At 70.9% G+C, this 103002-nt stretch carries 96 protein-coding genes; 44 read left to right on the forward strand and 52 right to left on the reverse strand.

Going from position 1 to position 103002, the window contains the following annotated elements:
* Positions 1-208, forward strand: a 208-nt coding sequence (locus ACWCSV_RS27015) for a hypothetical protein (RefSeq protein ID WP_451146655.1), incomplete at its 5' end; no start/stop codon positions are given.
* Here the strand turns inward: ACWCSV_RS27015 and ACWCSV_RS27020 are convergent.
* Positions 201-953 carry a GntR family transcriptional regulator gene (locus ACWCSV_RS27020; RefSeq protein WP_451146474.1) on the reverse strand — a complete coding sequence of 251 codons (753 nt, stop codon included), beginning with the start codon at positions 951-953 and terminating at the stop codon, positions 201-203. The genes ACWCSV_RS27015 and ACWCSV_RS27020 overlap by 8 nt on opposite strands.
* 347 nt (positions 954-1300) lie before the next feature.
* Between ACWCSV_RS27020 and ACWCSV_RS27025 the strand changes: the two genes are divergently transcribed.
* The gene (locus ACWCSV_RS27025; RefSeq protein ID WP_451146476.1) at positions 1301-2422 is read left to right on the forward strand and encodes a threonine synthase; all 1122 of its coding nucleotides are present in this window, start codon (positions 1301-1303) and stop codon (positions 2420-2422) included.
* Positions 2423-2429: 7 nt separating this feature from the next.
* Here the strand turns inward: ACWCSV_RS27025 and ACWCSV_RS27030 are convergent, their stop codons facing one another.
* On the reverse strand, positions 2430-2915 hold the full coding sequence (locus ACWCSV_RS27030) for a cupin domain-containing protein (RefSeq protein WP_451146478.1): 486 nt from the start codon (positions 2913-2915) through the stop codon (positions 2430-2432).
* 202 nt (positions 2916-3117) lie between these two features.
* Between ACWCSV_RS27030 and ACWCSV_RS27035 the strand changes: the two genes are divergently transcribed.
* The 5 genes from ACWCSV_RS27035 to ACWCSV_RS27055 all read left to right on the forward strand — a co-directional run bounded on the left by ACWCSV_RS27035 (position 3118) and on the right by ACWCSV_RS27055 (position 9510).
* Positions 3118-5694, forward strand: a complete 2577-nt coding sequence (locus ACWCSV_RS27035) for a discoidin domain-containing protein (RefSeq protein ID WP_451146647.1) — start codon at positions 3118-3120, stop codon at positions 5692-5694.
* Between the two features lie 90 nt (positions 5695-5784).
* Positions 5785-6600 carry an alpha/beta fold hydrolase gene (locus ACWCSV_RS27040; RefSeq protein ID WP_451146480.1) on the forward strand — a complete coding sequence of 272 codons (816 nt, stop codon included), beginning with the start codon at positions 5785-5787 and terminating at the stop codon, positions 6598-6600.
* Complete coding sequence (locus ACWCSV_RS27045) at positions 6597-7919, forward strand: PP2C family protein-serine/threonine phosphatase (protein ID WP_451146482.1); 1323 nt, start codon at positions 6597-6599, stop codon at positions 7917-7919. Before ACWCSV_RS27040 ends, ACWCSV_RS27045 begins: the two co-directional genes overlap by 4 nt.
* 136 nt (positions 7920-8055) lie before the next feature.
* Complete coding sequence (locus ACWCSV_RS27050; protein WP_451146484.1) at positions 8056-8709, forward strand: hypothetical protein; 654 nt, start codon at positions 8056-8058, stop codon at positions 8707-8709.
* Positions 8710-9129: 420 nt separating this feature from the next.
* Positions 9130-9510, forward strand: coding sequence for a CPCC family cysteine-rich protein (locus ACWCSV_RS27055; RefSeq protein ID WP_451146486.1), 381 nt, complete (start codon positions 9130-9132; stop codon positions 9508-9510).
* Between the two features lie 450 nt (positions 9511-9960).
* On the opposite strand, the gene ACWCSV_RS27060 is transcribed toward ACWCSV_RS27055, so the two are convergent.
* The 3 genes from ACWCSV_RS27060 to ACWCSV_RS27070 all read right to left on the reverse strand — a co-directional run bounded on the left by ACWCSV_RS27060 (position 9961) and on the right by ACWCSV_RS27070 (position 13683).
* Complete coding sequence (locus ACWCSV_RS27060; protein WP_451146488.1) at positions 9961-11694, reverse strand: AIPR family protein; 1734 nt, start codon at positions 11692-11694, stop codon at positions 9961-9963.
* A gap of 100 nt (positions 11695-11794) precedes the next feature.
* A complete protein-coding gene (locus tag ACWCSV_RS27065) occupies positions 11795-12292 on the reverse strand; it encodes an NUDIX domain-containing protein (RefSeq protein ID WP_451146490.1) in 498 nt (165 codons plus the stop codon).
* Between the two features lie 35 nt (positions 12293-12327).
* On the reverse strand, positions 12328-13683 hold the full coding sequence (locus tag ACWCSV_RS27070) for a tetratricopeptide repeat protein (RefSeq protein ID WP_451146492.1): 1356 nt from the start codon (positions 13681-13683) through the stop codon (positions 12328-12330).
* 202 nt (positions 13684-13885) lie between these two features.
* Between ACWCSV_RS27070 and ACWCSV_RS27075 the strand changes: the two genes are divergently transcribed.
* The 6 genes from ACWCSV_RS27075 to ACWCSV_RS27100 all read left to right on the forward strand — a co-directional run bounded on the left by ACWCSV_RS27075 (position 13886) and on the right by ACWCSV_RS27100 (position 18273).
* Positions 13886-14635 carry a hypothetical protein gene (locus ACWCSV_RS27075; protein ID WP_451146494.1) on the forward strand — a complete coding sequence of 250 codons (750 nt, stop codon included), beginning with the start codon at positions 13886-13888 and terminating at the stop codon, positions 14633-14635.
* A 75-nt stretch (positions 14636-14710) separates the two neighbouring features.
* Positions 14711-15622: an aminoglycoside phosphotransferase family protein gene (locus tag ACWCSV_RS27080; RefSeq protein WP_451146496.1), complete on the forward strand. Its 912-nt coding sequence runs from the start codon at positions 14711-14713 to the stop codon at positions 15620-15622.
* Positions 15623-16315: a class I SAM-dependent methyltransferase gene (locus ACWCSV_RS27085; RefSeq protein ID WP_451146498.1), complete on the forward strand. Its 693-nt coding sequence runs from the start codon at positions 15623-15625 to the stop codon at positions 16313-16315.
* A 15-nt stretch (positions 16316-16330) separates the two neighbouring features.
* Positions 16331-16852 carry an HAD domain-containing protein gene (locus ACWCSV_RS27090; RefSeq protein WP_451146500.1) on the forward strand — a complete coding sequence of 174 codons (522 nt, stop codon included), beginning with the start codon at positions 16331-16333 and terminating at the stop codon, positions 16850-16852.
* A gap of 140 nt (positions 16853-16992) precedes the next feature.
* Positions 16993-17658 (forward strand): hypothetical protein, encoded by a 666-nt coding sequence (locus ACWCSV_RS27095; protein ID WP_451146502.1) that lies wholly within the window; start codon positions 16993-16995, stop codon positions 17656-17658.
* An 81-nt stretch (positions 17659-17739) separates the two neighbouring features.
* Complete coding sequence (locus ACWCSV_RS27100; protein WP_451146504.1) at positions 17740-18273, forward strand: SMI1/KNR4 family protein; 534 nt, start codon at positions 17740-17742, stop codon at positions 18271-18273.
* A 51-nt stretch (positions 18274-18324) separates the two neighbouring features.
* Here the strand turns inward: ACWCSV_RS27100 and ACWCSV_RS27105 are convergent, their stop codons facing one another.
* The 4 genes from ACWCSV_RS27105 to ACWCSV_RS27120 all read right to left on the reverse strand — a co-directional run bounded on the left by ACWCSV_RS27105 (position 18325) and on the right by ACWCSV_RS27120 (position 22657).
* Complete coding sequence (locus ACWCSV_RS27105; protein WP_451146506.1) at positions 18325-20022, reverse strand: relaxase/mobilization nuclease domain-containing protein; 1698 nt, start codon at positions 20020-20022, stop codon at positions 18325-18327.
* A complete protein-coding gene (locus tag ACWCSV_RS27110; RefSeq protein WP_451146649.1) occupies positions 20012-20581 on the reverse strand; it encodes a hypothetical protein in 570 nt (189 codons plus the stop codon). Before ACWCSV_RS27110 ends, ACWCSV_RS27105 begins: the two co-directional genes overlap by 11 nt.
* 313 nt (positions 20582-20894) lie before the next feature.
* Positions 20895-22319 carry a DUF3631 domain-containing protein gene (locus ACWCSV_RS27115; RefSeq protein ID WP_451146508.1) on the reverse strand — a complete coding sequence of 475 codons (1425 nt, stop codon included), beginning with the start codon at positions 22317-22319 and terminating at the stop codon, positions 20895-20897.
* Positions 22320-22462: 143 nt separating this feature from the next.
* Complete coding sequence (locus ACWCSV_RS27120; RefSeq protein ID WP_451146510.1) at positions 22463-22657, reverse strand: helix-turn-helix transcriptional regulator; 195 nt, start codon at positions 22655-22657, stop codon at positions 22463-22465.
* A gap of 120 nt (positions 22658-22777) precedes the next feature.
* On the opposite strand from ACWCSV_RS27120, the gene ACWCSV_RS27125 reads away from it, so the two are divergent.
* Entirely contained in the window at positions 22778-23278 is a 501-nt protein-coding gene (locus ACWCSV_RS27125) for a helix-turn-helix transcriptional regulator (RefSeq protein ID WP_451146512.1), read from the forward strand.
* A gap of 24 nt (positions 23279-23302) precedes the next feature.
* Entirely contained in the window at positions 23303-24421 is a 1119-nt protein-coding gene (locus tag ACWCSV_RS27130; RefSeq protein WP_451146514.1) for a tyrosine-type recombinase/integrase, read from the forward strand.
* A gap of 109 nt (positions 24422-24530) precedes the next feature.
* Here ACWCSV_RS27130 and ychF read toward each other — a convergent pair whose 3' ends face one another.
* On the reverse strand, positions 24531-25619 hold the full coding sequence (gene ychF, locus ACWCSV_RS27135; protein ID WP_386887593.1) for a redox-regulated ATPase YchF: 1089 nt from the start codon (positions 25617-25619) through the stop codon (positions 24531-24533).
* Between the two features lie 286 nt (positions 25620-25905).
* Here ychF and ACWCSV_RS27140 point away from each other — a divergent pair, with 286 nt between their 5' ends.
* Positions 25906-26700, forward strand: coding sequence for a DUF6542 domain-containing protein (locus ACWCSV_RS27140; RefSeq protein WP_451146516.1), 795 nt, complete (start codon positions 25906-25908; stop codon positions 26698-26700).
* Positions 26701-26755: 55 nt separating this feature from the next.
* Here the strand turns inward: ACWCSV_RS27140 and ppgK are convergent, their stop codons facing one another.
* Both ppgK and ACWCSV_RS27150 read right to left on the reverse strand, forming a co-directional pair.
* Positions 26756-27499, reverse strand: coding sequence for a polyphosphate--glucose phosphotransferase (gene ppgK / locus ACWCSV_RS27145; protein WP_451146518.1), 744 nt, complete (start codon positions 27497-27499; stop codon positions 26756-26758).
* Between the two features lie 113 nt (positions 27500-27612).
* A complete protein-coding gene (locus ACWCSV_RS27150; protein WP_451146520.1) occupies positions 27613-28602 on the reverse strand; it encodes a 4-hydroxy-3-methylbut-2-enyl diphosphate reductase in 990 nt (329 codons plus the stop codon).
* Positions 28603-28723: 121 nt separating this feature from the next.
* Here ACWCSV_RS27150 and ACWCSV_RS27155 point away from each other — a divergent pair, with 121 nt between their 5' ends.
* The 4 genes from ACWCSV_RS27155 (at position 28724) to ACWCSV_RS27170 (ending at position 32528) form a co-directional block, all read left to right on the forward strand.
* Positions 28724-30124: an APC family permease gene (locus ACWCSV_RS27155; protein WP_451146522.1), complete on the forward strand. Its 1401-nt coding sequence runs from the start codon at positions 28724-28726 to the stop codon at positions 30122-30124.
* A 107-nt stretch (positions 30125-30231) separates the two neighbouring features.
* Positions 30232-31443: an exodeoxyribonuclease VII large subunit gene (gene xseA, locus ACWCSV_RS27160; protein ID WP_451146524.1), complete on the forward strand. Its 1212-nt coding sequence runs from the start codon at positions 30232-30234 to the stop codon at positions 31441-31443.
* A 76-nt stretch (positions 31444-31519) separates the two neighbouring features.
* Entirely contained in the window at positions 31520-31762 is a 243-nt protein-coding gene (locus ACWCSV_RS27165; protein WP_451146526.1) for an exodeoxyribonuclease VII small subunit, read from the forward strand.
* Between the two features lie 175 nt (positions 31763-31937).
* Positions 31938-32528, forward strand: coding sequence for a malonic semialdehyde reductase (locus ACWCSV_RS27170; RefSeq protein WP_451146528.1), 591 nt, complete (start codon positions 31938-31940; stop codon positions 32526-32528).
* A gap of 162 nt (positions 32529-32690) precedes the next feature.
* On the opposite strand, the gene ACWCSV_RS27175 is transcribed toward ACWCSV_RS27170, so the two are convergent.
* A complete protein-coding gene (locus tag ACWCSV_RS27175; RefSeq protein ID WP_451146530.1) occupies positions 32691-33209 on the reverse strand; it encodes a DUF4245 domain-containing protein in 519 nt (172 codons plus the stop codon).
* A 156-nt stretch (positions 33210-33365) separates the two neighbouring features.
* Between ACWCSV_RS27175 and glpX the strand changes: the two genes are divergently transcribed.
* Positions 33366-34397: a class II fructose-bisphosphatase gene (gene glpX, locus ACWCSV_RS27180; RefSeq protein ID WP_451146532.1), complete on the forward strand. Its 1032-nt coding sequence runs from the start codon at positions 33366-33368 to the stop codon at positions 34395-34397.
* Between the two features lie 84 nt (positions 34398-34481).
* Here glpX and ACWCSV_RS27185 read toward each other — a convergent pair whose 3' ends face one another.
* Complete coding sequence (locus ACWCSV_RS27185) at positions 34482-34856, reverse strand: WhiB family transcriptional regulator (RefSeq protein WP_451146534.1); 375 nt, start codon at positions 34854-34856, stop codon at positions 34482-34484.
* A 221-nt stretch (positions 34857-35077) separates the two neighbouring features.
* Positions 35078-35773 carry a DUF1707 SHOCT-like domain-containing protein gene (locus ACWCSV_RS27190; protein ID WP_451146536.1) on the reverse strand — a complete coding sequence of 232 codons (696 nt, stop codon included), beginning with the start codon at positions 35771-35773 and terminating at the stop codon, positions 35078-35080.
* Positions 35774-35978: 205 nt separating this feature from the next.
* Between ACWCSV_RS27190 and ACWCSV_RS27195 the strand changes: the two genes are divergently transcribed.
* The 6 genes from ACWCSV_RS27195 (at position 35979) to ACWCSV_RS27220 (ending at position 46018) form a co-directional block, all read left to right on the forward strand.
* Complete coding sequence (locus tag ACWCSV_RS27195; RefSeq protein WP_451146538.1) at positions 35979-37655, forward strand: fumarate hydratase; 1677 nt, start codon at positions 35979-35981, stop codon at positions 37653-37655.
* 619 nt (positions 37656-38274) lie between these two features.
* Complete coding sequence (locus ACWCSV_RS27200) at positions 38275-39579, forward strand: M18 family aminopeptidase (RefSeq protein WP_451146540.1); 1305 nt, start codon at positions 38275-38277, stop codon at positions 39577-39579.
* Between the two features lie 164 nt (positions 39580-39743).
* Complete coding sequence (locus tag ACWCSV_RS27205) at positions 39744-41147, forward strand: class II fumarate hydratase (protein WP_451146542.1); 1404 nt, start codon at positions 39744-39746, stop codon at positions 41145-41147.
* Positions 41148-41257: 110 nt separating this feature from the next.
* The gene (fomD, locus tag ACWCSV_RS27210) at positions 41258-41944 is read left to right on the forward strand and encodes a cytidylyl-2-hydroxypropylphosphonate hydrolase (RefSeq protein ID WP_451146544.1); all 687 of its coding nucleotides are present in this window, start codon (positions 41258-41260) and stop codon (positions 41942-41944) included.
* Between the two features lie 516 nt (positions 41945-42460).
* Positions 42461-44386, forward strand: a complete 1926-nt coding sequence (locus ACWCSV_RS27215) for an ATP-binding SpoIIE family protein phosphatase (RefSeq protein ID WP_451146546.1) — start codon at positions 42461-42463, stop codon at positions 44384-44386.
* A gap of 168 nt (positions 44387-44554) precedes the next feature.
* Positions 44555-46018, forward strand: coding sequence for a catalase (locus tag ACWCSV_RS27220; protein ID WP_451146548.1), 1464 nt, complete (start codon positions 44555-44557; stop codon positions 46016-46018).
* A 92-nt stretch (positions 46019-46110) separates the two neighbouring features.
* On the opposite strand, the gene ACWCSV_RS27225 is transcribed toward ACWCSV_RS27220, so the two are convergent.
* Positions 46111-48345, reverse strand: a complete 2235-nt coding sequence (locus ACWCSV_RS27225; RefSeq protein ID WP_451146550.1) for a transglycosylase domain-containing protein — start codon at positions 48343-48345, stop codon at positions 46111-46113.
* A 314-nt stretch (positions 48346-48659) separates the two neighbouring features.
* Between ACWCSV_RS27225 and ACWCSV_RS27230 the strand changes: the two genes are divergently transcribed.
* The 5 genes from ACWCSV_RS27230 (at position 48660) to ACWCSV_RS27250 (ending at position 53650) form a co-directional block, all read left to right on the forward strand.
* Positions 48660-49643, forward strand: coding sequence for an SPFH domain-containing protein (locus ACWCSV_RS27230; protein WP_451146552.1), 984 nt, complete (start codon positions 48660-48662; stop codon positions 49641-49643).
* On the forward strand, positions 49640-49894 hold the full coding sequence (locus tag ACWCSV_RS27235; protein WP_451146554.1) for a hypothetical protein: 255 nt from the start codon (positions 49640-49642) through the stop codon (positions 49892-49894). Before ACWCSV_RS27230 ends, ACWCSV_RS27235 begins: the two co-directional genes overlap by 4 nt.
* Positions 49895-50034: 140 nt before the next feature.
* A complete protein-coding gene (locus ACWCSV_RS27240) occupies positions 50035-50559 on the forward strand; it encodes a PadR family transcriptional regulator (protein ID WP_451146556.1) in 525 nt (174 codons plus the stop codon).
* Positions 50556-51272 carry an ABC transporter ATP-binding protein gene (locus ACWCSV_RS27245; protein ID WP_451146558.1) on the forward strand — a complete coding sequence of 239 codons (717 nt, stop codon included), beginning with the start codon at positions 50556-50558 and terminating at the stop codon, positions 51270-51272. Before ACWCSV_RS27240 ends, ACWCSV_RS27245 begins: the two co-directional genes overlap by 4 nt.
* A complete protein-coding gene (locus tag ACWCSV_RS27250) occupies positions 51269-53650 on the forward strand; it encodes an FtsX-like permease family protein (RefSeq protein WP_451146560.1) in 2382 nt (793 codons plus the stop codon). The genes ACWCSV_RS27245 and ACWCSV_RS27250 overlap by 4 nt, the downstream gene beginning before the upstream one ends.
* A 47-nt stretch (positions 53651-53697) precedes the next feature.
* Here ACWCSV_RS27250 and ACWCSV_RS27255 read toward each other — a convergent pair whose 3' ends face one another.
* Positions 53698-54663, reverse strand: coding sequence for a LysR substrate-binding domain-containing protein (locus ACWCSV_RS27255; RefSeq protein WP_451146562.1), 966 nt, complete (start codon positions 54661-54663; stop codon positions 53698-53700).
* Positions 54664-54796: 133 nt separating this feature from the next.
* On the opposite strand from ACWCSV_RS27255, the gene ACWCSV_RS27260 reads away from it, so the two are divergent.
* Entirely contained in the window at positions 54797-55351 is a 555-nt protein-coding gene (locus ACWCSV_RS27260) for a peroxiredoxin (RefSeq protein WP_328719654.1), read from the forward strand.
* Between the two features lie 12 nt (positions 55352-55363).
* Complete coding sequence (locus ACWCSV_RS27265; RefSeq protein WP_451146564.1) at positions 55364-55897, forward strand: alkyl hydroperoxide reductase; 534 nt, start codon at positions 55364-55366, stop codon at positions 55895-55897.
* A gap of 125 nt (positions 55898-56022) precedes the next feature.
* Here ACWCSV_RS27265 and ACWCSV_RS27270 read toward each other — a convergent pair whose 3' ends face one another.
* Positions 56023-57051, reverse strand: coding sequence for a helix-turn-helix transcriptional regulator (locus ACWCSV_RS27270; protein WP_451146566.1), 1029 nt, complete (start codon positions 57049-57051; stop codon positions 56023-56025).
* A gap of 152 nt (positions 57052-57203) precedes the next feature.
* Between ACWCSV_RS27270 and ACWCSV_RS27275 the strand changes: the two genes are divergently transcribed.
* On the forward strand, positions 57204-57602 hold the full coding sequence (locus tag ACWCSV_RS27275) for a VOC family protein (RefSeq protein WP_451146568.1): 399 nt from the start codon (positions 57204-57206) through the stop codon (positions 57600-57602).
* Positions 57603-57697: 95 nt separating this feature from the next.
* Here the strand turns inward: ACWCSV_RS27275 and ACWCSV_RS27280 are convergent, their stop codons facing one another.
* The 7 genes from ACWCSV_RS27280 to ACWCSV_RS27310 all read right to left on the reverse strand — a co-directional run bounded on the left by ACWCSV_RS27280 (position 57698) and on the right by ACWCSV_RS27310 (position 66330).
* Positions 57698-59242, reverse strand: coding sequence for an AI-2E family transporter (locus ACWCSV_RS27280; RefSeq protein ID WP_451146570.1), 1545 nt, complete (start codon positions 59240-59242; stop codon positions 57698-57700).
* 145 nt (positions 59243-59387) lie between these two features.
* On the reverse strand, positions 59388-60107 hold the full coding sequence (locus ACWCSV_RS27285; RefSeq protein ID WP_451146572.1) for an aggregation-promoting factor C-terminal-like domain-containing protein: 720 nt from the start codon (positions 60105-60107) through the stop codon (positions 59388-59390).
* Between the two features lie 413 nt (positions 60108-60520).
* On the reverse strand, positions 60521-61837 hold the full coding sequence (locus tag ACWCSV_RS27290; protein WP_387374514.1) for a PhoH family protein: 1317 nt from the start codon (positions 61835-61837) through the stop codon (positions 60521-60523).
* A 428-nt stretch (positions 61838-62265) separates the two neighbouring features.
* A complete protein-coding gene (locus tag ACWCSV_RS27295; RefSeq protein ID WP_327180140.1) occupies positions 62266-63027 on the reverse strand; it encodes an isoprenyl transferase in 762 nt (253 codons plus the stop codon).
* A 710-nt stretch (positions 63028-63737) separates the two neighbouring features.
* Positions 63738-64175, reverse strand: a complete 438-nt coding sequence (locus ACWCSV_RS27300) for a hypothetical protein (RefSeq protein ID WP_451146575.1) — start codon at positions 64173-64175, stop codon at positions 63738-63740.
* An 86-nt stretch (positions 64176-64261) separates the two neighbouring features.
* Positions 64262-65098 (reverse strand): methyltransferase domain-containing protein, encoded by an 837-nt coding sequence (locus tag ACWCSV_RS27305; RefSeq protein WP_451146577.1) that lies wholly within the window; start codon positions 65096-65098, stop codon positions 64262-64264.
* A gap of 248 nt (positions 65099-65346) precedes the next feature.
* Positions 65347-66330 (reverse strand): prepilin peptidase, encoded by a 984-nt coding sequence (locus ACWCSV_RS27310; protein WP_451146651.1) that lies wholly within the window; start codon positions 66328-66330, stop codon positions 65347-65349.
* A 129-nt stretch (positions 66331-66459) separates the two neighbouring features.
* Between ACWCSV_RS27310 and ACWCSV_RS27315 the strand changes: the two genes are divergently transcribed.
* The gene (locus ACWCSV_RS27315) at positions 66460-66837 is read left to right on the forward strand and encodes a DUF192 domain-containing protein (RefSeq protein WP_451146579.1); all 378 of its coding nucleotides are present in this window, start codon (positions 66460-66462) and stop codon (positions 66835-66837) included.
* Between the two features lie 118 nt (positions 66838-66955).
* Here ACWCSV_RS27315 and ACWCSV_RS27320 read toward each other — a convergent pair whose 3' ends face one another.
* Together ACWCSV_RS27320 and ACWCSV_RS27325 are read right to left on the reverse strand one after the other, a co-directional pair.
* Complete coding sequence (locus ACWCSV_RS27320) at positions 66956-67312, reverse strand: hypothetical protein (protein ID WP_451146581.1); 357 nt, start codon at positions 67310-67312, stop codon at positions 66956-66958.
* A gap of 653 nt (positions 67313-67965) precedes the next feature.
* Positions 67966-68616, reverse strand: coding sequence for a hypothetical protein (locus ACWCSV_RS27325; protein WP_451146583.1), 651 nt, complete (start codon positions 68614-68616; stop codon positions 67966-67968).
* Between the two features lie 401 nt (positions 68617-69017).
* Here ACWCSV_RS27325 and ACWCSV_RS27330 point away from each other — a divergent pair, with 401 nt between their 5' ends.
* Positions 69018-69494 (forward strand): hypothetical protein, encoded by a 477-nt coding sequence (locus tag ACWCSV_RS27330; protein WP_451146585.1) that lies wholly within the window; start codon positions 69018-69020, stop codon positions 69492-69494.
* A 272-nt stretch (positions 69495-69766) separates the two neighbouring features.
* Here ACWCSV_RS27330 and ACWCSV_RS27335 read toward each other — a convergent pair whose 3' ends face one another.
* The 14 genes from ACWCSV_RS27335 to ACWCSV_RS27400 all read right to left on the reverse strand — a co-directional run bounded on the left by ACWCSV_RS27335 (position 69767) and on the right by ACWCSV_RS27400 (position 81861).
* Entirely contained in the window at positions 69767-70417 is a 651-nt protein-coding gene (locus tag ACWCSV_RS27335; RefSeq protein ID WP_451146587.1) for an OmpA family protein, read from the reverse strand.
* A gap of 8 nt (positions 70418-70425) precedes the next feature.
* On the reverse strand, positions 70426-71040 hold the full coding sequence (locus ACWCSV_RS27340; RefSeq protein ID WP_451146589.1) for a hypothetical protein: 615 nt from the start codon (positions 71038-71040) through the stop codon (positions 70426-70428).
* A gap of 29 nt (positions 71041-71069) precedes the next feature.
* Positions 71070-71681 (reverse strand): pilus assembly protein TadG-related protein, encoded by a 612-nt coding sequence (locus ACWCSV_RS27345; RefSeq protein WP_451146591.1) that lies wholly within the window; start codon positions 71679-71681, stop codon positions 71070-71072.
* Positions 71678-71908, reverse strand: a complete 231-nt coding sequence (locus ACWCSV_RS27350; protein WP_451146593.1) for a hypothetical protein — start codon at positions 71906-71908, stop codon at positions 71678-71680. The genes ACWCSV_RS27345 and ACWCSV_RS27350 overlap by 4 nt, the downstream gene beginning before the upstream one ends.
* A 252-nt stretch (positions 71909-72160) precedes the next feature.
* Complete coding sequence (locus tag ACWCSV_RS27355) at positions 72161-73186, reverse strand: response regulator (protein ID WP_451146595.1); 1026 nt, start codon at positions 73184-73186, stop codon at positions 72161-72163.
* Positions 73187-73200: 14 nt separating this feature from the next.
* A complete protein-coding gene (locus ACWCSV_RS27360) occupies positions 73201-74562 on the reverse strand; it encodes a sensor histidine kinase (RefSeq protein WP_451146653.1) in 1362 nt (453 codons plus the stop codon).
* A 51-nt stretch (positions 74563-74613) separates the two neighbouring features.
* Entirely contained in the window at positions 74614-75501 is an 888-nt protein-coding gene (locus ACWCSV_RS27365) for a DUF5936 domain-containing protein (protein WP_451146597.1), read from the reverse strand.
* 11 nt (positions 75502-75512) lie between these two features.
* Positions 75513-76445, reverse strand: a complete 933-nt coding sequence (locus ACWCSV_RS27370) for a type II secretion system F family protein (RefSeq protein WP_451146599.1) — start codon at positions 76443-76445, stop codon at positions 75513-75515.
* Positions 76446-76456: 11 nt separating this feature from the next.
* Positions 76457-77794 carry a CpaF family protein gene (locus ACWCSV_RS27375; RefSeq protein WP_451146601.1) on the reverse strand — a complete coding sequence of 446 codons (1338 nt, stop codon included), beginning with the start codon at positions 77792-77794 and terminating at the stop codon, positions 76457-76459.
* Between the two features lie 105 nt (positions 77795-77899).
* Positions 77900-78307, reverse strand: a complete 408-nt coding sequence (locus ACWCSV_RS27380) for a TadE/TadG family type IV pilus assembly protein (RefSeq protein ID WP_451146603.1) — start codon at positions 78305-78307, stop codon at positions 77900-77902.
* 3 nt (positions 78308-78310) lie between these two features.
* Positions 78311-78889 carry a TadE/TadG family type IV pilus assembly protein gene (locus ACWCSV_RS27385; protein WP_451146605.1) on the reverse strand — a complete coding sequence of 193 codons (579 nt, stop codon included), beginning with the start codon at positions 78887-78889 and terminating at the stop codon, positions 78311-78313.
* A 3-nt stretch (positions 78890-78892) separates the two neighbouring features.
* Positions 78893-80176 (reverse strand): AAA family ATPase, encoded by a 1284-nt coding sequence (locus tag ACWCSV_RS27390; protein WP_451146607.1) that lies wholly within the window; start codon positions 80174-80176, stop codon positions 78893-78895.
* Between the two features lie 6 nt (positions 80177-80182).
* Positions 80183-80890, reverse strand: a complete 708-nt coding sequence (cpaB, locus tag ACWCSV_RS27395; protein ID WP_451146609.1) for a Flp pilus assembly protein CpaB — start codon at positions 80888-80890, stop codon at positions 80183-80185.
* A 104-nt stretch (positions 80891-80994) separates the two neighbouring features.
* On the reverse strand, positions 80995-81861 hold the full coding sequence (locus tag ACWCSV_RS27400; RefSeq protein WP_451146611.1) for a hypothetical protein: 867 nt from the start codon (positions 81859-81861) through the stop codon (positions 80995-80997).
* A 912-nt stretch (positions 81862-82773) separates the two neighbouring features.
* On the opposite strand from ACWCSV_RS27400, the gene ACWCSV_RS27405 reads away from it, so the two are divergent.
* Positions 82774-84504 (forward strand): chitinase, encoded by a 1731-nt coding sequence (locus tag ACWCSV_RS27405; RefSeq protein ID WP_451146613.1) that lies wholly within the window; start codon positions 82774-82776, stop codon positions 84502-84504.
* Positions 84505-84641: 137 nt separating this feature from the next.
* Here ACWCSV_RS27405 and ACWCSV_RS27410 read toward each other — a convergent pair whose 3' ends face one another.
* The 3 genes from ACWCSV_RS27410 to ACWCSV_RS27420 are packed head-to-tail and all read right to left on the reverse strand — an operon-like array spanning position 84642 to position 87051.
* Entirely contained in the window at positions 84642-85052 is a 411-nt protein-coding gene (locus ACWCSV_RS27410) for a RidA family protein (RefSeq protein WP_451146615.1), read from the reverse strand.
* The gene (locus ACWCSV_RS27415) at positions 85049-85849 is read right to left on the reverse strand and encodes an IclR family transcriptional regulator (protein WP_451146617.1); all 801 of its coding nucleotides are present in this window, start codon (positions 85847-85849) and stop codon (positions 85049-85051) included. The genes ACWCSV_RS27410 and ACWCSV_RS27415 overlap by 4 nt, the downstream gene beginning before the upstream one ends.
* Positions 85846-87051, reverse strand: a complete 1206-nt coding sequence (locus tag ACWCSV_RS27420) for a sugar kinase (protein ID WP_451146619.1) — start codon at positions 87049-87051, stop codon at positions 85846-85848. The genes ACWCSV_RS27415 and ACWCSV_RS27420 overlap by 4 nt, the downstream gene beginning before the upstream one ends.
* Before the next feature lie 184 nt (positions 87052-87235).
* On the opposite strand from ACWCSV_RS27420, the gene ACWCSV_RS27425 reads away from it, so the two are divergent.
* On the forward strand, positions 87236-88606 hold the full coding sequence (locus ACWCSV_RS27425; protein WP_451146621.1) for an amino acid deaminase: 1371 nt from the start codon (positions 87236-87238) through the stop codon (positions 88604-88606).
* Between the two features lie 60 nt (positions 88607-88666).
* Positions 88667-90283, forward strand: a complete 1617-nt coding sequence (locus ACWCSV_RS27430) for an N-acyl-D-amino-acid deacylase family protein (RefSeq protein ID WP_451146623.1) — start codon at positions 88667-88669, stop codon at positions 90281-90283.
* Positions 90284-90395: 112 nt separating this feature from the next.
* Here the strand turns inward: ACWCSV_RS27430 and ACWCSV_RS27435 are convergent, their stop codons facing one another.
* Both ACWCSV_RS27435 and ACWCSV_RS27440 read right to left on the reverse strand, forming a co-directional pair.
* Entirely contained in the window at positions 90396-91325 is a 930-nt protein-coding gene (locus ACWCSV_RS27435; RefSeq protein WP_451146625.1) for a S1 family peptidase, read from the reverse strand.
* A gap of 225 nt (positions 91326-91550) precedes the next feature.
* Entirely contained in the window at positions 91551-91877 is a 327-nt protein-coding gene (locus tag ACWCSV_RS27440) for a hypothetical protein (protein ID WP_451146627.1), read from the reverse strand.
* A gap of 377 nt (positions 91878-92254) precedes the next feature.
* Here ACWCSV_RS27440 and ACWCSV_RS27445 point away from each other — a divergent pair, with 377 nt between their 5' ends.
* The gene (locus ACWCSV_RS27445; RefSeq protein ID WP_386887691.1) at positions 92255-93466 is read left to right on the forward strand and encodes a pyridoxal phosphate-dependent aminotransferase; all 1212 of its coding nucleotides are present in this window, start codon (positions 92255-92257) and stop codon (positions 93464-93466) included.
* A gap of 228 nt (positions 93467-93694) precedes the next feature.
* Here the strand turns inward: ACWCSV_RS27445 and ACWCSV_RS27450 are convergent, their stop codons facing one another.
* Together ACWCSV_RS27450 and ACWCSV_RS27455 are read right to left on the reverse strand one after the other, a co-directional pair.
* Complete coding sequence (locus ACWCSV_RS27450; RefSeq protein WP_451146629.1) at positions 93695-94093, reverse strand: SCO4983 family protein; 399 nt, start codon at positions 94091-94093, stop codon at positions 93695-93697.
* 297 nt (positions 94094-94390) lie between these two features.
* Positions 94391-96217 (reverse strand): phosphoenolpyruvate carboxykinase (GTP), encoded by a 1827-nt coding sequence (locus ACWCSV_RS27455; protein WP_451146631.1) that lies wholly within the window; start codon positions 96215-96217, stop codon positions 94391-94393.
* 396 nt (positions 96218-96613) lie between these two features.
* Between ACWCSV_RS27455 and trhA the strand changes: the two genes are divergently transcribed.
* Complete coding sequence (gene trhA / locus ACWCSV_RS27460; protein WP_451146633.1) at positions 96614-97300, forward strand: PAQR family membrane homeostasis protein TrhA; 687 nt, start codon at positions 96614-96616, stop codon at positions 97298-97300.
* An 82-nt stretch (positions 97301-97382) separates the two neighbouring features.
* Here the strand turns inward: trhA and ACWCSV_RS27465 are convergent, their stop codons facing one another.
* The 4 genes from ACWCSV_RS27465 to mca all read right to left on the reverse strand — a co-directional run bounded on the left by ACWCSV_RS27465 (position 97383) and on the right by mca (position 101694).
* A complete protein-coding gene (locus tag ACWCSV_RS27465) occupies positions 97383-99467 on the reverse strand; it encodes a thioredoxin domain-containing protein (RefSeq protein WP_451146635.1) in 2085 nt (694 codons plus the stop codon).
* A gap of 326 nt (positions 99468-99793) precedes the next feature.
* Positions 99794-100384: a hypothetical protein gene (locus tag ACWCSV_RS27470; RefSeq protein ID WP_451146637.1), complete on the reverse strand. Its 591-nt coding sequence runs from the start codon at positions 100382-100384 to the stop codon at positions 99794-99796.
* Positions 100385-100556: 172 nt separating this feature from the next.
* A complete protein-coding gene (locus ACWCSV_RS27475) occupies positions 100557-100811 on the reverse strand; it encodes a hypothetical protein (RefSeq protein ID WP_451146639.1) in 255 nt (84 codons plus the stop codon).
* A gap of 1 nt (position 100812) precedes the next feature.
* Positions 100813-101694: a mycothiol conjugate amidase Mca gene (gene mca, locus ACWCSV_RS27480; RefSeq protein WP_451146641.1), complete on the reverse strand. Its 882-nt coding sequence runs from the start codon at positions 101692-101694 to the stop codon at positions 100813-100815.
* 97 nt (positions 101695-101791) lie between these two features.
* Between mca and ACWCSV_RS27485 the strand changes: the two genes are divergently transcribed.
* Together ACWCSV_RS27485 and greA are read left to right on the forward strand one after the other, a co-directional pair.
* Positions 101792-102205 (forward strand): DUF4307 domain-containing protein, encoded by a 414-nt coding sequence (locus ACWCSV_RS27485; RefSeq protein ID WP_451146643.1) that lies wholly within the window; start codon positions 101792-101794, stop codon positions 102203-102205.
* 200 nt (positions 102206-102405) lie between these two features.
* A complete protein-coding gene (gene greA / locus ACWCSV_RS27490; protein WP_451146645.1) occupies positions 102406-102903 on the forward strand; it encodes a transcription elongation factor GreA in 498 nt (165 codons plus the stop codon).
* Positions 102904-103002: the final 99 nt, after the last annotated feature.

Below are 103002 nucleotides of genomic sequence, written 5' to 3' on the forward strand. Positions count from 1 at the left end.
CTGGGGGCCCGAGGTGGTCCGCCCGGTGAGTGTCGTCGTGCCCGCGTACAACGAGAAGGAGTGCATCGCGGGCAGGTCGCGTCGCGGGCGGATGGGCGGCGGCGGGCCGGGGCGGGCAGGAGCGGGCCGGCAGGCGTACGGCCCGCGAGCCCGGCAGGGCAGGGCAGGGCCGCGCCGGGGCGGATCGGGCCGGGGCGGCGCTACTTGACCGGCAAGTGGTAGGCGACCCGGTAGCGGTCGGCGGGGACGACCACGTCGGCGGTCTCGACCGCCTGCCCGCCCGCGTAGTAGGTGCGCGCGATGACCATGACCACGTGGCCCGGCACCCCGCCGAGGTCGCCGAGTTCGTCCGCGAGCCCCGGGCGGGCGCCGACCTCCTCGGTCACGTTGTCCACCACGATGTCGATCGCCGCCATCCGGTCGACCACCCCGCAGCCGCCCAGTGGCCCCTCCTCGGGGAGCATCACCGGGGTCCGCCCGGTGACCGAGAGCGGCTCCCAGGAGGTCGAGAGCATCATGGGCTCGCCCGCGTCCCGGAAGACGTACCGCGTGCGCATGACCCGCTCCCCGGGCTCGATGCCGAGGCGCGTGGCGATCTCCGGACCGGCCTCCTCCTGCTCGCTCCTCGACTCCCAGGTGCCGCGCACGCCCTCCGCGCTCTGCTCCTGCCGGAACGGACTGGACCCCATGCCGGGCCGGTAGCCGGACCGGGCGATCCTGCGCGGCACCGGACGCGCCCGGACGTACGTACCGGACCCGGAGCGCCCCTCCACCAGCCCCTCGGCCATGAGGACCTTGCGCGCCTCCAGCGCGACGGTGTCCGAGACGCCGTACTCCTCGCGGATGCGCGCCTGGGACGGCAGGCGGGTATGGGGCGGCAGCGCTCCCTTGACGATCTTCTCCCGCAGATCGCTCGCCACGCGCAGATAGGCGGGCTGCTCACCGAAAGTCACTGGCCACTCCCAACAAGTTGACAGACCGCAACAGAGTCGCAACCGTGAGTGGCGCAAGACAAGCAATGGCCAGAGTTTCACTCAAAGTGATGATTCGGGGGTGCTCGAGGCATGGTCCGAACGGCATCACCACAGCTCTTCCGGCCGTTCTCTGCCCACTTCGCGCCCTCCGCATGCCCCCGGCGCCCGAGGAAGTGACACGTGCCTCCCCGGGCGACGGGTCCGGGGGGCGGCCGCCCGGGCGCACGACGGCCGTGTGCGGGGAGTACGCACCCGCGCGATCTTCTCCGCCGACGCCCGCGCCGCCCCGACGCCCGCGCCGCCCCGGCGGCTGGCAGGCTGGCCCCATGCCCGTACCGGTGAACGCCCACCCGCTCCTGCCGCCGTACCGCTGCCCGCGGGACGGGACCACGGCCGACGCCGCCACCGCGCCCTGGTGCTGCCCGGAGTGCCGGGGCCCGTGGGACCTCGACTTCGCCCCGGCGCGGCCGTTCGACCGGGACGCCCTGGCCGGGCGCGTCAACTCCCTGTGGCGCTACCGGGAGGCGCTGCCGCTCGCAGACCCCGCCGTCTCCCTCGGCGAGGGACGTACGCCGCTGGTCGCGCTCACCGGCACCGTCTCGGCGAAGCTCGACCACCTCATGCCGACGCTCTCCTTCAAGGACCGGGGCGCGGTGATGCTGGCGGAGCTCGCGCGGCGTCTCGGCCCCGCCCGGGTGGTCGCGGACAGCAGCGGCAACGCGGGCACCTCCGTCGCCGCCTACTGCGCCCGCGCCGGGCTGCCCTGCGCGGTGTACGTTCCCGAGGGCACCTCGGCCGAGAAGACCGAGCAGATCCGGGCCCACGGTGCCCGGCTGGAGATCGTCCCCGGCGACCGTACGGCCACCGCCCTGGCGGCCCGCGCCGCCGCCGACGAGCCGGGCACCTTCTACGCCTCGCACGTCTTCAACCCGTACTTCCTGCACGGCACCAAGACCTACGTGTACGAGCTCTGGGAGGACCTCGGCGGCCGGCTCCCCGACGCCCTGGCGGTTCCGGTCGGCAACGGCACCCTGCTGCTCGGCGCCGCCCTCGCCACCGCCGAACTCCTCGCGCAGGGGCTCGTCGACCGGCGCCCCGCCCTGATCGCCGTCCAGGCCGAGGCGGTCTCCCCGCTCGCCGCCGCCTTCCACGCCGGTGCGGCCTCCCTGCGCGAGCCGGCGGCCCCGGCGCCGACGCTCGCGGAAGGCATCGCCATCCCGGACCCGCCGCGCGCGGCGCAGATCCTGGCGGCGGTACGCGCGTCCGGCGGCACCTTCCTCACGGTGACGGAGGGGCAGATCCGGGAGGCGCAGCGGGATCTGGCCCGGCGCGGGATCTACGCGGAGACCACGGCGGTGGCCTGCTGGGCGGCGGTCGGCGGGTGGACGGACGGCAGCATCGTGGTCCCGGTGTGCGGGGCCGGGCTCAAGACGGGGATGGCCGCCTGAGGACGCGTCAGTCGCCCACCCAGTAGGTGTCGTGCTTGATGAAGAACTCCGCGCGCTCCTCCTCCGACCAGTGGACGGCCTCGGCCACCTTCTCGAAGTACTCCTCCCGCGGAGCTCCGGGGGCGAAGAGCAGGAGCATCGAGGCGTCCGCGTCGGCGTCGTTGCGGAAGCCGTGCAGTCCGCCCTGCGGAACGTGCACGAAGTCGCCCTCGGTGGCGTCGGTCCACTGTTCGCCGTCGTAGATCCGTACGGTCCCGCCGAGGATGAAGAAGGACTCGGAGATCGCCCGGTGGAAGTGGGTGGCGGGCCCGCCCGCCCGGGGCGCCATGTCCACCCGGTAGAGGCCGAACGCGCCGTTCGTGGCGGTGCCCTTGGCCAGGTAGTGGGTGCGATTGCCGTTGGGGGCGGCCAGTTCGGCGGCGGTCCCCGCCGGCCGGTAGGTCGCGTTGACGACGCCGAGGCCGTCCTTGTACACCGGTTCCGGATACGACATGAGGTCCCCGTCCGTGTCCGCGCCCGGCCCCGCGGCCCGGCGCCACTGCTCCATCCGGCGGGCAGCCCCGTCGGCCGTCCGCCTGCCGTGCGTGTGGCCGGCCGTGCCGCGCCGGGCGCCCGCCGGTCGCGTCCCTATTTTCGTACGGGTGACCCATGCGCGCACCTCCCTCGCCGGCTGTCTGACCACCGCTCTCCTGACCATGATCGTCACGCCGGGCCAGGTGTCCGCCCAGGGCTCCCGGCCCTCCCCCGCCCCGCCCCTCTGCACGGCCCGGGCGGCCCCGGCCGCCGCGGCCCCAGGCTCGTCCGACGCGGCGTGGGAGCTGACCTCCACCCGGTACGGCGAGGCCGGGGGGTACGACCCGTACGTCGGCAACGGCTACCTGGGCCATCGCGTCCCCCCGGCCGGAACCGGCTACGCCGAGCGCCCGGAGAAGACCGGCTGGCCGCTCTACACCCCGCGCTACGACGGGGCGTTCGTCACCGGGCTCTACGGGGCCGAGCCCGGCACCACCGACGGGCGCGAGGTCCTCGCCGCGCTGCCGGGCTGGACCCCGCTCGACCTCCGCGTCGGCGCGGAGACCTTCGGCCCCGGCACCCCTTCCGGCCGGATCTCGCACTACCGCCAGACCCTCTCCCTCGCCTGCGGGCTGGTCCGCACCTCGCTGCGGTGGACGACGGCGGACGGCAGGGCCACCGACCTGGTGTACGAGGTCCTCGCCGACCGCTCGGACGTCCACGCCGGTGCCGTACGGCTGACGCTGACGCCCCGGTGGACGGGCACGGCGACGGTCACCGGGCGGCTCGACGCGCGGGGCGCGCGCCGGATGACGGTGGCGGCCGACGGGACCTTCCGCACGCACGGTACGGAGGTGGACGGCGCGGTCGTCCAGACGCTGGGCCCGGACCAGGGAAGGGGCCCGGGGCTCGTCCGGGAGCTGCGGGTGCGCGCGGGGCGCGCGTACACCGTGGAGAAGTACGTCGGCGTCGACACCGCCCTCACCTCGCGTACCCCGCTCGCCTCGGCGCGCGCGGCCTCGCGGCGGGCGGCCGGGCGCGGCTGGGCGCGGGTGCTGGCCGACAGCGCCGCCGTGTGGCGCCGCGACTGGTCCTCGGACGTGCTGGTGCCGGGCAGCCCGGACCTCCAGCGGTGGCTGCGGGCGGCCCAGTACGGGCTGCTCGCCGCGACCCGTACCGGTGCCTCCGACAGCATCGCGCCCGCCGGGGCGACCAGTGACAACTACGCGGGCATGATCTTCTGGGACGCCGAGACGTGGATGTACCCGGGGCTGCTCGCCACCCGCCCGGAGCTCGCTCGCACGGTCGTGGAGTACCGCTACCGCACCCGGGACGCGGCCCGCGCGAACGCGGAGAAGCTGGGGTACGACGGGCTGTTCTACCCGTGGACCAGCGCGAGCCGGGGCCGTCTGGACTCCGAGTGCCAGAGCTGGGACCCGCCGCACTGCCTCACCCAGAACCACCTCCAGGGCGATGTGGCACTGGCGGTGTGGCAGTACTGGCTGGCCACCGGCGACCGCACCTGGCTCGCCGGGCGCGGCTGGCCGCTGCTGAGCGGGATCGCCGACTTCTGGGCCTCCCGGGCCACGGCGAACGCGGACGGCAGCTGGTCGGTCGTGAACGTCGCCGGGCCCGACGAGTACAGCAACGGCGTCACCGACGGGGTCTTCACCAACGCGGTCGCCGCGACCGCCCTGCGCGACGCCGTACGCGCCGCTGCCCTCCTCGGCCGGCCCGCGCCCGCCGCCTGGCAGCGGGTCGCGGACGGGCTGCGCATCCCGTACGACGCGGAGCGCAGGATCTTCCTCCAGTACGCGGGGTACAACGGCTCGACGATCAAGCAGGCCGACACGGTCCTGCTGATGTACCCGCTGGAGTGGCCGATGGAGCCGGGCGCCGCCGCCGCGACCCTCGACTTCTACGCCGCCCGCACCGATCCGGACGGCCCCGCCATGACGGACTCCGTGCACGCCATCGACGCCGCCGCCATCGGGGAGCCCGGGTGCGCCGCGTACACCTACCTCCAGCGCTCCGTACGCCCCTTCATGCCCGGTCCCTTCGGTCTCTTCTCCGAGGCGCGCGGCGCGAAGGCGGGCGCCTCGGACCCGCTGTCGGGCTTCCCCGCCGAGGACTTCCTCACCGGCAAGGGCGGCTTCCTCCAGGTCTTCACCCACGGCCTGACCGGGCTGCGGCTCCGCGAGGACGGCATCCGGCTCGACCCCGTGCTGCCGCCGCAGCTGCGCGCGGGCGTCACGCTGAAGGGCCTGCGCCACCGGGGACGCACCTACGACATCGCGCTCGGCCCCCGCACCACCACGGTCCGCCTGGTGTCGGGCGCCCCGTTCACCGTGCACACCCCGGCAGGCCCGCGGCGCCTCGCCTCCACCCTGGCCCTGCCCACCCGCCGCCCCGACCTGGCCCCCACCGGCGACGCCGCCCGCTGCCGCCCCGCCACCGCCGACTCGGAGTCCCCCGGGCTCTACGCGGAGGCCGCGGTGGACGGCTCCCCCGCCACCGCCTGGTCCCCCGACGGGGCCACCGGCACCCTCACGGTCCGGCTGGACCACGCCCTGCGGATCACCTCGGTGACCCCGCTCTGGAGCGACGTACCGCCCGTCTCGCACACCGTGGAGACCTCGGCGGACGGCCGTTCCTGGCACCCGTACGTCCCCGGCGCCACGGCCCGCGCGGTGCGGGTGACGGTGGTGTCGGCGGACCCGGCGAAGCCGGCCGGGATCACGGAGCTGGGGGTGCGGTAGGGGCCCGCGCGGGCCTGAACTTCCGGGTCGAGCGCGTGATCCGGGCCGTCCGGGTCGTAGCGTTCCGCGGCGGCTGCGAGGATGGGTGGCATGGACATCCGGCGCAGGAACAACGTCACCGTCACCGGCAACCCTCAGGGTCCGGTGGTGGTGCTGGCGCACGGATTCGGGTGCGACCAGAACATGTGGCGCCTGACCGTGCCCGCGCTGGCCGGGGAGTACCGCGTGGTGCTCTTCGACTACGTCGGTTCGGGCGGATCCGACCTCTCGGCCTGGAGCGAGGAGCGCTACTCCTCGCTCCGGGGGTACGCCCAGGACGTGGTGGACGTCCTGGAGGAGCTGGACCTCGGCCGGGCGGTGTTCGTGGGGCACTCGGTCAGCGCCATGATCGGCGTACTGGCCGCGCAGGCGGCACCCGACCGGATCGGCGCGCTCGTGATGGTCGCCCCCTCACCCCGGTACATAGACGAGGGCACCGGCGAGGACGGCTACCGGGGCGGCTTCAGCGCCGAGGACATCGACGAGCTGCTGGCGTCGCTGGAACTGAACTATCTGGGCTGGTCCTCCGCGATGGCCCCGATGATCATGGGCAACCCGGAGCGGCCCGAACTGGGCCAGGAGCTGACCAACAGCTTCTGCGCCACCGACCCGGACATGGCGCGCGTCTTCGCCCGCACCACGTTCCTCTCCGACAGCCGCGCGGACCTGGCGGGCGTGGCGGTGCCCACCCTGATCCTGGACTGCACCCAGGACATGATCGCGCCCCCGGAAGTGGGCGCGTACGTGCATGACGCGATCCCCGGCTCGGCCCTCGTCACCCTCGACGCGACCGGCCACTGCCCCCAGCTGTCGGCGCCCGAGGCCACCAACGCGGCGATCACCGAGTTCCTGGCCGGACTGGGATGACGGGCCCATCGGTCCCTGAACCCGTCCCACCCGCCGGAGCGGACGTGTTCAGGGACCTCCTGGAGCCCAGCGCCGAGGAACTGTACGAGAGCGCTCCCTGCGGCTACCTGTCGACGCTGATGGACGGCACCGTCGCGAAGATCAACCGCACGCTGCTGGGCTGGCTCGGTCTCGCGCCGGAGTCGGTGGTGGGCCGGATGCGGTTCGTCGACCTGCTGACCATGGGCGGCAAGCTCTACCACGAGACGCACTTCGCCCCGCTCCTGCGCATGCGGGGCACCATCAGCGGCATCGCCCTGGAGATCAAGCGGTCCGGCGGGGACCGGATGCCGGTGCTCGTCTCGGCCTCGGTCAAGACCGACGCCGACGGCGACCCGCTGCTGATCCGCGTCACCGTCTTCGACGCCCGCGACCGCCGCGCCTACGAGGAGGAGCTCCTGCGGGCCCGCAGAGCCGCCGAGGAGGCAACCCGGCGCGCCCAGGCCGACCGCGCCCGGCTGCAGGACGCCCTCGCCGCCCTCCAGCAGGCGCTGCTGCCCAACACCCTGCCGCCGGTCCCGGGGATGGAGGCGGCCGCGCACTACCACACCGCCTCCCCCGACCGGCTCGGCGGCGACTTCTACGACGTCTTCCCCGTCGACGGCACCCGGTTCGCCTTCTTCCTCGGCGACGTGTGCGGCAAGGGCCCGCAGGCCGCCGCCATCACCGCGCTGACCCGCCACACCCTGCGCGCGGCGGCCCTGCACGACCCCGACCCCGTATCGGCCCTCTCCACGCTCAACACGGTGCTGTACGAGCGGTATTCGGGCACCGATCCCCGCTACTGCACCGCCGTCTTCGGCGTCCTCGAACCCGACCCCGCCACCGGACAGGTCGACGTCCACCTCGCCTCGGGCGGCCACCCCCCGGCCCTCGTCCTGCGCGCCGACGGCCGCGCCGACTACCTGCCCACGCCGGGCGGCCTCCTGGTCGGCGTCCTGCCCGACCCGGCCTTCGTCACCGCCGACACCCGGCTCGCCCCCGGCGACACCCTCCTGCTCTACACCGACGGCCTCACCGAAGCCCGCACCGGCCCGGACCGCACCGGCTTCTACGGCGACGAGGCGCTGCGCGACTTCACCCGGGGCCGCGCCGGCGAACCCGCCCACGCGGTGGTCGCCGCCCTGACCGGGCTGCTGGACAGCCTCGGAGAGGGCGTGACCGACGACACCGCGCTGCTGGCGCTGGGGGTTCCGGCGGGTGGGGCGGGGGGCGAGAGGGCGGGGGCGGACAGCGCACAGCCGGACACCGAGGGCCCGGGGGCGGGGGCCTCCGCCTGAGGTTCCGGGGCCGCTGCCCGAGGTTTCGGACACCCGCCCTTCCCCTCGCGCGGGGCGTGGGCCCCGCCCTTCCCGTCGCGCGGGGCCCACGCCCCTTCCGCACCGCGATGTCAGTGGGTGCTGCTTGTATGACGCCATGAGCACTCCGAGCGACGTCGCCGCCCGCCTTCCCGACCCCGAAGAACTCCGCACCCACCTGCGCGCGTTGGCGGTGCTGGACGCCACGATCGGCGACGACCCGGAGTACTGCTGCTACACCTTCGACGGCGACTGGGGCCCCGGGGAAGAGGCCGCCCTGATGGACAACGGCTCGGGGGACGACTTCTCCGTCGTCTTCACCCCGGCCGGCGTGCTCATACGCGGGTTCGACCACGAGTCGAGGATGAGTCCGTACGGCACGGAGGACGAGGAGGTCTGGCCCGGCGTCATCGACGAGGTGCCCGCCGCGCTGAGTCCGCTCCTGGACGAACCCGCCTTCTTCGAGGAGGACATCGACGTCCCCCGCGTCACCACCTGCCTGTGGCGCACGCCAGACGACACGGAGTGGCGGACCGGCTCGGACATCGACTTCCCGCCCGGCGTGGAGGACCCGGACGGCTCCGCCCACCTCTTCCGTCTCCTCACCGACCGTTCCCCCGAGGCCGTCCAGTCGTACTTCGAGGACTACTACGAGCGCCCGATCCCCCTCGACGCCGTCCGCCACGTCCTCGCCGGACGCCCCCTCACCGCGGAAATCATCGCGGCCCTCAGCCGGAATGGACGCGAATTCGGCTCCACACGAGCCAGTTGACCGAAGGAGACACGGGAGGAGCCCGCGGGAACTGCGCCGCCCCGCACCGTGCGGAACGATCAGCGCAGCGCCCCCACCTGCGAAAACGCGGTTACCGGCGCTCTCATCCCGCACCAGTCCAGCACGGTGACGCCGAAGGGGTCGGACTCGACAGAGACCGACCCCTTCTGACGTGCATGTTCACCTCAACGCCTAGCGCACAGTACGCACATAACTACACGTTGAAGCGGAATGTCTGCGGCTCGATCCTGACCTGCGACGGAGCCCCATCGAGGGCCCTGACCTGGGATTTCCTGGTTGGCACGCGTTGGCTCCCGACGGCCGTTTACGGGTGTCGTGCGGACTGGCTGCGGACTGGCCAGGCACCCCAGGCAGAGAAATGCATGGCACACCGGCGGGACCTCCAAGGAGACTGCGCAAGTGAGCGACTCCTACCCCTGCCCGTGCTGCGGACACCGCGTGCTGGACGCGATGCCCGGCTCGTACGAGATCTGCCCCGTCTGCTTCTGGGAGGACGACGGGGTCCAGTTCCGCTGGCCAACCATGGCAGGCGGGGCGAACAAGGTCTCCCTGATCGAGGCCCAGCGGAACTACCAGGACTTCGGCGCCTGCGACGAGCACGGTCGGCGATTCGTCCGCCGGCCTGCCGAGGACGAGCCGCTCGACCCCGCCTGGCGCCCCATCGATCTGACCCGGGACTCCTTCGAGGACTGGACGGCCGAGGACCGCGCCCCGTGGCCCGACGACCGCTCGGTGCTCTGCTGGTGGCTGCCCAGCTTCTGGCGACGGGACCACCCATGACCACCCACATCGAGAAACTCATCCAGCAGCTCGATGACTCGACCGGCCCGTCGTACGACGCCCGTGCGGAACTAATCGGAGTCGGCTCCGACGCCGTCCCGCCCTCATCGACGGACTGCCCCCCTCGGCGGCTTCGGGCAGCTGACCGCCATCGAGATCTTCGAAGAGGTGGCGGACCCGCGCTGTGGCCTCGTCCTCATCGCCCTCCTGCGCAGCGACGACTCGACTGTCCGGGAATGGGCGGCGATGGCCCTGGCGAGCCTGAAGATCGACGGAGCGGTCGAGGCCGTGCGCCGCACCTATCACGCCTGCCTGCAACGAGCGACGCCACCGGACTGGAGCGAGCCGGAAGGCATCCGCTGGGCCCTGACCGAACTCGGCGCCCGCACCCCCGTCGTCCCGCCACTCACCGCGCGCCTGCGAGCCACACTCCTGGCCGGGCCCAGGTACTCAGAGGTAGCCGGCTGCTCCGAGAAGAGATTCCACGAAGTCAGAGCGCTTCGCGATCTTGTCCTGCGTGTCGCCAGTACGGCTGGCGTGCTCCTCAAAGTGGCCACGAAGGAGTTGCAACTGCTCCAGGAGGCGCTCCAAGGTACTGTGCCGACCATCAGCGGCAAGTTGCTTGAGCTGCTTCGGGCTACGGACCCGTCGCCCCATCAGTTCAGCAGCAGCCAGCATGGCCAAGTGAAAGCGCAGGTTGGTGCGCTCAGCCGCAGGGGCGCTGGCGACCTCAGATGCGAGGAAGGAATCCACATCGCTCTGAGTCCGCGCAAGCCATAGGTAGACAGTGAGGGGAATATCGGCGGAGAAGATTCGCTTATATTCCGTATTATCTTTGAGTAGACTAGACGGCCGAGAGCGGGAGTTATGCGGCTGACTGAGCCCCATCGCCATTACCGCCTGAGCCAGCAGCGGGATACTTACCACTCGACTCGCAGGTCGACCCTGATTTCGGTAGTAATTCTTACGACGGTCGTAGAACCAGTCATTCTCTAGGAAATATTTCTCGATCTGGCGCTGAATTTCATCGGTGGCGTGCAATGAAGCCACCGGGACGCTGGTCTGACGGTTAGTGGCGCGAATCACCCGATCACGAACTCCAGCATCCTCCGTTACCAGCACTCGCACCTGGAGCAAGCGTTCGAGTGCAGGGTGCTCCGTTTCACTAACAGCCAGCTCTTCTAGCGTCCGGTGCAAGGTGTGAGAGGTCTGCAAACCGTTGACAATTTGGACGTCATCAAGGGAGTGCTCCTTACCCACGGTAGAAACTCGGGAACAGACAATGGTGACGCCGTTATTGAGCCACCAGAACTGAGGGGAGTTTGCGTCTACTAGCGAAGCTCGAATCTCACGATTCACTTCGACTTCGCCCTGATAGTCCCGTACATTCCAGTCAAAGATATGGCGACGCAGAGAACCATCCTCGTCACGCAAGAATCCCAGGTAGTCACGAATCTTGACAAGCACAATATGACTAGTCCCGTGCGTGATACTTTCTTGGAAGGGAAGCGTCAACGTGTAGGAGGGTGCGGAGTTGGCCCGCGTCCAGAGTTCCGCCGCACCCAGAAGCTCCACTTTACCCACCGCCCCGGCCGTAACCTTGGAGAATTGCGACTCCAAGTCGCGCACTTTGACCAGGACTTTAGCATTTACCGCTTCAGCGTCCCCGCGCGTTACATACGAGAACCGAATTTCAATTCTCGGATGCCTCGTGGCCAATGCCCGCAACGCAGTACGAAACCGCCCAACACGCTCAACCACAGATTCATTATAGAGCTGACGCAAGTCCTCGCCTGAGACAGACAAGTCGAGAAGACGGCGAGCAGACGAAGAAACCAAATCGAGGGCAGTTTCCGTAAATGACGGAGTTGTCTTAGCCTGAACCATCCACAGTGTCAGCCGCGTGCCGCGCTCAACAGAGGTCGCCTTGAAATCGTCCGCAAGGACTTCGCTATCCTCCATCAGCAGTCGTTCACCTAGAAATACATAGACCCCGTCGATAGCCCCGTCGCCACCGCCTCCGAGGACTCCTGCCTCGATCTCCTCCAGCGACAGCTCTCCGAGAGTCACCCCCTGTTCGCAAGCAAAAACTTCAAATGCTTTTTCATCAGCAAGGGGAGTCGCTCGCTCCTGCTGCCGCTGCTTGAGGAGCTGATCGATGAGAACCAGGTCATTACTGGCCATTATTCGCCACCCTTGGAACTTGTGTTAGAGGCACGCTTTGACACATCTGCTTGGTTTCGTACAGATTGAGGCAAATCCTCGTTCGTTCTGCTTGCTACATCTACAGCCATCCATCAAGCGATACTTGGGCACCTTCATCCAGGTAGTGGCAGAGAGCACTCGCCGTGGTCTCTACGAAGGCGTCGGGGATAGCGTCGGTGTCGATCCAGCAGACCTGGGCGTGCTTGCGGGGTTCGCGGTTCTCGGGTTCGCCGGTCCATTCGTGGGCGGCGAAGACGACCGTGAGGAAGCCGTTGGGGGCTTCAACGCCCCAGGCGCCGTGGATGATGTGGGCAACCTTGAGAGCCTCCGGCTTCACCGTGAGGCCGGTCTCCTCGTACAACTCGCGGACCGCGGTCTCGGTGATGGGCTCGCCCGGTTCGCTCTTGCCGACGGGAAGGTCCCACTGGCCCTGGGCGAACTTGGCGTTCTCGCTGCGCTGGAGGAGCACGACGCGGTTGGTGGCCTTGTCATGGACGATGACGGCCGCGACCAGCAGCGTCATCGAGTCGAGCGCCGGCTTGAGGGCTTGGGAGCGGTCGTCGGTCTGCTGAGCCACGGGGGTTCCCTTCGTCAGGCGGGTTGTTGGGCATGTTAGGCGAGGGCCTCGCGAGCGCGGCGAGCGAGCTCGGCGGCACCGGGTACCTTGCGCCGCCGGTAGACCGCGAGCGTGGAGCGGATCGAGGTGATCGCTTTGCGGGTGCGGTCGGAGGTCATGCCCTCCATGAGGACCAGGGCCTGCGTCCAAGCGGCGACGGCTTCGTCGGCGCGGGCCTGTGCGGCGAGGCTGTCGCCGAGGTCCGCGTGGGTGAGGGCGTGGACGCGCTTGTACTTCTCCGGGTCCCAGCGGGTGAGCGCGTCACGGTGCTGCTGTTCCGTGCCGATGTGGTCGGCGAGGTCGGTCAAGGTACGGGCGGTGTGGCTGGCGACGGTGCCGGCGGCGGGGCCGCTGACGCGGGAGAAGCTGGGCTGGGGACCGTCCTCGCGCAGGAGGGCGTCTTCGGCGGCGAGGAGAGCACGAGCGGCCAATGGGTTCTCGCCGACGGCTGCATAGGCACGGGCGTGCGTGATGTGGAGGAGCGCTTTCGTCTGACCGTCGACGTGGCCAAGGCCGCGTGCGAGCGCGCCTTCGACCAAGTCCACGCAGTGGTGGGGGTGCTTGAGGCTGAGGGACTGATGGGCGAGGGCGCGCATCATCCATGCGGCGTGGCCGTGGGGGTCGGCTTCGCAGGCGAGTTGATAGCCAACCTGGTAGTAGCGCTGGGCAGCGCCTTCGTGTCCGAGGTCATGGTGCTTCCACCCTGCGAGGTAGGCGAGTTCGGCGACAGCGCCGAAGGCGGCCTGGCGCAAGGCTTCGCTGGGGAATCGTCCGCGCAGCATGGGGGCTGCCGTGTCGGCGAGGTACGCGGTGACCGTGGTCAGGCCGTGGCCGCCGCCGAGGCGTTCGTCGGCCGCACTGAAGGCGGCTGTGATCTGTCGTACGACGTCGATGTCGTCGCTGCCGACGAGGGAGCGGGCTGTGCGGGCACGGAGCATCCGTGAGGTGGCCTCGTGGTCGTGCTGGAGCGGCATGGCCACGCCGGCCGTGGTGAAGGCGGCGATGGCGAGGAAGCTGCGGCGTTCGACATCCGCACGGCCGAGGTCGGTGACCGCAGTGACGGGGTCGGTGTCCGGTGGCGGCTCAGCGTCGGGCGAGTGAAGGCCGAGCTCGGTTCGAGTGACGACGCGTCCCAGCCGCCGTGAGAGGGCTTCGGCGAGGTACTGGCCTGCCCTGCCGGACGGCGCGCGGGCACCGCCCACCCAGTGGGAGATGGCCGACTTGTTGGTCTGGAGCAGCTCGCCGTTCTCGGCGGCGATCCGGCGTACGTCCCTGGCGAGCGCGTCGTACGTGCACCCGGCGGCGCTGATCGTTTCGCGCAGACGGGAGTTGGCGCTGGTGGGTGTCGGCACTGCCACCTCCGCTCCGGATCTGTAAACCGCGTATACCGCTTGGCCTCGGTCACACCGTACCCACTCTGCGTAGCGGGCGGTTCACTTATCGACAGCCGCCCCACTCACGGCATCACGGGCCGGGCGGCCCCCAAGTTCCGTACGCCCCAACGGGCTCGGGCATTCCTGTGCCCCGGTCCGGACGATCAGAGACGGAGACACGGTGACCACCATCGACACCGCGACCATCACGGTCGAGCTGCCCGACGCCTTCGACCCGCGCTGGAACCGCCTGCCCGGCATCCAGGTCGACGGCCGACGCATCGCCATCGACCCGGCCGAGTACTTCTTCCGCTTCGAGTCCAACACCTGGCTCGTCGCCGACTGGGAGCTCGTGAAGGCGCAGCTCCTGGACGTGGACGAGACGACCGAGAGCGCGGTCGAGCAGCTCGCGCTCGACTTCATCAAACAGCACAGCGAGTCCACCTCCGACGCCGCCCGTGTGCTGGCGACGGCGTACGGGGTGTACGCGTACCTCTTCCGCGAGGAGCACCTGGCCGGCCTCGGCCTCCCGCAGATCACCGCCGACCACCTGCGCATGCTGCGCGAGGCCGCCACGTTCATGGCGCTCAACAAGGTCGAGCTGGACGGGCACATCTCCAACGTCGGCCCGTGCTGGTTCTTCCCCGCCGCCACCTCCGTCGTCTTCGACCTGGACGAGGCGACGGGCGGAATGCTGGACGAGGTCTACCACGGCGGCTGGTTCAACGAGCACCGCCGGATCGAGTCCATCAAGGCCCACGCCGCGCTCGGCGGCCGGCTCGTGCACGGCTGCCAGTCCGTGCCGGACCAGTCCGGCGGCGTCGTCGCGCCCTACGGTGCCTCGATGGCCAACTTCCGTGACGACCTGGCCGAGTTCAAGGCGGGCTGGATCGAGCAGGTCTACGCCCACCGCGTGCCCGCAGCCGAGTAACCCACCCCAGTACGGCTCCGGGGCGGGCCGGCTCGCGCGCCCGCCCCGGAGCCCACCAGTCCCCTGGAGACCCCCATGGACCAGAGCCTGTCCGCCACCCTGCTGAACGACCTGTGCGCCCTCGTCGGCAAACCCCTCCCCGAACGCGCCGAGATTCGCGTCTGGGGCATGTCCGGCGTCGAACGCGTTACCTTCCCCGACGGCACCACGGCCGTATTCAAGTACGCCAAGGAGCCCTTCGACCGCGAGGCCCAGGCCCTGCGGCTGGCCCACCAGCGCGGGCTCCCGGTCCCTGCTCTACACGCCACCGCCATGCAGGACAAGTGGCTCGGAATGCTCATGGACGACCTCGGCACCCCCGTACGGAACGCAGACGACCTCGACGGCGTCGCCGCCGCCGTCATGCTCCATGCCGCCCGCCCCGCGGGCGGTCTGCCCCTCCTCGACGGAGCGGGCCTCGCAGCCCTGCCCGGCCGAGCCCTCGATCACCTCCAGCAGCTGCGGAAAGCCGACCGCTGGACGGACTGCGACGACATCGAGACCGCGCTGGGGAAGATCTCCGCCGCAGCCGAGACCCGTGTCCAGGGCGCGACGCTCGACCCGTTCGGCTGGGTCCACTCCGAGTTCCACCCCACGAGCGTCCACATCGGAGAACACGGCTGGCACCTCCTCGACTTCGCACGCGCCTTCACCGGCCCCGGCCTGATCGACCTCGCCTCTTACCACGGCACCACCGACGTACCGAGCCCTTTCCGCATGCGGGTGTTCCTGGAGCAGTACGTCATCGCGGGCGGCCACGAGGGCGCTCTCGCCGCCCGGGGCGGCCTGACCGCCGAGGCATGGGCCCTGGGCTGGCACCGCATGTGGGCCGTGGAGTGGTTCATGGAGCAGGCCATCCGCTGGATCAACGACCCGGCCAAGGACCCCGCGTACATCCCCGTTGTCCGCCGCCACCTGGGCGACGTGGTCCAACTCCTGGAGGTCTAGGTGCTCGCCCAGGTCTCCCCCTGGTACGCGCACGCAGCCCAGCGCACAGCCGCTGCCCCCGCGCACGCACTCACCGCACCGGACCGGATGGAATGGAGCACCCACGCCGGCCTCGGTCCTGGCGCCGAGATCCTGGGACGGGACCTGTGCGGCAAACGCGTCCTGGAGCTGGGCTGTGGCCCCGGCCACAACGTGGCCCACCTCGCGAAGCACCACCAGGCCCGCGTCACCGGCGTGGACCTGGTCGGCCTCCAGGTACGCCGAGCCCGCTCCCACTACGGCCACATCGACGGCGCCACCTTCGCCACCGGTCACGCACTGCACCACCTGCAGGCCACCGGCCAGACCTTCGACGCGATCTACTCCGTCTTCGGCGCCATCGGCCTCGTCGCCCCCGAACTTCTCCTCGCCGCAATCTCCCGACGCCTGAACCCGGGCGGTGTCCTGGCCTTCTCCGTCCCTCACCCGGGACGGGCCGGAAGACATCCATCCACGGACGACCGTCCGCGCGAGGACTACGTCACCATGCCCGACCGCACCCGACTGCCCCTCGCACGATGGGAGTTCGACGCCCGCCGCTGGGGAGCCCACCTCTCCCGGACCGGCCTGCGCATCACATCGGTTCTGGAGCTGCAGCACCCGCGCCGCGACCCGTGGCCCACCACCCTCCTGATCACCGCCCGCAAACGCTGACCGCCGGAGGCAACCATGACCCCGCCCTACCTGCTCCTCGACATCGACGGCGTCCTCATACCGTTCCCCGCCGCCGACGGCCGCACCCCGCCCACCCACGTCCGCCACACCGTCCTGCCCACAGGCCGGCACCCCGACGACCCCGTGCCCATCTGGCTCGACCCGAGCCAGGGCGGCATTCTCACCGACCTCGTAACCAGCGGACTCGTCACCCCCGTGTGGTGCACGAGCTGGCGCAAGGACGCCACCACGATCATCGGCCCTCTCTTGGGGCTGCCCGACTTCCCCTACATCGACCTGCCTCGCCCTCAGATCACCACCAGCCATCCCGACGGCTACCTCTGGAAACGAGACCACGTCGACGTCTGGCTGGCCGAGGCCCCCGCCGTCTGGATCGACGACGACTTCACCAGCCTCGACCATGACTGGGCAATGGAGCGCACTACGAAGGGAACAGCGACCCTCCTCATTCAGCCCGACCCGCACCTCGGTCTACAGCCCGAGCACCTGACTGAGGTCACGAGGTGGCTCACATAGGTACCCACAGCTCGCGCAGCCTGACGGCCGATGCCCTCGCCGCCACGGACGGGGAGGGAAAGCGAGTCTCGTTGTTCGGGAGTCCTTCCCTCGAATGCCGGTCAGGGCCCCTCCTGCACCGGCCGGGATAGCGTCCTCGGATGAATCTTCATCTCATCAACGACGTGCCCGACGGTCTGACCCGACGAGCGCGAACCTTTGTCGGCACGCATGGCGTCAAAGTAGACGTTCGCCCCGTTGAGGAGCATCGGGAGTGGTGGCTCGAACGAGACGTTCCACCAGCGGTGATTGATCGGATGGCCTCCTACCAAAACCGATGGGGCGGTCTGCTCCTGCCACCCGCACCGAAGTACGACGGAGGCCCGAAGTACCTCGATCCGGACTCGCCGGAGGAGGACTCCGCAGGATGGTGGTTCGAAGCCGGAATGCAGCGGACCGCGGTCCCCTACTCGTTCATGATCAGTCCGTCCGGCGAGTTCGGCATTCAGGCAGAAGAGTGGGCCCCCCTCCACGCAACCATCGAGGGTTGGGTGGAGTCGGTGGCCCTGGCCCACCACGCGTCCAGGTGGGCGAAACAGGTCACCAAGCTCGTCGGAGATGACGTCTCCAACATCGACTTGACGGGTTACGTGCAAGTACGCGAGGTGACGGGCCTGACGGACACCTGGTGGCGAGGGCAAGGTTCGTTGATCGCTCTCTACAGCGGTGAGGCCGCTGCGCTGAACTTCCCCAGAGGCCGCACTGCCGTGATCTACTCCGGCCTCGACGATTGGGGGCTGCGAGGAGGTGTGGACGACGACGGCTGACGTGGCGTCCACCTCATCTCGGTTGCGGTTCAAGCGAGGTTGGCACGGTGTCCGTCAAGAGGCGATCGATAGTCTCTTCGTGTGACCGCCAACGAAGATCGCCAGTTTCCCGACGCCCTTGCCGCTGCGATGGCAGTTCGGATTGAGTGCATCGGCGAGGACGGGGTCGACTTCGAGCCCTATGAGTACTTCCTGTCTGCCGATGAGACCACTGACTGGTTTCGCGCGTGGACAGGAAACGCCGAGGTGAACGGAGACGGCTTCCGCGTCTTCGGCCAGGACGGCACCGGCGGTTACGCGGCGTTCTGGCTGGTTCGGCCGGGTAGCGGGCTCGCACAGCAGCCCATCGTTTTCCTGGGCTCCGAAGGGGAGACAGGCGTCGTCGCCAGCAACCTGGCTGCCTTCCTGTGGCTTCTGGCTGACGGCTTCGGCCCGTGGGAGGCTGCCACTTCGGACGAGCTCGAGCCCGATTGGGCTCCACAGGTCAATCGTGGCCTGGCGGCTGTTGCGGAGCGTTTCGCTCCGGACCACCGTGCAGCGGCCGCAGCGATCATCGCTCAGGCTGCTCACGAGTTCCCCGACTTCGAGGACACCATCGAGAAGCTCTGCCGTTGAACCCGGACCGATGCCCTCGCCGCGGTGGCCGACGAGGGCATCAGCTCGGCGTCAGCGGCGTCGACCGCGGTCTTCAGCCCTCCTCGCTACTGGGGCGGCCGAAGTGACTTGCGCGGAAGGAACCAACGACGCCTGCTTGAAGGTGCTTCGGCTGCGAGCCGCGGGTATCCGTCGATTCGGCTGGGCGGTGACACGCCAGTTCAGGATCTCGGCGGGGTGCTCGGCGCTGTCGAGTTCCCGCTCGGTGCCCACCTCAGCCAGGAGGTGGCCGGCATTGTGACCCTCGGCTTCGGCACGGGCGAGGGTCGTGGTCAGCGCAGGCCAGGAAGGGTCGGCCATGATGCGGTCGGCGTGGTCGGGGAGGGTCGCACGCAGGTCCTGCTCGAAGCGGCGGGCGGTCTCGGCTCGTGGGGCGCGCCGGGTCAGGTCTGCCAGGACGGGTGTGGCGGCCTGCTGGTAGCCGGCTTGGAGGTGGCGGAAGGCTTCGTCGGCTGCTGCCGCTTGCTGTTGGTGGCCGCGCTGCTCGTGCCACTTGGCGGCGGCGCGGGCCAAGTGCACGGTGGCGAAGAGCAGGGCGATGGCGAGTCCGCCGGGTTCGTTCGAGGTGTAGGCGAGTTCCTTGGCGGCTTGGCGTAGTGCGGTGGCTGCTTGGTGGTCGGCGCGGGTGGCGGATCGGCGGGCGCGGTTGAAGGCCGAGGCGGCTGCGCGCAGCTCCGTGCGGTGCGGGCCGGGTGTGGCGGTGGCGATGTTGTAGAGGACGTCGCCGAAGGCGGCGAGGTGGGCTTGGGCGGCGGCATCGTCGTCGGAGTCGAGGACGGTGTGCGCCGTCTGCATCACTGCGATGGTGTGCTGCCAGGGCTCGGCGGGATCTGCCGCGAACCTAGGGCGGTCGACGACCTCCTGGTCGGGGAGACGCTCGCGGAGGCGGTTGATGGAGAGGTCGGGGGCGAGTTTCGAGCCGCCGTACCAGACGGGTTCGCCGGCGCTGTTGGTGTCGCCGGGTGCGGCAAGGCTGTAGCCGATCACGTCGCCGCTCTCGGGGCCGAGGCGTGTCTTGACCTTGATGCCGAGGGACTGCAGCACGGTGAAGTAGTCGGCCTCGGTGTGTACGGCGGCGGCGACCGCGTAGGCCCGCTCCCGCAGCCAGTGCCGTGCCGTCACGGTCTGGCCCTGGCGCTCGGCCTTGGCGCGTTCGGCGCCGGTAGGGGTGCCGGGGGCCGTAAGGTCGCCGGACTTCAGACGGCGCAAGCCGAACTCGGCTTCGATCCTGCGGCACTCGGCTTGGGCACGTCGGCCGCCTTGATGGGTGCGTGGGCGGCGGCCGTCGGCGCGGACGGTGGTGGCCATGATGTGGATGTGGTCGTCGGCGTGGCGTACCGCGATCCATCGGCATGCCTTCTCGTCGCCGTCGGGGGCGATGCCCGTGGCGTGCACGACGCGGCGGGCGACCTCGGCCCACTCGGTGTCGGTGAGGTAGCGGTCGCCGGGCGCGGTGCGGACCGGGCAGTGCCAGACGTGCTGTGGCGGCTTCTTGCCGCCCAGCTCGCGGGTGCGGAGGTCTACGTGATGGTCGAGTCGCCTGGCGAGCTGGGTGTAGGTGGCTGCCGGGTCGCGGCCGGGGTCCGGGGCGCCGACCATGTCCCAGGCGGCGACGATGTGGGGGTTGGTGTGCTCGTCGCGGCGGCCGGGGCCGAAGAGGTAGGCGATCAGTCCGCGACTGTCGGAGCCCGTGGAGACGTCAGGAACCATGAACCATGCCTTCCGCCAGGAGCTGGTCGATTAGGCGGAAGCTGTTCTGTGCCGCTTGCTCGACGCGGTCGAGAACCGCCTCGGCGCGCTCTGGCACGGTTCCTCGATTGATGGCCGCGGTGATCTGGTTGAGGTTGCCGCCGATGCGGTTCAGCGCGACCGTGTGCGCCTCGACCGCTTCGATCAGCGGGCGCAGAGGATCGTCCTCCGGGCTGCCGGCCAGTCCGGCCTTGCCCTGGGCCACGGCCAGGGCGGCGTCCCCGACGAATCCGGCGAACCTCTGACCGCGCTGGTGAGCGGCGGCGCTGATCAACTGGACGGCGGTGCGCGTGAACCGGATGGTCTTCTCCTGGTCGCGCTTCTCCACGGTGCGCTTGCGGTTCATCTGCGCGGGCAGGGCGGGGGCGTCGAGATCCCGCCAAGAGGGCTGCTCGACGAGCGGTGGGACATCGGCGGGCGTACTGCGAGGAACGGGGTCGGCTGCGGGCCGACAAGAGTTGCCAGCCACTCCCTCTTCCGGCTCGGGCGCCCCCCGGCGCTCGGCCTTGCCCCCCGCCACCCCCGGGGCGGGGGCAAGCGCGGACGAAGCCTCGTTAGAGGCTCGTTCGCTCCAGCTTGCTGCTGATCGTCGGGTGAGCCTGAACAGCTTCCCGCGGCGGCGAGAGGTGGTGTCGTCGGCTTTCGATTCGGGCATGGTGGTGCTCCGTCAGTCGTGAGGGGTGGTGTCGTCGCATCCGTCGCATCCGTCGCGTGGCTGGTCAGCACAGGTACGGAGAGGGCCGCAGGTACGGAGTGATCCGTAACGGCGAGGAGATCCGTCCCCGCGCTGACCTGCGCGGGGACGGATGCGACGGATTGATGCGGACCTGGTGTCAGCGAGCGACCCGGGGGCCTGCGGGCCCGCGCGGCGGGCCGGCGGGAAGCGCCCCGGACGGAGGGGAAGGCGGCAGGCCCTGGGCCGGCCGCGCGAGCGCGGCCCTTCCAACTACGGAACCCGGTTCTCCGGGGCCAGGGCAGTAGCGAGCCCAGGCGTCCACGAACTGGTTACGGGCGTACGCCTTGGCCTGCCTGCCGTTCTCGAAACGGTAGTTGGCCGGGCTGATACCGAAATCGCGCAGCAGATTCGCCAGGTGGTAGGCGTTCAGGCCCTTGGTGCCGTACTCCGCCCATGGAGCCTCGGCGTCCTGGATGAGGACGGCGAGCAGGTCCTGGCTGCGCAGTGCCTCCTTGCCGCTCTCCTGGTCGAAGACACGGCGGATGTCACGCAGCAGCCGCGTCTTCAGCGTCGTCTGCTCGTCCTGGGCCACCTCGTTGCGCGTCATCGCCAGACAGGCGGCACGTGCCCGCGCGGGCCAGTGCCCACCGGCAAGATCGGCGACGATGACGAGCGGCTCCCATGTGTCGGCGGCGCGGTCCTCGACGGGCATCTTCGGCACCGCGCCCGCGACGGTGCCGCGCAGCGGGACCAGCCAGTCGGCCAGCCGGTCGCGAAGCGCGTGCAGTTCCGGCACGGAGTACCGCGAGCGGAACGGGGTGATCCGCTCGCCCGGCTTCCGCTTCTGCATGCGGATGACGATCGCGCGGTCCATGATCGTGTCCGGCAGGTCGCCGATACCGGCCAGCGCCGCCATCGCGAAGGTGGGGAACGCGGTCGGCTTGTGCTCCGGCCCGGAGATCCGCCAGGCCGGCCGGTTGCGCTGGTGCCCGGCGTTCAGCAGGCCGCGCAAGTCCTCCTTATCGCCCGCCTTGGGCCCGAAGATGGTGTCGGCCTCGTCCACCAGCAGCGTCGGCGGGTTCTTGCCGATGACGCGGAAGACAACCGCCGGGGAGGTGTTCACCGTCATCATCGGCTGGTGGACGGTCTCGTAGAGAACGTCCAGGAGACGGGACTTGCCGCACCCCTTGGTCGGCCCGACCACCGCCAGTCGCGGCGCGTGCTGGAGGCCGGGCTGGATGTGGGAAGCCGCGACCCAGAGCGTGACGGCGGTCAGGGCCTCGTCGCTCGGCAGCACCACGTACCGACCGATCGCCGTACGGAGATCGTCCAGCAGCCCGCTGCCCTCGCCTGCCGCCCCGCCACCGTCTTGGGCTTCTGATCCGCCTGGAGCAGGATCGCCTGCGCTGTCCGGCAGATCGGGTGTACTCCGATTCGGAGCATCGGAGGTCGCGCCTCCCGTGTCGGGGCGTGGTTCCGTCCGCTCCTCGCCGTTCCGAGGCAGACCCTGGCCCGGGATCGCGATCGGTGGCCAGGCAGCACCGGATGCCTTCGAGGTGGCGGGGGACGTAGAGTCCTTCATAGATGTTCCTCTCGGGCGGGGGCGAGACGGGCAAGGCCTCGCCCCCGACCAGTTCGTTCAGGGATGGGCGACGTGCAGGGGAATCTCCGGCCCTCGGAGTAGGCGCGCCGAGGGCCTTTGCTGTGTCCGGACGGGCCGGCGGCTCATGAGGCCAGGCCCCAGTCCTCTCCGCCGTCGATCAGCGCGCGCTCGTAGCGCAGCAGTTCGACCTCGGGGTAGAGCACTCGCTTGCCGACCTTGATGCCGCGCGGCCCCTTCTCGAGATGGCGCCAGTAACGGACGGTGCTCTCGGCGGTGCGGTAGCGCTCGGCTACCTCGGCGGTGGTCAGGTATCGCATGCGTTCCCATTCGGCTAGATGGTGATTCGATCTGCATAATCAGTACCTCATGATCGGCGGTTAGCCAAAACGGGAAGCCCATGTTTCAATTTGGATAGCGACGGTCGCGACGGAGGTTCGATGGCAAGCGAGAAGGCAGAGGGTGGCGAAGTGCCGCTGCTCTACAGCGAAGGCAACGTGGCGGGCCGCGTGGCCCTGGAGCGCGAGGTCAGAGGGTGGAGCACGACCGAGCTGGCCGAGCGCGTGACCAGAGCCGGCGTGAAGATGAACCAGACCGCCGTCTGGCGCATCGAGAACGGCTCGCCCCGCCGGCGGATCAACCTCGATGAGGCGCTCGCCTTCTCCCGCGTCTTCGAACTCCCCCTCGAAGAGCTGATGTCACCGCCCTTGGAAGGGCTCAACATCGACAGTCGACGGCTCGTCCAGGAAGCCGTAGAAGCGTTCTACGAAACCCGCGACGCCCGCGACCGCCTGCACCGCGCCGTGGTCGCGGTCGCCGACCACATCAAGACCCACCCCGACAGCTCACGCGCGATCAACGAGCAGTGCCTCCGCCTCATGGGCGACGAGCGGGACGCTCGCACCCTCACCAGCGACATCGAGGACGGCGGCCACTACTGACAACCAGCACGAAGGAGAAGCCACTTGGCGAACATCCAGAAGCGACCCAACGGCAAATGGCGTGCCCGCTACCGCGACCTCGACGGCAAGGAGCACGCCCGCCACTTCGACCGCAAGATCGACGCCCAGCGCTGGCTCGATGAAGTCACGACCAGCGTGGTCACCGGGCAGTACGTCGACCCGCGCTCGGCGAAGAAGCCCTTCAAGGAGTACGCGGAGGAGTGGCGGGCCAGCCAGCCGCACCGGCCGTCGACGGCCAAGGCCGTAGCCCAGCACCTACGGTGCTACGCCTACCCCGTCTGGGAGAAGCGAGCACTCGGCGCGATCAAACCCGGTGACGTGCAGAGCTGGATCACCAGCCTCACGACCACCCACAAGCTCGCCGCGAGCACCTCCCGCACCGTCTTCAACACGGTCAACGCCGTCTTCCGGGCAGCACTCCGCGACCGCATGATTCCGCACAACCCCTGCACCGACGCGAAGCTGCCCTCAGTCCCGAGGAAAAAGGTCGTACCCCTGGCCGTCGAGCAGGTGCGGACGCTGGCCGAGGAGATACCCGGACGCTACAAGGGCCTGGTTCTGCTGGGCGCATGCACGGGGCTCCGCCCTGGCGAGCTCTTCGGTCTCCAGCTCCGGCACGTGGACCTGTTGCACGCCACTGTCTCGGTCGAGCAGCAGATCCAGCAGACCGCCAAGCACGGCGTGTACGTCTGCCCGCCCAAGACCGATCGCTCGCACCGCACGGTCCCGCTCCCCCGCGTGGCGGTGGACGCCATGAAGGCCCACCTGCGGGACTTCCCCGCCGATGGGCCCGAGAGCTGGATCTTCACGGCACCGCAAGGCGGGCCCGTGGTCTACACGCACTTCATGGACGGGTCCTGGCGGCCCGCCTGCGCGAAGGCCGGCATAGCGAAGGGCACCGGACCCCACGCTCTCCGGCATCACTACGCCAGCCTGCTGATCAAGCACGGCGAGTCTGTGAAGACCGTCTCCGAGCGCCTCGGCCACACCAACGCGGCCATGACGCTGAACATCTACACCCACCTGTGGCCCGACTCCGAGGAGCGGACCCGGGCCGCCGTCGACAAGGCGTACGCGGACCAGTCCGCCGAGGCTCAGCCACAGGTCGACGAAGCGGCGTAACTGCTCCCCCCGCGTGCCGGACCCCTCCAGCACGCTGCGGACTCCGTGCGGACCGCAAAGGCCGCCCAACCCACTCCGTCGCAGGTCAGACGGCCTTTCGCCGAACGTATTAGACGTTGAAGCGGAACTCCACCACGTCCCCGTCCTGCATGACGTACTCCTTGCCCTCCATGCGGGCCTTGCCCTTCGCGCGGGCTTCGGCGACGGAACCGGTCTCGACGAGGTCGGCGAAGGAGATGATCTCCGCCTTGATGAAGCCCTTCTGGAAGTCGGTGTGGATCACACCGGCCGCCTCGGGGGCCGTGGCGCCCTTCTTGATCGTCCAGGCACGGGTCTCCTTGGGGCCTGCCGTGAGGTAGGTCTGGAGGCCCAGGGTGTCGAAGCCGACGCGGCCGAGGGTGGCGAGGCCGGGCTCTTCCTGACCCATGGACTGGAGGAGCTCCAGGGCCTCCTCGTCGTCCAGCTCGATGAGCTCGGACTCGATCTTGGCGTTGAGGAAGATGGCCTCGGCCGGGGCGACCAGGGCGCGCTGCTCGTTCTTGAAGTCCTCGTCGACCAGCTCGTCCTCGTCGACGTTGAAGACGTAGAGGAACGGCTTGGTGGTGAGGAGGTGCAGCTCGTGGAGGAGGCGGCCCTTCTCGGTGGCGGCGGTGATGCCGGCGGCGAAGAGCGTCTGGCCGGACTCCAGGATCTTCTGGGCCTCCTCGACCGCGGCCAGGACGGCGACCTTCTCCTTCTGGAGGCGGGACTCCTTGGTGAGGCGCGGGACGGCCTTCTCGACGGACTGGAGGTCGGCGAGGATCAGCTCGGTGTTGATCGTCTCGATGTCGTCCTTGGGCGAGACCTTGCCGTCCACGTGGACGACGTTCTCGTCCTTGAAGGCGCGGATGACCTGACAGATCGCGTCGGACTCACGGATGTTCGCGAGGAACTTGTTGCCCAGGCCCTCACCCTCGCTCGCGCCGCGCACGATCCCGGCGATGTCCACGAAGTCGACCGTGGCGGGGAGGATCTTCTGGGAGTTGAAGATCCCCGCGAGCGTGTTCAGCCGGGGGTCGGGCACGCCGACGACGCCGACGTTCGGCTCGATGGTGGCGAACGGGTAGTTGGCCGCCAGTACGTCGTTCTTGGTCAGGGCGTTGAACAGGGTCGACTTGCCGACATTCGGCAGACCGACGATTCCGATCGTGAGCGACACGTTGGCGACTTCCTGGAGTGAGGACGGGGCGGAGGGGCGGGGCGTGCCGGGGCGGGCCCGGCAGTGGACCGATTCTCCAGTTTACGGGCGGGGCCGACCGTGCCGTCACGGGTCCGGCGGAGGGGCGCGCGGAGGGCGGCAGGAGGACCCTCCCGGTGCGTATCACGCCGAGAAGACACCGAACAGGGCCCTCATTCGGCCGTGTGACGTCGAACGCAGCCCCAAGCTCGGCCAAAGCGCGTGTCCAACGCCTGATTCACCCTGTTCCGCGACCTACGTTGTCCAGGTGGAGCAGCACAGGACTCGTCCCCCGCAGCGCAGGAAGCCCCAGGAGCCCTCGGCGGCCCCGGCCCTTCAGGGCGGCGGCGCCCCTCTCGCCGAGAGTTCGGCCGTTTACCGGGTGGTCGGTACGCCCGGCGCGCGGCGGAACGTGCCTCCCGTGGTGCTGGCGCTGCGCAGATTCCCGAACCCCCGGCTGACCGGGATCGGCGCCGGGCTCTTCGCGGCCGCCGCGATGTTCGTGCTGGCCTGCCTGGTGTGGTTGCTGTTCGACGCGTCCACGCTCGTCTACGGGGTTCTGTTCGTACCGGTCAGCGCGCTCACCGCGCTCTGGGTGCGGCCCGCCGACCTGGTGACCGCGCCGATCAGCGTGCCGATCGCGTTCGCCGTCGGTGTGCTGCCGGTCGCCGGGGGCGACGGCGGGCTGGGCGGCCGGCTGATGGCAGTGGTCACCGCGCTCGCGGTGCACGCGGGCTGGCTGTACGGGGGCACGCTGGTGGCCGGGGTGATCGCGACCGTACGCAAGGTCCGGCAGATGCGGCAGCGACAGCTGCTGCTCGCCGCCAGGGCGCTCCGGCCGGCCGGAGCCGGACAGCAGGCCGGACAGCAGGCCGGGCAGGGGGCCGGGGAGCGGAACGCGGGCGCCGACGTACGGCCGGAGGACCGGCCCCACCCGGAGGACGCCCCCCGCCCGGGCAGGCGACCCCGGCCGGAGAAGGCGCCGGAGAAGGCGCGTCCCGCGCCGGGGGTGCGCGGTGGCCCCGTCGGACAGGGCTCGGCCCGCCGCACTCCCCAGGCGTAGGAACAGGGGCCCTGCCCGCAGCGGACCGGGCCCCGCCCGTAGCAAGTCCGTCCCGCTACTTCCCCGCCGCGCGGGCGGCCATGGCCGCGCCGACGATGCCGGCGTTGTTCTGCAGCTGCGCCGGGACCATCTCCGCCCGTACGTGCTTGATGAGCGGCAGGAACTTCTCCGCCTTGCGGCTCACTCCGCCGCCGATGATGAAGAGCTCGGGCGAGAACAGCATCTCCACGTGGGCGAGGTACTTCTGCACCCGGTGCGCCCAGTGTTCCCAGTTCAGGTCGTTGTCCTCCTTGGCCTTGGTCGACGCGTGCTTCTCCGCGTCGTGGCCGTTCAGCTCCAGGTGGCCCAGCTCGGTGTTGGGCACGAGCCGGCCGTCGGTGAAGAGGGCGGAGCCGATGCCGGTGCCGAAGGTGAGCGTGATGACCGTGCCCTTGCGGCCCTTGCCCGCACCGAACGTCATCTCGGCGACGCCCGCCGCGTCCGCGTCGTTGAGGATCGTCACGGGACAGCCGAGCCGCTCGGAGAGGAGCGCGCGGGCGTCCAGGTCGACCCAGCCCTTGTCGACATTGGCGGCGGTACGGGTGACGCCGTCGGTGACCACACCGGGAAAGGTGATGCCGACCGGCCCGGACCAGTCGAAATGGCCGACGACCTCGGCCACGCAGTCGGCCACGCCGTCGGGTACCGCCGGGTGCGGTGTCAGCACCTTGTGGCGCTCCTGCGCCAAGTCCCCACGATCCAGGTCCACGGGAGCGCCCTTGATCCCTGAACCGCCGATGTCCACGCCGAAGATCTCCATGGGAACACGGTAAGGGCAGCGGGCGTCCCGCACGTCCCGAGCGGGCGGGACGTGCGAGAACGCTCCTGTTGAACGCGTGCGAGAACGCTCCTGCCGGCAGCGTGGGTGGAGCGTTACCCCTGGGCGAGTGCGGCGGCCTCGGCGCGCAGGTCGCGGCGGAGCTCCTTGGGCAGCGAGAAGGTGATCGACTCCTCGGCCGTCTTGACCGTCTCGACGTCCGCGTAACCGCGCTCGGCGAGCCACTCCAGCACGCCGTCGACGAGGACGTCGGGGACGGAGGCGCCGGAGGTCAGGCCGACCGTGGTGACGCCCTCCAGCCAGGCCTCGTCGATCTCGGAGGCGAAGTCCACCAGGTGGGCGGCGGGGGCTCCGGCGTCCAGGGCGACCTCGACCATGCGGATCGAGTTGGAGGAGTTCTTGGAGCCGACGACGATGACCAGCTCGGCGTCCTCGGCCAGCTTCTTCACGGCGACCTGGCGGTTCTGCGTGGCGTAGCAGATGTCGTCGCTCGGCGGGGAGAGCAGGTTCGGGAACTTGTTCTTGAGGGCGTCGACCGTCTCCATCGTCTCGTCCACCGAGAGCGTGGTCTGGGAGAGCCAGACGACCTTCGACTCGTCGCGGACCTCGACGTTGGCGACGTCCTCGGGGCCGTCGACCAGGGTGATGTGGTCGGGGGCCTCGCCGCTGGTGCCGATGACCTCTTCGTGGCCCTCGTGGCCGATCAGGAGGATGTCGTAGTCCTCCTTGGCGAAGCGGACGGCTTCCTTGTGGACCTTGGTGACGAGCGGGCAGGTGGCGTCGATCGTGGCGAGCCGTCGCTCGGCGGCCTCGGCGTGGACGGTCGGGGCCACGCCGTGCGCGGAGAACATCACGATGGAGCCCTCGGGGACCTCCGCGGTGGTCTCCACGAAGATCGCCCCCTTCTTCTCCAGGGTCTGCACGACGTACTTGTTGTGCACGATCTCGTGGCGCACGTAGACCGGGGCCCCGTACTGCTCCAGGGCCTTCTCGACGGCGATCACGGCACGGTCCACGCCCGCGCAGTAGCCACGGGGCGCGGCGAGCAGGACACGGCGGGCAGGGGTTGCAGTCATGCGTCCCATCGTAAGGCCGTACCGAACAGGCGCGGGCTCGGCCGGGTCGGGAGACTGGGCCGTGATCACCGGGGTACGAGCCCGCCCGCGCCGGCGGGCCCGCCGCCGGGCCGGACACCATGGAGGGCCGATGCCGGGAACGGAAACGGGCAGCAGCGCGCGGAGCGGACTGCGCCGCACGCTCGGGTTCAGGGACCTGGTGGTCTACGGGCTGCTGTTCATCGCCCCGATGGCCCCGGTGGGCGTGTTCGGCACGCTGGACGCGAAGTCGGGCGGCGCGGTGGCGCTGGTCTACGTCGTGGCGACGGTCGTGATGGCGTTCACGGCGTTCAGTTACGCGCAGATGGTGCGGGTGGCGCCGAAGGCCGGGTCGGTGTTCACGTACGCCCGCAAGGGGCTCGGCGAGGTGCCCGGGTTCATCGCGGGGTGGATGGCGATGCTCGACTACCTGCTGATCCCCGCGGTCGCCTACCTCTTCTCGGGTATCGCGATGAACGCGCTGGTCCCGGAGGTCTCGCGGTGGGTGTGGACGGCCATCGCGGTGGTGCTGACCACGGCGCTCAACCTGTGGGGGGTACGGGCCGCGGCGCGGGTCGGTTTCGCGGTGCTCGCGCTGGAGATCGCGGTGCTGCTGGTGTTCGTGGTGTCGGCGGTGGTGGTGCTGGCGCGGGACGGTGCGCAGCGCGGCTGGCTGACGCCGCTGACCGGTGACTCCGGGTTCTCGACGGCGGCGGTGATCGGGGCGGTGTCGGTGGCGGTCCTCTCCTATCTGGGGTTCGACGCCATCGCCTCGTTCGCCGAGGAGGTGACGGGCGGGTCCGCGAAGGTCGCGCGGGCGGTGCTGTTCTGCCTGGTGATGGCGGGGGCGCTCTTCGTGGTGCAGTCGTATCTGGCGGCGCTGCTGGAGCCGGTCTCCTCGGCGGAGCTGGCGGCCGATCCGGCGGCGCAGGGGTCTGCGTTCTACGACGCGGTGGACGCCTCGGTCGGCACCTGGCTGCACGACCTGGTGGCGGCGAGCAAGGCGGTCGGGGCGGCGTTCGCGGCGCTGGCGGGGCAGGCGGCGGCCGGGAGGCTGGTGTTCGCGATGGCGCGGGAACGGCGGCTGCCGTCGCTCCTGGCGCGGATCGACCCGAAGTCGGGGGTGCCGAGGGTCGCGGTGCTCTGTGCGGCGGTCGTGACGCTGGTGGCGGCGGTCTGGGCGGCCCGGCGCGACGACGGGCTGGACCACCTGGTGTCCGTGGTGAACATCGGCGCGCTGACCGCTTTCGTGCTGCTGCACGCGTCGGTGGTCGGCTGGTTCGTGGTCCGCCGGATGGAGGGCGAGCCGAGCTGGTGGCGCCATCTGGTGGTGCCGGTACTGGGTGCCGCGGCGCTGGTGGCGGTGATCGTGGAGGCGACGACGAGCGCGCAGGTGGTGGGTGCCTGCTGGTTCGCGGTGGGGCTCGTGGTGGTGGCGGTGCAGGGCGGCCGGCGCCCCGGTGGCGACGCGGAGACCATGGGCCGGGGCGGGGGTACCCGGCCCGGGACCTGAACGGGCGCTTACCTGGACGGGCGCGGTGCGGGAGTGCGCTCTCGTACCCGCACGGTCGCGGTGCGTGAACGGGCCCGGTGTCGGCGGTGGCGGCTACGCTCGCCCGTATGGCTCTCAACACGTCCGCGGAAGCGCCGCTGCCCGTCGGTGAGGTGTCCCGGCTCATCGGCGGCTGGATCGACCGGCTCGGCGCGATCTGGGTCGAGGGACAGATCACGCAGCTCTCGCGGCGGCCGGGCGCGGGCGTCGTCTTCCTGACCCTGCGTGACCCGGCGCACGACATCTCGGTGAGCGTGACCTGTTTCCGGCAGGTCTTCGACCGGATCGCGGACGTGGTGACGGAGGGCGCGCGGGTCGTGGTCCTGGCGAAGCCGGAGTGGTACGCGCCGCGTGGGCAGCTCTCGCTGCGGGCGACGGAGATACGCCCGGTCGGCATCGGTGAGCTGCTGGTCCGGCTGGAGCAGCTGAAGAAGGCGCTCGCCTCGGAGGGGCTCTTCGCGCTGGACCGGAAGAGGCCGCTGCCGTTCCTTCCGCAGCTGATCGGGCTGGTCTGCGGGCGGGCGTCGGCCGCCGAGCGCGACGTGCTGGAGAACGCGCGGCGCCGCTGGCCCGCGGTCCGGTTCGAGGTGCGCAACACCGCCGTGCAGGGCGTCCACGCGGTCAGCCAGGTGGTCCAGGCCGTCCAGGAGCTGGACGCGGTGCCCGAGGTCGACGTGATCGTCGTCGCGCGCGGCGGCGGCAGTGTGGAGGACCTGCTGCCGTTCTCGGACGAGGCGCTGATCCGGGCCGTCGCCGCCTGCCGTACGCCGGTGGTGTCCGCGATCGGGCACGAGCCGGACTCCCCGCTGCTGGACCTGGTCGCGGACCTGCGCGCGTCCACGCCCACGGACGCGGCGAAGAAGGTCGTACCGGACGTGGGCGAGGAGCTGGACCGGGTCCAGCAGCTGCGGGACCGGGCGCTGCGGACCGTACGCGGGCTGCTGGAGCGCGAGGAGCGGGGGCTCGCGCACGCGCTCGGCCGGCCGGCGATGGAGCGTCCGCACCGGCTGGTGGACGAGCGGGCCGCCGAGGTGGACGCGCTGACCGGGCGCAGCCGCCGGGTGCTGGGGCACCTGCTGGACCGGGCCGACTCGGAGATCGCGCACACCCTGGCCCGGGTGGTGTCGCTCTCCCCGGCGGCGACCCTGGAGCGCGGTTACGCGGTGCTCCAGCGGGCGGACGGTCATGTGGTGCGCTCCCCCGAGGAGGCCGGCGCCGCCGGTGAGGTGCTGCGGGCGCGGGTGTCGGAGGGCGAGTTCGCGGTACGGGTGGAGGGGTGAGCCGCCTCCGGCACTCCGGCCGGCCCGGGGGCCGTGGCCGGGACCGCTGTCGGTGGGCGCACATAGAGTGGGCGGCATGACGGACGACGGGACGACCACCGCCGGTGCGACCGGCACGCTCGGTTACGAGCAGGCGCGCGACGAGCTGATCGAGGTCGTGCGCCGGCTGGAAGCGGGCGGCACCACGCTGGAGGAGTCGCTGGCGCTCTGGGAGCGCGGCGAGGAGCTGGCGAAGGTGTGCCGCCGCTGGCTGGAGGGCGCCCGTGCCCGCCTCGACGCGGCCCTGGCCGGACCGGAGGACGGCACGCCGGCGGAGTGACCGGCGCGCCGCCCGGCTCCGGGACCGCCGCGGTGACCGGTGTGCAGACCGAGTGATCGCCCCACCGGGCGTATGGCGTGGATCACGCCTCGCCCGATTTAGTTGAAAGTTAATCTACCCCTCGGCTACGGTGACTCCGTCGCTCATTCCCGGACGCCCAGAAGGTAGAACGCGTATGTCTCTCGCCCTTGACCCCGCCGCGCAGGCCCTCCTCTTCACCGAGGCCCGCACCGCCAACACCTTCTCCGACGAGCCGGTGACCGACGAGCAGATCCAGGCGATCTACGAGCTGGTCAAGTACGGCCCCACCGCCTTCAACCAGTCGCCGCTGCGCGTCGTCCTGGTCCGCTCCGAGGAGGGCCGCGCCCGCCTCGTCGAGCACATGGCCGAGGGCAACCGCCCGAAGACCTCCACCGCGCCGCTGGTCGCGATCCTCGCCGCGGACAACGAGTTCCACGAGGAGCTCCCGGCGCTCATGCCGCACTTCCCGCAGGCCAAGGACGCGTTCTTCTCCGAGCGCCCGGTCCGCGAGCAGTCGGCCGCCCTGAACGCCGCCCTCCAGGCCGCCTACTTCATCGTCGGCGTCCGCGCCGCCGGCCTGGCCGCCGGCCCGATGACCGGCTTCGACGCCGCGGGCATCGAGAAGGAGTTCCTGGACGCCGACCACAAGCTGCTCATGGTCGTCAACATCGGCAAGCCGGGCGAGGACGCCTGGTTCCCGCGCCTGCCGCGCCTGTCGTACGACGAGGTCGTCACCACCGTCTGACCCGTCCGGTCACAGACGTCGAGAAGCCCGGAACACCTGAGGTGTTCCGGGCTTCTCGACGTCCCGGGGAAGCTCTCGACGTCCTGGGGAGCCGGGGCGAAGCCGCCGGAGGGAAGCGGAAGCCGGGGCAGGGCCCCGGAGGGAAAGAGGGAGGGGCCGGGTTCAGGACGTGGTGAGCGCGGTGGCCATCGCGACCAGCTGCTTCGTGGGGGCGGAGCCGGTGACCACCGTGGTGGCTCCGTCGGCGTCCAGCACCAGGGCGTCGTACTTCGCCCCCTTCCAGTACTGCCACTTCTGGCCCGCGACGGTCTCGGTGCGGCCGGTGTCCTCGGCGTCCTGGCTGACGTCGGGGACGTACTTCTTCGCGGGCGTCGTGGACTGCTCCACCGCGACGTACCTGCCGTCGGGGTCGATGAAGCCCAGGTGCCAACTGCTGCCGTCGGCGCCGTCGTACGAGACGGAGGTCGCCTTCCAGCCGTCGGGAAGCCCGGACGGGGCGGCCACCGGGTAAGGGGCCGCGCGGCGCGCGGTCGCGAGTTCGACGCGGTAGTCGACGGCCTGGACCGGGTCGGCCTTGTCGTCGTGCGGAACGAAGACGTAGATGACGCCGGCCGCGGCGACGATCAACACCAACGACAGGAACATGTCCCGGATTGTCTGCTTGCCTCGCTTGCTTGCCACGGATACATGGTGGCATGCGGCCATCGAGCAACCGCCCGGGACCCCGGCCGGGACCCGCGCGCTCATCCGTGGGGCGCCCTGCTCATTTTATCGGCCTACCGATAGAGTCGAAGCACGCTCATTTCCGGTCGTCGTCGTACAGAAAGGCGTGCTCCGATGCCCGAGCACCATCTGCCGTCCCAGCTGGAAGTCTCTCCGGAGGCCCCCGACCGCAACCTCGCCCTCGAACTGGTCCGGGTCACCGAGGCCGCCGCCATGGCCGCCGGCCGCTGGGTCGGACGCGGCGACAAGATCGGTGCCGACGGGGCCGCGGTGAGGGCCATGCGGACCCTCGTCTCCACGGTCTCCATGAACGGCGTGGTCGTCATCGGCGAAGGGGAGAAGGACGAGGCCCCGATGCTCTTCAACGGCGAACGGGTCGGCGACGGCACCGGCGCCGAGGTCGACATCGCCGTGGACCCGATCGACGGCACCACGCTCAACGCCAAGGGCATGCCCAACGCCATCGCGGTACTGGCCGCCGCCGACCGGGGAGCGATGTTCGACCCGTCCGCCGTCTTCTACATGGACAAGCTGGTGACCGGGCCCGAGGCCGCCGACTTCGTCGACATCGACGCGCCGGTCGCGGTCAACATCCGGCGGGTCGCGAAGGCGAAGCACTCCTCGCCGGAGGACGTCACCGTCGTCGTGCTCGACCGCCCGCGCCACGAGGGCATCGTCAAGGAGATCCGGGACACCGGGGCCCGGATCAAGTTCATCTCGGACGGCGACGTGGCCGGTTCGATCATGGCCGCGCGCGAGGGCACCGGCATCGACCTGCTCATGGGCATCGGCGGCACGCCCGAGGGCATCATCTCGGCCTGCGCCATAAAGTGTCTGGGCGGTGTCATCCAGGGCAAGTTGTGGCCGAAGGACGACGCCGAGCGGCAGAAGGCGCTGGACGCCGGGCACGACCTGGACCGGGTGCTGTCGACGGACGACCTGGTCCGCGGCGACAACGTGTTCTTCGTGGCGACCGGGATCACCGACGGTGAACTCATGCGCGGAGTCCGCTACCGGGCGGAGACCGCCACCACGGAGTCGATCGTGATGCGGTCCAAGTCCGGCACGATCCGCACCATCTCCTCCACGCACCGGCTGTCGAAGCTGCGCGCGTACAGCGCGATCGACTTCGACCGGGCGCAGTAGACCCGCGATCCGGACGAGCGCACCGCGCCGGCGGAACGCGAAGGGGGCCACCGGGCGGGTGGCCCCCTTCGCGTCGTACGCGGGTCAGCCGGCGGCGGCGATCGGCCCCTTGGCGGCCGCGGCCGCCTTGAGCTCCATGTCGCGCCGGCGCCTGCGGGCCAGCACCACCCGCCGCTCGGCGGCGGTGAGACCGCCCCAGACCCCGTACGGCTCCGGCTGCATCAGGGCATGCTCCTGACACTCCACCATGACGGGGCAGCGGGCGCAGACCCGCTTAGCGGCGTCCTCACGGGACAGCCGGGCGGCTGTCGGCTCCTTCGACGGCGCGAAGAAAAGCCCGGCTTCGTCCCGGCGGCACACGGCCTCGGAATGCCAGGGGCCCGCCTGGTCTTCCCGTGCGGGAGCTCGCTGAGCGGGCACAGCGGCGACCTGCAGGGGCTGATGAGGCAGTTGCAGCACGGTCTACTCCTGACGACGGCTTCGCGAGCGAGAGACGATGCAGGATTCTTTACCCGCTGTACGCACAGCTATGCGCTGAGTGGCACCGCCGAACGGGGCGTGCAAGAGGGCTCGGCCCGCACTCTGGCCGAATAGCGCCTCTCGCCCCCGTGACGCGCCGTCGCACCGCCCTCGCGCGGCCCCGCCGCCCACCCGTCGGCCGGTGCGCGCCGGCCGGTCGCTCAGTGGCCGAGGTGCTTGCGCAGCTGGCGCTGGAGGTTCTCGATCAGCTTGCCCCGCTTGGGCTTGGCCTCGACGTTTCCGAAGACGGAGTAGCCGTTGACGACGACGACCGGCGCCTCCGGATCGGCGGACTCGGTGTTCTCCACCTCGAAGTTGGCGAAGATCCCGGTGCCGCTGCCGCGCAGGGTGATGTTCTCCGGAACCTTGACCTCGACATTGCCGAAAATCGACGTCGCGTTGATGACCGTGAGCCGCTGCCCGAACAGCGCCTCGGTCAGGTCGATCTCCACCGTGCCGAAGAGAGCGAACGCGTGGGTGCGCCCGCCGACCCGCCAACGGCCCCTGCGCGTCGCACTACTGAAGACCGCGACGAGCTTCTCCGCGTCGGCGGAGGCGACGCCCGTCTCGTACGCGAAGGGGCTCTCGGCAGCGCGTCCCGGCGCGGGGCTCCCGGCGGCGGGAAGATCGCTCACCAGCGGTTCCAGCTCGCCGACGGTCTTGGCGCGGTAGACGAGTTCGACCCGCTCCGCGTGCTCCTCGGCGGTCAGCCGCCCTTCGGCCACCGCCTCCCGCAGGATGTCCGCGATCCGGTCGCGGTCGGCGTCGGACGCGCGGAGGCCGGAGGGCCCGGAGGACGGGGCGGCGGCCGTGGCCGTCGGCCGCGGGGACTGCTGAGGCTGCTTTTCGAGGTCCACCGGCCCAGCGTACCCAAACGCGATAGATCGCGACTAGATGGTGTTCCGAGAGCGTTCCGCTCCGTGGACGTTCCGCGAGCTTCGAGGAGCGGGCTTCCCGCGTCCCGCCGGGTGAGCCTTACCTCACAGACCCGCCCTCCCTCCCGAGCTCTACCCTGGTGGGTGCGCTGTCCAAGGGAGGTCAGCCGCTGTCGCCGAGTAAGGAATGGCCGAAATGCCAGAGTTTGCGTACTCCGATCTGCTCCCCGTGGGAGAGGACACCACGCCGTACCGGCTGGTGACCTCCGAAGGCGTTTCGACCTTCGAGGCCGACGGCCGTACGTTCCTCAAGGTGGCGCCCGAGGCGCTGCGCACGCTGGCCGCCGAGGCGATGCACGACATCTCCCACTACCTGCGCCCGACCCACCTGGCCCAGCTGCGGCGGATCGTCGACGACCCGGAGGCGTCCTCGAACGACAAGTTCGTGGCGCTGGACCTGCTGAAGAACGCGAACATCGCCGCCGCCGGCGTGCTGCCCATGTGCCAGGACACCGGCACGGCCATCGTCATGGGCAAGCGCGGCCAGAACGTGCTGACCGAGGGCGGTGACGAGGAGGCGCTGTCGCACGGCATCTTCGACGCGTACACCAAGCTCAACCTGCGGTACTCGCAGATGGCTCCGCTCACCATGTGGGAGGAGAAGAACACCGGCTCCAACCTGCCCGCGCAGATCGAGCTGTACGCCACCGACGGCGGCGCGTACAAGTTCCTCTTCATGGCGAAGGGCGGCGGCTCGGCGAACAAGTCGTTCCTCTACCAGGAGACGAAGGCCGTCCTGAACGAGGCCTCCATGATGAAGTTCCTGGAGGAGAAGATCCGTTCGCTGGGCACCGCGGCCTGCCCGCCGTACCACCTGGCGATCGTGGTCGGCGGCACGTCTGCGGAGTTCGCGCTGAAGACGGCCAAGTACGCCTCGGCGCACTACCTCGACGAGCTGCCCGGCGAGGGCTCCCCCACCGGGCACGGCTTCCGGGACGAGGAGCTGGAGGAGAAGGTCTTCGAGCTGACTCAGAAGATCGGGATCGGCGCGCAGTTCGGCGGCAAGTACTTCTGCCACGACGTGCGCGTGGTCCGCCTCCCCCGGCACGGCGCCTCGCTGCCGGTGGCCATCGCCGTCTCCTGCTCCGCCGACCGCCAGGCGACCGCGAAGATCACCGCCGAGGGCGTCTTCCTGGAGCAGCTGGAGACGGACCCGGCGCGCTTCCTGCCGGACACCACGGACGAGCACCTCGACGAGTCCGGCGACGTGGTGCGGATCGACCTCAACCGGCCGATGGACGAGATCCTCGCCGAGCTGACCAAGTACCCGGTCAAGACCCGTCTCTCGCTGACCGGTCCGCTGGTCGTGGCGCGCGACATCGCGCACGCCAAGATCAAGGAGCGGCTGGACGCGGGCGAGGAGATGCCGCAGTACCTCAAGGACCACCCGGTGTACTACGCGGGCCCGGCGAAGACGCCCGAGGGGTACGCCTCCGGATCGTTCGGCCCGACGACGGCCGGCCGGATGGACAGCTACGTCGAGCAGTTCCAGGCGGCGGGCGGCTCCAAGGTGATGCTGGCGAAGGGCAACCGGAGCAAGCAGGTCACCGACGCGTGCGGCGCGCACGGCGGGTTCTACCTGGGCTCCATCGGCGGCCCGGCGGCCCGGCTGGCGCAGGACTGCATCAAGAAGGTCGAGGTCGTCGAGTACGAGGAGCTCGGCATGGAGGCGGTCTGGCGGATCGAGGTCGAGGACTTCCCCGCGTTCGTCGTGGTGGACGACAAGGGCAACGACTTCTTCACCGAGCCCGCCCCGGCACCCACCTTCACCAGCATCCCGGTGCGCGGCCCCGGCCTCGCCTGATCCGTACGGGCCGCGGGCCCGTTCCGTACTCCGTACACGCGGAGGCATTCCGAGGGACGCCCCGTGCCTTTCCGGTGCCGCCGCGAGCCGCCGCAAGCCGCCGTGAGCCACCCGGCGAGACGCCCGCGGGCGAACCGGCGACCGCGCCCGCGCCCGTGAGCGCACCGACGAATTCAAGCCAATTTCGCGAAATGACGCCAGGTGACGGCCGCTCTTCCCGGCGCGGCGGACCGGTGGTGCGCGGGCGACGCCCCCTGCCCCGTGGTGCGGCTCCCCTGAGAGCGCATCCGGCGCACGCGGACAGCGAATTCGGCCCGGCGCCCGGTGCGGTGTGCCCGCGTCCCCCGCCCTCCGCAGCCTGCGCCGCCCGCTTGGCCGGAGGCCCGGCCGGTGCCCGGACCACCGCCCCTTTCCCGCAGCGCGCCCGGGGACGGGCTTGCGCGGCGCCCGGCGTCTGCGGTGGGTTGAGCGCGTCCGGCCCTGATCCGCCGGGCAATCCCACCGCCCGCACGATCCGTACGCGCCCAACTCGCCCGCGTACCGCGAGCGGCGGGGAGAACGCCGACAACCCCCGTGCCCCACCCTCGCGGTCGCACACCACCGGAAAGGCGGACGACGCATGACGCCGGCCCTCCACCGAAGCCACACCGACGACCTGCTGGCCTTCATCGCCGCCAGCCCCTCCCCCTACCACGCGGTGGCGAGCGCCGTGACGCGCCTGGAGAAGGCGGGATTCCGCGAGTTGCGCGGCACGGACGACTGGAGCGGTACGACCGGCGGCTGTTACGTCGCCCGCGCGGGCGCGCTGATCGCCTGGTACGTCCCCGAGGACGCACCCGTGCACACCCCCCTGCGGATCGTCGGCTGTCACACCGACTCGCCGAACCTGCGGGTGAAACCGAACCCCGACACCGGTTCGGCGGGCTGGCGCCAGATCGGCGTCGAGATCTACGGCGGGGTGCCGCTGAACACCTGGCTCGACCGCGACCTGGGCATCAGCGGCCGGCTCACCCTGCGCGGCAGCACCCCCGGCGCCCCGCGCGAGCTGCTGGTACGGATGGACGAGCCGCTGCTGCGCGTCCCGCAACTCGCCATCCACCTCGACCGGAAGGTCAACGAGGGCGCGCTGCTCGACCCGCAGCGCCACCTCGCCCCGGTGTGGTCGCTCGGCACCCCCGAGGAGGGCGCGCTGCTGCGCCGGGTCGCGGCGGCGGCCGGTGCGGACCCGGCGGACGTGCTGGGCTGGGACCTGATGCTGCACGACGTCCAGCCACCCGGATACCTGGGCGTGGAGCGGGAGTTCGTGGTCGCGCCCCGCCTCGACAACCTGGTCTCCGTGCACGCGGGGACCACCGCGCTGGCGGACGCCGCGACCGCCGTCGAGCAGCCCCGGTACATCCCGGTACTGGCGGCCTTCGACCACGAGGAGGTCGGCAGCGCCTCGCAGACCGGGGCGCAGAGCCCGCTGCTGGAGCGGGTGCTGTCGCGCGCGGTGGCGGCGCGCGGCGGCAGCGCGGAGGACTGGGCGCGGGCGCTGGCCGGCTCCTTCTGCGTCTCGGCCGACATGACCCACGCCGTGCACCCCAACTACCAGGAGCGCCACGACCCCGGCCACCACCCGCTGCCGAACGGCGGCCCGACGGTGAAGGTCAACACCAACCAGCGGTACGCCACCGACAGCACGGGGGTCGCGCTGTTCCGCGAGGCGTGCGACCGGGCCGGGGTGCCGTGGCAGTCCTTCGCCGCCAACAACGCGATGCCCTGCGGCACGTCGATCGGCCCGCTGACCGCCGCCCGGCTCGGGGTGACCACGCTCGACGTCGGGGTCCCCGGCCTCTCCATGCACTCGGCGCGCGAGCTGTGCGGGGCGGAGGACCCGGCGTATCTCGCGGCGGCGCTGTCCGCCGTGCTGACGGCGGCCTGAGCGGGCGGGCGCCGGCCCCGCCCGTCGTCCTCCTCGCACCCCGCGTGCCGCGTGCGCGCGGGGTACGGGGGCGGGAGAGGGTGGCTCCGGGGCGGGCGGGACACCGCCCCGGGGGAATAGCCCCGCGACGGCGCGCGCTCAACGGCACAGGAGGTTCGAACAACATGACCGATGCACAGGACCCGGCGGAATTCCGTGTCGAGCACGACTCGATGGGCGAGGTGAGGGTCCCGGCGGACGCCAAGTGGCGCGCGCAGACCCAGCGGGCGGTGGAGAACTTCCCCGTCTCCGGCCAGCGCCTCGAGCGCGCCCACATCGAGGCACTGGCCCGGATCAAGGCGGCGGCCGCCAAGGTCAACGCCGGTCTGGGGGTGCTCGATCCGGAGGTCGCCGAGGCGATCCAGCGGGCCGCCGCCGAGGTGGCGGAGGGCCGGTGGGACGACCACTTCCCGGTCGACGTGTTCCAGACCGGGTCGGGGACCTCGTCCAACATGAACACCAACGAGGTGATCGCCACCCTGGCCTCCGAGCGGCTCGGACGTGACGTGCACCCCAACGACCACGTCAACGCCTCGCAGTCCTCGAACGACGTCTTCCCGTCCTCGATCCACATCGCCGCCACCGCCGCCGTCACCGGAGACCTCGTCCCGGCCCTGGAGCACCTGGCCGCGTCGCTGGAGCGCAAGGCGCGCCAGTTCGCGGAGGTCGTCAAGTCGGGGCGTACCCACCTCATGGACGCGACGCCCGTCACCCTTGGACAGGAGTTCGGTGGGTACGCGGCGCAGATCTCCTACGGCGTTGAGCGCCTGCGCGCCTCCCTGCCCCGGCTCGCCGAACTCCCGCTGGGCGGTACGGCGGTCGGCACCGGGATCAACACTCCGCCCGGGTTCTCCGCGGCAGTGATCGCGGAGATCGCGGGCACGACGGGGCTGCCGCTGACGGAGGCCCGCAACCACTTCGAGGCGCAGGGGGCACGGGACGGGCTCGTGGAGGTTTCGGGCCAGTTGCGTACGGTCGCGGTCTCGCTGACCAAGATCTCCAACGACCTGCGGTGGATGGCCTCCGGGCCGCGCACCGGGCTGGCCGAGATCGCGCTGCCCGACCTCCAGCCGGGGTCCTCGATCATGCCGGGCAAGGTGAACCCGGTGGTCCCCGAGGCGGTGCTGATGGTCGCGGCGCAGGTCATGGGGAACGACGCCACGGTCGCGGTGGCGGGCGCGGCGGGCAACTTCGAGCTGAACGTGATGATGCCGGTCATCGCGAAGAACCTGCTGGAGTCCGTACGGCTGCTCGCCAACGCCGCGCGGCTGCTGGCGGACCGCACGGTGGACGGCATCACCGCCGACACCGCCCGGACCCGCGCCTACGCGGAGTCCTCGCCCTCTGTGGTGACCCCGCTGAACAAGTACCTCGGGTACGAGGAGGCGGCCAAGGTGGCCAAGAAGTCGCTGGCCGACGGCACCACGATCCGCGAGACCGTACTGGCCTCCGGGTACGTGGAGCGGGGCGACCTGACGGTGGAGCAGCTGGACGCGGCGCTGGACGTCCTGCGCATGACCAGGCCGTGAGGCGGCCACCCCGGACGGACCGTCAGCTTTTGCTGACGGCCCGTCCGGGTACGGGCGGCGAGGTGATACGTATCGCAGCGCCCGCGCGGCGGCGTCCGTAAGATCTGTTCATGGAAGGTACGGGAGAGCACACACGCTGGGCACCCGGGGACCACATCCTCTGGCGCTACCGGGACAAGGGCAGCGAGCTCGGGGCCACACACGCTCCGCCGCTGCGCATCTGCCGTCCGGTCACGGTCGTGCAGGACACCGAGGAGCTCCTCGCGGTGTGGATGGCGCCGGGCACCGAGTGCGTACGCCCGGTGCTCGCGAACGGCACCGAGGTGCACACGGAACCGCTGGCCACCCGCTACACGGTGCCGCGCACCACGGACCGGTACACCTGGTGGGGCATGGGTGTGCTGAAGCTCGCGCGGCCGGGTGAGCCCTGGTCGGTCTGGCTCTTCTGGGACCGGGGCTGGGTCTTCCGGAACTGGTACGTCAACTTCGAAGAGCCGCTCACTCGTTGGAGTTCTGGAGTCGATTCCGAGGATCACTTCCTCGACATCTCGGTGAACCCCGACCGGAGCTGGAAGTGGCTCGACGAGGACGAGTTCGCACAGGCCCAGCGGGTCGGCCTGATGGACACCGGTACGGCCGAGCGGGTACGCAGGGCAGGGCTCGCGGCGGTCTCGGTGATCGAGGCGTGGGGGTCCCCGTTCCGGGACGGCTGGGAGCACTGGCGGCCGGATCCGGCCTGGCCCGTCCCGGCGCTGCCGGATGACTGGGACCGCACCCGCGCGCGCACGCCGTCGTGAGACTCTTGAATCACCCGTGGGGGGCGCCCGTAGGATCAGCCTCCCGAGGGCCCGTGCGCGACAACCCGCGTACCGCCCACCGGACCTGACCGCATGTCACAGGCGACACCGCACACGCCGTACCACCCGCCCGGCTCGGCCCGGACGGAACGCACGGTCGCGGAAGCCACTACGAGGGGGTGGAGGCGTGGTGCTCGCACGAGCGGGTGGACACCCCGGCACGGCCGCCGTCGCCACCGGCGCGGTCCGCGCGGCCGGGACCGCGTCACGTGTCCCGGACACCTCGGACGCGGCGGGCACCTCGGGCACCTCGGGCACCTCGGGCACCTCGGGCACCTCGGGCACCTCGGGCACCGAAAACGTTGTCAGTACCCGGTCACGTGTGCGCAAGGTTTCGGCCCCGCGCGCGGCGGTCGCGGGTGAGCGCCGTTGTTCCCACCGCTCTCACCGGGGCAGAGTGTCGCCCCACGAGGTGACTGCCTCATACAACCGGCCCGGACGGACGGAACCCCACGCGTGACGGAGCACCCCACCTCCCACGAAGGCCACCGGCCTCTCGCCGCCCGGCCGCAGGAGCGCACCCGGCCCCGGCAGCAGGACGCCGCGCCGGCCACCGCGACGGCCGCGGCCATCCCGGGACCCGCCGGAGCGCCCAGAGCCCCCGGCACCGCGCCCGCCGCAGCCGGCGCACTCGCCGCGCCGGACCCGCAGGCGGCGTCGCGGCGCGAGGGCGACCGGCTGCGATTCGTCGGCGCGGCCACCCGCCGGATCGCCCGGGGCATCGATCTCGACGAGATCGTGCTCGGCCTCTGCCGGGCCAGCGTGCCGACCTTCTGCGACGAGATCCTGATCTACCTGCGCGATCCACTGCCGGTGGGCGACGAGCGGCCGGTGGAGCCGTTCGTGCTGCGGCTGCGGCGCAGCGACCGGCTGCGGACGGCCGAGGAGGACGTGGACGCGCTCCACGACCCCGAACGGCTCAGACCGCCGGTGATCGACCCGGGTACCGATCTGCTGCCCGTCGCGGATCTCTGCGAGGTCCGCAACGGCGGTGCGCTCGGCGAGGTGCTGCGCGGAGTGCGCCCGGTCTTCGGCGACAACGCGGCGGCCCGGTCGGCCCTGCCGGAGCTGCTCGGCTCCGGGCGGCCCGCGCCCACCGGCCACCGCGCGATCCTGGCCCCGCTGCGCGGCCGGCGGCGGGTCATCGGCTCGGCCGTCTTCCTGCGGACCACCGAGCGCGCCCCCTTCGAGGCGAACGACCTGCTGGTCGCGGCGCAGCTCGCGACGCACACCGCGCTCGGCATCGACAAGGCGGTCCTCTACGGCCGCGAGGCGTACATCGCGGACGAGCTCCAGCGCACCATGCTGCCGGACTCGCTGCCGCAGCCCACCGGGGTGCGGCTCGCCTCCCGCTACCTCCCCGCCGCCGAGACCGCCCGGGTGGGCGGCGACTGGTACGACGCGATCCCGCTGCCGGGCAGCCGGGTCGCGCTGGTCGTCGGCGACGTCATGGGCCACTCGATGACCTCGGCCGCGATCATGGGGCAGCTGCGCACCACCGCGCAGACGCTCGCCGGTCTCGACCTGCCGCCCCAGGAGGTCCTGCACCACCTGGACGAGCAGGCGCAGCGGCTCGGCGAGAACCGCATGGCGACCTGCCTGTACGCGGTGTACGACCCGGTGGCGCACCGCATCACGGTCGCCAACGCGGGTCATCCGCCGCCGGTGCTGCTGCACCTGGGCGGGCGGGCGGAGGTGCTCGACGTGCCGCCGAACGCCCCGATCGGGGTGGGCGGGGTCGATTTCGAGGCGGTGGAGCTGGACGCACCGGCCGGCGGCACGCTGCTGCTGTACACGGACGGCCTGGTGGAGTCGCGGGTGCGGGACGTGTGGACCGGCATCGAGCAGTTGCGGGAGCGGCTGGCCGCGACCGCGCGGCTGACCGGTCCGGACCACTCGCCGCCGCTGGAGGCGCTCTGCGACGACGTGCTCGACATGCTCGGGCCGGGCGACCGGGACGACGACATCGCGCTGCTGGCGGCCCGCTTCGACGGGATCGCGCCGAACGACGTGGCGTACTGGTCCCTGGACCCGGAGGACTCGGCGCCGGGCCGGGCCCGCCGGCTGGCCCGGGGGGCGATGGAGCGCTGGGACATGGACGCCGACCTCTCGGACGAGGTGGAGCTGCTGGTCAGCGAGGTGGTCACCAATGCCGTGCGGTATGCCGAGCGGCCGGTGACGCTGCGGCTGCTGCGGACCGACATCCTGCGCTGCGAGGTCGGCGACGACTCGCCGCAGCTGCCCCGGCAGCGCCGGGCCCGGGAGACGGACGAGAACGGGCGCGGTCTGTTCCTGGTGAACCGGCTGGCCCGGCGGTGGGGGGCGACGCGGCTCTCCTCGGGCAAGGTGGTCTGGTTCGAGATGGCGACCCGGGGACAGTAGAAGGGCGTACGAGGGTGGTAGGCCCTGTCGGGGGCCGGCGCACGTGTTGCCGACCCCGGGGCCGGAGAGTTGACTCGGACCCGAACGTCAGAGCGGCCCGGTGGGTGTCCGGTGGATCAACGCCGGGCACCTCCTGCCCCCACCCCCCACCCCGACGGGAGGACGCTCGTGACCGAGGAGACCCGCAAGCTTCCGTACACCACGAACAACGCCGGGATTCCGGTGGAGAGCGACGAACACTCGCTCACCGTCGGTGCGGACGGCCCGATCCTGCTCCAGGACCACTACCTGATCGAGAAGATGGCCCAGTTCAACCGTGAACGGGTCCCCGAGCGGGTGGTGCACGCCAAGGGATCGGGGGCGTACGGCACCTTCGTCGTGACCAACGACGTGAGCCAGTTCACCAAGGCCGACCTGTTCCAGCCGGGCAGGCGCACCGCCATGCTGGCGCGCTTCTCGACGGTCGCCGGTGAGCAGGGCTCGCCCGACACCTGGCGCGACCCCCGCGGTTTCGCGCTGAAGTTCTACACCGAGCAGGGCAACTACGACATGGTCGGCAACAACACGCCGGTCTTCTTCGTACGGGACCCGATGAAGTTCCAGGACTTCATCCGCTCGCAGAAGCGACGCCCGGACAGCGGGGTGCGCGACCACGACATGCAGTGGGACTTCTGGACGCTCTCCCCGGAGTCCGCCCACCAGGTCACCTGGCTGATGGGCGACCGGGGCATCCCGAAGACGTACCGGAACATGGACGGCTTCAGCTCGCACACCTACATGTGGGTGAACGCGGGCGGGGAGCGGTTCTGGGTGAAGTACCACTTCCAGACCGACCAGGGCATCGACTTCTACACGCAGGCCGATGCCGACGCGATGGCCGGGACCGACGGCGACGTGCACCGCCGGGACCTGTTCGAGGCGATCAAACGCGGCGACCACCCGAGCTGGACGCTGCGGGTCCAGATCATGCCGTTCGAGGACGCGCCGGACTACCGGTTCAACCCGTTCGACCTGACCAAGGTGTGGCCGCACGGCGACTACCCGCTGACCGAGGTCGGCCGGATGACGCTCGACGAGAACCCCGAGGACTTCTTCGTCCACATCGAGCAGGCGTCCTTCGAGCCGTCGAACCTGGTGCCCGGCATCGGCCCGTCGCCGGACAAGATGCTGCTCGGCCGGCTCTTCTCCTACCCGGACACGCACCGCTACCGGATCGGCCCGAACTACGCGCAGCTCCCGCCGAACCGGCCCCGGCACGGTGTGAACTCGTACGCGAAGGACGGCCCGATGCGGTACGAGCCGTCGCGGACGGGAGCGGTGTACGCGCCGAACTCGTACGGCGGTCCGGAGGCGGACACCGCCCGGTTCGGCGACCCCGCCGGGTGGGCGACGGCGGGCGAGATGGTCCACGAGGCGTACAAGCTGCACAGCGAGGACGACGACTGGGGCCAGGCGGGCACGCTGGTGCGCCAGGTCCTGGACGACGCGGCGCGGGACCGGCTGGTCTCGAACATCTCCGGCCATCTGCTGGACGGGGTGAGCGCCCCGGTGCTGGAGCGCGCGCTGCGGTACTGGCGCAACGTCGACAAGGACCTCGGCGACCGGGTCGCCGCGAAGGTCAACGGCGGCTGATCGGCCGCCCGAACGGGTGAGGGCGGTACCGGATCGTCTCCGGTACCGCCCCTAGTCGTGTGCGCGGGCCGCCCCTCGGTCGTGTGCGCGGGTCAGCCGAGCAGGCCGCCGCCGCCCGGGCGCTCCGTCGGCTGAGTGACGCCCCCGCTGTCGTCGCCGCCGTCGCCCGGGTCGTACCCGCCGTCGGAGGGCGTCTCGCTGGGCTCGGTGGGGGTCGACTGGCTCGGGTCCGGCGAGGGGGTCTCCTGGGTCGGCTCCTGCGAGGGCGTCGCCGACGGGGACGGGGTCGTGGCGCTCGGCGTCGGGGTGGGCGACGCGGACGCGGTGGGGCTCGGCGGCGGGGTGTAGGGCACCTCGCCGGCCTCCACGTCCTCCAGGTCGAACTGGGCGTCGGAGCCGCCGTTCAGCGCCCCCAGTGTGTAGTCGGCCCAGATCCGGGCGGGGAAGCCACCACCGTTGGCGCGGCCGGAGTTGGCGGTGCCGGTCAGGCTGACCTGGCCGCCGCCCTCCTTCGGGGACTCGCCGTAGAGCGCGACGACGGTGGTCAGCTCGGGCGTGTAGGCCGCGAACCAGGCCGCCTTGTTGTTCTCGGAGGTACCGGTCTTGCCCGCCGCCTCGTACGCGGTGGTGTTGGCCGCCTGGCCGGAGCCGGAGTCGATGACGCCGGTCATCGCCTTGGTCACGGTGTCGGCCGACTTGCGGCTGATCACCTGCTTGCCGACGCCGTCCACGGCCGCGACCGTGCGGTCGCGGTGCTCGGCCGACTTCACGATGAAGGGCGTGACCTTCCTGCCGTGGTTGTCGAGGGTCGCGTAGGCGCCGGCCATGTCCCACGTCGAGGCGTTCATGGTGCCCAGCGTGATGGCGGGGCGCTCGGGGAAGTTCTCGTCCGGCAGGCCGAGGCTCAGCGCGGTCTTCTTCACCTTGGCGGGGTTCACGTCGACGACCATCTGCGCGAAGACGGAGTTGACCGAGGCGTTCAACGCCTTCTGCACACTGATGTCGCCGTAGTCCTGGTCGTCCTCGTTCTGCGGGGCGAACGGGGTGTCGCTGCCGACGACGGGGCGCTTGCTGGTGCCGTCGTACGTCGTGTTCAGGCCGATCAGGTCGCCGTCCTGGGTGGTGGACTCGTTCTCCAGGGCGGAGGCGAGCACCAGCGGCTTGAAGGTGGAGGCGGGCTGGTAGTCCCTGCGGGTGGCGTTGGAGACGTAGTGGTCGGGGAGGCCGACTCCGCCGTAGAGGGCGACGACCCCGCCGGTCTTCGGGTCGACCGAGGTGGCGCCCGCCTGGACGGTGGCGTCGACCTTGTTGCCCTTCCGGTCCAGCTTCGACTCCAGCTGGTCGTCGACCGACTTCTCCAGCTGCTTCTGACGCTTCTTGTCGATGTTGAGGGTGATGGTCCAGCCGCCGGCCTCGAGCTGCTCGTCGGTGACACCCTGCTTCTTGAGCTCGGCCTTGGCCGCCTCGACCAGGTAGTAGTTCTGGCCCTCCATGCCGGGCGCGGCCTTGGGCGTCTTCGGGACGGGGAACTTCAGGCCCTGGCGGTCGGCGCCGCTGAGCCAGCCCTTCTCGACCATGTTGTCCAGGGTGTAGGCCCAGCGCGCCTTGACCAGGCGCTTTCCGGTCGGGGTCGCGGTGGCCCAGTCGTACTGGCTGGGGGCCTGGAGCAGCGAGGCGAGGTAGGCGCCCTGGGAGACGTCGAGCTTGGAGGCGTCCACGCCGTAGTACGCCTGTGCGGCGGCCTGGATGCCGCTGGCGCCGCGGCCGTAGTAGGCGGTGTTGATGTACCCGGCGAGGATGTCGTCCTTGCTCATCTTCTGGTCGACCTTGAGCGAGATCACCAGCTCCTTGAGCTTGCGGGAGACCGTCGCGTCCTGCGTGAGGTAGTAGTTCTTCACGTACTGCTGGGTGATGGTCGAGCCACCCTGCTTGCCCTTGCCGGAGACGGTGCTGAGCAGGGCACGGGTGGTGCCCTTCAGGTCGACGCCCTTGTCCTGGTAGAAGGACTTGTTCTCGGCCGCGACGAAGGTGTGCTGCACCGCCTTCGGGACCTGCGCGAGGTCGACGATCTCCCGGTTGACGTCGCCCGTGCGGGCGAGCACGGTGCCGTCGCTGTACTTGTAGACGTTGCTCTGCTTCTGCGCCTGGGCGTTCGCCTCGGGCACCGGTACGTACAGGTACAGCACCACGAAGGCGCCCATCACCAGCAGGCAGAGACCGAAGAACGTGCCCAGCATCCGCTTCCAGGTGAAGAGCCCGCGTATGCCGCCCCTCTTGCCGGCCCGCGCCTCGCGGCTGCGGGCACGACGCTCATCCGCTCGCCCCATCGCTGTGTCGCTCCTGTTTCTCGGTCGGTCGGTCCCCCGCGGCTCCGTCGGTCCGGCCGGCCCTGCCGTCCGTACCGTCGTGAGCCCTGCCGTCAGTTCTGCCGTCAGCTCTGCCCAGCCAAGACAGCTAACACTGTCGGGACGGACAAAAAGCAAGCGATCCGGCCTTTTCCGGACGTGAGAATCAGCACCCGCTTCTCCAGGAACCGACTCCCCGGAGGGCTCCACGGTTGCGAAAACCGTTAATGTGATATCACTTTGAGAGCAGTGAACTTCCCCGCGTCCGCGGGGGGACAGACGAATCGGGGGACCCCGTGTCCGAACAGCACAACGACCGCCAGCCCGCCCCGTCCACACCGACGCCCAGCACCGGGCTGCCCGTCGACGCGCCGCAGATGCCGGCCTCGCAGGTCCGGGAGGTGACCGCCCACTCCATCCCGGGCGGCCTCGGCCTGCTGCTCACCGTCGTCGGCGTCCTCGTCGGGGTCGGCGTGATCGTCGTCGGCGGGGTCCTCGGCTCGGGCGGCAGCGACGGCCTCGGTGCGGCCCTGGTGATCGTCGGCATCCTGGTCGTCATCGCGTCCTTCTTCTGCATGAGCGGGGTGAAGATGGTCGCGCCCGGCGAGGCCCGGGTCGTCCAGCTCTTCGGCCGGTACGTCGGCACCATCCGGACCGACGGACTGCGCTGGGTCAATCCGCTCACCAGCAGCCGGAAGATCTCCACCCGGGTCCGCAACCACGAGACCGCGGTGCTCAAGGTCAACGACGCCTACGGCAACCCCATCGAGCTCGCCGCGATCGTCGTCTGGAAGGTCGAGGACACCGCGCAGGCCCTCTTCGAGGTGGACGACTTCCTGGAGTTCGTCGCCACCCAGACCGAGGCGGCCGTCCGGCACATCGCCATCGAGTACCCGTACGACGCCCACGAGGAGGGCGGCCTCTCCCTGCGCGGCAACGCCGAGGAGATCACCGAGAAGCTGGCCGTCGAGCTGATGGCCCGGGTGCAGGCGGCCGGGGTCCAGATCATCGAATCGCGCTTCAGCCACCTCGCGTACGCCCCCGAGATCGCCTCGGCGATGCTCCAGCGGCAGCAGGCCGGGGCGGTCGTGGCGGCCCGGCAGCAGATCGTGGAGGGTGCGGTGGGCATGGTCGAGATGGCACTCACCCGGATCGCCGAGCAGGACATCGTGGAGCTGGACTCGGAGCGCAAGGCGGCCATGGTCAGCAACCTGATGGTGGTCCTCTGCGGGGATCGCGCCGCGCAGCCGGTCCTGAACACGGGCACGCTCTACCAGTGACCGACGAAACCCCCGGGCGCGGGCCGCGGCAGCGCAAGCAGATGCTGCTGCGGCTCGACCCCGCCGTGCACGACGCGCTGGCGCGCTGGGCCTCCGACGAACTGCGCAGCGCCAACGCGCAGATCGAGTTCCTGCTGCGCCGGGCGCTGGCGGAGGCGGGCCGGCTGCCCGGCACGACGACGCCCATCGCCCGCCGGGGCCGTCCCCCGAAGGCGCCCGGCACGGAGCCGGGGGCGGGCGCACCGGACTGAGGGCGGTGCGCCCACCCGTGGTGCGCCCACCCCCGGTGAGCCCACCCGTGGTGCGCCCACCCCGGTGCGCCCACCCCCGGCACTCTCGACTTCCGGCCAGCTATACACGGTAGGTATACATGCCGTGTACAGTGCTCCGCATGTCTATCGGCCACACCCTGCTCGGGCTCCTGGAGTCCGGCCCCCGCCACGGTTACGACCTGAAGCGCACCTTCGACGAGAAGTTCGGCCACGACCGCCCGCTGCACTACGGGCAGGTCTACTCGACCATGTCCCGGCTGCTGAAGAACGGGCTCGTCGAGGTCGACGGCGTGGAGAGCGACGGAGGTCCCGAGCGCAAGCGGTACGCCATCACGGACGCCGGGATCACGGACGTCTCCACCTGGCTCGCCCAGCCGGAGAAGCCGGAGCCGTACCTCCAGTCGACGCTGTACACCAAGGTGGTGCTGGCGATCCTGACCGGCCGCGGCGCCGCCCGGGTACTGGACGCGCAGCGCGCCGAACACCTGCGGCTGATGCGGACGCTGACCGCGCGCAAGCGTGACGGGGACCTCGCCGACCAGCTGATCTGCGACCACGCGCTCTTCCACCTGGAGGCCGATCTGCGGTGGCTGGAACTGACCGCCGCCCGGCTCGACAAGCTCACCGAGGTGGTCGCCCCGTGACGCTTCCGGGCTCCCCCCTCTCCGGCTCCCCGTTCTCCGGCCCCCTGCTCGCCGCCCGCGACCTGCGCAAGACGTACGGCGCGACGCCCGCGCTCGACGGCGCGTCCTTCTCCGTCCACCCCGGCGAGGTCGTCGCGGTGATGGGCCCCTCCGGCTCCGGCAAGTCCACGCTGCTGCACTGCCTCGCCGGGATCATCACGCCCGACTCCGGTTCGGTCACCTACGCGGGCCGCGAGCTCTCCTCGATGTCCGACGCGGAGCGCAGCGCCCTGCGCCGCACCGAGTTCGGGTTCGTCTTCCAGTTCGGCCAGCTCGTCCCCGAGCTGACCTGCGTGGAGAACGTGGCGCTCCCGCTGCGGCTGAGCGGCGTCCGCCGGCGGGCGGCCGAGCGGACCGCGCTGCACTGGATGGAGCGGCTGGAGGTCGAAAAGGTGGCCGGAAAGCGCCCCGGGGAGGTCTCCGGCGGTCAGGGCCAGCGTGTCGCGGTCGCGCGCGCCCTCGCCTCCTCCCCGAAGGTGCTCTTCGCGGACGAGCCGACCGGTGCGCTGGACTCCCTCAACGGCGAGCGGGTCATGGAGCTGCTCACCGAAGCCGCCCGCTCCTCCGGGGTCGCGGTCGTGCTGGTGACCCACGAGGCGAGGGTCGCCGCCTACTCCGACCGGGACGTCACCGTCCGGGACGGCCGGGCCACCGACCTGGAGTACGCCGTATGACCGACCCCGGCGCCAGGCCCCGCACCACCTCCCGTACCCCGGCCCGGCTGCGCGACCTCGGGCTCGGTGTCCGTTTCGCCGCCGCGGGCGGCCGCGAGGGCTGGGTCCGTACCCTGCTCACCTCCGTCGGGGTGGGCATCGGGGTGGCCCTGCTGCTCGTCGCCTCCGCCGTCCCGCACCTGCTGGACGAGCGGAGCCACCGCAGCGACGCCCGGGTGGAGAGCCTGGCGTCCCTCGCTCCCGAATCCAACGGGAGGACGGACCGCACGGTTCTCGTCAAGCCGATCGACACCGAGTTCCACAATCACGCCGTCCAGGGCACGCTGATGCGCGCCGACGGCTCGCACCCGGTGCTGCCGGCCGGCCTGGCGCGCGTCCCCGCCGCCGGCCGGATGTACGTCTCCCCCGCCCTGGCCGAGCTGCTGAAGTCCTCGGACGCGGGGCTGCTGCGGGAGCGCCTGCCGTACGCCGTCGAGGGCACGATCACCGACGCGGGTCTGGTCTCTCCCGGCGAACTCCGCTTCTACCTGGGCAGTTCCACCCTCACCGCGGACAACGGCGGCCACCGGCTGACCGGTTACGGCAACGGGCTGCCCGTCCCGCCGCTCGACCCACTGCTCGTCGTGCTCAGCGTGATGGTCGGCGTGGTGCTGCTGATGCCGGTGGCCATCTTCATCGCCACCGCCGTGCGGTTCGGCGGCGACCGCCGGGACCGCAGGCTCGCCGCGCTGCGCCTGGTGGGCGCCGACATCGGCTCGGTCCGCTGGATCGCGGCCGGGGAGGCGCTCTTCGGGGCGCTGCTCGGGCTGCTCACCGGGGCCCTGATCTTTCTGGCGGGGCGTCCGTTCGTCGGCTCGCTCTCGGTCTGGGAGCAGAGCGTCTTCCCCGCCGACCTGGCCCCGGCGGTGCCGCTGGTCGCGCTGATCGTGTGCGCGGTACCGCTCTGCTCGGTGGTGGTGACCCTGGTCGCCATGCGGTCCGTGGTGGTGGAGCCGCTGGGGGTCGTCCGGGAGGGGCCGGGCCGCCGGCGGCGGCTCTGGTGGCGGCTGCTGGTGCCGCTGGCGGGCCTCGGGATCTTCGCGGTGCAGGGGCGGACGGGCGAGGACGAGACGGCCGCTCCGTATCCGATCGTCGCCGGCGCGGTGCTGGTCCTGCTGGGGCTGGCTCTGCTGCTGCCCTGGCTCCTGGAGGGGTGCGTGAACCGGCTGCGCGGCGGCCCGGTGCCCTGGCAGCTCGCCGGCCGCAGGCTCCAGCTCAGCGCCGGGACGGCCGCGCGGACGGTCAGCGGGATCACCGTGGCGGTGGCGGGTGCGGTCGCGCTTCAGATGCTGTTCGCCGCGATGAACGCCGACTTCAACCGGATGACCGGCCAGGACCCCAGCCGCGCCCAGTTCTACATGGTGTCCGAGAACGTCTCCGGCGGAGGCGCCACCCGCGCGATCGAGGAACTCCGCGCGACCAAGGGCGTGAAGCAGGTGATCGGCAGGGTGGAGGTGTTCGCGACGAAGCCGGGCACGTACACCGAGGACGAGGTCGAGCCCACCACCTCGATCACCGTCGGCGACTGCGCGACCCTGAAGGAGCTGGCCCGGATCACCACCTGCGCGGAGGGCGACACCTTCGTCGCGCACCCCGCCCACGACCAGGAGATGTCCGACTGGGTCGACGAGGCCGCACGCAAGGGCAAGCAGGTCAAGATCGCCTCCTACAGCTCCGGGCCGGAGGTCCGCGAGCCGGTCTACTGGACCCTTCCGGCCGAGGCACGGACCGTCACCGGGCGGCTCGACCCGCACGGCGAGGAGACCACGGGCATCCTCGCGACCCGCGGGGCGATCGACCCGGCCACCCTTCCCGGCGCGACCGTGGTGTCCGAGGTGAAGATCGACGAGAGCGTGCCGGACGTCTCGGAGTACGTACGGAACACGGCGGCCCGGATCGACCCCGCCATGCGGGTCGTCGCCCTGAACTCGACCGAGCGCGACGGGCGCTACGCCAGCATCCAGACGGCCGTCAAGGTCGGCGGCACCGCCACCCTGCTGCTGATCGGCGCCTCGATGCTGGTGCAGCAGCTGGAGCAGCTCCGTGAGCGGCGGAGGCTGCTGTCGGTCCTGGTGGCCTTCGGTACCCGGCGCTCGACGCTGGGCTGGTCGGTGCTGTGGCAGACGGCGATCCCGGTGGCCGCGGGTCTGGTGGTCGCGGTCGCCGGCGGGCTGGTGCTGGGCTGGACGCTCACCTGGATGACCGCGAAGCAGGTCTCCGACTGGTGGCTGTTCCTGCCGATGACCGGTGTGGGCGCCGGGCTCGTCCTGCTGGTGACCCTGCTCTCGCTGCCGGCGCTCTGGCGCCTGATGCGGCCGGACGGGCTGCGCACGGAGTAGCCGGCCGGCGGTCGGCGGGGCACGGCGGGGCGGTGGCCGCCGGGGGGTCACTCCTCCCCGGCGGCCGTCATCCGTACCGGCAGCGCCGCCATCGCCTCGCGCAGCGCGGCGGCGAACTGGCCGAACTCCTCGTGCCGGGCGGTCCCGGTCCGCATGGCCAGCGCGACCCGCCGCGAGGGGGCGGGTTCGGCGAAGCGGGCGGTGGCGAGCGCCGGGTTGCGGCCGGTCTCCACGGTCACGGCGGTGCGCGGCAGCAGGGTCACCCCGAGGCCCCCGGCGACGAGCTGCACCAGGGTGGAGAGCCCGGCGGCGGTCGTCGTCACCGGTGCCCCGTCCGTACGCCCGGCCTCGCGGCAGATGTCCAGCGCCTGGTCGCGCAGGCAGTGGCCCTCGTCGAGCAGCAGCAGCGGCAGGCCGCGCAACTCCTCGCGGGGGAGGTCCGCGCGCCCGCCGAGCGGGTGGTCCCGCTCGGTGACCAGCACGAAGTCCTCGTCGAAGAGCGGCAGCTCGGTCACCCCGGGGTGGCCGAGCGGCACGGCGAGCAGCAGCAGGTCGAGCCGTCCGGCGGAGAGCCCTTCCAGCAGCGAGGAGGTCTGCTCCTCGTGGACCTGGAGGTCGAGTTCGGGGTACCGGTCGTGGACCAGGCGCAGCACGGTCGGCAGCAGGTACGGGGCAACGGTCGGGATCACGCCGAGCCGCAGGGTTCCGGTGAACGGCGCCCGTACCGCTTCGGCCTCCTCGACGAGTGCGCCGAGCGCGTCCATGACCGCTCCGGCGCGGAGCGCGAGGCGTTCGCCCGCCGTCGAGAGCAGCACCTTGCGGGTCGTCCGCTCGATGAGCTGGACGCCGAGCACCTCCTCCAGTGAGGAGACGGCCCCCGAGAGGGCGGGCTGGCTCATCCCGATCGCCGCCGCCGCATCCCGGAAGTGCAGGTGCTCTGCGACGGCCACGAAGGCGCGCAGCTGCGAGAGGCTGGGTTGTTTGGTCCTATTGCCCTGGATTGCCTGAGCCACTGATAGGTACCTCCGATCATCGGAACCGAGTGTAGCTATTTCCGCGATCAATGCACTCTGTGCCAAGGTGGAGCCAGTCCAACCCTCCAGGAAGGCCCCCAAAAGGGGAATTCCTGACCTGCTAGGAGATCGTGTGCTCACTGTTGGTGACAAGTTCCCCGAGTTCGACCTGACCGCCTGCGTGTCGCTGGAGAGCGGCAAGGAGTTCGCGCAGATCGACCACAAGACCTACGAGGGTCAGTGGAAGATCGTCTTCGCGTGGCCCAAGGACTTCACCTTCGTGTGCCCGACCGAGATCGCCGCCTTCGGCAAGCTGAACGAAGAGTTCGCCGACCGTGACGCGCAGATCCTCGGCTTCTCCGGCGACTCCGAGTTCGTGCACCACGCCTGGCGCAAGGACCACCCGGACCTGACCGACCTGCCGTTCCCGATGATGGCCGACTCGAAGCACGAGCTCATGCGTGACCTCGGCATCGAGGGCGAGGACGGCTTCGCGCAGCGCGCCGTCTTCATCGTCGACCAGAACAACGAGATCCAGTTCACGATGGTGACCGCCGGTTCCGTGGGCCGTAACCCCAAGGAGGTGCTGCGGGTCCTCGACGCCCTGCAGACCGACGAGCTGTGCCCGTGCAACTGGACCAAGGGCGAGAACACCCTGGACCCGGTCGCCCTCCTCTCCGGCGAGTGAGCTGATACCACCATGGCACTCGACGAACTCAAGTCCGCCATACCGGACTTCGCGAAGGACCTGAAGCTGAACCTCGGTTCGGTCATCGGCAACAGCGAGCTGCCGCAGCAGCAGCTCTGGGGCACCGTGCTCGCCTGCGCGATCGCCTCGCGTTCGCCGAAGGTCCTGCGCGAGCTGGAGCCGGAGGCCAAGGCCAACCTCTCCGCGGAGGCGTACAGCGCCGCGAAGTCGGCCGCCGCCATCATGGCGATGAACAACGTCTTCTACCGGACCCGGCACCTGCTGTCGGACCCGGAGTACGGCAACCTCCGTGCGGGTCTGCGGATGAACGTCATCGGCAAGCCGGGTGTGGAGAAGGTCGACTTCGAGCTGTGGTCGCTCGCCGTCTCCGCGATCAACGGCTGCGGCCAGTGCCTGGACTCCCACGAGCAGGTGCTCCGCCAGGCCGGCGTGGACCGTGAGACGATCCAGGAAGCCGTGAAGATCGCTTCGGTGCTCCAGGCCGTCGGCGTCACCCTCGAAGCCGAGGCCGTGCTCGCCGAATAGGACAGCGGTACCTTGTACGAGAAGGACCCCGCGGACGACCGACCGTCCGCGGGGTCCTTCTTTGGTGCGCGCCTCTCCCCTCGGGGCGCGTTCCCCTCTCTCTGCCGCGCGCCGGCCCGCCCGCATCAGGTCCGGCGGGCGCGGGCGGCGAAGCGGTCGGCGTACGCGACGACGAGGTCCCGCAGTTCGTCCGGGCGCTCGACGGCGAACGGCCGGTCCAGCGAGGCGAGTACCGGGGGCAGCCAGTCGAGCCGCTCCGCCCGCAGCTCGGCACGGTGCCAGCGCTCGGCCCCGGAGGCGGTGTCCGCACCCGTCGTCCCGCCCGTGTCCCCGCCGGTTCCGTCCCCGCCCGTGTGGAGTTCCTCCAGGCTCGCGACGGCTGCGGGGAGCCGGGCGCGGATCTGCTCGGCCGTGCCGTGGATCCGCAGGGTCACCCGGTGCCGGTACGCGGCCGCTGCGAACCCGGACAGGAGCCGCTCGGCCGGTCCGGGCCCCTCGGGCGCCTCGAACGAACCGGGCAGGGTCCTCGCGCCCGCGACGCGGTCGAGCCGGAAGGTCCGGTCCTCGCCGATCCCGGGGTCCGTGCCGGTGACGTACCAGCGGCCCTCGTGGGCGACGATCCCGTACGGGTGCAGCCCGCGCTCGCTGCGCCGGCCGTCGCGGCCGGTGTACCGGACCGAGAGCGGCCGGCGGTGCCGTACCGCGTCGGCGACGGTGAGCAGGACCCCGGCGTCCGGGGTGGCCGGCTCGCCGGGCGGAGCCGTGAAGGCCAGGGCCTCCAGAACCGCGGCGAGCCTGCGGGCGACGCGCTCGGGCAGCACCCGGCGGATCTTGGCGGCGGCCGTCTCACCCGCCGTGTCCGCCGTCGTCGTCAGCCCGGCCCGGCGCCCGGCGACCAGGCCGAGCAGCACGGCGAGGGCCTCGTCGTCACTGAACATGAGCGGGGGCATGCGGTAGCCGGGGCCGAGCCGGTATCCGCCGTAGCGGCCGCGCACCGTCTCGACGGGCACGTCGAGGTCGGTCAGGTGGTCCACGTACCGCCGCACGGTGCGGGCGTCGACGCCGAGCCGGCCGGCCAGCTCGGCGGCCGTCCGGACGCCGCCCGACTGCAGCAGCTCCAGGAGGGCGAGCACGCGGCCGGCGGGGCGGGACATGCCCGGAGCCTAGCGCGGGCTCCCGCGAGCCCGGGCTCCCGGGAGCCCTCGGGAACCCTGTGGAATCCCACCGCCGATACCGGACCGTTTCTGTCCCGTATCGCTTCTAGCGTGCGAGGTGCCAGCGATTCCACCGTCCCAGGGAGACCACCATGGACCTCGCATCGATCCGGATCATCACCGGCGACATCTCGCGTCTCGTCGAGTTCTACGAGAAGGCCACCGGGGTGCCGGCGGCTTGGTCCACCGAGGACTTCGCCGAGATCAGGACTTCCGGCGCCACACTCGCCATCGGCAGTACCCGCACCGTGCCGCTGTTCGCGCCGGGCTCCGCCCGCCCCGCCGAGAACCACAGTGTGATCATCGAGTTCCTCGTCGAGGACGTGGACCGCGTGTACGGGAACCTCACCGGCTTCGTCACCGACTTCGTCACCGAGCCCACCACGATGCCCTGGGGCAACCGGTCGCTGCTGTTCCGCGACCCCGACGGCACCCTCGTCAACTTCTTCACCCCGGTCACCCCGGCGGCCGTGGCGAAGGCCGCCCGCTGACGGCCCGGGCTGCCGGACACCGCGCGACCCCTCGCACGCGGGAGCCCCGGGACCCGTGGGTCCCGGGGCTCGTCCCGCCCGTTTCGCTCCGCCCGTCACGCCCGGGGGCGGTCCTCGCCGTCTCCGGGTACCCCGTCCGCCTCGGGGGGCGCGTCCTCGGCCGCAGGGGCGGTGCTCCCGCCGGCCGGACCCGCGGGCCCCGCCTCCGCGTGGCCCGTGCCCGTACCGCCCGTGCCGCCCGGCCCGTCACCGCCCGGGTACGACTCGTCGTACCGGTCCTCGGGCGGGGTGCCGGGGGCGGGGGTGGGGGCCACGTGGAGTGCGGAAGCGCCGTGCGGGTGCGGGTCGTGCCGTTGGGCCTCCTGGCGGCTGTACGACCTCAGGTAGCCGACCACCGTGTTCGTGACGGCGACCAGCGGAACGGCGACGACCGCACCGCCGATGCCCGCGACCATCCCGCCGGCGGCGACGGAGAGCACCACCGCGAGCGGGTGGACCCGTACCGCCCGGCCGAGGATGAACGGCTGGAGGATGTGCCCCTCGATCTGCTGCACCGCCAGCACCACGATCAGCACCATGAGGGCGGTGAACACGCCCTCGGTGACGAGCGCGACGACCACCGCCAGCGCCCCGGAGACCACGGCGCCGACCAGCGGGATGAAGGCGAAGAGGAAGATGAACACGGCGAGCGGCACCGCCATCGGCACGTCGAGGAAGTAGATCCCGAGCCCGATGAAGATGGCGTCGATGAGCGCGACGATCACGGTGCCCCGCACGTAGGCGGTGAGGGTGCGCCAGGCGCGCGGCCCGGCACCGGCGACACCCGGGCGGGCCTGGGCAGGGACCAGCTTGAGGGTCCACTCCCAGATCCGCTTGCCGTCGTAGAGCAGGAAGAGCGTCGAGAACATCGCGAGCAGCATCCCGGTGAGGAACTCGACCATCACCGTGACGCCCTGGAGGCCCGCGGAGGTGATCTCCTCGGTGTTGGTGCCGATCGTGTCGCTGAGGTTCTTGGCGATGTCGTTGATCTGCGACTCGGTGACGTGGAAGGGGCTGTCGAGCAGCCAGCGCTTCAACTCGTCGATGCCGTCGCGGACCTTGTCGGACAGCGTGTCGAGGTTGTCCATCACCTGCCAGACGACGAACCAGCCGACCAGCCCCATGATCACGAAGCCCAGTACGGCGGTGACGGCGGTCGCCAGGCCGCGCGGCAGCCCGTACCGCCGCAGGCGCACCACGGTCGGCTGGAGCAGTGCCGTGACGAGCAGGGCGGCGACGAAGGCGAGCACGACGAGCTGGACGGCGCTGATGACCCGCATCAGCACCCAGAGAGTGCCCGCGAGCACGAGCAGCCGCCAGCCGGCCTCGGCGGCGACCCGCATGCCCCAGGGGATGGCGGCCACCGGATGGGCCCGGGCGGCGACGTCGGGGGCGTAGGCGGGCGGCGCGGGCACCTGGGCGGTCGCGTCGGGGGCGCTCTGCGCAGCCGACGCGGCGGCGTGGTGGTGCCGGTGGTGCGCGTGGGCGTGCCCGGACCCGGCCTCCTCGGCCTCGGCTCGTTGCCGCCGCTCGTCCAGGCGGTCGGCCAGGTCCGTCAGTTCGGACCCGATACGTCCGAGCCAACCGGGCAGTTTCGACATACGTGGGCCCTCTCCCCCGTGGGTGTGCACCGACCGTCTACCCCCGAACGGCCGGAATGCGACCGTACATGGGCAACGTGTCGCACCACGCACGATGCCCCGCACCGTAGGACGGTGCGGGGCATCGGGAGGTTGAGCGGTGGGCCTAGTACCAGCTGTTGGCCTGCCAGAACGACCAGGCGCCGCAGGGGCTGCCGTAGCTGGCGTTCATGTAGCTGAGGCCCCACTTGATCTGGGTGGCCGGGTTGGTCTGCCAGTCGGCGCCCGCGGAGGACATCTTGGAGCCGGGAAGTGCCTGGACCAGACCGTACGCGCCGGACGAGGCGTTGACCGCGCGGTAGTTCCACGTCGACTCGTGGTTCACGATGTTGCTGAAGCACTGGAACTGGTCGGCGGGGATCATCTGCCGCGCCATCGCCTGGACCTCGGCGACGGAGTACGAGCCCTGGGCGGCGAACGAGGTGGCGTCGCGGACGGCCGAGCGGCTGGCGCGCTCCTCGGCGTCCTTGGCCTCCTGGGCCTCCTTGGCTTCCTTCTCGCGCTCCGCCTGGTCCTCGGCCGCCTGCTTCTTGCTCTTGGCGTCCTTGGCGGCCTGGAGCCGGGCGGACTCCTCGGCGGACTTCTTCGCGGCGGCGTCGGCGGCGGATGCCTGCGCATCGGCCTGCTGCGTCAGCGAAGCGGTCTGGACCTGGGCCTGGTGGCCCACGGGGATGTCTGCGAGCAGCGTGGTGTCGGCTGCGGTGGCCTCGAAGTTGTTGTCGTCGGCAGCGGGAGTGCTGCCCGAAGCAACGCCTACGACGGCGCCAACGGTGGTGACCGCGGTGGCTGATGCCACTGCGAACCCCCGGACCGAGATCCGGCTCACACGGTGTCCTTCCAGCATCGCCCGCTTAGGTGACCTCGCGGGCGCGATCGTGCCCTCTGACACTGGCCTCCCTACTGCTTGGGTCACGGGAGGCACGGGCCCGGTGGGCGACTTCCTCGCGGAAGTGCCGCGTTGTGCTCGCGGGCGGCATACGGAGATCGGTTGTTGAGTTGTGTGGTGCTGAGCGCCTCGGAAGGTGCCCGGTTTCCGTATGCGGGGCCTGACGGAAGCAAGACTCTGCCGGACAAGGACGCCGGGAAGCAATTCCCTGTTGCGTGGGAAAGCTCACACGCCGTTTACGCCACCCGTTTGACGGAAATGACGGCGCGACATGAAGACGCCCGGCTAAGCTCCTTCGCTCGCCGGGCGCCCCCCATGGACATGCGGGACAGATCGTCGAATCTGTCCTTGTTCTATCCCTCTTCGAGCATTTCGGTCACCAGTGCGGCGATTTGTGAACGCTCGGAGCGGGTGAGCGTCACATGGGCGAAGAGCGGATGCCCCTTCAGCTTCTCCACCACGGCGACCACTCCGTCGTACCGGCCGACTCTGAGGTTGTCCCGCTGGGCCACGTCGTGGGTGAGCACCACACGGGAATTCGCCCCGATACGGGACAGAACGGTCAGCAGGACGTTGCGTTCGAGAGACTGCGCCTCGTCGACGATCACGAACGCGTCGTGCAGCGAGCGGCCCCGGATGTGGGTGAGCGGCAGGACCTCCAGCATCCCGCGCCCCAGCACCTCCTCGATCACCTCGCGCCCGGCCACCGCCGACAGCGTGTCGAAGACGGCCTGCGCCCAGGGGCTCATCTTCTCGGCCTCGCTGCCCGGGAGATAGCCCAGCTCCTGCCCGCCGACCGCGTACAGCGGCCGGAAGACCATCACCTTCTGGTGCTGGCGGCGCTCCAGGACGGCTTCGAGGCCGGCGCAGAGTGCCAGCGCCGACTTGCCCGTACCGGCCCGGCCGCCGAGCGACACGATGCCGACCTCCGGGTCGAGCAGCAGGTCGAGCGCGATCCGCTGCTCGGCGCTGCGGCCGTGGATGCCGAACGCCTCCCGGTCCCCGCGCACCAGGCGGACGTTGCCCTGCGCCGTGACCCGGCCGAGCGCCTTGCCCCGCTCGGACTGGAGGACGAGCCCGGTGTGCACCGGGAGTTCGGCCGCCTCGGGCACGTACAGCGTCTCCTCGGAGAACAGCAGGTCCACCTGCTCGCCGGAGAGCGGCAGTTCGGCCATCCCGGTGTGGCCCGAGTCGGTGATGGCGAGTTCGGCGCGGTACTCCTCGGCGAGCAGCCCGACCGAGGACGCCTTGATGCGCAGCGGAAGGTCCTTGGAGACGACGGTGACGTCGTACCCCTCGGCCTGGAGGTTGCGCGCCACCGCGAGAATCCGTGAGTCGTTGTCCCCCAGCCGGTAGCCGGCGGGCAGCACGCCGGGGTCGGAGTGGTTGAGTTCGACACGGAGCGTGCCGCCCAGGTCCCCGAGGGGGATCGGGGCGTCGAGCCTGCCGTACCGGACCCGGAAATCGTCGAGCAGGCGCAGGGCCTGCCGGGCGAAGTAGCCGAGCTCCGGGTGGTGCCTTTTGGCCTCCAGCTCCGTGACGACGACGATCGGCAGCACGACTTCGTGCTCGTCGAAGCGCGTCATGGCGTTGGGGTCGGCCAGCAGGACGCTGGTGTCGAGAACATAGGTGCGCCTGTCGGGCATGCGGCGCTTTGAGCTGGTCACCACGGAAGGACGTACCCCCTCGGACGAGGTCGGGGAGTGCGACGGACGTCGCGGAACTTCCCGGAGGAAGAGGACGGACCGGGTTCGGACCCGAATGCGCGGGCCGAACGCCGGCCCTCCGCGTCGGACGTACGGTGCGTACGGTCCTTCGTGTGCAAAGGGCCTCCCGGGTGGACGGTCCGGTGGGCCGCCCACATGATGCGACGTCCGCCTGGTTGGTGACCGGACGTCGACCTGTCAGGGGTATTCCCTCGAACGCCCGAAGCCATGCCACGGGTTGTGCCACCGTCCGGAGGCGCCCAGGTGGACACGTGGCAACCGCCGGCCGACGGGCGCCACCACGCCGCGAGGGTGCCCCCGGCCTGCGGGGACGCCCTCGTGATGGTGGTGCGTACGTATATAAGGAGTAGGCGCGAACCCGGGGGCTCGGCTCAGGCGCCGTAGCGGCGGTGGCGGGCCGCGTAGTCGCGGAGCGCGCGGAGGAAGTCGACCTTGCGGAAGGCCGGCCAGAAGACCTCGCAGAAGTAGTACTCGGAGTGAGCGCTCTGCCACAGCATGAATCCGGAGAGGCGCTGCTCGCCGCTCGTACGGATCACCAGGTCGGGGTCGGGCTGACCGCGGGTGTAGAGGTGTTCGGAGATGAGGTCGGTGGAGACGACCTCCGCCAGCTCCTCGAAGGTGGTGCCCTTGTCGGCGTGGTCCAGGAGCAGCGACCGTACGGCGTCGGCGATCTCCTGGCGGCCGCCGTAGCCGACGGCGACGTTCACGATTATCCCGTCGATGTCGGCGGTGGCCTGCTCCGCCTCCTTGAGGACGAGCTGGGTCTGGGCGGGGAGCAGGTCCATGGTGCCCACGTGGTGGACCCGCCAGCGGCCGTCCGAGGCCAGGTTGCTCACGGTGTTCTCGATGATGCCGAGAAGGGGCTTCAGCTCGGCCTCGGGGCGGTCGAAGTTGTCCGTCGACAGCAGCCAGAGGGTGACGACCTCGACATCGGTCTCGTTGCACCAGCCGAGCAGCTCGGAGATCTTGTCCGCGCCGGCCTGGTGCCCCTGCACCGCCGAACCGCCGGACGCCTTCGCCCAGCGGCGGTTGCCGTCGAGGATGACCCCGATGTGCTTCGGCACCTGTGAGTGGTCCAGCCGGCCTTCCACCCGGCGTGCGTAGAGCCCGTACACCAGGTCGCGCAAGTTCACTGAGTTCACCCTCTCGGTTCCGTACGGGTCATCGGCCCGCCTGCCCCTTCACGGGGGTACGGGGACCTCCCCGTGGGGGTTCGCCGCCATGTCCGCACGGCCCCGCGCGGACGAGTGCCGCGCCGCGCGCCGGCATTCCCCGAAGCCGTCACATTACTGCGGGAAGGCGGCACGGGCCCAACCCGGTCTGTCACAACTCCGCGAAAAACAGAGAAATGTGAGCACTCGCCCGCCTCTCGTACCACCGTGTCGCGCGGTGACTCCGGGGAGTACCGGGGAGGCTGCGGGGCCTGCGGGATCAGCGGAGGGGCCTGTGGAATCAGCCCTGTGGGATCAGGGGAGGGGCCTGCGGGATCAGCGGAGGGGGCCGCGACGTGGGGCCAAAAAAATCCGGGCCGGTCCGTGGGGGGGGATACGGACCGGCCCGAGGGGGGGAACTCCACCCTAACCCTTCGTGAGCGTTTCCGCGTGCCGCGCCACTCCACAACTACTCTCCGGATTCACCGGACTCCGTTCCGGGCAGGGAATCCGGCATTCCGGACCTCGCCGACGCCTCTGCCCGGGGCCGGGGGCCGCGTCCGGTGCGGGCCGGGGGCCCGTGTCTGATCCGGGCCGGGGCCGCGTCCGGTGCGGGCCGGAGGCCCGTGTCTGATCCGGGCCGGGGCCGCGTCCGGTGCGGGCCGGAGGCCCGTGTCTGATCCGGGCCGGAGTCAGGCCGGGTGGAAGCGGATGACGAGCGCGTCTCCGGCGGCGACCACGAAGTCGCCGTTCTCGCAGTGGATGACGGCCTCGTGCACCTCGTCGTTCTCGTCCCTGCTCTCCCGCGCTCCGGTGACCGTCCAGCCTCCCCCGTACGGCGCGGGCGGCACGCTGTTCAGCGGGCCGTGCAGCCACAACCCCGCGGGCACGCACCATTCGGGCAGCCGCGGCCAGGTGCCGGCGGTCACCCGGAGCGTCCAGTCGGTGGCGCAGGTCATCAGGACGGACCGGTCGTCCGCGAGGACGAACTCGACCGCTTCGGCGCCGCCGGCCCGGCCGTCCGGGCGGTAGAAGACACCGTGGACGCCGATGATCCGGGCGCCCCGGAGCCAGTCGGACCTCCCCGAGCGGTGCCGGCCGGCCGTCCCCCCGGACTGCTCGCTCCCCACGACACGCTTCCTCTCTCCGTACAACTCGTCCAGGATCGCACTCTGCGGTACAAGACGGCACAAGGGGAGGGAGGTTAATGATTTCCTCACCGAAAGCCGTTCCGCGGGGCGTCCGTCGGCCTGTGCGCCTCGATCAGGAAGCGCGTGGTCCGGGCGGTGAACGGGCCCTCGAACTCGATCCGCCGGTGCAGCGACTCCAGTTGCGGCCGGTAGGCGTCGACGGTGAAGCCCGGCACCATCCAGATGACCTTGCGGAGGAAGTAGACGACGGCCCCGATGTCGAAGAACGCGGTGTCCAGCGACTCCGCCCGGAGGTCGGTCACCACGAGCCCCGCCGCCTCGGCCTCGGCGCGGGCCCGCTCGGGGTCGCGGGCGGCGTACGCCGAGGGCGGCAGCGGGCCGAGGAAATGCTCGACGAGCCCGAAGACGCTCGCCGGCCCGACCTGCTGGGAGAAGTACGTGCCCCCGGGGGCCAGGACCCGGGCGATCTCCTGCCACCAGGTGGTGACCGGGTGCCTGCTGGTCACCAGGTCGAAAGCGGCGTCCCCGAACGGCAGCGGCGGCTCGTCGGAGTCCACGACCACGACCGCCCCGCGCGGGTGGAGCAGGCCGGTGGCGCGGGCCACGTTCGGCGGCCAGGACTCGGTGGCCACCATGAGCGGCGGGAGGACGGGGGCCGAGGCCAGTACCTCGCCGCCGCCGGTCTGGATGTCGAGCGCGGCGGTGGCCCGGCCCAGTCGGTCGGCCATGGCGCGGGCGTATCCCCACGAGGGCCGCTGCTCGGTCGCCCGGCCGTCCAGCCAGGAGAAGTCCCAGCCGTCCACCGGCGCCGCCTCCGCCTCGGCCACCAGCGTGGCGAAGCGGTCGGCGGACGCCCCGGTGAGAGGCGGGGAGGCGGCGGGGTTCTCGGGCTGCTTCGGCATGTCCGCAGGGTCGCAGGGCGGGCCCGCGACCGCGAACGGTTTTGGGGGCCCGTGTCCTGGGGTTCGGCCGTGGGTCACGGGACCTCGGCCGTGGGTCACGAGACCTCGGCCGTGGGTCACGAGACCTCGGCCGTGGGTCACGAGACCTCGGCCGTGGGTCACGAGACCTCGGCCGTCGGTTTCAGGACCTCGGCTGTCGGTTTCGGGGGTCGGCGGTACCGTCGCGCCGGCCTGCCCGTGGCCGGGCGTCACAGGGCGCCCAGGAGGACGCCGGTCAGCGCGCCCGCGATCATGAAGGGGCCGAACGGGATGCCCGTACGACGGTTCGCGCGCCGCAGTACCAGCAGCCCCAGGCCGTACGCGGCGCCGAAGAGGAACCCGGCGAACCCGCCCGCTACCAGCACGGGCCAGCCGTACCAGCCGAGCACCACGCCGAGGGAGAGGGCGAGCTTCACGTCGCCGAAGCCCATCCCGTTCGGGTTGATCAGGTAGAGGACCAGGTAGAAGCAGCCCAGTGCGGCCCCGCCGAGCAGCGCCCCGGTCCAGGAGCCGACGCGCTCCGGCAGCAGGGCCGCCACGCCCAGGAGGACGACGGCGGCTCCGGCCAGCGGCAGGGTCAACTGGTCGGGGAGGCGGTGGACCCGGTGGTCGACGGCGGCGAGGAGTACGGCGACGGGGGCGAGCAGCAGCCAGACGGCGAGCTCGGGACGCGTCCCCGTGGCGGCGGCCAGCAGGGCACAGGCCAGTGCGGCCACCACGGGGAGGAGTACCTGGGGCGCGTACGGAGTGGCGGTGGGGGCGCCCGTCGTTCCTGTGGTGTCTGCCGCGGCCGGAGTGCTTGCTGTGCCTGTCGTGGCCGGAGTGCCCGCGGTGGCCGGGGTGGCCGCAGTGGCTGGGGTGCTCGCTGTGCCTGTCGTGGCCGGAGTGCCCGTGGTGGCTGGGGTGCTGGCTGCGCCTGTCGTGGCCGGAGTGCCCGGGGTGGCCGGGGTGCTGGCTGCGCCTGTCGTGGCCGGAGTGTCCGTGGTGGCCGTCGCGCCCGTTGCGCAGGCCTGGCAGCGGGCGGGGCCCAGCCAGCCGCGGCCAGGGCCGGTCCTGGCGAACGGGTGCCCGGCGGGGCAGGCGTCCCGCCACTCCTCCTCCGGCTCCACCGAGAACCGGTACGCGGCACGCGGGATCAGCAGCCCGGTGGCTGCGCCCCAGACGGCGGCGAGGGTCACGACAGCGATCCGGATGGCGTCCACGGCCCGACCCTAATCGCACTCCCCCGCACGGGTCTTGGGCCCGAGGGCCCACCGGCCGGTCCGCTCGGACTTTGCCCGACAGGGCACGCACCCTTCCGGTGGACGCTACGGTCGGTGCCCATGGGCAGATGGCGTGATGGCGACGGAACACTGACCGTGGGTACGGGCGGCGAGGCGCGGGTGGTCCCGCTGCGGGTGGCGGCCTCGTACCGGGCACGCACCCGGGGGCTGCTCGGGCAGGACGGGATCGAGGGCGCGCTGCTGCTCACGCCCTGTTCGAGCGTCCACACCTTCCGCATGCGGTTCGCCATCGATGTGGCGTATCTGGACCGGAAGTTGAACGTCGTCGCCGTCCGCACGATGAAGCCGGGGCGGCTCGGCCTCCCCCGGCTGCGCGCCCGCCACGCGGTGGAGTCGGAGGCCGGGGCGATGGCGGGCTGGGGGCTGCGGCAGGGGGTCCGGGTGACGGTGGACGGGGCGGGGCCGGTCGGCGACTGAACTCCCCTACGGAGATGGCGTCTCGGGCTCTCGCGGGGCGTACCTCGGTTCCCCACGGGGCGTGCCTCGGTTCCCCACGGGGCGTGCCTCGGTTCCCCACGGGGCGTGCCTCGGGTCCTCAAGGGGCTTGCGGGAGCTTCCCCGCCTGCGCGGTGACGAGCGCGGGCGGTATTGCGGGGATCATGCCGTCCAGGTAGTTGGCCGCGCTGAAGACGACCACGGCGGCCGCGCTCCGTACGACGGTGAAGACCAGCGGGCTCGACTGCCCGCCCCTGCCGCACATCATCCGGAACGCCAACGCGTCCTCGCCCGCCCGCGGGGCGGGGAGCGCGGTGACCGTGGTGTATGCGGCAGGCCCGTCGCCACCCTGGGTACGGAAGCCCTCCGCGCAGTCGGCGACGGCCTGTCGCACCCGGTCCAGGAGCGACGCGGCCGCGTCCTCGCGGGCGTACGCGGCCAACAGCAGGGTCACCACGGTCTGATCGTCCCGACCGGCGCGGGACGTGTCGACAGCGGTACGGAATACCGTTGCTGCGGGCACTGGTTGGGGATCAAGGTTGAGCAGACCGGCCAACGGGGCGCAGGCGGGATCCTCGGACCGCTCGGTGCCGCGCACCTCCTCGTACCGCAGGGGCCTGATCTCGTATCCTTTCAACTCGTCACTGCGAACGACCATTTCGGCCGGAGCAGGGCCGGATGGTCCGTCGGGCGAGATGGCTGCGGGAGCGGGCGCGAGGGCCGCTGTTGCCGGGCTCGCGGTCCCGGGACGCGGACTCGCCCGACCGGCCGATCCGCCGCCCGGCGCACAGGCCCCCACCACGAGGCAGAGCGCGACGGCGGAGAGCCCACCCGCCCTGCTTCCGGGCCGACTTCGCATTCCCCCACCGTCCGTCCTCTGCTCGGCACACCCGCGCCGGGGCACCCGCCCTGTCCGTCCGGGCCGCCCTGTCCGTCCGGGCCGCCCTGTCCGTCCAGCCCGTCGGCCCGGTCGGCTTCCGGCCGGTCCGCCCTCGTGCGTCCCGTCCACCACGCCTCCACCCTGCACCTCCCGCGTTTCGCTTGCGTGTCACGGGGAGCCGTACGCCGCGTGCCGGGCGCAGGGCCGCGCAACGCCAGGCGGACGCGGGTTCAGGCGGAGCGCCGAAGGCCGCCCCGCCTCCGGTCCACCGGGCCGGGTGGGTGGGCCGCCCGCCCCGGCGCGTGGGAGGTGCACCCGGTGACGGCAAGGGTCAGCCGGTAGCGCCCCTCCTCCGCCGCCTTCGCCCGTAACGACACCAGCGACGACGGCAACTCCGCCGCACGCAAGGACATGATCAGCGACACGTCGCGGTTCTGCGCGCCGTCCTCCTCGGCCGGGAGCCGCTTCGCCCCATGAAAGTACAGCTCCCGTGCGAAGTCCCGTGCGAAGAGGGACGGTTCCACCGCCCCTCCCGGTCCGCCGCGGTCCTCGGGGCTGGCTGCGAGGACCAGCGCGGAGTACAGCGCGCGGGCGCCGGTCCTCGCCAGCACGTCGAGACCGGCGACGGCTCCGGGGCCGTGCAGCTCGGGCAGCGCGTGCAGGCGTCGGAGCAGCCCGGGAACGGCGGCGGGCCGCGGGTGGGGACTCCAGAGCAGGTCCACGGCGGCCCGGCACGCGGCCAGGTCGTCGGCGCGTCCGGCGAGGTCCAGGGATCGCAGCAGCACCACGGAGGTGCGTTCCGCGCAGCCGGCGGCGAAGGCCCTGGCCTGCGGGAGGCTCCCCAGGAAGATCAGACTGCGCACACTTTCCAGTACTTTCACGGCAGGTTCCCGTCGGCGTGCGGCCCGGCACAGTGGGGGGAGCGCCGGATCGCTGTCTCGTGATCTACGAGTCCGACGCTAACTCCGTTGCGGGGCGGGGTCTTGGGCCCCTGGGCTCAGCGGGGGCCCATTGATCCACGCGACGGGAGGGCCCTCCCGGGGAGCGCCCACGAGCGGGCGGCCCGCCGCGCGTCCGTCCGCACACCCTCAACCCCCTTTGCGCGCACGCGACATGGGACCCGGGTTGGGGCTGGGGACCCGTGCCCGGAGCCGGTACACCGCCTACCCTCGCGGAGAAGCCATGGGCGTGCGCCGGGAAGAGGTGGACCGTGAGCGGTGACGGCTGGGGCGGAGAACGGGTCAGAACCGGTGCCGGGTCACGCAGCGGCCGGCTCCTTCCCATGATCCGCAGCTGGGTGGCGGGTGCGTTCGTCCAGCTGGGTGGCGGCTTCATGGTCGGCCGGGCGCTGGACGTGACGCTCGGCACCCCGGAACGCCTGGACAGCTTCGGCTGGCGCCTGGGGCTGCTGCACCTGCCCGGCCTCGCCGTCACCGCGTGCGCCGTACTGGCGGCGGCCCGGCTTCTCCCTGACAGCCATCGCGCGTCCCGCGTGCTGTACCCGCTCGGCTGCCTGGCCGTTCCGCTGACCGTGCTCGCCCACGGCTACGCCGTCTCCTGGGACCTGGCGGACATCGAGGGGGTCCTGATGCCCGCCGCCTCGCTCGTCACCGGTGCGGCCGTGGGAATCGCGGTGGACCGGCTACTGGAGGAGCGCGCCACGGTTGCCGTACCGCCGCCCTCGTACCCGTACGGCCGGCGGCACGACGGTGGCGGCAGGACGGGCGGCCACGACTGGCGGGCGCGGGGCGACCGGTAGGGACGGACCGCGACCGCCTCGGCGTCCCGGCCACCTCGACCGCGTCGCTGCCTCGGCGTCCCGGCCACCTCGACCGCGTCGCTGCCTCGCTGGCCTCGCTGGCCCGCTGCCTCGCTGCCTCGCTGCCTCTCTGCCTGCGCACCGAATGGGTGGGCCCGGGTCACGAGGTGCTCGCGACCCGGGCCCGGCGGTTCACCCGATCAGCGCTTCAGCTGATCAGCGCTTCAGCTGATCAGCGCTTCAGCCGATCAGCGCTTCAGCTGATCAGCGCTTCAGGAAGTGGCGCCGCGCGGGAAGGAGACCTCCACGCGCCGGTTCTTCTTCCGGCCTTCCTCGGTGCTGTTGTCCGCGATCGGGTACTGCTCGCCGTACCCACGGATCTCGAAGGTGACTTCGGCGCCCAGCTGCTTGGAGAGCACCGCGTGCACGGCCTCCGCGCGCTGCTTGGAGAGCACGTCACCGTGGGCCGAGGAGCCGAGGTTGTCGGTGAAGCCGAAGACCCGGATCTGGGTGGCGTTCTGGTTCTTGATCTCGGCTGCGATGGCCGCGATCCGGGAGTTCGCCTGCGGGCTGAGCTTCGCGCTGTCCTTGCCGAAGAGCACCTCGGCCTGGAGTGCGAACTTGATGGACTGGTTCGAGTCCTCTCGCCGCTCCTCGCCCCCCATGTCCTCGACGACCTGGACGATGTCGAGAACCTTGCCCGGCGCGAGCGTGCCGCCCTCGGGCATCCGGAGGTCGGGGTCCTTGGCGTCGAGGGGAACGGGGGCCTCGGAGGTGGCCTCGGTGCCGGGCGGGACGGAGGGCCCGTCGTCGGCCAGGGCAGGCGTACCGCCGAACAGGGTCACGCCGGCGATCAGCATCACCGAGGCGACGGGGACGGCCAGGTGCCGGCGCCGTGCTGAGGTCGAGCGAATGTCAGCCATCGCCGCCCTCACCCGGTGATCTTGAGGGAGGCGGTGGCGAACGTCGGCAGGGTGAAGTCGACCTCGGTGGTGGTGCTCGGCGGAGCAGGAAACTGCATGAAGACGGAGGTGCTGTCTCCCGGTTGGAGCCCGGTGATCTTGGTGGTGCAGAGGCATCGGGCATCCGTGTCGCGCAGGACGTAGTACCGCTTCTTGCCTACCTTGTCCACCAGAGTCGCCCCTGCCACGGAGTTGAAGTTGGCACCGACGATGCCCTCTTCGCCTCCCACCCAGGAGGAGGGATTGACCGCGGTGTCGCCGTTGTTCTTGATGACGCCCTGCACGGTCACGAATCCACCGGGGTCCCGGAGAACCTGGTTGATCGTCATCACTACGCCGTTCTGACCCTGAACTTCCGCGAGCTTGACATCCGGATCCACACTCTCGCCGGCAGCGGTGTCGGGCTGCTGCTGTCCCTTGTCCTCCGACGGGGAGGCGGAGGACGCCGAGGTCTGGGGCGCGCCCTCGTCGACGGACCCACCTCCGTCGTCCCCGCCGCAAGCGGAGATCGTGAGGAGAAGGGCCGCCACAGCCGAGGCGGCGGACACCGCCCTCAGGGATGCCATCGTGCGCCGAATGCTCATGGGTCGAATCCTCTACTCGTCGTTCGCTGTCATCTGTCGACCAAGTGCACGTCGAAGAGAATTTTGCTCACGCTGGACCACGGCGGGGGGCTGCTTGGCCGGATCTCGGCCATCCTTCCGCCGTCACAGGTGAAGAAGTAGATGTCCTGGACGCCGTCGTCGTTGAGGTCGACGGACTTCCAGTCGCATCGGAACTCGATGATGGCGGTCGCCTCCGCCTTGGCGTGTGTACGGTCGGAGCCGGGCAGCACCGACGAGTCCACGACGTCATGCCCCTCGACTTCGGTCGTGATCGTGTCACGCCTACCGCCCTCTCTCGGGAGGCAGCTCTTGAGATCCGCTTCATTGTCGGCAGCCAGGCCCTGCGCTGCGCCGCACGCGGTGTAGAAGGGGGACGCCCTGAGGAACACATCTATCGAGTTGGCCCACAGTGCCGCGATGAACGGCGCCTCGAACTGCTCACGGGCTGACTGGGCCGCCGCCAGCGCGGAAGCGTCGGCAGCTCCTTGCGCACCGTTCCGCAGCGCCGACGCCTTCCCGACCGCGAAGAAAGCCAACGCAAGGAAGAGCAGGCCCGCCACCATCATGACGTAGATGGGGAAGGCCTGCCCTCGCTCGCTCCGGGACCGGACGGACGTCATCCCGAGACGATGTTCTGGACCAACTGGCTGATGCGCTTGGAGATCTCCCCGCCGATACCCGTGCCGAGAATCGCGCCGATGATCGCCACGACCACCAGAATGATGCCCAGGTACTCGAACGCGGTCTGCCCCCGGTCCCTGGCCGCGTAACGCTTCTGGATCACCGAAACTGCCGTGTTGGCCCAACCGTTGACGCGGATGGCACTCTTCAGAGAGATGTTCGACATGGGGGTCCCCTCCTGGTCCGGTCAGCCACTTGCCGGCCGACTCGCACATAGCTCCTGCATCGTGTTCGTTACCGGCTTTCTCCCGGCCGATACCGTCCCCGACACGAGAAACGTACGGCGCGCGGGCCTCCCAACCGGAGGGTCTCAGGACCCATTTTCGGGCCCAAATCTCACTGACCGAGCGGGTATTGCTTTCGCGGCGCACCCAGGATGGGCAGACCGTCCACCGGCTCAGCTGTCGGCGCCCCATGACTACCGGCCTCCCTGCGGGCCCAGGCCCGTGGGAGGTGCTGTGCCGAGCCATCTCGCGATGGCCTCGCTGCGGCTACGACTGTGCAGCTTGGTGAAGATGCGGTTGATGTGGTTCTTGACCGTCTTCTCACTGATGAAGCAGGTAGCAGCGATTTGCTGGTTGCTCATTCCGGAAGCAATCAATTCCATGATCTCCACCTCCCGCGAACTCAGCCCATGGTCAAGGTGATTGCCATTCAAGGGTGCTCTACCCGTCACTGATGACTGTCCCACAAGAGGTTGCACCTGCGAAAGTCCTTCCGTCTTTCGACGTGGACGCGTCTCAGTGGGAAAACCCGGAGCCTCCGCGAGGGGCCCGGCCGCACCGTACCCCTCCGGTACCGGTCTCGACGTGATCGCCATGCCCAGACCATCGGGCAAAGGAGTCGGGCCCGTGAGGACGTCCCGCCGCATATGAGCGAGCAGGGCATTGGCCGCCGTGCTCGAGAAGTGGGCGCGGCCGTCTCTCGTGTCTCGCACCGCCTGCACCAGCTGGTCGGCGCTGAACTCGCCGTGCACCAGATAGCCGCTTGCACCCAGCCGGAGGGCTTCCCTGACGATCGCGCTTTCACGGCTGTACGTCAGCATCAGTACCGGTGCGATCGGCACCAGGTGGGGCAGGGCGGAAATGCCGTCCACCCCTGGCATCCGAACGTCCAGAAGGACGACGTCGGGGCGGTGGGAAAGTGCCGCCTCGTAGGCCTCCCTGCCATTCGCGGCCTCCGCCACGACCTCGATGTCATGACGCCCGGTAAGCAGAGCACCAAGACCGGCCCTGACCACAGGATTGTCGTCGGCCACCACCACTCTCATCGGAGTCGGCCGACCGGCGGCCGGGGGAAACGGCGACGGCGGAAGAAGGCCCCCCGGGTCCGCGCTCGGTGGGGGAACAGGATTCCCGCGTCCTGGCTGTTCAGCTGTGTACTGGGGGCTGCTCTGCTGGTGAGTGTCGCGTCGCCCCTGCGGGCGGGGGCTGTCGTCCGGCACGCCGCGAGCTCCTCTCAAATCGCATCGGATGCATGGGTGGGGGACGGGGAGGTTTCCGGCACGCGAGGTTCCATCCGATCCCACCCCGTTGTCACTGTGCCCAGAGCGGCGAGCGGCAGCTCGAGACGGACCTCTGTGCCTCGCGCGGCCTTCCCCTGGCCGATCCGGATCCGCGCGCCGATGGACGCTGCCCGTTCGACCATGCCGACGAGGCCGAAATGGCCGGCGCCGCGCAGCGTTTCCAGTGATGTTCCGGTCGGCAGGCCACGCCCGTCGTCATAGACGCTGATACGCAGGACATCGCCCTCCACTCCGGCGAGGACGACAAGATAGCTAGGGTTGGCGTGCCGGTGGGCGTTCTCCATCGCCTCTGCAGCCACCGTGAGCAGTTCCCTTGCCACCACGTGGGGAACCGCTGGCACTGGAGCGTCGCACAGCAGTCGGAAGGACGCGAGCACGGCGTGCCGTTGAGCAAAGTCCTCCGTGCGTAAGCGGAGTTCACTGAGCACATCGACCCCTCCGTCCAGACCCGACTCGCGACGCAGGTCGGTGAGGAGTTCGCGGGACTCCGTGGCCGCGCGGCGTGCGGCGCGGGCGACAAGTCCGGCCTGACTGCGGATGGTGGGCGGATCCATGTGGTCGACGGAACCGGCGAGTCCCTCTGCTGCCAGAGCGAGGCCGTGCAGTGTCTTGGCCACTGAGTCGTGCATCTCCCTGGCAAGCCGGGTGCGCTCGCCTTCCACCGCTTCGTTCACGGCAAGACGCGCTCTCGTTTCGGTGAGTGCTTGACTGGCCGCACCAAATCGAAGAAGAAGGTTACGCAGGGTGACTCCCACGGCGCCTGCGATTACGCAAAACCCTGGGAGCAGCAACACTCCGGTGGCGTCGCCGCTCCGGAGGCCGGGCACGGTGTTGTACACCCCGAGGACGATCACGATCTGAAGCGCCGCGAAGACGGCGGAACCCCTCCAGCCGTAGACAAGACCGGCCAGCAGCGGAGTGCACACCGTGACGTAGGCGAGCGTTGAATCAGGGGTGGCAGTGATGAGCAGCAGCGCACCCAGGCTGACGTCCACTGCGAGGACCCAGCGGTGCCTCAGAAGTTGGGGCCCAAAACGTTCCCAGTCACGGAACAGGGCGTACGAGCCCATGAAGGTGACCAGGATCGCTCCGCCCACGAGCCAGCCGGCGGCACCCGAAGCCGCTCCGCCGATGGCAAAGGGGGTGGCGACGGCGATCATCGCGAGCCGAAAGCCGAATACCTGGCGGCACATGGCCTGCAGGGCGTTGACTTGGATGGCCAACGCGGGTTCGGCCGACAGAGACTCGCCCGCTGAGCGAGCCCCATCCGGACGGCCGCCCACTGTCCGGCTCAGCCTAAGCGTCACAGCATCACCTCCTACCCACGTGCGCACCCTGCTCTCCTCTCATTTCCCCGAGACGAAGCCGAGGTCGAGGTTGGCCCCGTACACGAAACCCACCGTGAGCAGAACGAGCGTCCCCGGAAGAAGGAAGGTCGTGACGGCGAAGGTCGCCTTGGGGACGGCACGGGCAGCCTTCCGGCGTGCGTTCTGAGCGTCGGTTCGCCTCATGTCGTTGGCAATCTGAATGAGGGTGTCGACGATCGGAGCGCCGAGTTCCTCCCCCTGTTGGAGTGCGGTGACGAACATGGCGACCTGCTCCGAGTCATTGCGTTTGCGCAGTTCGTCGAAGGCCTGTCGGCGACTGACACCCATGTCCATCTGCCGCAAAGTGATGCGGAGTTCGTCGGCCCACGGCCCTTCGTACTTCTCCGCGACCCGGCCCAGGGCCTGTCGGAAGCCGAGGCCGGCCGAGACGACCACCGCCAGGACGTCGAGGAAGTCCGGGAGCGTACGTTCGATGTGTTCCCGGCGGGCCCGGACCGCCGACCAGATGCCTGCCTCGACCCAAAACAGACCAAAGCCGACCATCAGCAGGGCTACGAAGACCTGCCCCCGCAGCAACATGGCGAAAGCCCCGAGCAGCCCCAGCACTCCGTAGACCGCGCGTCGGGCCGCGTATCGATCGAGAGTGAGTCCGCCGGGGTTGCCCGCCATGTCGATCTGGCGGCGCTTCTTGTTGACAGTCTTCTCGCCCATCATGCGAAGCACAGCCGGGGCCCAGCGCATGCCCAGTCGGTCGATGACGGAACCGACCGCGGTGGTGCGGGTGGCGCCGACCTCCAGGGCAACGGCAAGGTCGGTCGGCAGTTTGGCATCGGCCCGATACATCCGATAGCCGTACAGGACTCCATAGACGGCGAGCCCCATACCCAAGGCGAGCAGCAGATCCATGTCCGTTCCCCTCAGACGTCGATACGGGACATACGACGGATCACGACGAATCCGATCGTGTAGAGAGCAATGGAGACCACCACGGCTGCCTGGCCGAGAAAAGCTCCGGTCATTCGGTCGAGAGCGCCCGGCATGACCGCGTTCATGAGAAGCATCGCGCCGAGCCCGAAGACGGGTACGGCGTAGGCGGTTACCGTGACCTGGGAAAGCTGCGTCTTGACCTCACGCCTCGTCTCCTTGCGTTCTTCCAGCGTCTCTGTCAGGTTGCGCAGGGAACTGACGACCGTACCTCCGGCCCGGTTGGAGAGGACCAGGGTCGATATCAGGACGGCCAGCTCCCGAGAGGGCAGCCGGTCGGTCAGCTCGCTGAGCGCGTCGTCGAGGGACTCTCCGACTGCGAGACGGCGCGCGACCCGCGCCAGCTCCTCACCCGCCGGGTTCTCCAGTTCCTCCGCCGCCATGGCGAGCGAGGTGCGGAGGGCGAGGCCGGCCTGTGTCGCGTTGGCGAGTACCCGGGATAGCTCGGGGAGCTGATTGATGAAGCGTTCGATCCGTTTGTTGCGCTGCCAGTTGAGGAACGCGTTCGTTCCCCAGAGCCCGATCAGCGCGGCGACCGGCCCGAAGAAGGCGGCCAGCATCGTCGAGGCTACGGCCCACAGGATCGCCATCGCCGCCAGTGCGTAGACGAAGAACTCGCCCGGGGTGATCTCCAGGCCCGTCGCTCCCAGTTTCAATTCGAGCTTCCGGCCCAGCTTGGTCGTTCGCAACCGCCGGTCGAGCATCGAGAAGCGACGGCTGCTCTTTGCCCCGTGCCCCGCGTACGACAACCGCTCCACGAGCGCGTCGCGGTCCGCCTTGCCGCCGGTGTAGGCGTACAGGCCCCAGACGCCGAGTACGCCGCAGAGCAGCGTCACGCCGACCGTGATCAGAGGGAGATAGTTCATGGCGGGGGTACCTACATGGCCTCTCGGGTGGCGAGTTGGTCGGAGTGCATGGCGACGCCGAAGGCCTGCGGGATGGGCTGGCTGGCCATGTAGAGGCGGTCGGCGATGCGGCGGGGCAGGGGGAGGTACTGGAACTGGCCGTAGATCCTGCCGTCCGCGGCCATCGGTTGCGCGTTGAAGCGGGCGACGCTCACGATGCGGTACGGGTCGCGGCCATGGGAGTCCAGGGCGGCGATCTCGGTGATCTTGCGGGTGCCGTCGGCGTGCCGGGTCAGCTGGACGATGATGTCGACGGCGCTGTTGATCTGGTCGTGCAGTGCCTCGAACGGGATTTTGATCTCGGACATCGAGGCGAGGGTCTGGAGGCGCATCAGCGCGTCCTCGGCGTTGTTGGCGTGGACGGTGGCGAGCGAGCCGTCGTGGCCGGTGGACATCGCCTGGAGCATGTCGAGCGACTCGCCGCCTCGGACCTCACCGACCACGATGCGGTCGGGGCGCATACGCAGGGAGTTGCGGACCAGGTCACGGATGGTGATCTGGCCCTTGCCCTCCACGTTGGCGGGGCGGGACTCCAGCCGGATCACGTGGTTCTGCTGGAGCTGGAGCTCGGCGGAGTCCTCGATGGTGACGATGCGCTCGTCGTTCGGGATCAGCCCGGAGAGCGCGTTGAGCAGCGTGGTCTTCCCGGTGCCGGTGGCGCCGGAGACGATGATGTTGAGCTTGGCCTGGACGAACCCGGCGAGCAGCACCAGCATCTGTTCGTCGAGCGAGCCGAAGCCGATCATCTCGTGGAGGGTGAAGGAGCGGGGGAAGCGGCGGATGGTGAGGGTCGCGCCGGTGAGCGAGAGCGGCGGGATGATCACGTTGACGCGCTCGCCGCTGGGGAGCCGGGCGTCGACCATCGGGTTGGACTCGTCCACGCGGCGGTTGACGGTGGAGACGATGCGCTCGATGGTCTGCATCAGCTGTTCGTGCGATCCGAAGCGCATGGGCAGTTGCTCGACCTTGCCGCTGCGCTCGACGAAGACCTGGTCGGGGCCGTTGACCATGATTTCGGTGATGGACGCGTCCTCGAGCAGAGGCTCCAGGATGCCGAGGCCGAGGGCCTCGTCCACGACGCGTCGGATGAGCTGGGAGCGCTCCAGGGTCGAGAGGACCGGGCCCTCCCGGCTGATGATGTGGCCGAGTACGCGCTCCAGCCGGACCCGCCGGTCGGCGGCGGCCAGCGAGGACATCTCCGCGAGGTCGATCTCCTCCAGGAGCTTGGCGCGGTAGAGGGCGACCATGTGGCCGTCCTCGCGCGCCCCGCCGTTCTCCTCGGGAGCGGTGATGCGTGCCCGCAGGCTCATGTGCGTGACTCTCTCTCTGGCTGTCCGGTCGGTGCCGCGGGCGGGGGAAGGGATGCGGGGGCAAGAGGTACGGGGGAAGAGGTACGGAGTACGGGAGGGGCGTGGTCAGCCCCGGGGGAAGGTGGCGCTGCGGCGGGCCCAGGACCAGTCGACGCCGGGGACCACGCTCGGGACCTTGATCCGTACCGTGGCGGTGACCTCCCTGGCCCCGCCGGACACATCGATGTGGAACTCGTCGGAGTCGGTGAGCCAGTCGCTGATGGCGTCGCGGCCGTCCTGTGCGGCGTCCCCGCGGGGGTAGTCCTGGCTGGCGCTGCGGGCCGCGACCCGGGCTGCGGTGCCCGCCTGGTTGGCCGCGTACGCCGCAAGGCCCAGCTGGACCGCGAGCATCCCGACCAGCAGCAGCAGGGGGAGGAAGCCGAGGTACTCGATGGCGACCTGACCCCGGTCGCCCCGGGTCGGTCCGCAAGCGGCGGGGGCGGGTACGGGGGCAGGGGCGGCGGTGGTCGTCATCGCTCAGCCCTCCTGCGGCGAGGCCGCGTCGCCGTCGATGTGCACGTCCAGGTCGAAGAGGCCGGGCACCAGGACGGGGACCTTGAGGCGGACCTTCGTCCGGTAGAGGGAGGAGCCGCTGCGGCAGGTGACCACGGCGTTCTTCTCCCAGGCGTCCGGCAGGTCCTCGCGGGCCTTCTGCCGGCAGGCGGAGCTCGAACCGTACTCGGCTCCTGCCCCGGCCCGCGCGCCCTTGTCTGCCGCGTTCCCGGCGAGCATGAAGGTGTAGCCGACGAGGGCGAGCTCCCAGAGCACCAGCATGATCAGGATGATGAACGGCGTCATGCCCAGGAACTCGATCGCGGTCTGCCCCCGGTCGCGTCCGGGCCCGCCCGCAGTACGGGGCCGGCGTCCGGCCCCGCCCGCAGTACGGAGCCGGCGTCCGGGCCCGCCCGCAGTACGGAGCCGACTGCCGGGCCCACCCCCGGCACGGCGCCGGCACCGGCTCCCGTCACGCGTGGGTCCGGCGGGCCGGCCGTCCCGGGAGGAGGCGCCGGGGCGCCTCCTCCCTATGTCGGTGTCGTGCGTCAGCGTGATGGTCATCGGTCAACGTGTCCCCTCGGTCCGTCCCCGGCCCGCGTCGGTGCCGCGCCGTCCGCGCGGGCCTCCGATCGAGCCCCGGTCGTTGCGCACCTTGCCGTTCTTCTTCTCCCCCGGCTGGGGCTTGACGATCCCGATCTCCCCGGCCAGCCCCCAGAGCGCCTGCTTGACCGTGCTCTTGGCGTCGAGTTCGTGGAGCCGTCCGGCATCGACGACGCCCTGGAGTTCCTTGAAGTTGGCGGGCACGGCCACCCCCGCTACGCGGGTGCCGGTGATCTTCTGGATCAGCGGCGGCTGGATCTCCGTGCTCCGGGTGTAGCGGTTGACGACGGTGAGGGTCTCCTCCGCCTTGCGGATCTGCAGCCGGTCCCACATCCGTACGATCCGTTTGGCGCCGCGTACCGCGATGACGTCGGGGGTCGTCACCAGCACGGCCACGTCCGCCATCTCGACCGCCGCCGCGTTGGCGCCGTTCATCTGGCTGCCGCCGTCCACGACGACGACCTCGTACCGGGAGCGCAGGGCGCTGACGATCTGTCGGGCCGACCGGTCGCTGACCTCCTCGCCCCGCTCCCCGTCGCCCGGTGCGAGCAGCAGGGCGAGGCCGGTGGAGTGGGAGAAGACGGCGTCGGTGAGGACGCGCGGCGATATCTCGGAGACCAGGGCGAGGTCGACGATCGAGCGGCGGAACTGCACGTCCAGATAGGAGGCGATGTCGCCGGTCTGCAGGTCCATGTCGACGAGGGCGACGGTCTGACCGGACGCCTGCGCGGCGAGGGCGAGTTGCACCGCGGCGAGGGTGCAGCCGACGCCGCCCTTGGCGCCGGTGAGGGTGACGACCATGCCGCCGGGGCCGGTGAAGACCTCGTTGCCGGAGGAGAGGTGGCGCCGTACGCCGGCGGCCCACTGGGCCGCCGCCTGGATGCGGTTGACGAGCTCCTCGTAGCTGAGCGGGAGCGTGACGATACCGCGGGCGCCGGAGTCCATGGCGTCGGCGAAGAGCGCGGGGCTGGCGTCGGTGGTGATCAGGACGACCCCGACCGCCGGGAAGCGGAGCGAGACCTCCCGGATCAGCTCCAGGGCGGGCACCGGGCCGATGCGTTCGTGGACGAGGACGACCTCCGGCAGCTCGTCGAAGGCCTCGCCCGCCAGTCGGGCGAGGGTGTCGATGAGCTGGGTGGAGTCGCCGACCGGGGTGGCGGGTTCGGCGTCGGGCAGCTGGCTGAGCAGGGTGGTGACGGATCTGGCCGCGTCGATGTCTCCGACGGCCGGGAGGATTCTGATGGTCATCCGTCCTCACTTGTCCTTGTCGAGCTGGTACGTGCGGTCGCCCGGACGGATGGTTCCGTCGCTGCCGGGGGCGACGAGCGCCAGCCGTACGTGCTCCGCGAAGGACTCGGCGTACGCGATGCGCTGGGTGTCCAGCGTGTTGAGGGCGAAGGTGATCGGCACCGCCTGCGTCATCTGGAAGGAGGTGCTGTTGCGGTCCGGTTCGAGCGCGGTGAGCTTGCCGACTTCGAGCACCTTGGCGTTGGCGACGATGACCTTCGACTGGGCCGGGTCGCCCTCGCGTTCGCCGGCGAAGGTCGCGTAGACGTTCACCGTGGCGCCCGGGGTGATCTTTCCTGCGACACCGGTCGCCGCATCGATCATGATGGCGATCTCCTGTTCACCGGCCCGGAGTTCCGGCTTGGCGACCATCATGTCGGTCTGCAGCAGCGAGCCTTGGCGAAGCTGCGTGACGGCGATCTTGCCCTGCACCTCGCGCAGATCGGTCACGGCGTTGGCGGAGAGCCACCGCTCGGGCATCGAGATCTTCTCGAACTGACCGCTGTTCAGCGCTGTGTACGGGGCGACGTTGGCTTTGAGCTGGTACGCGGTGACCTCGGGTCCGACCTTCGAGTTGACGTCACTGATCACGGAGAGCACCCCTGCGAAGGCGCCGAAGGCGCACAGGACCGACAGGAGCAGGAGTATGACGCCACGGCGCTGGCGGGAGTTCATGGACCGGACAACCTCGTTCGGATCGGATGCGTGGGGCGGCGGACAGGAGGGGTGCGCGCGGTGCGGGTGCCCGGCGACGGGCGGACGATGCGGCGGCTGGGTCGCTACCTTTCACGGGCGAGCACGACCGAGCCGTGGGTGCGGCTCTCGGGCTGCGCGAGGGGGGACGAGCAGAACCCGCAGCGGTCTCCGATGAGTTCCATGCCGCACCAGTGGCAATTCTCCCGCCGCACCGAGGCCACCAGCTGGTACAGCACGGAGATGTCCGGGAGGTAGGAGGCGAATTCCACCAGCTTCGAGGTGCCCCACCAGCGGACCGAGTCGGCGGGGAGCGCCGCCTCGTGAATGGCCTGGACCTTCCAGTCCGCGGCCAGTCGCTCCCGTACCCATTCCTGCGGGGCCTGGCCCTTGGCGATCAGCAGATGGGTCGCGAAATCCGGTCCGGGCAGCGGGTCCATCGTGGGCCGCACTTTGACCAGTCGCGCCTCGGATCCCGCCAGTGCGGCGAACTGGGCACCCGGCACCCACGACTTGGCGTGCTCCTTGAGGCTGACCGGAAAGCGGTCGAGCTTGGCCACGGAGTTCAGCAGGGCTCCGGTGTGGATGTAGTGGGCGAGCAGCCGGACGGCGGACGCCACCACGCCGGGGCTGAAGTCGCAGATGGAGAGCTGCCTCAACTGCCGGACGAGTACGGCGATTCCGAGCGGCGGGAGGTCGACCTTGAGCAGTGCGATCCGGTCGCTCTCCAGCACCGAGCGGATGGCGTACAGCCGTCGCTCGTGGGCGGGCGGAAGGGAGGACGGGTACACGGCGATCACGTATCCGTGCTGCTCCAGCAGGAGGTGGATGTCGCCGACGGCGAGTTCCAGCGCCTGGTCCTCAGGCGCGTGCAGCAGAGCGGCGGTCGGTGTCTGCTGGTCGGTCGGTGGCAGCACAAGGTCAGCGCTGGTTACTGCAATGGCGATCGGCACGCTGTTCCCCGTTCGGCTCCGGCCGGCGTCGCGCCGCCGACCGCAATCGCTCCTGTCCGTGGTTCTCCGACAGCACTGTAGTCACGTCCTACCAGGGCGGGAAACCGTCTTCAGGAATCAATATGGAGACGGATACCGGGAACACGGCGCCACCGCCGGTCCCATATCGGCGCGGGGTGAAGGTAGTTGAATTCCAGACGCCGAGGAGGTTTATCCGGCGTTTTCCCAGCCATTCACCAATCCGCTGATCTTGAGCGGCCGTTGGCGTTTCACGCATCGTCACCCGCGCCCGCGTACGGCAATTGATGAGTACGGGAACTCATTGACGCCACCCGCTCCCCCATGCGTCCGCATGATGCCCATCGGCGCGGCGGCCAACCCTTCTTTGCACACGCCATTTTATCCGGGTCAGGGTGGCGGCACGCCCTTCCATCGGACCGGAACGGGCGCCACCCCGGCCCGGCACCGGGTCCCGCCCCTCCTCCCGCCACCGCGAGCAGGGGCGACGGGTTACGACCGGAGCGGTCCGGTCCGACGGCCGCGCGACCCAGCCGCGCCTCCACAACGCCGTTACGGGCGCGCCGCGTTGACATCTACGCCCGGAGCCACACGGTCGCAAAGGTTCCAGCAGCGGTCCTGCGGGCCGGGATACGGAGGGGCTCGTACTCAGCACACGGATGCGTCTGGACCGGACAAATCGACGCACCGCCCGGACGCCCGCACAACCGCTAGGACGAGTGAATCGCCAACAGAGGTCTTGACAACTCGATTGGTCTGGACCAGTTTATCGGCCAGCGGTGGCCACCGTCCCCCGTCGCTCTCCCGAGGCGACACCCCACGCATAACCGCACGGACCCGTACGGACCCCCCGGCGCACCCCCGCCACCACCCCGACTCCCCCCGGAGGATGCAGTGGAACGCACCGCAGGCAGCAGGCACCGAAGGCCCCACACCCGTCCCGCGCTCGGCGCCGCCATGGCGGTGGTCGCGGCGGGCGCGCTGACGCTCACCGGCATGGTGAGCAGCGCGGAGGCCGCCGACGTCAACGTGGCCAAGAACGCGGGCTTCGAGTCGGGCCTCGCCAACTGGACCTGTACGGGCGGCAGCGGAGCCACCGTCTCCTCGCCCGTGCACGGCGGCAGCTCCGCGCTCAAGGCGACGCCCGCCGGGCTGGACAACGCGCAGTGCAGCCAGACGGTCGCGGTGAAGCCCAACTCGACGTACGCGCTCTCCTCCTGGGTGCAGGGCAGCTACGTCTACCTGGGCGTGAGCGGTACCGGAACCACGGACGTCTCCACCTGGACGCCGGGCTCCACCGGCTGGTCGCAGCTCGCGACGAGCTTCACCACGGGCGCCTCCACCACCTCGGTGACCGTCTACACCCACGGCTGGTACGGCCAGCCCGCCTACTACGCGGACGACATCGCGGTCACCGGCCCGGACGGCGGCGGCGGCACCGACCCCGCCCCGACGGTCCCGGCCACTCCGGCGGGTCTCGCCTCGGGCTCCAAGACCTCGTCCTCCGTGTCGCTCTCCTGGAACTCCGTCTCCGGGGCCACCGGCTACACGGTCTACAAGGACGGGGCGAAGGCCACCACCTCGACCGGGACCTCGGCGACCATCTCCGGGCTCTCCGCCGACACCGCGTACTCCTTCGCGGTGAGCGCCACCAACGCGGCGGGCGAGTCGGCCAAGTCGGCCGCGCTCAGCGTCCGTACGTCGACCTCGGGGACCACCAACCCGCCCCCGTCGACCACCGTGCCCAAGCACGCGGTGACCGGCTACTGGCAGAACTTCAACAACGGCGCGACCGTCCAGAAGCTCAGTGACGTGCCGGCCGCCTACGACGTCATCGCGGTCTCCTTCGCGGACGCCACGTCCACGCCGGGAGCGGTCTCCTTCACGCTGGACTCGGCCGGTCTGAACGGGTACACCGTCGACCAGTTCAAGGCCGACATCAAGGCGAAGCAGGCCGCCGGGAAGAACGTCATCATCTCGGTCGGCGGCGAGAAGGGCGCGGTCGCGGTCAACAGCGACGCCTCCGCCAACGCCTTCGCCGACTCGGTCTACACCCTGATGCAGACGTACGGCTTCAACGGCGTCGACATCGACCTGGAGAACGGCCTCAACTCCACGTACATGACGAAGGCGTTGCGCGCGCTCTCCACCAAGGCGGGCTCGGGCCTGGTCATCACGATGGCCCCGCAGACCATCGACATGCAGTCGACGTCCGGCGAGTACTTCAAGACGGCGCTCAACGTGAAGGACATCCTGACCGTCGTCAACATGCAGTACTACAACAGCGGTTCGATGCTCGGCTGCGACGGCAAGGTGTACTCGCAGGGCTCGGTGGACTTCCTGACCGCGCTCGCCTGCATCCAGCTGGAGGGCGGCCTCGACGCCTCGCAGGTCGGCCTCGGAGTTCCCGCCTCGACCCGCGGCGCGGGCAGTGGTTACGTCGCCCCGTCGATCGTGAGCGCGGCGCTCGACTGCCTGGCGAAGGGCACCAACTGCGGTTCGTTCAAGCCGTCCAAGACCTACCCGTCGATCCGCGGCGCGATGACCTGGTCCACCAACTGGGACGCCACCGCGGGCAACGCCTGGTCGACCGCGGTCGGCGCGAGCGTCCACGCACTGCCGTAACCGGACCGGCCACATCGGCAACCGGCCACGAGCGACCGGCCGTGAGCTGAAGGCCGGAGCCTCACCGTCGAAAAGCGTCACCGCTCCCCCGGTGGCGCTTTTCGGCGTCTCCGGAGGAGCGGTGGGGTACGGCGGGGTCAGCCGAGTACGGCGAGCGCGTCGATCTCGATGAGCAGACCCTTGGGCAGGCCGACGTAGACCGTGGTGCGCGCGGCGGCGGGGGCCTTGAGGCCCTGCTCCTCGAAGTACGCGTTGTAGATCTCGTTCATCTCGGCGAAGTGGTCCACGTCCGTGAGGTAGACGCGCATCATCATCACGTCGTCCCAGCTCGCGCCGCCCTCCTCCAGGATCGCCTTGACGTTGGCGAAGGTCTGGAGGGTCTGCTCGCGCAGGGTGGGACCGGCCGGGGTCGGGGCCTGGCCCTCCACGGCGGGGAGGAAGCCCACCTGGCCGGCGACCTGGAGGATGTTCCCCTTCTTCACCCCGTGCGAGAACTTCGCGGGCGGGGCGGTGTGGGTGCTGGGGGTGAGAGCGGTCTTCTCGGTCATGGTGTGTCCTTCGACGGTGCGGTGTTCGTATCGAGTGCGGCGGTTACGGCGGGCACGGCCGTGCCCGAGTACTCCCGGCTGATGGCGTCGGCGGTGCGGCGCAGCAGCGGCAGCAGGGCGAGCAGTTCCCCGGCGGTGACGAGGACGTTCGGCGCGGAGACCGACATGGCGGCGACCACGCGTCCGTCGGCTCCCCGGACGGGGGCGCCGACGCAGTTGATGGACTCCTCGTGGCCGCCGAGGTCGGTGGCCCAGCCCTGTTCGCGGACGGTGGCGAGTTCGCGGAGGAAGGCTGCGGCGTTGGGCGTCGAACGGGGCGTGTACGAGGGGTAGTCGAGCCGTTCCGCGACGGCCCGGCGCTCCGGCTCGGGGAGGTCGGCGAGGAGCAGTTTGGCGACGGCGGCGACGGACATGGCGACGGTCTTGCCGATGCGCGAGTACATCCGGACCGGGTAGCGGCTGTCGACCTTGTCGATGTAGAGGACCTCGCCCTCCTCGTACACGGCGAGGTGGACGGTGTGTCCGCAGATCTCGTTGAGCTCCACGAGGTGCGGGTGGGCGATCTCGCGGACGTCGAGGTTCTCGACGGCCTCCTGGGCGAGCGCGAAGAGGCGGGCGCCGAGCCGGTAGCGCTGGTCCTCCTGGCGGTAGACGAGTCCGTGTTCGCGCAGGGTGCGCAGCAGGCGCAGCGCCGTGGACTTGTGGACGCCGAGCCGGTCGGCGACCCGGCCCAGGTCGGCGGGGCCCTCGGCGAGCAGCGGCAGGATGCTCAGCGCGCGGTCGACGGTCTGGCTCATCCGGTGACTCCTTCCGCCGCCGCTCCCGTACGTCCATTTTCCGGGTGTCCGGTGACCGTACGTTCCGTTCCGGCGGCCTCCGTCCCGGTGCGTCCCGTCCATCCGGGGCCGAGTCGCAGTCTCCCCCATGCCTCGTCGTCCAGCGCGGCGAGCCGGTCGGCACGGGCGCGGGCCGGGGGGTGGGCGAGATCGCCGGGGACGGTGAGGACGGCGGCGGCCAGCAGGTGGCCGTGGCGGATCCGGTCGCGTACCGGCAGGCCGCGCAGGGTCGCGGAGAGGAAACCGGCGGCGAAGGCGTCGCCGGCGCCCACCGCGGCGACCACGTCCACGCGGGGGGCCGGGACCGTGGTGATCTCGTCCGTCCCCGGGCCGGGCGGGGTGGAGTCGGGGCGGGCGAGGACCGTCGCGCCGGCCGCGCCGTGCTTGACCACGAGGACGGCCGGTTCCGGGAGGGCGGCGCGCAGGGCGTCGGGGCCGTGCACGCCCCAGGCCTCCGCCGCCTCGTCCTCGCCGACGAACACCACGTCGGCGCCGCGTGCCAGGTCGCGCAGGACGCCGGGTCCCTGGGGGTGTCCGCGCCAGAGGCGGGGCCGGTGGTTGATGTCGAAGGAGACCAGGGGCCGGCCCGGGCGCTGGGCGGTGAGCGTGCGCAGCAGGGCGAGGCAGTCGGCGGAGAGCGCGGCGGTGATGCCGGTGAGGTGGAGAACGCGGCCGGCGAAGAGGGCGTCGTACGGCGCGTTCGCCGGGGACATCGCGGAGGCGGCGGACCCGGCGCGGTAGTAGGCGACCTCGTGGTCCGGCTCGGAACGGTCGGCGGCGGTGCGGAAGTAGACGCCGGTCGGGCGGTCGGGATCGCGGTGCACGGCGGAGGTGTCGACGCCGTGTCCGGCGATGGCGTCGACGAGGTGGTCTCCGAAGCCGTCGTCGCCGACCCGGCCGACCCAGGCCGTCCGGTGCCCGGCCCCGGCCAGGGCGCAGGCGACGTTGGACTCGGCGCCGCCGATTCCGCGCAGGAAGCCGGGTACGTCGGCGAGGCGGCCGGGCCCGGTGGGGTGGAAGGTCACCATCGACTCGCCGAGGCAGACGACGTCGACGGCGCCGGGGGCGCCGGGGGTGCCGGGGGCGCCGTGAGCGGGCTCGAAGGCACCGGCGTCCGCGGGGTCGGCCGTTACCGTTCCCGTTCCCGCTCCGGTTCCGGACACCTGGGCTCCTCGCTGGTCACTGGTCACTGGTCGCTGGTCACTGTCGCCGCCTGTGGGGGCTGCCGCCGGCGCCGGCCCGTCGTTGACCCGGCGTCGGCTCGGATGTTAGACAGCCTGGAGCGACATACGCAATGAGCGTTGCAGAGAATGCAACGCTCCGGGAATCCGGGAAAAGGGGATCCGCATGGCAGCCGACGCGACATCCGGAAGCGGGAACACGCGCACCGCGGGCAGCACGGTGCCCGGCGCGGCCGAGGACGCGGCGGCGGTCGCGGAGCGGCACGCCGCCGCCCTCGCCGACGAGAGGATCGACTCCCGCTTCAAGGGCCTGCCGCCGGACGCCGAGGGGCTCACCGTGGGCGCACTCGCCGCGGAGGGCCGTCCGCTCTTCACCGGCGGATTCACCACCCCGCTGCTGACGCTCTCCGCCGAGTCGCTCGACGCCAACCTCGCGCTGCTGGAGACGTACACCGAGCGGCACGGGCTGGCCTTCGCGCCGCACGGCAAGACCTCGATGTCCCCGCAGCTCTTCGCCCGCCAACTCCGCCACGGCGCCTGGGGGATCACCGCCGCCGTCCCGCACCAGGCGCGGGTCTGCCGCGACCACGGCATCCGGCGGATCTTCCTCGCCAACGAGGTGGTGGACCCGGTCGCGCTGACCTGGCTGGCGGGCGAGCTGGACGCGGACCCGGAGTTCACCGTCGTCGTCTACGTCGACTCGGTGCGCGGGGTCGAGCTGATGGACGAGGCCCTGCGCGCGGCGGGTGCCCGCCGTGCGGTGGACGTGGTGGTGGAGCTGGGTGCGGGCGAGGGTGCCCGTACCGGCGTACGTACGGAGGCGGAGGGCGCGGCGGTCGCGGAGGCGGTAGCCGCCGTGTCCACGCTGCGGCTGGTCGGGGTCGCGGGTTACGAGGGCGAGGTGCCGGGGGCCACCACCGGGCGGGTCGGCGACTGGCTGCGCCGACTCGTCGCGCTCGCAGCGGAGTTCGACAGGGCGGGCCGGTTCGACGCACTCTCCGGGGACGAGGAGATCCTGGTGAGCGCGGGCGGCAGCGCCTGGTTCGACGTGGTCGCCGAGGTGTTCGCCGGGATTCCCGAACTGAGCCGCCCGGTGTGCAAGTTGCTGCGTTCCGGTGCGTACGTCTCGCACGACGACGGCCAGTACCGCAATCTCACGCCCTTCAACCGGGTCCCGGAGGAAGGAGAGTTGAAGCCCGCCTTCCGGCTGTGGACGCAGGTCGTCTCGCGTCCCACCGACGGCCAGGCGTTCGTCAACGCGGGGAAGCGGGACGCCGCCCACGACCTCCACCTCCCCGAGGCCCAGGTGGTCCGTTCGGCCCGGGACGGTTCGGTGCGGCCCGCGACCGGGATCACCGTCACCGGCCTCTCCGACCAGCACGGCTGGCTGGCCACCGAGCCGGGCACCGGTCTGGAGGTCGGCGACTGGGTCGGCCTGGGGCTCTCGCACCCGTGCACCTCCTTCGACAAGTGGCAGCTCATCCCGGTCGTGCGGGAGGACGGCACGGTGGCGGAGTACCTGCGCACCTACTTCTGAGCCGCCGCACCCCCGCAGGAACCCGTCGCACAGCCGCAACCACCCCCGGGAGAAACGCACATGGATCTCGTCATCCGCGACGCGCGCGTCATCGACGGCGGTGGCGGCCCGTCCTTCCGGGCGGACGTCGCCGTCGCCGGCGGGCGGATCGCCGCGATCCACCCGGAGGGCTCCCCGGGCCGGCGCCCGACCGGCCGCCGCACCCTGGAGGCGGACGGCCTCGCGCTGGCCCCCGGCTTCATCGACATGCACGCCCACAGCGACCTCGCGCTGCTCCGCGACCCCGACCACAGCGCGAAGGCCGCCCAGGGCGTGACGCTCGAAGTCCTGGGCCAGGACGGTCTGTCGTACGCCCCCGTCGACGACCGCACCCTCGCCGAGGTGCGCCGGACCATCGCCGGGTGGAACGGCGACGGCGAGGACGTCGACTTCGACTGGCGCACGGTCGGCGGGTACCTCGACCGGCTCGACGGGAACTTCGGCGGCGAGGGCATCGCCGTCAACGCCGCCTACCTCGTCCCGCAGGGCACGGTCCGGATGTACGCGGTGGGCTGGGAGGACCGCCCCGCGACCGGAGCCGAACTGGACCGGATGCGCGGGCTCGTCGCCCAGGGGATGCGGGAGGGCGCGGTCGGCATGTCGTCCGGCCTGACCTACACCCCCGGGATGTACGCGGACGACGCCGAACTCACCGAACTCTGCCGGGTGGTCGCCGACCACGGCGGGTACTACTGCCCGCACCACCGCTCGTACGGGGCGGGTGCGCTGGAGGCGTACGAGGAGATGGTGCGGCTCACCCGGAGGGCGGGGTGCGCCCTCCATCTCGCCCACGCCACCATGAACTTCGGAGTGAACGAGGGCCGCGCGCCCGAGCTGCTCGGCCTGCTCGACCGGGCGCTGGACGAGGGCGCCGACATCTCGCTGGACACGTACCCGTACACCCCCGGGTGCACCACGCTGGTGGCGATGCTGCCGAGCTGGTCGAGCGAGGGCGGCCCGGAGGCGACCCTGGCGCGGCTCGCGGACCCCGCCACGGCCGCGCGGATACGCCACGACCTGGAGGTCACCGGATCGGACGGCTGCCACGGGGTGCCGATCGACTGGGACACCATCGAGATCTCCGGCGTCACCTCCCCCGCACTCGCCGGATACGTGGGCCGCACGGTCGCCGCCTCGGCGCGGGAGCGCGGCGAGGAGCCGTGGGCCACCGCACGGCGGCTGCTGGCCGAGGACCGTCTCGGCTCCACGATCCTCCAGCACGTGGGGCACGAGGAGAACGTCCGGCGGATCATGCGCCACCGCGTGCACACCGGCGGCAGCGACGGCATCCTGCGCGGCGACAAGCCGCACCCGCGCGCGTACGGCACCTTCCCGCACTATCTCGGCCGTTACGCCAGGGAGTTGGGAGTCCTGACCCTGGAGGAGTGCGTGGCGCACCTGACCTCCCGCCCGGCGGCCCGGCTACGGCTCACGGACCGGGGGCTGGTCCGCGCCGGATACCGCGCCGATCTCGTACTCTTCGATCCTTCGACGGTGGCGGCAGGTTCGACCTTCGAGGCGCCCCGGACCCTGCCGGTGGGCATCCCGCACGTGCTGATCGACGGCCGGTTCGTCATCGAGAACGGGCGCAGGACCCAGGTGCTGGCGGGCCGCTCGGTCCGCTCGACCGCGCGTTGACCGGCGGCGCCCTCCCGGTGGTGTGCTTTCCCGAACCGTGCTCTCCCGGACCTTGCTCTCCCGAACCTTGCTCTCCCGGGCCGTGCGGGGGCCCGGGAAGGCACCAACTGCCTTACGGCTTGGGCAGGGCGCAGCCGCTGCGGGTGAGGTCGATCACGCTGCCGGGGCCGACGCAGGGCACGATGCCGTAGGTCTCCTGGGCGTAGTTGATGCCCTGGCGCACGGTGACCGTGCCGTTGGCGTCGACCTCGCACGGGTTGTTCTCCGTGCACTGCTCGCCGTCCTCGTTGCCGGTGTTGTTGACGGCGACGACCTTGCCGGTCGCGTTGTCGATCACCGGGGAGCCCGAGGTGCCGCCGATGGTCTGGCAGGCGGAGGTGTAGCGGACCGAGTCCTTCCAGGTCCACGCGCCTTCCTTGAGGCGGTAGACGAATCCGTCGACGGCACAGGAGTAGGTCCGCTTCCAGTAGCCGGACGCGACCGTGATCGCGGTGCCCTGGACGGGGTGGGTGGCGGAGAGCTCCAGGGCCTTGATGCCGTAGCTGCTCTCTATCTGGGCGTAGGTGCGGGTGAGCTGGTAGAGCGAGATGTCGGTGTCGGTCATCGTGCCGTAGGCGATCTTGCTTGCGCGCAGGGTGCCGACGCCGGTGCCGGACGCGTTGAGCAGCGTGAAGGAGCGGGTGGACGCCCGGTTCACGACGACCTGCCCGGCGGCCGGGAAGCCGGTCTCCAGGCAGTGGCCGTTGGAGAGGACCAGCGCGGGATCGGTGGGCAGCGCGGTGGGGGTACGGACGACGGAGCCGGAACAGTTGCTCAGCGCCACGGTGCCGGCGAAACCGACCGCCTGCACACCGGCGACGGCCGGGGCCGCGAGCGCACCGGCGGTCGGCGCGGACGTGCCGGCGGACGCCGCGGACTTGCCGACGGGCGCCGACGAGGCAGGTGTGGCGCGCGCCCCGGTGTCGGTGGCGGCGACGGCCGGTACCGCACCGGCACCGAGCAGAAGGGCGCTCAGGAGCGCGGCGACGAGAGGCTTTTTCATGGGGGGTCCCCTCCGATGACCTGATGCGCGGGCACTCCTGGTCGGGCGGGCCCGCGCACGCGTGGCCGGAGATCTTCCGGCCTTGGCATGAGCATGGTCACGCACCCCCGGGACCCCCACAAGGGGCGGAATCAAGCCGTGCCCGACAGCTTCCGGCAGGCCCGGGAGCCGCCGGGGGCGCACAGCTTCCACCCCGAGGGGGCCCGCCCGGCGGCCGGTCCCGGTTCAGACCCCGGCCGCCGCCGCTTCCCTGGCGTAGGTCACGGCCTGGAGCAGCGAGAGGCCCGGTTCGGCCTTGCGCAGCGCCTTGATCGCTTCGGTGGAGTCGGCGGGGCCCGTATGGCCGGCCGCCGCGAGCCGCTCGCGCACCCACCGGACGCGCAGCTCCGCCTCGGGGCGGTCGGCGTACGGCTCGACGAGAGCGAGCGCGCGCTCCAGGCCCGGGCGGTCGGCGGGAGGTGCCGCAGCCAGTTCCTCGCGGAGCGCGCCGAGAATGCCGGTGGCATCGTGCAGGACGAGGACGGCGAGGTGGTTCTTCACGAGAAGGCTCATGACCGCACCCTTCCCGGGGCGCCCTGCGCCGGTGCGCGGGTTGAGCAACATCTGAGGCAACGCACCCCCGCACCCCCGCACCCCCGCACCCATGGCACCCGCCGCGCCCACCGCCCGCGCGTCCCGTACGTGCGTCCGGACCCACCCCACCCGGACGTATGAGCGTGCGAGCGAGGGGCCCGCGTGGCGCATCTCACCCGCGGCTGCGACACACCCGCATTCCAAGCCGCACCACCGGCACGACCGGGCGTTCCCACGGCACACCCGCCCGGCCGCATGGCGATGGAAGCCTCGGCGGCCGACCGGTCCGCCCGCGGAGGGGCCGCCGGAACGCGAGTCCCGAGCACACCGCGAAACACCGCCGTAAGCTCGCGGACATGCAGGTCATCCAGTCCACGAAGCTCGCCAACGTCTGCTACGAGATCAGGGGCCCCGTGCTGGAGGAGGCGATGCGGCTGGAAGCGGCCGGTCAGCGCATCCTCAAGCTGAACACGGGCAACCCGGCGGCGTTCGGTTTCGAGTGCCCGCCCGAGATCCTCGAAGACATCCTGCGCAACGTCGCGGGGGCACACGGATACGGCGACGCGAAGGGCCTGCTGTCGGCGCGCCGGGCCGTGATGCAGCACTACCAGACCAAGGGCATCCCGCTGGACGTCGAGGACATCTACCTCGGCAACGGTGTCTCCGAGCTGATCCAGATGTCGATGCAGGCGCTGCTGGACGACGGCGACGAGGTCCTCGTACCGGCGCCGGACTACCCCCTCTGGACCGCCTCGGTCTCGCTGGCGGGCGGTACGGCGGTGCACTACCGCTGCGACGAGCAGGCCGACTGGATGCCGGACCTCGCCGACATCGAGCGGAAGATCACGGACCGCACCAAGGCCATCGTGATCATCAACCCGAACAACCCGACCGGCGCCGTCTACGACGACGAGATGCTGCGCGGACTGACGGAGATCGCGCGCCGCCACTCCCTGGTGGTCTGCTCCGACGAGATCTACGACCGCATCCTCTACGACGGCGCCACCCACACCCCGACCGCGGCAATCGCCCCGGACCTGCTGGTCCTCACCTTCAACGGTCTGTCGAAGAACTACCGGGTGGCCGGATACCGCTCCGGGTGGCTGGCGGTGTGCGGGCCGAAGGAGCATGCCTCCTCGTACATCGAGGGGCTGACCATCCTCGCCAACATGCGGCTCTGCGCCAACATGCCGGCCCAGCACGCGGTGGCGACGGCGCTCGGCGGCCGGCAGTCGATCGACGATCTCGTGCTGCCGGGCGGCCGGATCCTGGAACAGCGGGACGTGGCGTACGACCTGCTGACGCAGATCCCCGGGGTGACCTGCGTGAAGCCGAAGGGCGCCCTCTACCTCTTCCCCCGGCTCGATCCGAAGGTCTACAAGATCAAGGACGACCGGCAGATGGTGCTGGACCTGCTGCGGGCCGAGAAGATCATGGTGGTGCACGGCACCGGGTTCAACTGGCCGGAACCCGACCATTTCCGGGTGGTCACACTGCCCTCGGCGGAGGACCTCCGGGACGCGGTGACGCGGATCGCGCACTTCCTGGACGGTTACAGCCAGCCGTGATCGCGGGCCGCCGAAGGCCCTGAGCGCCGGGCCCCCGGACGTGAGCGGAAGCCGTGAGCGCCGGGGCCGCCGCCGGACGTGAGCGAAGGGGTGAGCGCGGGGCCCGTCCCGCGACGGGGTCCCGGTGCCCGCAGCGGCCCGCGGCCTCGGGCGGCCGGAGCCAGCCGCGCGGTTCAGACGGCGCGGAACCAGCCGCGGTGTTCGGACGGCCAGGACCCGCTGCGGGGTTCAGACGGCCGGAACCAGCCGCGGGGTTCCGGCCGCGGTCGACAGCGCTTCGGCGTGCGCGTCCATCCGTTCCGCCGCGAGGATCGCCGCGCCGGTGTCGGCGCGCGACGCCGCCACCACGAGCGCCCGGCCCGCGAGGGCGTGGGCGCGGCGGTGCAGGGCGGCGGGCGGGGCGTCGATCAGCCCGGCGTGCCGGGCCGGGGGCGTGCCACGCAGCCGGGACACCTGCTCGGCGATGCGGTCCCCGGCCGCGTCGAGCCCCAGCTCGTCGGTGACGGAGAGCAGGGCGGCGAGGTGACCGGCGAGCTGGATGTCCAGCTCCTCCTCGCGGCTGCGGTGCGGGAATCCGGCGGTGTCGGCCGGTGTGTGCACCGACGGGGTGCGGATCGGCTCGTACATGGGTGGCCTCCAGGTTCTGCTGGATAACCATCCTATCTTAGAATCAGTCTAAAGTTGTCCATGCTCTTGCATCATGGGGGGATGGGGGCCCGGGGGAAAGGCGCCGGACGAAGAGCGACCTGCCCCGCCGACCGGCCACCCTCGAACATCCCGGAACCGCGAACACCCCGGAACCGCGAACATCCCGGAACCGGACAGCCCGGACCTGAACAACACGGACCCCGAACAGCACGGCCCCCGGAACCGCAGGGTCTCCGGGGGCCGTTGACGCTTTCACTCAAGGGGACGCATCGAACCTCAGCCCAGGCGCTGGACCAATGCCCGGTATTCGTCCCACAGTTCCTTCGGCGTGTGGTCGCCGAAGGTGTTGAGGTGTTCGGGGACCAGCGCCGCCTCCTCGCGCCAGACCTCCTTGTCGACGGTGAGCAGGAAGTCCAACTCCGCTTCGGAGAGCCCGAGTCCGTCGGTGTCGAGCGATCCCTTGGCCGGCAGGATGCCGATCGGCGACTCCACACCCTCGGCCGTGCCCTCCAGCCGCTCGACGATCCACTTGAGCACCCGGCTGTTCTCGCCGAACCCGGGCCAGACGAACCGGCCCGCGTCGTCCTTGCGGAACCAGTTCACGTAGTAGATCTTCGGCAGCTTCGACTGGTCGGGCTTGTCCGCGCCCACCTTGATCCAGTGCTTCATGTAGTCGCCCATGTTGTAGCCGCAGAACGGCAGCATGGCGAACGGGTCGCGGCGCAGTTCGCCGACCTTGCCCTCGGCGGCGGCGGTCTTCTCGGAGGCGACGTTGGCGCCGAGGAAGACGCCGTGCTGCCAGGTGAAGGACTCGGTGACCAGCGGTACGGCGGTGGCGCGGCGCCCCCCGAAGAGGATGGCCGAGATGGGCACGCCCTTCGGGTCCTCCCACTCCGGGGCGATGATCGGGCACTGGCCGGCCGGGACGGTGAAGCGGGCGTTGGGGTGGGCGGCGGGAACGCCGGACGCGGGGGTCCAGTCGTTGCCCTTCCAGTCGGTGAGGTGCGCGGGCGGCTCCTCGGTCATGCCCTCCCACCAGACGTCGCCGTCGTCGGTGAGCGCGACGTTGGTGAAGACGGAGTTGCCCCACATGGTCTTCATGGCGTTGGCGTTGGTGTGCTCGCCGGTGCCGGGCGCGACACCGAAGAAGCCTGCCTCGGGGTTGATCGCGTAGAGCCGGCCGTCCTCACCGAAGCGCATCCAGGCGATGTCGTCACCGATGGTCTCGACGCTCCAGCCGGAGATGGTGGGTTCCAGCATCGCGAGGTTGGTCTTGCCGCAGGCGCTCGGGAACGCGGCAGCTACGTACTTCGGCTCCCCGCGCGGCGGAGTGAGTTTGAGGATCAGCATGTGCTCGGCGAGCCAGCCCTCGTCGCGCGCCATGACGGAGGCGATGCGCAGCGCGTAACACTTCTTGCCCAGCAGGGCGTTGCCGCCGTAGCCGGAGCCGTACGACCAGATCTCGCGGTCCTCGGGGAAGTGCGAGATGTACTTCGTGGCGTTGCACGGCCACGGTACGTCCGCCTGGCCTTCGGCGAGCGGGGCGCCGAGGGTGTGCACCGCCTTCACGAAGAAGCCGTCGGTGCCGAGTTCGTCGAGGACCTCCCGCCCCATCCGCGTCATGGTTCGCATGGAGACGGCGACGTACGCGGAGTCGGTGAGTTCCACGCCGATCGCGGAGAGCGGGGAGCCGACCGGGCCCATGCAGAAGGGCACGACGTAGAGGGTGCGGCCCCGCATCGAGCCCCGGAAGATGCCCTGTTCGCCGGAGAAGATCTCCCGCATCTCGGCGGGGTCCTTCCAGTGGTTGGTCGGGCCCGCGTCCGCTTCCTTCGCGGAGCAGATGAAGGTGCGGTCCTCGACGCGGGCGACGTCGCTCGGGTCGGAGGCGGCGTAGTAGGAGTTCGGGCGCAGCGTCGCGTCCAGCTTCGTGAAGGTGCCCTTGGCAACGAGTTCCTCGCACAGGCGCTCGTACTCGGCTTCGGAGCCGTCGCACCAGACCACACGGTCCGGCTGGGTGAGGGCCGCGATCTCGTCGACCCAGGAGACGAGCTCCTGGTGCCGGGTGGGAAGAGGGGAGGGAGCTGCGATGTCGCGCGCCACGATCGCTCCTTGTCGAGGGTGGATTTCGTTGATGCCCCGTGGGGGCTTCGACCCGGATGCTTCGACTGCGTCATCCCTGGCGCTCATCCGGTGCCGACCGCACTCATTTGATCATCCGCCGGGACCGCCCATCTGTCCAGGGGGCCTCACATGTGAGCATCACCACTCGCCGTGTCGGCTTCGACACCCTCGGATCAGGGCCCCCCGGGGGCGCCGGAAGCCCAGAAGCTCCGGGAGACATCGGGAATGTTCGGGAGAATGCGGGACTTCCCGGAGCTCCGGAGTGCGGCCACCGTCGGCCGGACCGTGAACACCGCCTCCCCCAGGCGGTACTTCCGGACCGTGAACACCGCCACCCATAGGCGGTACTTACGGAGGCGTAGGTAGCATGCGGACATGACTGCTGCCGGTGCGTCCGCACCCGAAACCGCCGTCCTGGACGCAGTGCCGATCAAGCCACGGATGCGCGGCTGGCTGCACGCCGGAATGTTTCCCGCGGTGCTGGTCGCGGGGCTGGCGCTCATCACGCTCACGGACAGCACCAGGGGGCGGATCGCCTGCGCGGTGTACGTCCTCAGCGCCTGCCTGCTCTTCGGCGTGAGCGCGGTCTACCACCGCGGCACCTGGGGCCCGCGCGGCGAGGCGGTGCTCCGGCGGCTGGACCACGCGAACATCTTCCTGATCATCGCGGGCACGTACACCCCGCTCACCCTGCTCCTGCTGCCGGAGTCCACCGGGCGTCCGCTGCTCTGGGCGGTCTGGGCGGCGGCGCTGGCGGGGATCGCGTTCCGGGTGTTCTGGGTCGGCGCACCGCGCTGGCTCTACACGCCCTGCTACATCGCGATGGGCTGGGCGGCCGTCTTCTTCCTGCCGGACTTCATGCGGGCCGGCGGCGTCGCCGTCCTGGTCCTCGTGGTCGTCGGCGGGGTGCTCTACAGCGCGGGAGGCGTGATCTACGGCCTCAAGCGGCCCAATCCCTCACCGCGGTTCTTCGGCTTCCACGAGGTCTTCCATTCGCTGACCCTCGCCGCGTTCGCCGCCCACTACGTGGGCATCTCGATCGTCGCCTACCAGCACGGCTGATCGTTTCCGCAGGTACGTCCGAGACGGCTGTGGCCGCGGCCCCGCAAGGCCGCGGCCACAGCCGTCCTCGGGATCGGCACGCTCAGCCGCCCAGTCGCCGGCTCAGCTCCTCCGCGTCCGTCGTCGGGGTCTCGCAGACGAAGTGGCGGCAGACGTACGCGGTCGGCTCCCCGCCCACCAGCGCCCGGTCCGCCAGCAGCGGGAACTCCCCGCCGCCCGGCTCCCCCGCCGCGACGACCGCGCCCGGCGCCCGTCCCAGCAGCGCCGTACGGTGCAGCTCACCGCCGACCGGCCCGGCCACCGCCACCTCGCGGGGCCCGTCGAGCAGTGCCTCGGCGGCGGCCAGCCCCCAGCCCACGAACCGGGGGGCGCGCGGCCCGAGCGCCTTCACCACCCCGAGCGCGCCCTCGGCCGCCGTGCGGTGCGGCTCGGAGCCGGTGTGCGCCGCGTACGACAGGAGCGCACCGGCCGCCGCCGTCCAGCCGGACGGGGTGGCGTTGTCGGTGGGGTCCTGCGGGCGGCGGATCAGCTTCTCGGCGTCGTCCGCCGTGTCGTACAGCTGCCCGCCCTCCCCGCCGAACCGGGTCAGCACCACGTCGAGCAGCAGCCCGGCGAACTCCAGCCAGACCCCCTCGCCGGTCACCGACGCCAGCGCGAGGAAGCCCTCGGCGACGTCCGCGTAGTCCTCCAGCACCCCGCTGTTCTCCCCGGCCCGCCCGTCCATCGAGGTGCGGCAGAGCCGGCCGTTCTCGCCCAGGTGCACGCGTACCAGCAGGTCGGCGGCCTCGGTGGCCCGCTCCACCAGATCGGGGCGGTCGAAGTACGCCCCCGTCTCGGCCAGGGCCGCGACGGCCAGGCCGTTCCAGGCCGCGACCACTTTGTCGTCCCGCCCCGGCCGCGGCCGCAGCTCCCGGGCGGCCAGCAGCCGGGCCCGGACGGAGACGATCCGCTCGGCGTCGGCGGCGTCGTCGGCGTCATCATCGGTGCCGTCCTCCGCCGCATCCGCCGCATCCGCCGCATCCACCGCCTTCGCCGGCGTGCCGACGTCGAGCCGCAGCACCGAGGAACCCTCCTCGAAGGTGCCCTCCTCGGTCACCCCGAAGCGGGCCGCGGCGAACGCCCCGTCCTCCTCGCCGAGCACCTCGCGGAGCTGGGCGGGCGTCCACACGTAGAACGCGCCCTCCACGTGCCGGCCCGCGGCGTCCTCGCTGTCCGCGTCGAGCGCCGAAGCGAAGCCGCCCTCGGTCGTCCGCAGCTCCCTGACCAGGAAGTCCGCCGTCTCCAGCGCCACCCGGCGGGCCAGGCCCGACCCGGTCGACCGCCACAGATGCGCGTACACCCGGCAGAGCAGCGCGTTGTCGTAGAGCATCTTCTCGAAGTGCGGGACCGTCCACTCCCGGTCCACCGCGTACCGCGCGAACCCGCCGCCGAGCTGGTCGTAGATGCCGCCCATCGCCATCGCCACACAGCTGTCCGCGGCCATCTGGAGGGCGCCCTCGGAGCCGGTACGGGCGTGGTGGCGCAGCAGGAACTCGATCACCATCGACGGCGGGAACTTCGGCGCACCGCCGAACCCGCCGTGCGTGTCGTCGTAGTCCCGGGTCAGCCCCAGCAGCGCCCGCCCCAGGTCCGACTCGTCCGGCACGCCCTGCCCGCCGTGAGCGAGCGAGCGCCCGGCCAGGTCCGCCACGATGTGCCCGGCCACCTCGGCGACCTCCCCGCGCCGCTCGGTCCACGCGGCGGACACCCCTTCCAGCACCTGCCGGAACGACGCCATGCCGTGCCGGGGCTCGGGCGGGAAGTACGTACCGAAGTAGAAGGGCTCGGCGTCCGCCGTCAGGAACACGGTCATCGGCCACCCGCCCTGCCCGGTCGCCGCCTGCACCGCCTCCATGTACACGGCGTCGACGTCCGGCCGCTCCTCCCGGTCCACCTTCACCGGGACGAAGTGGGCGTTGAGGTAGGCGGCCGTGTCCTCGTCCTCGAAGGATTCGTGCGCCATGACGTGGCACCAGTGGCAGCTGGCGTACCCGACGCTCAGCAGGACGGGTACGTCACGGCGCTTGGCTTCCTCGAACGCCTCGGGCGACCACGGCCACCAGTCGACCGGGTTGTCCGCGTGCTGGAGGAGATACGGGGAGGTGGTGTGCGCGAGTCGGTTGACCATGGCCCAATCCTTGCGTACCGGGGGTGGCGGCGGGGGGACGGGCTCACCGCCTCCGTCGAGAAGGAACCGGACGAGCGCGCCCGTGCCACATCCGCGAGTGCGCGGATGCGGTGCCCGGAGGGGGCTTCCCGGCGTGAGCGGGCCCCTGCTCCCGTAGACGCCGAGCAGTCGCACGCTGGCGCCGGTCCGAGGCACCGAACCCTCTCTCGGACAGTTCACCGCAGTGGGCGGCCCAGGATCTGGCGCACGTCCTCGTATCGGGCTGCTGCACGAGTACGACGGCTGGGACACGGGGGCCGAGACACGGGGCCGAGAGACGGCCGGGCTCACCGGAGGCTCTGACGTCCATCCGGCGGCGAGCCGGGTCGGCGCCCGGTGAGGCGGGCCACCGGGAGCAGTCCGGCGGTCAGGAGCAGCCCGCCGACCGGCAGCAGGTCGAGGTCGACCGAGAAGAGGAGGAAGCCCGCGAGCACCAGCAGAGGGCTCCGCACCGGCAGCGCTCGAGGCGTGGCGGCCACCGGCAGGATGAGCAGAACCAGCCAGCCGATCTGGAAGGCGAGCGGGCCCGCCGGTTCCAGCGGTTCGGGCAGGGGCGCGGCGTCGTCCAGGGCCGCGAACAGATCGCCGAGAATCACCCAGAGGAAACAGGCGATCCCGAACAGGCTGACCGCCGCGGCCGCGTCAGCGGCGTGACGCCCGTGCCCGGTGGTGGCGCGGGCGATCCGCCACAGCCGGAACGTCACCGCACCGAAGAGTAGGAAGCCGGCGAAGAACAGGGTGTGCCCGACGTTCCAGGCAAGCCCCGGCCCGTGCTTTCCGTCCAGCCCGTCGACGAGGCGCAGAACGCCGTAGAGCACCAGCAGAAGCGGGGCGACGAGGACGGCGGCGTTGCGGCCGCCCGCGGGTGTCGGAGTCATGCGAGCAGACTCGCAGCCGCCCGGCACCCTGCCTATCGGGGACGTCCCCACCCGATCCTGGAAGGCCCCCTAGGGGCCTGAGGGGAGGCGAGGGCACAGCCTCGCGCCCCGCGCCGGAAGACCGTGGCGCGGGGCGGGTCGAGGTGTCGCCCCGGGGGGCGACGCCCGGGTACTACTTCCCGCCGGCTCCGGCGGAAGCGGTTCCCGAAGCGGCACCGGTCCCGGCGGCGGGCGCCTCGGTCTCGTCCGGAGTCTCCTCGAAGTTCACCCGGCCCATGTGGCGGTTCATGGACTTCATCAGCAGCCACACGCCGGCGGCGAGCGCGGCGAAGACGAGGAAGCCGAGAACGCCGGGGGTCACCTTGTTCTTGTCGAGCTCGTCGGCGGCCAGCGGGACGAGATGCGTCAGTGCCTGGGTGGAGTACATATCAGGCATTGTCGCGGATGCCCGCGAAGAGATCGCTCTCGGGGAGGGAGGTATCGACGCCGGACTTCACAAGCTCGTACTCCTCGGTCGGCCAGACCTCCTTCTGCACGTCCATCGGCACGCGGAACCAGCCGCCCTCCGGGTCGATCTGCGTGGCGTGGGCGATGAGCGCCCGGTCACGCACCTCGAAGAAGTCCGCGCACGGGATGTGCGTGGTCAGGGTGCGTTCGGTGTGCTGCATCTCGTCCCAGCGCTTCAGCCAGTCGCCGTACGGGGACTCCAGGCCGCGCGCCAGGAGCGCCTCGTGCAGGGCGAGGGTGCGGGGCCGGTTGAAGCCCTGGTTGTAGTAGAGCTTCCGCGGTTCCCAGACGGGGCCGAACTCGTCCTCGGGGAAGCGCTCCTTGTCGTTCGCACCGTCGAACGCGATCATCGTGATCTTGTGGGTCATGATGTGGTCGGGGTGCGGGTAGCCGCCGTTCTCGTCGTACGTGGTGACGACCTGCGGGCGGAACGAACGGATCCGGGCGACGAGACGCCCTGCGGCGGTCTCCTCGTCCTCCAGCGCGAAGCAGCCCTCGGGAAGCGGGGGCAGCGGGTCGCCCTCGGGGAGGCCGGAGTCGACGAAGCCGAGCCATTCCTGCTGGACGCCGAGAATCGCGCGGGCCTCGTCCATCTCCTTCCTGCGCACCTCGTGGATGTTCTCCTCGATGTACGCGTCTCCCTGGAGCCGGGGGTTGAGGATGGAACCACGTTCACCACCGGTGCAGGTGACGACCATGACGTCCACCCCCTCGGACACGTACTTGGCCATGGTGGCCGCGCCCTTGCTCGACTCGTCGTCGGGGTGGGCGTGGACGGCCATCAGGCGCAGCTGCTCGGTCAAGACTCGGTCCTCAGTTATTTGTCGCGATGGGCAACTCCTATAGTGACCGAACGGGAAGGTGGAAAATTCCTCGATTCCCCGCACAGGAGGAACGATCATGACGGCGCTGCGCGAGGCCACACCCGAGGGCCGGTACGGCCGGAGCCGGGACCAGCAGGCCGACCGCAAGCTCCGGGTGACCGGCGCGGTCCTGGGTGCTGCGCTGGTCGGCGTGATCGTCTGGATCGGCGTGGACTACATCGGCGGTACGGACATCAGCGCCGAGCTGATCAAGTCCAAGGTCGTCTCCGACGAGCGGGCCGAGGCCCACCTCGAAGTGCACAAGGACAAGGACTCCGACGGCTTCTGCACGGTGCGCGCCCTGGACGCGGCGGGCAGCGAGGTGGCCCGCAAGGACTTCCGCTTCGACCAGCACGTGGGTCGTATCGACGAGGTCGTGGCGCTGCGGACGACGGCCCGGGCCAGTGCGGTGGAGCTGGTGGGCTGCACCAGCGGCGGCTCGGCGGGCTGAGCCGCCGGCGCTCCGCTCGCGGCGGACCACCATGGGCGCCCCCGTGCCGCCCGTACTGTCCGCCACGCCTCCATCGGCACCGGGTGACCTTCTCCCCCTTTGCCCGGGAAATTGTTAGGCTCGTGGTTTCGCCCACCCGTGAGGGAACAAGCTCGGGGTAGGGCGATGCTTTGTATTCCCAGCACCGACGAGGAGCACCTGTGACCCAGACCAGCGAAAACGTCACCTGGCTCACGCAGGAGGCGTACAACCAGCTCAAGGCGGAGCTGGAGTACCTGTCTGGTCCCGCGCGCACGGAGATCTCCGTAAAGATCGCGGCGGCCCGTGAGGAGGGCGACCTCCGCGAGAACGGCGGGTACCACGCGGCCAAGGAAGAGCAGGGCAAGATGGAGCTCCGGGTGCGCCAGCTCACCCAGCTCCTGGAGCACGCGAAGGTCGGCGAGGCACCGGCCGACGACGGTGTGGTCGAGCCCGGCATGGTCGTGACGATCGCCTTCGACGGCGACGAGGACGACACGGTGACCTTCCTGCTCGCCTCCCGTGAGTACGCGAGCACGGAGATCGAGACGTACTCGCCGCAGTCGCCGCTCGGCAGGGGCGTCAACGGCAAGCGCATGGGCGACGACGCCGAGTACGAGCTGCCCAACGGCAAGAAGGCCACGGTGAAGATCCTGTCGGCCAAGCCGTACACCGGCTGAGCCCCCGAGCCTCCCGCGTCGGCGCGACCAAGCTCGCCGTCGACCACATGATCACCGGCGAGGCCGCCGCCCACGGGCTGGCCGCCGTATCGCTGCGCT

Source organism: Streptomyces sp. NPDC001770, from assembly GCF_053596135.1.

Bases quoted from the DNA above. Each gene is read 5' to 3' on its own strand.
- ACWCSV_RS27025 (WP_451146476.1), top strand. From the start codon at position 1,301: ATGCCCGTACCGGTGAACGCCCACCCGCTCCTGCCGCCGTACCGCTGC.
- ACWCSV_RS27030 (WP_451146478.1), bottom strand. From the start codon at position 2,915: ATGTCGTATCCGGAACCGGTGTACAAGGACGGCCTCGGCGTCGTCAAC.
- ACWCSV_RS27035 (WP_451146647.1), top strand. From the start codon at position 3,118: ATGATCGTCACGCCGGGCCAGGTGTCCGCCCAGGGCTCCCGGCCCTCC.
- ACWCSV_RS27040 (WP_451146480.1), top strand. From the start codon at position 5,785: ATGGACATCCGGCGCAGGAACAACGTCACCGTCACCGGCAACCCTCAG.
- ACWCSV_RS27045 (WP_451146482.1), top strand. From the start codon at position 6,597: ATGACGGGCCCATCGGTCCCTGAACCCGTCCCACCCGCCGGAGCGGAC.
- ACWCSV_RS27050 (WP_451146484.1), top strand. From the start codon at position 8,056: ATGAGCACTCCGAGCGACGTCGCCGCCCGCCTTCCCGACCCCGAAGAA.
- ACWCSV_RS27060 (WP_451146488.1), bottom strand. From the start codon at position 11,694: ATGGCCAGTAATGACCTGGTTCTCATCGATCAGCTCCTCAAGCAGCGG.
- ACWCSV_RS27080 (WP_451146496.1), top strand. From the start codon at position 14,711: ATGGACCAGAGCCTGTCCGCCACCCTGCTGAACGACCTGTGCGCCCTC.
- ACWCSV_RS27090 (WP_451146500.1), top strand. From the start codon at position 16,331: ATGACCCCGCCCTACCTGCTCCTCGACATCGACGGCGTCCTCATACCG.
- ACWCSV_RS27095 (WP_451146502.1), top strand. From the start codon at position 16,993: ATGAATCTTCATCTCATCAACGACGTGCCCGACGGTCTGACCCGACGA.
- ACWCSV_RS27105 (WP_451146506.1), bottom strand. From the start codon at position 20,022: ATGGTTCCTGACGTCTCCACGGGCTCCGACAGTCGCGGACTGATCGCC.
- ACWCSV_RS27115 (WP_451146508.1), bottom strand. From the start codon at position 22,319: ATGAAGGACTCTACGTCCCCCGCCACCTCGAAGGCATCCGGTGCTGCC.
- ACWCSV_RS27120 (WP_451146510.1), bottom strand. From the start codon at position 22,657: ATGCGATACCTGACCACCGCCGAGGTAGCCGAGCGCTACCGCACCGCC.
- ACWCSV_RS27125 (WP_451146512.1), top strand. From the start codon at position 22,778: ATGGCAAGCGAGAAGGCAGAGGGTGGCGAAGTGCCGCTGCTCTACAGC.
- ppgK (WP_451146518.1), bottom strand. From the start codon at position 27,499: ATGGAGATCTTCGGCGTGGACATCGGCGGTTCAGGGATCAAGGGCGCT.
- ACWCSV_RS27150 (WP_451146520.1), bottom strand. From the start codon at position 28,602: ATGGGACGCATGACTGCAACCCCTGCCCGCCGTGTCCTGCTCGCCGCG.
- ACWCSV_RS27155 (WP_451146522.1), top strand. From the start codon at position 28,724: ATGCCGGGAACGGAAACGGGCAGCAGCGCGCGGAGCGGACTGCGCCGC.
- xseA (WP_451146524.1), top strand. From the start codon at position 30,232: ATGGCTCTCAACACGTCCGCGGAAGCGCCGCTGCCCGTCGGTGAGGTG.
- ACWCSV_RS27165 (WP_451146526.1), top strand. From the start codon at position 31,520: ATGACGGACGACGGGACGACCACCGCCGGTGCGACCGGCACGCTCGGT.
- ACWCSV_RS27170 (WP_451146528.1), top strand. From the start codon at position 31,938: ATGTCTCTCGCCCTTGACCCCGCCGCGCAGGCCCTCCTCTTCACCGAG.
- glpX (WP_451146532.1), top strand. From the start codon at position 33,366: ATGCCCGAGCACCATCTGCCGTCCCAGCTGGAAGTCTCTCCGGAGGCC.
- ACWCSV_RS27195 (WP_451146538.1), top strand. From the start codon at position 35,979: ATGGCCGAAATGCCAGAGTTTGCGTACTCCGATCTGCTCCCCGTGGGA.
- ACWCSV_RS27200 (WP_451146540.1), top strand. From the start codon at position 38,275: ATGACGCCGGCCCTCCACCGAAGCCACACCGACGACCTGCTGGCCTTC.
- ACWCSV_RS27205 (WP_451146542.1), top strand. From the start codon at position 39,744: ATGACCGATGCACAGGACCCGGCGGAATTCCGTGTCGAGCACGACTCG.
- fomD (WP_451146544.1), top strand. From the start codon at position 41,258: ATGGAAGGTACGGGAGAGCACACACGCTGGGCACCCGGGGACCACATC.
- ACWCSV_RS27225 (WP_451146550.1), bottom strand. From the start codon at position 48,345: ATGGGGCGAGCGGATGAGCGTCGTGCCCGCAGCCGCGAGGCGCGGGCC.
- ACWCSV_RS27240 (WP_451146556.1), top strand. From the start codon at position 50,035: ATGTCTATCGGCCACACCCTGCTCGGGCTCCTGGAGTCCGGCCCCCGC.
- ACWCSV_RS27250 (WP_451146560.1), top strand. From the start codon at position 51,269: ATGACCGACCCCGGCGCCAGGCCCCGCACCACCTCCCGTACCCCGGCC.
- ACWCSV_RS27265 (WP_451146564.1), top strand. From the start codon at position 55,364: ATGGCACTCGACGAACTCAAGTCCGCCATACCGGACTTCGCGAAGGAC.
- ACWCSV_RS27270 (WP_451146566.1), bottom strand. From the start codon at position 57,051: ATGTCCCGCCCCGCCGGCCGCGTGCTCGCCCTCCTGGAGCTGCTGCAG.
- ACWCSV_RS27275 (WP_451146568.1), top strand. From the start codon at position 57,204: ATGGACCTCGCATCGATCCGGATCATCACCGGCGACATCTCGCGTCTC.
- ACWCSV_RS27280 (WP_451146570.1), bottom strand. From the start codon at position 59,242: ATGTCGAAACTGCCCGGTTGGCTCGGACGTATCGGGTCCGAACTGACG.
- ACWCSV_RS27305 (WP_451146577.1), bottom strand. From the start codon at position 65,098: ATGCCGAAGCAGCCCGAGAACCCCGCCGCCTCCCCGCCTCTCACCGGG.
- ACWCSV_RS27315 (WP_451146579.1), top strand. From the start codon at position 66,460: ATGGGCAGATGGCGTGATGGCGACGGAACACTGACCGTGGGTACGGGC.
- ACWCSV_RS27330 (WP_451146585.1), top strand. From the start codon at position 69,018: ATGATCCGCAGCTGGGTGGCGGGTGCGTTCGTCCAGCTGGGTGGCGGC.
- ACWCSV_RS27335 (WP_451146587.1), bottom strand. From the start codon at position 70,417: ATGGCTGACATTCGCTCGACCTCAGCACGGCGCCGGCACCTGGCCGTC.
- ACWCSV_RS27340 (WP_451146589.1), bottom strand. From the start codon at position 71,040: ATGAGCATTCGGCGCACGATGGCATCCCTGAGGGCGGTGTCCGCCGCC.
- ACWCSV_RS27345 (WP_451146591.1), bottom strand. From the start codon at position 71,681: ATGACGTCCGTCCGGTCCCGGAGCGAGCGAGGGCAGGCCTTCCCCATC.
- ACWCSV_RS27350 (WP_451146593.1), bottom strand. From the start codon at position 71,908: ATGTCGAACATCTCTCTGAAGAGTGCCATCCGCGTCAACGGTTGGGCC.
- ACWCSV_RS27365 (WP_451146597.1), bottom strand. From the start codon at position 75,501: ATGGATCTGCTGCTCGCCTTGGGTATGGGGCTCGCCGTCTATGGAGTC.
- ACWCSV_RS27370 (WP_451146599.1), bottom strand. From the start codon at position 76,445: ATGAACTATCTCCCTCTGATCACGGTCGGCGTGACGCTGCTCTGCGGC.
- ACWCSV_RS27375 (WP_451146601.1), bottom strand. From the start codon at position 77,794: ATGAGCCTGCGGGCACGCATCACCGCTCCCGAGGAGAACGGCGGGGCG.
- ACWCSV_RS27380 (WP_451146603.1), bottom strand. From the start codon at position 78,307: ATGACGACCACCGCCGCCCCTGCCCCCGTACCCGCCCCCGCCGCTTGC.
- ACWCSV_RS27385 (WP_451146605.1), bottom strand. From the start codon at position 78,889: ATGACCATCACGCTGACGCACGACACCGACATAGGGAGGAGGCGCCCC.
- ACWCSV_RS27390 (WP_451146607.1), bottom strand. From the start codon at position 80,176: ATGACCATCAGAATCCTCCCGGCCGTCGGAGACATCGACGCGGCCAGA.
- cpaB (WP_451146609.1), bottom strand. From the start codon at position 80,890: ATGAACTCCCGCCAGCGCCGTGGCGTCATACTCCTGCTCCTGTCGGTC.
- ACWCSV_RS27410 (WP_451146615.1), bottom strand. From the start codon at position 85,052: ATGACCGAGAAGACCGCTCTCACCCCCAGCACCCACACCGCCCCGCCC.
- ACWCSV_RS27415 (WP_451146617.1), bottom strand. From the start codon at position 85,849: ATGAGCCAGACCGTCGACCGCGCGCTGAGCATCCTGCCGCTGCTCGCC.
- ACWCSV_RS27425 (WP_451146621.1), top strand. From the start codon at position 87,236: ATGGCAGCCGACGCGACATCCGGAAGCGGGAACACGCGCACCGCGGGC.
- ACWCSV_RS27430 (WP_451146623.1), top strand. From the start codon at position 88,667: ATGGATCTCGTCATCCGCGACGCGCGCGTCATCGACGGCGGTGGCGGC.
- ACWCSV_RS27435 (WP_451146625.1), bottom strand. From the start codon at position 91,325: ATGAAAAAGCCTCTCGTCGCCGCGCTCCTGAGCGCCCTTCTGCTCGGT.
- ACWCSV_RS27440 (WP_451146627.1), bottom strand. From the start codon at position 91,877: ATGAGCCTTCTCGTGAAGAACCACCTCGCCGTCCTCGTCCTGCACGAT.
- ACWCSV_RS27445 (WP_386887691.1), top strand. From the start codon at position 92,255: ATGCAGGTCATCCAGTCCACGAAGCTCGCCAACGTCTGCTACGAGATC.
- ACWCSV_RS27450 (WP_451146629.1), bottom strand. From the start codon at position 94,093: ATGTACGAGCCGATCCGCACCCCGTCGGTGCACACACCGGCCGACACC.
- trhA (WP_451146633.1), top strand. From the start codon at position 96,614: ATGACTGCTGCCGGTGCGTCCGCACCCGAAACCGCCGTCCTGGACGCA.
- ACWCSV_RS27465 (WP_451146635.1), bottom strand. From the start codon at position 99,467: ATGGTCAACCGACTCGCGCACACCACCTCCCCGTATCTCCTCCAGCAC.
- ACWCSV_RS27470 (WP_451146637.1), bottom strand. From the start codon at position 100,384: ATGACTCCGACACCCGCGGGCGGCCGCAACGCCGCCGTCCTCGTCGCC.
- ACWCSV_RS27475 (WP_451146639.1), bottom strand. From the start codon at position 100,811: ATGTACTCCACCCAGGCACTGACGCATCTCGTCCCGCTGGCCGCCGAC.
- ACWCSV_RS27485 (WP_451146643.1), top strand. From the start codon at position 101,792: ATGACGGCGCTGCGCGAGGCCACACCCGAGGGCCGGTACGGCCGGAGC.